The 114,632-nt window shown below is 66.6% G+C and carries 98 protein-coding genes and 1 tRNA gene (2 of these 99 only partly in view); 65 read left to right on the forward strand and 34 right to left on the reverse strand.

The window, feature by feature from the left end; all coding sequences use genetic code 11:
* The 5 genes from VVS03_RS03970 to VVS03_RS03990 all read left to right on the forward strand — a co-directional run.
* Positions 1 to 1,012: the 3' portion of a urocanate hydratase gene (locus VVS03_RS03970; protein WP_368521049.1), read on the forward strand. The gene continues 665 nt to the left of window position 1, outside the view; only the last 1,012 of its 1,677 coding nucleotides appear in the window; its start codon lies beyond the left edge, outside the window; it ends in the stop codon at positions 1,010 to 1,012.
* Positions 1,013 to 1,066: 54 nt separating this feature from the next.
* Entirely contained in the window at positions 1,067 to 2,266 is a 1,200-nt protein-coding gene (hutI, locus tag VVS03_RS03975; protein ID WP_368521050.1) for an imidazolonepropionase, read from the forward strand.
* A 75-nt stretch (positions 2,267 to 2,341) separates the two neighbouring features.
* Complete coding sequence (locus VVS03_RS03980; protein WP_368519633.1) at positions 2,342 to 4,315, forward strand: DEAD/DEAH box helicase; 1,974 nt, start codon at positions 2,342 to 2,344, stop codon at positions 4,313 to 4,315.
* 62 nt (positions 4,316 to 4,377) lie between these two features.
* Positions 4,378 to 5,016: an HNH endonuclease family protein gene (locus VVS03_RS03985; protein ID WP_368534104.1), complete on the forward strand. Its 639-nt coding sequence runs from the start codon at positions 4,378 to 4,380 to the stop codon at positions 5,014 to 5,016.
* Between the two features lie 120 nt (positions 5,017 to 5,136).
* Positions 5,137 to 5,580, forward strand: a complete 444-nt coding sequence (locus VVS03_RS03990) for a DUF2269 domain-containing protein (protein ID WP_368519635.1) — start codon at positions 5,137 to 5,139, stop codon at positions 5,578 to 5,580.
* A 111-nt stretch (positions 5,581 to 5,691) separates the two neighbouring features.
* Here VVS03_RS03990 and putP read toward each other — a convergent pair whose 3' ends face one another.
* The gene (putP, locus tag VVS03_RS03995; RefSeq protein ID WP_368519636.1) at positions 5,692 to 7,257 is read right to left on the reverse strand and encodes a sodium/proline symporter PutP; all 1,566 of its coding nucleotides are present in this window, start codon (positions 7,255 to 7,257) and stop codon (positions 5,692 to 5,694) included.
* Positions 7,258 to 7,710: 453 nt separating this feature from the next.
* Here putP and VVS03_RS04000 point away from each other — a divergent pair, with 453 nt between their 5' ends.
* From VVS03_RS04000 to VVS03_RS04040, 9 genes are all read left to right on the forward strand, one after another.
* Positions 7,711 to 10,800, forward strand: coding sequence for a DEAD/DEAH box helicase (locus VVS03_RS04000; protein WP_368519637.1), 3,090 nt, complete (start codon positions 7,711 to 7,713; stop codon positions 10,798 to 10,800).
* 12 nt (positions 10,801 to 10,812) lie between these two features.
* On the forward strand, positions 10,813 to 11,646 hold the full coding sequence (locus VVS03_RS04005) for a hypothetical protein (RefSeq protein WP_368521051.1): 834 nt from the start codon (positions 10,813 to 10,815) through the stop codon (positions 11,644 to 11,646).
* A gap of 65 nt (positions 11,647 to 11,711) precedes the next feature.
* Complete coding sequence (locus VVS03_RS04010) at positions 11,712 to 12,869, forward strand: exonuclease SbcCD subunit D (protein WP_368519639.1); 1,158 nt, start codon at positions 11,712 to 11,714, stop codon at positions 12,867 to 12,869.
* Complete coding sequence (locus VVS03_RS04015; RefSeq protein WP_368519640.1) at positions 12,869 to 15,544, forward strand: AAA family ATPase; 2,676 nt, start codon at positions 12,869 to 12,871, stop codon at positions 15,542 to 15,544. Before VVS03_RS04010 ends, VVS03_RS04015 begins: the two co-directional genes overlap by 1 nt.
* Positions 15,545 to 15,548: 4 nt before the next feature.
* Complete coding sequence (locus VVS03_RS04020) at positions 15,549 to 16,067, forward strand: MarR family winged helix-turn-helix transcriptional regulator (protein ID WP_368519641.1); 519 nt, start codon at positions 15,549 to 15,551, stop codon at positions 16,065 to 16,067.
* Between the two features lie 30 nt (positions 16,068 to 16,097).
* A complete protein-coding gene (locus VVS03_RS04025) occupies positions 16,098 to 16,607 on the forward strand; it encodes a MarR family winged helix-turn-helix transcriptional regulator (protein WP_368519642.1) in 510 nt (169 codons plus the stop codon).
* A 5-nt stretch (positions 16,608 to 16,612) separates the two neighbouring features.
* The gene (locus tag VVS03_RS04030) at positions 16,613 to 16,912 is read left to right on the forward strand and encodes a molecular chaperone GrpE (protein ID WP_368521052.1); all 300 of its coding nucleotides are present in this window, start codon (positions 16,613 to 16,615) and stop codon (positions 16,910 to 16,912) included.
* 113 nt (positions 16,913 to 17,025) lie between these two features.
* Positions 17,026 to 17,199 carry a hypothetical protein gene (locus tag VVS03_RS04035; protein WP_368519644.1) on the forward strand — a complete coding sequence of 58 codons (174 nt, stop codon included), beginning with the start codon at positions 17,026 to 17,028 and terminating at the stop codon, positions 17,197 to 17,199.
* A 78-nt stretch (positions 17,200 to 17,277) separates the two neighbouring features.
* A complete protein-coding gene (locus tag VVS03_RS04040; protein ID WP_368519645.1) occupies positions 17,278 to 17,919 on the forward strand; it encodes an N-acetyltransferase family protein in 642 nt (213 codons plus the stop codon).
* Positions 17,920 to 17,975: 56 nt separating this feature from the next.
* On the opposite strand, the gene VVS03_RS04045 is transcribed toward VVS03_RS04040, so the two are convergent.
* The 6 genes from VVS03_RS04045 to VVS03_RS04070 all read right to left on the reverse strand — a co-directional run bounded on the left by VVS03_RS04045 (position 17,976) and on the right by VVS03_RS04070 (position 24,818).
* A tRNA-Arg gene (locus VVS03_RS04045) sits at positions 17,976 to 18,052 on the reverse strand.
* A 65-nt stretch (positions 18,053 to 18,117) separates the two neighbouring features.
* Entirely contained in the window at positions 18,118 to 19,701 is a 1,584-nt protein-coding gene (locus tag VVS03_RS04050; protein ID WP_409338322.1) for an alpha/beta hydrolase, read from the reverse strand.
* 188 nt (positions 19,702 to 19,889) lie between these two features.
* Entirely contained in the window at positions 19,890 to 20,540 is a 651-nt protein-coding gene (locus tag VVS03_RS04055) for a lactate utilization protein C (protein WP_368534607.1), read from the reverse strand.
* A 3-nt stretch (positions 20,541 to 20,543) separates the two neighbouring features.
* Complete coding sequence (locus tag VVS03_RS04060; protein ID WP_368534608.1) at positions 20,544 to 22,094, reverse strand: lactate utilization protein B; 1,551 nt, start codon at positions 22,092 to 22,094, stop codon at positions 20,544 to 20,546.
* On the reverse strand, positions 22,094 to 22,879 hold the full coding sequence (locus tag VVS03_RS04065) for a (Fe-S)-binding protein (protein ID WP_368534609.1): 786 nt from the start codon (positions 22,877 to 22,879) through the stop codon (positions 22,094 to 22,096). The genes VVS03_RS04060 and VVS03_RS04065 overlap by 1 nt, the downstream gene beginning before the upstream one ends.
* 292 nt (positions 22,880 to 23,171) lie before the next feature.
* Positions 23,172 to 24,818 (reverse strand): L-lactate permease, encoded by a 1,647-nt coding sequence (locus tag VVS03_RS04070; protein ID WP_368534610.1) that lies wholly within the window; start codon positions 24,816 to 24,818, stop codon positions 23,172 to 23,174.
* A gap of 239 nt (positions 24,819 to 25,057) precedes the next feature.
* Between VVS03_RS04070 and argS the strand changes: the two genes are divergently transcribed.
* The 4 genes from argS (at position 25,058) to thrB (ending at position 30,537) form a co-directional block, all read left to right on the forward strand.
* Complete coding sequence (argS, locus tag VVS03_RS04075; protein WP_368519650.1) at positions 25,058 to 26,710, forward strand: arginine--tRNA ligase; 1,653 nt, start codon at positions 25,058 to 25,060, stop codon at positions 26,708 to 26,710.
* Positions 26,710 to 28,047, forward strand: a complete 1,338-nt coding sequence (lysA, locus tag VVS03_RS04080) for a diaminopimelate decarboxylase (RefSeq protein ID WP_368519651.1) — start codon at positions 26,710 to 26,712, stop codon at positions 28,045 to 28,047. The genes argS and lysA overlap by 1 nt, the downstream gene beginning before the upstream one ends.
* 200 nt (positions 28,048 to 28,247) lie before the next feature.
* Complete coding sequence (locus tag VVS03_RS04085) at positions 28,248 to 29,585, forward strand: homoserine dehydrogenase (RefSeq protein ID WP_368519652.1); 1,338 nt, start codon at positions 28,248 to 28,250, stop codon at positions 29,583 to 29,585.
* 22 nt (positions 29,586 to 29,607) lie between these two features.
* The gene (gene thrB / locus VVS03_RS04090; protein WP_368534611.1) at positions 29,608 to 30,537 is read left to right on the forward strand and encodes a homoserine kinase; all 930 of its coding nucleotides are present in this window, start codon (positions 29,608 to 29,610) and stop codon (positions 30,535 to 30,537) included.
* On the opposite strand, the gene VVS03_RS04095 is transcribed toward thrB, so the two are convergent.
* The 3 genes from VVS03_RS04095 to modA all read right to left on the reverse strand — a co-directional run bounded on the left by VVS03_RS04095 (position 30,534) and on the right by modA (position 33,897).
* On the reverse strand, positions 30,534 to 31,193 hold the full coding sequence (locus tag VVS03_RS04095; protein ID WP_368534612.1) for a helix-turn-helix transcriptional regulator: 660 nt from the start codon (positions 31,191 to 31,193) through the stop codon (positions 30,534 to 30,536). The genes thrB and VVS03_RS04095 overlap by 4 nt on opposite strands.
* 10 nt (positions 31,194 to 31,203) lie before the next feature.
* A complete protein-coding gene (locus VVS03_RS04100; RefSeq protein WP_368534613.1) occupies positions 31,204 to 33,030 on the reverse strand; it encodes an ATP-binding cassette domain-containing protein in 1,827 nt (608 codons plus the stop codon).
* A 78-nt stretch (positions 33,031 to 33,108) separates the two neighbouring features.
* Positions 33,109 to 33,897: a molybdate ABC transporter substrate-binding protein gene (gene modA / locus VVS03_RS04105; RefSeq protein ID WP_368519656.1), complete on the reverse strand. Its 789-nt coding sequence runs from the start codon at positions 33,895 to 33,897 to the stop codon at positions 33,109 to 33,111.
* A 216-nt stretch (positions 33,898 to 34,113) separates the two neighbouring features.
* Here modA and VVS03_RS04110 point away from each other — a divergent pair, with 216 nt between their 5' ends.
* The 3 genes from VVS03_RS04110 to VVS03_RS04120 are packed head-to-tail and all read left to right on the forward strand — an operon-like array spanning position 34,114 to position 37,823.
* A complete protein-coding gene (locus tag VVS03_RS04110; protein WP_368521054.1) occupies positions 34,114 to 35,208 on the forward strand; it encodes a hypothetical protein in 1,095 nt (364 codons plus the stop codon).
* Positions 35,198 to 36,427 carry a beta-carotene 15,15'-monooxygenase gene (locus VVS03_RS04115; RefSeq protein ID WP_368521055.1) on the forward strand — a complete coding sequence of 410 codons (1,230 nt, stop codon included), beginning with the start codon at positions 35,198 to 35,200 and terminating at the stop codon, positions 36,425 to 36,427. Before VVS03_RS04110 ends, VVS03_RS04115 begins: the two co-directional genes overlap by 11 nt.
* Complete coding sequence (locus tag VVS03_RS04120) at positions 36,420 to 37,823, forward strand: multicopper oxidase domain-containing protein (RefSeq protein ID WP_368534102.1); 1,404 nt, start codon at positions 36,420 to 36,422, stop codon at positions 37,821 to 37,823. The genes VVS03_RS04115 and VVS03_RS04120 overlap by 8 nt, the downstream gene beginning before the upstream one ends.
* Before the next feature lie 162 nt (positions 37,824 to 37,985).
* On the opposite strand, the gene VVS03_RS04125 is transcribed toward VVS03_RS04120, so the two are convergent.
* The 6 genes from VVS03_RS04125 to VVS03_RS04150 form a co-directional block, all read right to left on the reverse strand.
* Positions 37,986 to 38,996, reverse strand: coding sequence for an HNH endonuclease signature motif containing protein (locus VVS03_RS04125; RefSeq protein WP_368534101.1), 1,011 nt, complete (start codon positions 38,994 to 38,996; stop codon positions 37,986 to 37,988).
* A 238-nt stretch (positions 38,997 to 39,234) separates the two neighbouring features.
* A complete protein-coding gene (gene narI / locus VVS03_RS04130) occupies positions 39,235 to 40,023 on the reverse strand; it encodes a respiratory nitrate reductase subunit gamma (RefSeq protein WP_368519661.1) in 789 nt (262 codons plus the stop codon).
* Between the two features lie 9 nt (positions 40,024 to 40,032).
* Entirely contained in the window at positions 40,033 to 40,836 is an 804-nt protein-coding gene (narJ, locus tag VVS03_RS04135; RefSeq protein WP_368534100.1) for a nitrate reductase molybdenum cofactor assembly chaperone, read from the reverse strand.
* Between the two features lie 12 nt (positions 40,837 to 40,848).
* Positions 40,849 to 42,441, reverse strand: a complete 1,593-nt coding sequence (gene narH, locus VVS03_RS04140) for a nitrate reductase subunit beta (RefSeq protein ID WP_368534099.1) — start codon at positions 42,439 to 42,441, stop codon at positions 40,849 to 40,851.
* Positions 42,441 to 46,181: a nitrate reductase subunit alpha gene (locus VVS03_RS04145; RefSeq protein WP_368534098.1), complete on the reverse strand. Its 3,741-nt coding sequence runs from the start codon at positions 46,179 to 46,181 to the stop codon at positions 42,441 to 42,443. Before VVS03_RS04145 ends, narH begins: the two co-directional genes overlap by 1 nt.
* A gap of 30 nt (positions 46,182 to 46,211) precedes the next feature.
* Positions 46,212 to 47,546: an MFS transporter gene (locus VVS03_RS04150; protein WP_368521059.1), complete on the reverse strand. Its 1,335-nt coding sequence runs from the start codon at positions 47,544 to 47,546 to the stop codon at positions 46,212 to 46,214.
* A gap of 248 nt (positions 47,547 to 47,794) precedes the next feature.
* Here VVS03_RS04150 and VVS03_RS04155 point away from each other — a divergent pair, with 248 nt between their 5' ends.
* Positions 47,795 to 48,271 carry a molybdopterin-binding protein gene (locus VVS03_RS04155; protein WP_368521060.1) on the forward strand — a complete coding sequence of 159 codons (477 nt, stop codon included), beginning with the start codon at positions 47,795 to 47,797 and terminating at the stop codon, positions 48,269 to 48,271.
* On the opposite strand, the gene VVS03_RS04160 is transcribed toward VVS03_RS04155, so the two are convergent.
* The 5 genes from VVS03_RS04160 to VVS03_RS04180 all read right to left on the reverse strand — a co-directional run bounded on the left by VVS03_RS04160 (position 48,221) and on the right by VVS03_RS04180 (position 53,629).
* Positions 48,221 to 48,832 (reverse strand): molybdenum cofactor guanylyltransferase, encoded by a 612-nt coding sequence (locus VVS03_RS04160; protein ID WP_368519667.1) that lies wholly within the window; start codon positions 48,830 to 48,832, stop codon positions 48,221 to 48,223. The two genes, VVS03_RS04155 and VVS03_RS04160, sit on opposite strands and share 51 nt — an antisense overlap.
* A 3-nt stretch (positions 48,833 to 48,835) precedes the next feature.
* Positions 48,836 to 49,315: a cyclic pyranopterin monophosphate synthase MoaC gene (gene moaC / locus VVS03_RS04165; RefSeq protein WP_368519668.1), complete on the reverse strand. Its 480-nt coding sequence runs from the start codon at positions 49,313 to 49,315 to the stop codon at positions 48,836 to 48,838.
* A gap of 32 nt (positions 49,316 to 49,347) precedes the next feature.
* Positions 49,348 to 50,619 (reverse strand): molybdopterin molybdotransferase MoeA, encoded by a 1,272-nt coding sequence (locus VVS03_RS04170; protein ID WP_368534097.1) that lies wholly within the window; start codon positions 50,617 to 50,619, stop codon positions 49,348 to 49,350.
* 22 nt (positions 50,620 to 50,641) lie between these two features.
* A complete protein-coding gene (gene moaA / locus VVS03_RS04175; protein ID WP_368534096.1) occupies positions 50,642 to 51,757 on the reverse strand; it encodes a GTP 3',8-cyclase MoaA in 1,116 nt (371 codons plus the stop codon).
* 87 nt (positions 51,758 to 51,844) lie between these two features.
* A complete protein-coding gene (locus tag VVS03_RS04180; protein ID WP_368534147.1) occupies positions 51,845 to 53,629 on the reverse strand; it encodes a long-chain fatty-acid--CoA ligase in 1,785 nt (594 codons plus the stop codon).
* 595 nt (positions 53,630 to 54,224) lie between these two features.
* Here VVS03_RS04180 and rho point away from each other — a divergent pair.
* The 19 genes from rho to VVS03_RS04275 all read left to right on the forward strand — a co-directional run bounded on the left by rho (position 54,225) and on the right by VVS03_RS04275 (position 71,387).
* Complete coding sequence (gene rho / locus VVS03_RS04185) at positions 54,225 to 56,096, forward strand: transcription termination factor Rho (RefSeq protein WP_368534095.1); 1,872 nt, start codon at positions 54,225 to 54,227, stop codon at positions 56,094 to 56,096.
* Positions 56,096 to 57,172 carry a peptide chain release factor 1 gene (gene prfA / locus VVS03_RS04190; RefSeq protein ID WP_368519672.1) on the forward strand — a complete coding sequence of 359 codons (1,077 nt, stop codon included), beginning with the start codon at positions 56,096 to 56,098 and terminating at the stop codon, positions 57,170 to 57,172. Before rho ends, prfA begins: the two co-directional genes overlap by 1 nt.
* 2 nt (positions 57,173 to 57,174) lie before the next feature.
* Positions 57,175 to 58,047, forward strand: coding sequence for a peptide chain release factor N(5)-glutamine methyltransferase (prmC, locus tag VVS03_RS04195; RefSeq protein ID WP_368534094.1), 873 nt, complete (start codon positions 57,175 to 57,177; stop codon positions 58,045 to 58,047).
* 52 nt (positions 58,048 to 58,099) lie between these two features.
* Entirely contained in the window at positions 58,100 to 58,768 is a 669-nt protein-coding gene (locus VVS03_RS04200) for an L-threonylcarbamoyladenylate synthase (protein WP_368534093.1), read from the forward strand.
* Complete coding sequence (locus tag VVS03_RS04205) at positions 58,768 to 59,931, forward strand: glycosyltransferase family 4 protein (protein WP_368534092.1); 1,164 nt, start codon at positions 58,768 to 58,770, stop codon at positions 59,929 to 59,931. Before VVS03_RS04200 ends, VVS03_RS04205 begins: the two co-directional genes overlap by 1 nt.
* Before the next feature lie 116 nt (positions 59,932 to 60,047).
* Positions 60,048 to 60,425, forward strand: coding sequence for a hypothetical protein (locus tag VVS03_RS04210; protein ID WP_368534146.1), 378 nt, complete (start codon positions 60,048 to 60,050; stop codon positions 60,423 to 60,425).
* Positions 60,426 to 60,954: 529 nt separating this feature from the next.
* Positions 60,955 to 61,743 carry a F0F1 ATP synthase subunit A gene (atpB, locus tag VVS03_RS04215; RefSeq protein WP_290225883.1) on the forward strand — a complete coding sequence of 263 codons (789 nt, stop codon included), beginning with the start codon at positions 60,955 to 60,957 and terminating at the stop codon, positions 61,741 to 61,743.
* A gap of 105 nt (positions 61,744 to 61,848) precedes the next feature.
* Positions 61,849 to 62,088 carry an ATP synthase F0 subunit C gene (locus VVS03_RS04220; protein ID WP_290225885.1) on the forward strand — a complete coding sequence of 80 codons (240 nt, stop codon included), beginning with the start codon at positions 61,849 to 61,851 and terminating at the stop codon, positions 62,086 to 62,088.
* 44 nt (positions 62,089 to 62,132) lie between these two features.
* On the forward strand, positions 62,133 to 62,702 hold the full coding sequence (locus VVS03_RS04225) for a F0F1 ATP synthase subunit B (RefSeq protein WP_368519677.1): 570 nt from the start codon (positions 62,133 to 62,135) through the stop codon (positions 62,700 to 62,702).
* Positions 62,703 to 62,708: 6 nt separating this feature from the next.
* A complete protein-coding gene (locus VVS03_RS04230) occupies positions 62,709 to 63,527 on the forward strand; it encodes a F0F1 ATP synthase subunit delta (protein ID WP_368534091.1) in 819 nt (272 codons plus the stop codon).
* Positions 63,528 to 63,608: 81 nt separating this feature from the next.
* On the forward strand, positions 63,609 to 65,249 hold the full coding sequence (atpA, locus tag VVS03_RS04235) for a F0F1 ATP synthase subunit alpha (protein WP_368534090.1): 1,641 nt from the start codon (positions 63,609 to 63,611) through the stop codon (positions 65,247 to 65,249).
* A 56-nt stretch (positions 65,250 to 65,305) separates the two neighbouring features.
* Positions 65,306 to 66,295, forward strand: a complete 990-nt coding sequence (locus VVS03_RS04240; RefSeq protein WP_368534089.1) for a F0F1 ATP synthase subunit gamma — start codon at positions 65,306 to 65,308, stop codon at positions 66,293 to 66,295.
* 3 nt (positions 66,296 to 66,298) lie between these two features.
* Entirely contained in the window at positions 66,299 to 67,744 is a 1,446-nt protein-coding gene (gene atpD, locus VVS03_RS04245; protein ID WP_070769004.1) for a F0F1 ATP synthase subunit beta, read from the forward strand.
* Positions 67,745 to 67,754: 10 nt separating this feature from the next.
* Entirely contained in the window at positions 67,755 to 68,126 is a 372-nt protein-coding gene (locus tag VVS03_RS04250) for a F0F1 ATP synthase subunit epsilon (protein ID WP_368534614.1), read from the forward strand.
* Between the two features lie 223 nt (positions 68,127 to 68,349).
* The gene (locus tag VVS03_RS04255; RefSeq protein WP_368519681.1) at positions 68,350 to 68,868 is read left to right on the forward strand and encodes a DUF2550 domain-containing protein; all 519 of its coding nucleotides are present in this window, start codon (positions 68,350 to 68,352) and stop codon (positions 68,866 to 68,868) included.
* Positions 68,869 to 68,982: 114 nt separating this feature from the next.
* Positions 68,983 to 69,675, forward strand: a complete 693-nt coding sequence (gene nucS / locus VVS03_RS04260) for an endonuclease NucS (RefSeq protein ID WP_368519682.1) — start codon at positions 68,983 to 68,985, stop codon at positions 69,673 to 69,675.
* A gap of 45 nt (positions 69,676 to 69,720) precedes the next feature.
* On the forward strand, positions 69,721 to 70,005 hold the full coding sequence (locus VVS03_RS04265) for a hypothetical protein (protein ID WP_368534615.1): 285 nt from the start codon (positions 69,721 to 69,723) through the stop codon (positions 70,003 to 70,005).
* A 39-nt stretch (positions 70,006 to 70,044) separates the two neighbouring features.
* Positions 70,045 to 70,350, forward strand: coding sequence for a thiamine-binding protein (locus tag VVS03_RS04270; RefSeq protein ID WP_070768999.1), 306 nt, complete (start codon positions 70,045 to 70,047; stop codon positions 70,348 to 70,350).
* 44 nt (positions 70,351 to 70,394) lie between these two features.
* Positions 70,395 to 71,387 (forward strand): co-chaperone YbbN, encoded by a 993-nt coding sequence (locus tag VVS03_RS04275; RefSeq protein WP_368534616.1) that lies wholly within the window; start codon positions 70,395 to 70,397, stop codon positions 71,385 to 71,387.
* Positions 71,388 to 71,425: 38 nt separating this feature from the next.
* On the opposite strand, the gene glgB is transcribed toward VVS03_RS04275, so the two are convergent.
* On the reverse strand, positions 71,426 to 73,591 hold the full coding sequence (gene glgB / locus VVS03_RS04280; RefSeq protein WP_368519684.1) for a 1,4-alpha-glucan branching protein GlgB: 2,166 nt from the start codon (positions 73,589 to 73,591) through the stop codon (positions 71,426 to 71,428).
* 76 nt (positions 73,592 to 73,667) lie between these two features.
* Positions 73,668 to 75,686: a maltotransferase domain-containing protein gene (locus VVS03_RS04285; protein ID WP_368534617.1), complete on the reverse strand. Its 2,019-nt coding sequence runs from the start codon at positions 75,684 to 75,686 to the stop codon at positions 73,668 to 73,670.
* Between the two features lie 58 nt (positions 75,687 to 75,744).
* On the opposite strand from VVS03_RS04285, the gene VVS03_RS04290 reads away from it, so the two are divergent.
* The 9 genes from VVS03_RS04290 to VVS03_RS04330 all read left to right on the forward strand — a co-directional run bounded on the left by VVS03_RS04290 (position 75,745) and on the right by VVS03_RS04330 (position 86,662).
* Positions 75,745 to 76,662: an ABC transporter ATP-binding protein gene (locus tag VVS03_RS04290; RefSeq protein WP_368534618.1), complete on the forward strand. Its 918-nt coding sequence runs from the start codon at positions 75,745 to 75,747 to the stop codon at positions 76,660 to 76,662.
* Between the two features lie 62 nt (positions 76,663 to 76,724).
* Positions 76,725 to 77,552, forward strand: a complete 828-nt coding sequence (locus tag VVS03_RS04295; RefSeq protein WP_290225914.1) for an NUDIX domain-containing protein — start codon at positions 76,725 to 76,727, stop codon at positions 77,550 to 77,552.
* 77 nt (positions 77,553 to 77,629) lie between these two features.
* Positions 77,630 to 78,823, forward strand: coding sequence for a THUMP-like domain-containing protein (locus VVS03_RS04300; protein WP_368534619.1), 1,194 nt, complete (start codon positions 77,630 to 77,632; stop codon positions 78,821 to 78,823).
* 80 nt (positions 78,824 to 78,903) lie between these two features.
* A complete protein-coding gene (locus VVS03_RS04305) occupies positions 78,904 to 79,701 on the forward strand; it encodes an electron transfer flavoprotein subunit beta (protein ID WP_368534620.1) in 798 nt (265 codons plus the stop codon).
* A gap of 39 nt (positions 79,702 to 79,740) precedes the next feature.
* Positions 79,741 to 80,688 carry an electron transfer flavoprotein subunit alpha/FixB family protein gene (locus VVS03_RS04310; protein ID WP_368521067.1) on the forward strand — a complete coding sequence of 316 codons (948 nt, stop codon included), beginning with the start codon at positions 79,741 to 79,743 and terminating at the stop codon, positions 80,686 to 80,688.
* Between the two features lies 1 nt (position 80,689).
* Entirely contained in the window at positions 80,690 to 81,826 is a 1,137-nt protein-coding gene (locus VVS03_RS04315; protein ID WP_368521068.1) for a cysteine desulfurase family protein, read from the forward strand.
* A 60-nt stretch (positions 81,827 to 81,886) separates the two neighbouring features.
* A complete protein-coding gene (locus tag VVS03_RS04320; protein WP_368519691.1) occupies positions 81,887 to 83,098 on the forward strand; it encodes an alpha/beta hydrolase in 1,212 nt (403 codons plus the stop codon).
* Positions 83,091 to 85,451 (forward strand): bifunctional lysylphosphatidylglycerol flippase/synthetase MprF, encoded by a 2,361-nt coding sequence (locus VVS03_RS04325; RefSeq protein ID WP_368521069.1) that lies wholly within the window; start codon positions 83,091 to 83,093, stop codon positions 85,449 to 85,451. Before VVS03_RS04320 ends, VVS03_RS04325 begins: the two co-directional genes overlap by 8 nt.
* Before the next feature lie 56 nt (positions 85,452 to 85,507).
* Positions 85,508 to 86,662, forward strand: a complete 1,155-nt coding sequence (locus VVS03_RS04330; protein WP_368519693.1) for a glycoside hydrolase family 25 protein — start codon at positions 85,508 to 85,510, stop codon at positions 86,660 to 86,662.
* Here VVS03_RS04330 and VVS03_RS04335 read toward each other — a convergent pair.
* Positions 86,643 to 87,488: a spermidine synthase gene (locus tag VVS03_RS04335; protein WP_368519694.1), complete on the reverse strand. Its 846-nt coding sequence runs from the start codon at positions 87,486 to 87,488 to the stop codon at positions 86,643 to 86,645. The two genes, VVS03_RS04330 and VVS03_RS04335, sit on opposite strands and share 20 nt — an antisense overlap.
* A gap of 160 nt (positions 87,489 to 87,648) precedes the next feature.
* Between VVS03_RS04335 and mnmA the strand changes: the two genes are divergently transcribed.
* Positions 87,649 to 88,734 carry a tRNA 2-thiouridine(34) synthase MnmA gene (mnmA, locus tag VVS03_RS04340; protein ID WP_368519695.1) on the forward strand — a complete coding sequence of 362 codons (1,086 nt, stop codon included), beginning with the start codon at positions 87,649 to 87,651 and terminating at the stop codon, positions 88,732 to 88,734.
* Positions 88,735 to 88,767: 33 nt separating this feature from the next.
* Positions 88,768 to 89,712, forward strand: coding sequence for a methionine synthase (locus VVS03_RS04345; RefSeq protein WP_368519696.1), 945 nt, complete (start codon positions 88,768 to 88,770; stop codon positions 89,710 to 89,712).
* Here VVS03_RS04345 and VVS03_RS04350 read toward each other — a convergent pair.
* A complete protein-coding gene (locus VVS03_RS04350) occupies positions 89,709 to 90,863 on the reverse strand; it encodes an AAA family ATPase (RefSeq protein ID WP_368534621.1) in 1,155 nt (384 codons plus the stop codon). The two genes, VVS03_RS04345 and VVS03_RS04350, sit on opposite strands and share 4 nt — an antisense overlap.
* Before the next feature lie 120 nt (positions 90,864 to 90,983).
* On the reverse strand, positions 90,984 to 91,655 hold the full coding sequence (locus VVS03_RS04355) for a 3'-5' exonuclease (RefSeq protein ID WP_368519698.1): 672 nt from the start codon (positions 91,653 to 91,655) through the stop codon (positions 90,984 to 90,986).
* A gap of 107 nt (positions 91,656 to 91,762) precedes the next feature.
* Between VVS03_RS04355 and ligA the strand changes: the two genes are divergently transcribed.
* On the forward strand, positions 91,763 to 93,841 hold the full coding sequence (gene ligA / locus VVS03_RS04360; RefSeq protein ID WP_368534622.1) for an NAD-dependent DNA ligase LigA: 2,079 nt from the start codon (positions 91,763 to 91,765) through the stop codon (positions 93,839 to 93,841).
* Between the two features lie 59 nt (positions 93,842 to 93,900).
* Entirely contained in the window at positions 93,901 to 94,671 is a 771-nt protein-coding gene (locus tag VVS03_RS04365; protein WP_368534623.1) for an HAD-IIB family hydrolase, read from the forward strand.
* Here VVS03_RS04365 and VVS03_RS04370 read toward each other — a convergent pair.
* Entirely contained in the window at positions 94,668 to 95,354 is a 687-nt protein-coding gene (locus VVS03_RS04370; protein ID WP_368519701.1) for an amino acid-binding ACT domain protein, read from the reverse strand. The genes VVS03_RS04365 and VVS03_RS04370 overlap by 4 nt on opposite strands.
* A 210-nt stretch (positions 95,355 to 95,564) precedes the next feature.
* On the opposite strand from VVS03_RS04370, the gene VVS03_RS04375 reads away from it, so the two are divergent.
* From VVS03_RS04375 to VVS03_RS04390, 4 genes are all read left to right on the forward strand, one after another.
* Positions 95,565 to 96,374: a sulfite exporter TauE/SafE family protein gene (locus VVS03_RS04375; RefSeq protein ID WP_368519702.1), complete on the forward strand. Its 810-nt coding sequence runs from the start codon at positions 95,565 to 95,567 to the stop codon at positions 96,372 to 96,374.
* A gap of 157 nt (positions 96,375 to 96,531) precedes the next feature.
* The gene (gene gatC, locus VVS03_RS04380) at positions 96,532 to 96,828 is read left to right on the forward strand and encodes an Asp-tRNA(Asn)/Glu-tRNA(Gln) amidotransferase subunit GatC (RefSeq protein ID WP_368519703.1); all 297 of its coding nucleotides are present in this window, start codon (positions 96,532 to 96,534) and stop codon (positions 96,826 to 96,828) included.
* Positions 96,829 to 98,322 (forward strand): Asp-tRNA(Asn)/Glu-tRNA(Gln) amidotransferase subunit GatA, encoded by a 1,494-nt coding sequence (gene gatA / locus VVS03_RS04385; RefSeq protein WP_368519704.1) that lies wholly within the window; start codon positions 96,829 to 96,831, stop codon positions 98,320 to 98,322.
* Positions 98,323 to 98,424: 102 nt separating this feature from the next.
* Complete coding sequence (locus VVS03_RS04390; protein ID WP_368519705.1) at positions 98,425 to 99,369, forward strand: META domain-containing protein; 945 nt, start codon at positions 98,425 to 98,427, stop codon at positions 99,367 to 99,369.
* 125 nt (positions 99,370 to 99,494) lie between these two features.
* On the opposite strand, the gene VVS03_RS04395 is transcribed toward VVS03_RS04390, so the two are convergent.
* Entirely contained in the window at positions 99,495 to 100,511 is a 1,017-nt protein-coding gene (locus tag VVS03_RS04395) for a formamidase (RefSeq protein WP_368519706.1), read from the reverse strand.
* A 165-nt stretch (positions 100,512 to 100,676) separates the two neighbouring features.
* Between VVS03_RS04395 and VVS03_RS04400 the strand changes: the two genes are divergently transcribed.
* Complete coding sequence (locus VVS03_RS04400) at positions 100,677 to 101,738, forward strand: SIP domain-containing protein (protein ID WP_368534624.1); 1,062 nt, start codon at positions 100,677 to 100,679, stop codon at positions 101,736 to 101,738.
* Positions 101,739 to 101,770: 32 nt separating this feature from the next.
* On the opposite strand, the gene VVS03_RS04405 is transcribed toward VVS03_RS04400, so the two are convergent.
* Positions 101,771 to 102,094, reverse strand: coding sequence for a hypothetical protein (locus VVS03_RS04405; protein WP_290225952.1), 324 nt, complete (start codon positions 102,092 to 102,094; stop codon positions 101,771 to 101,773).
* 80 nt (positions 102,095 to 102,174) lie between these two features.
* Here VVS03_RS04405 and VVS03_RS04410 point away from each other — a divergent pair, with 80 nt between their 5' ends.
* Together VVS03_RS04410 and VVS03_RS04415 are read left to right on the forward strand one after the other, a co-directional pair.
* On the forward strand, positions 102,175 to 103,611 hold the full coding sequence (locus tag VVS03_RS04410) for an MFS transporter (protein ID WP_368519708.1): 1,437 nt from the start codon (positions 102,175 to 102,177) through the stop codon (positions 103,609 to 103,611).
* A gap of 10 nt (positions 103,612 to 103,621) precedes the next feature.
* A complete protein-coding gene (locus VVS03_RS04415) occupies positions 103,622 to 104,653 on the forward strand; it encodes an ATP-dependent 6-phosphofructokinase (protein WP_368519709.1) in 1,032 nt (343 codons plus the stop codon).
* Positions 104,654 to 104,678: 25 nt separating this feature from the next.
* Here the strand turns inward: VVS03_RS04415 and VVS03_RS04420 are convergent, their stop codons facing one another.
* Positions 104,679 to 105,470, reverse strand: a complete 792-nt coding sequence (locus tag VVS03_RS04420) for a DUF4261 domain-containing protein (RefSeq protein WP_368519710.1) — start codon at positions 105,468 to 105,470, stop codon at positions 104,679 to 104,681.
* A 66-nt stretch (positions 105,471 to 105,536) separates the two neighbouring features.
* Here VVS03_RS04420 and gatB point away from each other — a divergent pair, with 66 nt between their 5' ends.
* Complete coding sequence (gatB, locus tag VVS03_RS04425; RefSeq protein ID WP_368519711.1) at positions 105,537 to 107,042, forward strand: Asp-tRNA(Asn)/Glu-tRNA(Gln) amidotransferase subunit GatB; 1,506 nt, start codon at positions 105,537 to 105,539, stop codon at positions 107,040 to 107,042.
* Positions 107,043 to 107,402: 360 nt separating this feature from the next.
* Entirely contained in the window at positions 107,403 to 108,827 is a 1,425-nt protein-coding gene (locus tag VVS03_RS04430) for a hypothetical protein (RefSeq protein WP_368519712.1), read from the forward strand.
* A gap of 49 nt (positions 108,828 to 108,876) precedes the next feature.
* Here the strand turns inward: VVS03_RS04430 and VVS03_RS04435 are convergent, their stop codons facing one another.
* Complete coding sequence (locus VVS03_RS04435; protein ID WP_368519713.1) at positions 108,877 to 109,587, reverse strand: LysE/ArgO family amino acid transporter; 711 nt, start codon at positions 109,585 to 109,587, stop codon at positions 108,877 to 108,879.
* A 69-nt stretch (positions 109,588 to 109,656) separates the two neighbouring features.
* Between VVS03_RS04435 and VVS03_RS04440 the strand changes: the two genes are divergently transcribed.
* Positions 109,657 to 110,532, forward strand: a complete 876-nt coding sequence (locus tag VVS03_RS04440; protein ID WP_368519714.1) for a LysR family transcriptional regulator ArgP — start codon at positions 109,657 to 109,659, stop codon at positions 110,530 to 110,532.
* 18 nt (positions 110,533 to 110,550) lie between these two features.
* Here the strand turns inward: VVS03_RS04440 and VVS03_RS04445 are convergent, their stop codons facing one another.
* Positions 110,551 to 111,633, reverse strand: a complete 1,083-nt coding sequence (locus tag VVS03_RS04445; RefSeq protein ID WP_368519715.1) for a glutathione S-transferase family protein — start codon at positions 111,631 to 111,633, stop codon at positions 110,551 to 110,553.
* 149 nt (positions 111,634 to 111,782) lie between these two features.
* Between VVS03_RS04445 and VVS03_RS04450 the strand changes: the two genes are divergently transcribed.
* Positions 111,783 to 112,955, forward strand: a complete 1,173-nt coding sequence (locus VVS03_RS04450) for a DoxX family membrane protein (protein WP_368534083.1) — start codon at positions 111,783 to 111,785, stop codon at positions 112,953 to 112,955.
* 151 nt (positions 112,956 to 113,106) lie between these two features.
* On the opposite strand, the gene VVS03_RS04455 is transcribed toward VVS03_RS04450, so the two are convergent.
* On the reverse strand, positions 113,107 to 114,111 hold the full coding sequence (locus VVS03_RS04455; RefSeq protein ID WP_368521081.1) for an HNH endonuclease signature motif containing protein: 1,005 nt from the start codon (positions 114,109 to 114,111) through the stop codon (positions 113,107 to 113,109).
* A gap of 146 nt (positions 114,112 to 114,257) precedes the next feature.
* On the reverse strand, positions 114,258 to 114,632 hold the 3' portion of the coding sequence (locus VVS03_RS04460; RefSeq protein ID WP_368519718.1) for a glycosyltransferase 87 family protein. The gene runs 900 nt beyond the window's last position; only the last 375 of its 1,275 coding nucleotides appear in the window; its start codon lies off the right edge, out of view; the stop codon is at positions 114,258 to 114,260.

Genomic DNA, 114,632 nt, shown 5'->3' on the forward strand with positions numbered 1-114,632 from the left:
GGCCGCCAAGGAAGAAAAGCGCGCCCTGTCCGTGGGCCTGGTTGGCAACGCCGCGGAGGTCTTCCCCGAGATCCTCCGCCGCCAGCAGGCCGGCGAGCTGACGGTGGACGTGGTCACCGACCAGACCTCCGCCCACGATCCGCTCAGCTACCTGCCCACCGAGAGCACCGTGGCGGACTGGCACACCGAGGCCCAGGCCGACCCGACCACCTTCACCAAGAAGTCCCGCGAGTCCATGGCCCGCCAGGTCCAGGCCATGGTCGAATTCCAGGACGCCGGCGCCGAGGTCTTCGACTACGGCAACTCCATCCGCGACGAGGCCCGCCACGCCGGCTACACCCGCGCCTTCGAGTTCCCGGGCTTCGTCCCGGCCTATATCCGCCCGCTGTTCTGCGAGGGCCTGGGCCCGTTCCGTTGGGCCGCGCTGTCCGGCGACCCGGAAGACATCAAGGTCACCGACCAGGCGCTTAAGGAGCTCTTCCCGGACAACGAGCACCTGCACAACTGGCTGGATGCTGCCGAGGAATACGTCGAGTTCGAGGGCCTGCCGGCGCGCATTTGCTGGCTGGGCTACAACGAGCGCCACAAGGCCGGCCTGCGGTTTAACGAGCTCGTCGCCGAGGGCAAGATCTCCGCGCCGATCGTTATCGGCCGCGACCACCTGGACTCCGGTTCCGTCGCCTCGCCGTACCGCGAGACCGAGGCCATGCTGGACGGCACCGATGCCGTGGCCGACTGGCCGCTGCTCAACGCCATGACCGCCGTGTCCTCCGGCGCGACCTGGGTTTCCATCCACCACGGCGGCGGCGTCGGGATGGGCCGCTCCATCCACGCCGGCCAGGTCAGCGTCGCCGACGGCACCGAGCTGGCCGCCGCCAAGCTGCGCTCGGTGCTCACCAACGACCCGGGCATGGGCGTTATCCGCCACGTGGACGCGGGCTACACTCGGGCCCAGGAAGTCGCCGAGGAGCGCGGGGTGCGCATCCCGATGGAGTTCAAGGCCCGCGACTAGGTATAAAGCCCCGTTCCCTTTGCCGACCACGCCCGTTCCAGAAAGGTATGACGCATGACCAAGGTATTCCGCAATATTTCCGAGCTCCGCACGGTAGCCGAAGCTGGCACCATTACCGACGCCGCGCTGGTGTCTGACGACGCCGGCACCATCGCCTGGGTCGGCCCCGCGGCCGAGTTGCCCGGAGAATACGCAGACGCCGAGACCGTCGACCTGGGCGGGCGGGCCGTGCTGCCCGGCTGGGTGGACTCCCACACCCACATGGTCTTCGACGGCAACCGCGCCGAGGAATTCGAGGCCCGGATGGCCGGCGGCGACTACGCGGCCGGCGGAATCGCGGTGACCATGGAGGCCACCCGCTCGGCCGGCGCGGAGCGGCTGAGCCAGTTGGTCCGCGAGCGCGTGGCCGCCGGGCACGCGGGCGGCACCACGACGTTCGAGACCAAGACCGGCTACGGCCTGGACGTGGATTCTGAGGTCGAGGCCGCCCGGGTGGCTAGCCAGTACGTCGACGAAGTGACCTTCCTCGGCGCGCACCTGGTGCCGCCGGGGCAGGAGGCCGAGGCCTACGTCGAGCAGGTCGTCGGGCCGATGCTAGATAAGGTTGCGCCCTATGCCGGCTGGATCGACGTCTTCTGCGAGCGCGGCGCCTTCAACGAGGAACAGTCCCGCCGGGTCCTGGAGGCCGGCCGCGACGCCGGGCTGGGCCTGCGCGTGCACGGCAACCAGCTGGGGGAGGGCCCGGGCGTGGCGCTGGCCGTCGAGCTCGGCGCCGCCTCCGTCGACCACGTCAACTACCTAAGCGACGACGATATTGCGCGCCTGGCGGATTCGGAGACCGTCGCGACCATGCTGCCGGCCTGCGATCTGTCCACCCGGCAGCCGCTCGCGCCGGGCCGCAAGCTCATCGACGCTGGCGTGACCGTCGCGATTGCCTCCAACCTGAACCCGGGCACCAGCTACACCTCCTCGATGAATTTCTGCGTGACCACGGCGGTGCTCCAGCAGCACCTAAGCCTGGACGAGGCCATCGCCGCGGCCACCCTGGGCGGGGCGAAGGCGCTGCGCCGGCAGGCGGTCTCGGGAGGCAAGGACGCCGCCGGTCGCCCGGCCAAGGGCCAGCTGGTGGTCGGCGCGGCCGCGGACTTGCACGTCCTGACCGCGGAAAACGCCATTAATCTGGCGTACCGCCCGGGCATGCCGGCCACGTGGCGCACCTATGTCGGCGGGGAATTGGCCGCCGAGAATAACTAGCCCCACCGGCGGCAACGCGCCGGGGGCTTGCCCCAATGGTGTTTGCCCGCCCATTAGCGTAATGTTGGGCGGGCAATGAGCATTACCGATAACGCCACCGGCGGCGTCAACGAGCCGGAAGAATTTTCTCAACAGTCGGAATCTCAGGACAACGCGCAAGGTGTGGCAGCAGAGGCTGCGAAGAACACCGGGGCTGCGCAAGCTTCTGAGGGCGCCGGCGCCGAATCCCAGGATTCGGCCAAAGACAACTCCCAGGGGTTTGACGGCCTAGGCCTGCCAAGCGAAGTGCTTGACGCCGTGGCCAGCGTTGGTTTCACCACCCCTTCGCCAATCCAAGCGGAAACCATCCCGATCTTGATGGAAGGCCGCGACGTGGTCGGCCTCGCCCAGACCGGTACCGGCAAGACGGCGGCCTTCGCGCTGCCGATCCTCGCCCGCATCGACGAGCAGGCCCGCCACCCGCAGGCCCTCGTGCTCGCGCCGACGCGCGAGCTGGCCCTGCAGGTTGCCGATTCCTTCCAGTCCTTCGCGGATCACCTGGGCAACATCGAGGTCCTGCCGATCTACGGCGGTCAGGCCTACGGCATCCAGCTGTCCGGCCTGCGCCGCGGCGCCCAGATCATCGTCGGCACCCCGGGCCGTGTCATCGACCACCTGGAGAAGGGCTCGCTGGACCTGTCCCAGCTGCGCTTCCTGGTCCTCGACGAGGCCGACGAGATGCTGAACATGGGCTTCCAGGAAGACGTCGAGCGCATCCTGGAAGACACCCCGGACAACAAACAGGTCGCGCTGTTCTCGGCCACCATGCCCAACAGCATCCGCCGCCTGTCCAAGCAGTACCTGGATAACCCGGCCGAGGTGACCGTCAAGTCCGAGCGCCGCACCAACGACAACATCAAGCAGCGCTTCCTGCTGACCCCGCACCGCGCGAAGATGGACGCGTTCACCCGGATCCTCGAGGTCACGGACTACGACGCCATCATCGTCTTCTGCCGGACCAAGCACGAGACCGAAGAGGTCGCCGAAAAGCTGTCCGATGCCGGCTATTCCGCCGCCGCCATCAACGGCGACATCGCGCAGAACCAGCGCGAGCGCACCGTGGATCAGCTCAAGGACGGCCGCCTGGACATCCTGGTGGCTACCGACGTGGCCGCCCGCGGCCTGGACGTCGAGCGCATCACCCACGTGGTCAACTACGACATCCCGAACGACACCGAGTCTTACGTGCACCGCATCGGCCGCACCGGCCGTGCCGGCCGCACCGGCGAGGCCATCCTGTTCGTCACCCCGCGCGAGCGGCGCATGCTGCGCTCCATCGAGCGGGTGACCAACGCCCGCCTGGAGGAGATGGAGCTGCCGACCGTCGACGAGGTCAACGTCAAGCGCAAGGAGAAGTTCGCGCAGTCCATCACGGAGACCCTGGGCGACAAGCAGATGGAGCTCTTCCGCGGCCTGGTCCGCAAGTACTCCGAGGTCAACAACGTCGGCATGGACGACATCGCCGCTTCCCTGGCCGTGCAGCTGCAGGCCGGCTCCGACTTCCTGATGAAGGAACAGCCGGTGAGCAAGAAGGACAAGCGCGACAAGGAGCGCTTCCGCCGCGACGATCGTGGCGACCGCGGCGACAAGCGCGGCGGCCGCTTTAGGGATCGCGACCGGGACCGCGACCGCGGGCCGAAGCGCCCGGACGGCGACTTCGAGACCTACCGCCTGGACGTCGGCAAGCGCCAGAACGTCCGCCCGGGTGCCATCGTGGGCGCCATCGCCAACGAGGGCGGCCTGTCGTCGAAGGACTTCGGCCGTATCACCATCGCGGTGGGCCACACCTTGGTCGACCTGCCGAAGAACTTGGACCCGGCCGTGCTGGATCGGTTGAAGGACACCCGTATTTCCGGGCAGCTCATCAACATCCAGAAGGACACTGGGCGCCCGCCGCGCCGCGGCTTCCACCGCGACGATAACCGCGACAACCGCGATAACCGCGGGGGCCGCCGCCGCGAGGGTGGCCGCCGGGGCGACAAGGGCGGTCGCGGCCGCTGGCGCGACTAGTGCGCTGACCGGCCCTAAGCCAGCTAAGGAACCACAGGAAACCTGGCGCAGTCTATAAAGGCATGCGCCAACGCTTCCTGTGGTTTCTTTGTCTGTGCACCCTGCTCTATCTCTGCGGGCAGGTGGCCCCTTACCTACAGCCGGAGGAAGACGACGGTCTCCCAGAACTGGGCGCCAGCCTGGAGCGGGTGGAGCCGGTCGAGCAGCGCCAGCGCGTGCTGGGCTACGAGCGCGAGGCCTTCGGCGCCGGGTGGGGCCCGGCCCCAAGCTCGGCGTGCACCACCCGGGAGGTCGCCATTATGGAACAGGCCATGCAGCTGCGCCGCAGCGGGGCGTGCGGGATTAGCCGCGGCAGCCTCTACGACCCCTACGCCGGGGAGGAGGTGCCCCTGCGCCGCGGCGACGTCCCGGTGGAGGTAGACCACGTCTTCCCGCTCTCTGCCGCGTGGGATCTGGGCGCGCACAGCTGGTCGGCGCAGCGGCGGCAGGATTTCGCTAATGATCCGCTCAACCTGGTGGTGACCCGGGACGAGGTCAACCGCGACAAGTCCGACGACCTGCCGGCCCGGTGGCTGCCGCCGGCGGTGGGGCAGCGTTGCTGGTACGTGCGGCGGCTGGCGGCCGTCGCCGCGAAATACGGCCTGCCCCTGCCGCGGCGGGACGTAAAGGTCATGCGGGCGCAGTGCCGGTTGATCATTTGACCCGAATTAACGATAGGGTTAACTGCGGAAGCCGTGTCCCATGCACGGTGATTTTCCTATGAGCGGCGCTTTTACTTAGCCGTCGCAAAAACCCGTGAGAAAGGTTCTGGAGCAACTTTTATGACTTCTTTGTTCATCGCCGCGCACGTGATTGCCGCGATTTTGCTGTTGGGCCCGGTCACCGTGGCGACGTCGCAGTTCGGCCCGCAGATGCTGAAGGCCGCCGAGGGCGACGACAAGGCGCTTGGCGCCACGCGTACCCTGCACAACATCACTAATTCCTACGGCTATATCTCCGCGATCGTGCCGATTTTGGGTATCGCCGTCTTCCTGATGGATATGTCCACCTACGGCACCCAGGGGCAGTTCCACGCGTCCATCCTGCTGGCGATTATCGCCTGGGCGCTGCTGTTCTTCCTCATCATCCCGCGCCAGAAGAAGGCCATGGCCGCCCTAGCCGGTGAGGGCACCACCGATTTCGCCAAGGACAAGAAGCAGCTGGCCATGTTCAGCGGCATCTTCAACCTGCTGTGGGTTGTTATCGCCATCCTGATGTTCCTGTAGACGCCACGGGGCATCGGCAAGCAAAAACCCGCCTCCCGGACCGCGCAAGAACGCGGCGGGGAAGGCGGGATTTTTCTTATCTTAGGAGGGCGCCGTGCGGGCTAGGCGGAACTAGTCCTTGACCTGCTTGGCAGCGTCCTCGAAGGCCATCTCGTCGTCCTTGGAGACGATCTTGACCAGGTCCTCGACCTGGGCGAACTCGTCCTGGACCTCCTTGGGCGGCTGCTTGGTCGCCAGGGAGACCACGACGGTCACGAGGAGCGAGAGGGCGAAGCCCGGGACGATCTCGTAGATGGTCTCGGTCAGCGCCGGGACGTTGCCCCAGATGATGGTGGTCAGTGCACCGACAATCATGCCGGCGATGGCGCCGGTGGAGTTGAGTCGCTTCCAGTACAGGGACAGCAGGACCAGCGGGCCGAAGGCGGCACCGAAGCCGGCCCAGGCGAAGCCGACCAGACCCAGGATGGAATCCGACGGGTTGATGGCCAGCAGGGCGGCCACGACGGCCACGGCCACGACCGCGGTACGCGACAGGTTGATGAGCAGATCCTCGGAGAGGTTCTTCTTGGAGAAGATCTTCCACAGGTCCTCGATGAGCGAGCTGGCCACGACCAGCAGCTGGGAGGACATGGTGGACATGATGGCGGCCAGAACCGCGGTCAGCACCAGGCCGGCCGGCAGCGGGTGGAACATGACCTGCGCCATGTCCAGGAAGACGGTCTCGTAGTTCTCCTGGTCCGTGATGGAGTAGTCGTTCTGGGTGAAAAAGACCGTGGCGGACAGTGCCACGAAGATGGCGCCGAGCACGGACAGGCCCATCCAGGTCACCCCGTAGAAACGGCCCTGGCGGGCATCGGAGGGCTTGCGCAGTGCCATGAAGCGCACGATGACGTGCGGCTGACCGAAGTAGCCCAGGCCCCAGGCGATATTGCCGATAACCACGCCGGCGGTCACGCCGGAGACGAGGGAGAAGTAGTTCGGGTTCTCCAGCACGCCGTTGGTGGCGTAGGGGTTCTCTGCGGCGAAGGAGAAGATGTCCGACGGGTTATCCAGGGAGATGATGGCCATGACCGGCACGATGATGAGCGAGCAGAACATCAGCAGGCCCTGGACGACGTCCGTGTAGGACACGGCGAGGAAGCCGCCGACGAAGGTGTAGGCGACGGTGACCGCGGCGATGATCAGCATGCCGGTCAGGTAGTCGCCGCCGAAGGTGGACTCGAAATAGCGGCCGCCGGAGACCATGCCGGAGGAGACGTAGAAGGTGAAGAAGAAGATGATGACCAGCGCGGCGATAATCCGCAGCAGGCGGGACTTGTCGCGCAGGCGGTTTTCGAAGAAGGACGGGATGGTGATGGAGTTCCCGGCCACCTCCGAGTAGGCGCGCAGACGCGGGGCAACCCACTTCCAGTTAGCCCAGGCGCCGCAGGTCAGGCCGATGGCGATCCAGACCTCGGACATGCCGGTCAGGAAGAGGGCGCCGGGCAGGCCCATGAGCAGCCAGCCGGACATATCAGAGGCGCCCGCAGACAGGGCCGCTACGAAGGGGTGCAGCCCACGGCCGCCCAGAACGTAGTCGTCGTATTGATCGGTTTGCTTGTAGCTCCAGTAACCGATGGCGAGCATCGCGAACAGATAAATAATGATCGCGATGACATACCAGGTTGAGGTATCCACGAAGGCTCCTTGCAGTAATTGATGTGTAAAAACAGTGCGCCGCCCGGGCGCGATAAAGCTCAAGCGGCCCAGGGGCGGGAAATAACGGTTGCCTACAGAGTCTTTTCCCAGGTGGTGCCGTGGGAATATGACCTGCGGAACATAACAAGGGTAACGAGACTCACAGAACTGCCCAAGCTATGAAACACGGCGTCACAGGTGCGTGGCAGGCTTTTGTGAAGCAATGAGGAGGTTCACCACTGTTTATAACGAGACGGTAACAATCCCAGGTGACAGGCGTTCCGGCGTCGTTTGCGCGAAAAAGCGCCGTTTCCTCCCCTCAAAGGAGGGTAGGCATCCACGCTGGCCAGCGGCCTAGGCGGCCGGCCGGCAGGGTCGGACGGGTCGGGGAGAGCAATCTTTGACGCAGGCAGAAAAAGTCGCGTGTCGGCCATCGGTGTTAGACTATTCGGCATGTCTGGATACCTTCTGCACGGCCTCTGGCTGCCTGTGTCTGGGTTTAGCCTGTGGGTCGAACAGGTGGAGGGGCACAAGATTGTCACGCCCGCCTCCGTGCCGGAAGGGACCTTTCCAGAAGCGGTCGAGAGCCTGCTTGCCAAGAAGTCTTTCCGCAACCGGGCCCGTGTCTCCCTGCGCACGCCGAAGGGCAAGGACGTCTCGCTCATGGCGCCGATGGCTATGTTCGGCCCGCAGGACGCCATCGTCGCGCTGTCCCAGCTGTCCTTCCTGGACGAGCGGACCCCGGCGGCCACCGCCGAACAACGCGCCTCCATTGCCCCCGATCTCTATTGGCTCATCCGGACCTACCGCGGGCTGACCAAGTTCGTGCGCGCCGGGCGTGTGACCATCCGCCTGTCCTACCAGGCGGGCGAGTGGTTCCCCATGTGGCAGCTGGCCGCCGGGCTGGGGGAGCGCGGCTGGCTGGCGGAGATGATCGCCGCGGCGCCGGGGATCTTGACCATCAACAACCGATCGCTGTCGGACGATCTCATCGACGAGCTCACCCACTGGATCGCCTTCATGGAGCTCAAAGACCTGCTCCACACGCCGCGGCCGTACCCCTGGCACGATTTCGCGCAGGCCATGCTGACCACCTCGCCCATCAAGCGGGGCCGGGCGCAGCTGCTGCGGGGCCTCAACGAGTGGAAGGATTCGATCGCCTCGGTCGATCTGCAGCTGGTCATCATCGTCGAGGAACCCGGGGAGGAGGAGACCTCTCTGGATCCTTCCCAGGCGGTGTGGCCGGTGCGCCTGCGGGTGCGTTCCGGTACAGACTCGCCGCAGCCCATCCGCGTCGACCAGCTCGACGCCCGTTCGGTGGAGAAGCTGCGCGACTCGCAGCGCCGCGCCATCGGCATCGCCCCGGCGCTCAACCCCAGCTCCTCGCGGCCGGCACCCCGCTGGTACGACAACGCCGGGGACTGGGACGTCTACCTGAGTACGGACGCGCTGGTGCAGTTCATCGGCAGCGACGTCTCCGCGCTCAAGGCCGCCGGCTTCACGGTGATGCTGCCCAAGGCCTGGGCGCAGGCGGAGACCAAGGCCCAGCTGGAGACCCGCGAGGTCACCGACCCGGCCGTGGCGGCCACCAAGTCGCAGGTGGGCCTGGAGAAACTGGTCGAATACGACTGGCATATCTCCGTCGGCGACGTGCAGCTGAGCGAACAGGAAATGGAGGAGCTGGTCAACTCCAAGTCGGGGCTCATCCGCCTGCGCGGCGAGTGGGTCATGGCGGATACGCAGGCGCTTAGCCGTATTACCGACTACATGGATAAGCTCAACCAGACCGCCTACAAGCGCCGGAAGAAGCAGCTGGAGGCGGCCGCCAAAGAAGCCGAGCGCGCCCGGGTGCTGGAGACGCCGGGCTGGGAGCAGCTGGTCGCGGACGTGGAACGCCAGCTGGCCGAGTTCAACCAGGCCGACAAGGACACGGACGAGTTCGGCGAGGTGACCATCGCCGAGCTGCGCCAGCTGGCCCTGGAATCCATGGCCAACGAACCGATCGAGTTCACCGGCTCCAAGTGGTTCAACAGCCTGCTGGGCGGCATGGACACCGTCGCCCCGCAGCGCGTCGCGGTGCCGGATACCGTGCACGCGGAGCTGCGCGAATACCAGCGCCGCGGCGTCGACTGGCTCTACTGGATGTCGCAGAACAACATCGGCGCCGTGCTGGCCGACGACATGGGCCTGGGCAAGACCCTGCAGCTGCTGACCCTGCTGGCCGTGGAAAAGGACAAGGCCGCTGAGGAAGGCAAGGAACTCGGCCCGACGCTGGTGGTCGCGCCGACTTCCGTGGTGGGCAACTGGGCGCGGGAGGCCGCGCGCTTCGTCCCGGATTTCACGGTCTTGGTCCAGCACGGCTCCGGCCGCTTAAAGGACAAGGCGCTGCTGACCGCAGCTGCCGATGCCGACTTGGTCATTACCTCCTACGGCACCGTCGGGCGCGATTTCAAGCAGCTCGGCCTAGCCGAGTGGGACCGCGTCGTGCTGGACGAGGCGCAGGCGATCAAGAACTCCGCGACCCGCAGCTCCCGGGCGGTGCGCTCCCTGCCGTCGCGCCACCGCATTGCGCTGACCGGCACGCCGGTGGAAAACCGCCTGTCGGAGATGCGCTCCATCCTGGACTTCTGCAACCCCGGCATCCTGGGGTCTACCAGCTTCTTCCGCAACCACTTCGCCAAGGCCATCGAGCGGGAGCAGGACCCCACCATGACCGAGCGCCTGCGCCTACTCACCGCGCCGTTTATCATGCGCCGGCTGAAGACGGACCCGAAGATCATCGACGACCTGCCGGAGAAGTCCGAGCAGATCCTCACCGTATCCATGACCGCCGAGCAGGCCTCGCTCTACAAGGCCTTCGTGGACGACGTCCAGGTCCAACTCGAGCAGCGCCAGGGCATGGCCCGCCGCGGGCTGGTGCTCTCCTCGCTGACCCGCATCAAGCAGATCTGCAACCACCCGGCCCACTTCCTGGGCGACGGCTCGCCCGTGACCATTAAGGGCAAGCACCGCTCCGGCAAGGTCGCCGAGCTGATGCGGATCGTCGACGAGTCGATCCAGGCCGGCGAACGCCTGCTGGTGTTTACCCAGTACCGCGCCTTCGGCGATATCTTGCAGCCCTACCTGAGCGAGCAGTTGGGGCGCGATATCCCGTTCCTGCACGGCGGGGTCACCAAGAACAAGCGCGATCAGATGGTCGAGGACTTCCAGGATCCGGACGGACCGCCGGCGATGATCCTGTCGCTGAAGGCCGGCGGCACGGGCCTGAACCTGACCGCCGCCAACGTCGTGGTGCACATGGACCGCTGGTGGAACCCGGCGGTGGAAAACCAGGCCACGGACCGCGCCTTCCGCATCGGCCAGCGCAAAAACGTCCAGGTCTACAAGATGATCACCGCCGGCACCCTGGAGGAGAGCATCCAGGATATCCTGGACGGCAAGACCACCCTGGCCGGCTCCGTCGTCGGCGAGGGCGAAGGCTGGCTCACCGAGCTGGATCCGGAGCAGCTGGCCTCCCTGATGAGCTACCGGGGCAGAGAGTAGGAGGAGTCGGTCATGAGCGTGTCTAAAGACAATGTCATCTACGCGAACTTCGGGACCCGCAAGCGCGTGACCTCCGCGGAGGAGACCAACAAGGTCACCCGCAGCGGGGCTACCGGGCCCGTGTTGTCTCCGGCGGCCCAGCGCGTCTGGTCCGTTATCAGCAAGGCCACCGACGACGGCCGCCTGACCCGCGGGCGCCAGTACGCGCGCGCCGGGCACGTGGTGGGCCTCGACGTGCGCAACGGCGCCATCCACGGCCGGGTCGCCGGCTCCCAAAACGAGCCCTTCACGGTCCTCATTCAGCTGCCGTACCGCTCCAACGACGACCTAGCGCGCATTAATGAGCTGCTGGCGCGCACCCCGAACGCCCTGCGCAACGCCCACGAGGGGCACCTAAGCGAGGAGGTCCTCGACCTGCTTTTTGCCCCCACGGCCGACGACCTGCGGCTGAGCTGCTCCTGTCCGGATTCTACCCCGGTCTGCAAGCACGTGGTGGCGGTGGCCGATCGCCTGGCCAGTCGTATCGACGCCGACGCGTCGGTGGTCTTCGCCTTCCGCGGCCTGAACTTCCTGACCCTGGAACAGGCGGTCCTGGAAGAATCGCAGGCCGCGTCCCAGGACGCCTTGGCTAACGATGCCGGCCTGACCAACGACGAGCGCAACGACCTGTTCTGGAAGGGCCGCCAGCTGCCGGACCTGCCGCGGCCGAAGGTCGCCCCGGCGCTGGAGGATTCCGACCCGGATTTGCTGCGCAAGGCCATGCGGGCGGTCTCGCACACCAACGTGGACTTGCTGCGCTCGATCTCCGATATCGAGGACATGTACCACCACCTGACCACCCGCTAGGGGATTAAACGGGTGTTCGATAATAGCTTCGGGCATGTGTCCGGTGGCTGTGTTAGACATGGGGTATGACTTCAACGACGTTCATCCACACCTCCGACCTGCAGATAGGGATGGAGCGTGGTTTCCTCGGAAGCGACGGCCAGGCCCGCTTTAACGCGGCCCGGCTGGCCAGCATTGACAAATTGGGAAAGCTCGCCGCCGAAGTGGGCGCCGAGTTCATCGTCGTAGCCGGGGACGTCTTCGAACATAACTCCCTGTCGCCGCAGACCACCGGTCGCGCCCGGGAGGCGCTGGCCAACCTGGACGTGCCGGTCTACCTGCTGCCCGGCAACCACGATCCGCTGGTGGCGGACTCGATCTTCTTTCGCACCCAGGCCGAAGGAATCCACGTCATCGCGGACTCGGAGCCCATCCCGGTCGCGGACGGCGTCGAGCTCGTCGGGGCCCCGTACCTGTCGAAGCGTTCCAATTACGATCTGGTCGCGGCCGCCCTCGAGCCCCTAGAGCCTACCGACACCATCCGGGTGGCCGTCGGGCACGGGCAGGTCGAATCTCGCACCTCAGAAGAGGACGCCGAGCTGATCGACCTCGCCCTGGTCGAGGAAAAGATCCGCGCCGGGGCCATCGACTACCTCGCGCTGGGGGATACCCACTCGGCCATGCCCCTGGGCAGCACCGGGGCGGTGTGGTTTTCCGGGGCGCCGGAAACCACCGCCTTCCACGAGGTGGAAAGCGACGCCGGCGAGAACAACTCGGGCAAGGCCCTGGCCGTGACCATCGAGAAGACCGCCGCGGGGCAGGCCTCGGTAACCGTGGAAGAGCACCAGCTGGGCGAGTGGCGCTTCGAGGCCTTGAGCGCCGAGCTGACCACCAGCCAGGACGTGGATCACTTCCTCGAAAGGCTCAAGGCCTACCCGCACAAGGACCGCACCGTCATCAAGTACGGCCTGCAGGGCACCCTGGGCATCCAGGACACTCAGCGCCTGCAGCACGAGTTGGAGGCTCTGGAGCCAGTCTTCGCCGACCTGCGCGAGCGCGCCCGGACCATGGACCTCCACCTCGCCCCCTCGGAGGAGGAGCTCGCGGACCTGGAGTTAAGCGGTTTCGCGGCCGGGGCGCTGGAAGAAATCATCACGGACATGGACGCGGATCCGGTGGCCCGGGACGCGGCGAATTTGTTGTTCCGGCTTTCCTCGCCGGACGCGCGGAAAGGGGCTAATTAATGCGGATTCACTCTCTCGAGCTGCGCAATGTGCGCGCCGTCGAACACCTGAAGCTGGAGGACCTTCCGGATCAGGGCGTGGTGGTCATCCACGGCGACAACGAGGCCGGCAAGTCCACCCTGGTCGAGGCCATCGGCGTGGTCCTCAAGCAGGCGCACAGCTCCCACGCAAAGAACACGGTGGGCGTCCTGCGCCCGGTGGGCAAGGACGCCTCGCCCGAAATCACCCTGGAGGCTACCGTGGGGCCGTACCGCTTCCGGATCTTCAAGCGGTGGTTCAGAAAGCAGGCCGCGGAGCTGACCGTTTTCTCGCCGCGCCCGGAAAACCACACCGGCCGCGCCGCGGATGCTCGCCTCAAGGAAATTCTGGACGAGCACCTCGACGACGACCTCTTAGACGCCCTGTTTCTCAAGCAGGACGACTTGGGCGCGGCGGTCGAAGCCGTCGGCATCTCCTCCCTGCGCAACGCCCTGGAGCAAAGCTCCGGCAGCCAGGCCCTCAGCGAGGGCCACGACTCCGGCCTGATGGACAGGGTGGAAGAAGAATACAAGCGCTATTTCACCGGCAAGAAGGGCGAGCCCACCGGCGAGTACAAGCGCGCGGGCAACGAGTTATCGGCCGCCCAGGACGCGGCGGAGCAGGCGCAGCGGGAGCTCACGGAGCTGGAAGGCTACGTGCGTGACTACGAGCGGGCGGTCGACCGGCGCGAGCAGGCTGCGCAGGAGCAAGGCTCCGCCCGAAGCGAGCTCGAGCAACGCACGGCCGAGCTGACCGCGGCCCAGCAAGCGCGCGCGGCCTTCCAGGCCAAGGACAAGGACTTCGTCCAAGCCCAGGAATCCCATCAGCGCGCGGGCGAAGATCTGCGCGGCCGCCAGGAGCTGGTCGAGGACCTCAAACGCAACCAGGAGCAGCTGCAGGCGGCGCGGGAGGATCTCGCCCCGGTCGTACAGCAGGCCGCCGAGGCAGATCAGCGCCTCGAGCAGGTGCGCCAGCGGGCCGCGGAGGCGGCCAAGGTCGTTTCGGACGCGCGGCAGCGGCGCAAGGACGCCGCGGGTGCCCACAAGCTCGTCGTGGATAGAAACCGCTTGGCCAAGCTGGACAGCCTGCTGGGCCGCATCGACGAAGTCTCCGAAAAGCTGGGGGCGGTGCGCCAGGAAATCGCCGCGCGCGAGCACACGGTCACCGAGAAACAGCTGGCGGACATCGACCAGCTGGCCCAAGACGTGCAGCTGCACCAGCGTCTGCAGGAAGCCGCCCAGTCGAAGCTGTTTTTTAGCTCCGCATCCGGCGAGGAGATTACCGTTGACGGGCAGTCCTATGCCCTAGAGGCGGGAGGCGAAGAGCTCGAAGTCCCCGTCGCAGACGGCACCGAACTGGTCATTGGCACGCTGTCGGCCCGGTTCGCCGCCGGCCAGATGGGGGAGAGCGTCCGCTCTGCGCGGGAGGAATACGCCCACGCGAAGCGCCGCTTGGAGGATCTGTTGGAATCTCTCGGCTGCGACGGGGCGGCGGAAGCCCGCGGTCTGCGGGAGGAGCAGGTCGAGCAGGACCAGCGGGCGGAGCGACTGCGCCACGAGTTGGATACGCTCGCCGCCGGCGACGACATCGAGCAACTGCGAGCCGAGCACCGCGCGCTGCAGGAATTTTTCGAAGGCGAACAGACAGAGGAATTGCCCGACGTCGACACCGCCGCCGCCACCCTGGCTGCGGCTGAGGAAGCGGAGGAGCAGGCCCAAACCGAGCAGGAGGAAGCCGCCGCGGCCGTCGCGCGCGAGGAGGAACTCAACCTCTCGGAGAAGTTGCTGCGCAGCCAAGTCAAGGTGGACAGCTTGCAGGAGGCTGTCGAGCGCGCCGAACAATCCCTGGCGCGCGCCCGTGGGCACCGCGGCGACGAGGAACTCGAGCAGGCGGTGGAGGCCGCCCAAGAAAGACTGGCGGCCGCCCAGGCAGCGCGCGCTAAGGCGCAGGCTGAGATGAATGCTGCGGATCCGGAACGCGCGGAGCAGCTGCATGCCGGCGCCCAAGCTCACCTGAAGTCGCTCGAGGAGACTTGGTCGCAGGCCGACCGGACCATCGCTACGCTTACCGGCTATATCGAGCGGGACCAGGGCAGCGCCGAGCGCGCGGAGAAGGCCCAGGCCCAGTTCGAGAACGCCCAGGACCGCTTCGATTCGTTGGACCGGCGCGCTAAGGCCGTGAAATACCTGCGCGAGGTGCTCCTACGGCACCGCGAGGAGGCCCGCCGCAAGTACTCGGCGCCGTTCGCCGATCGGCTCAGCCGCCTGGCCCGCCGAGTCTACGGCGGCGACGTCGAATTCCAGCTGAACGAAAAACTCGAAGTCACCCAGCGCACCCAGGACGACGTCACCATTGATTTGGGCGAGCTCTCCGGCGGCGCCCGCGAGCAGCTGGCCATCCTGACGCGGTTCGCCATCGCGGAGCTGGTGGAGGAATCCGCGGGCGGCGGGGATGAGGCCGGGGCCCGGCCGGTGCCGGTGGTCATCGACGACGCGCTGGGCTCGACGGACTCCGAGCGCATCCAGCTGATGTCCACGCTGTTTAGCGAGGTAGGCAAACGCGCCCAGGTCATCGTGTTGACCTGCATGCCGCAGCGCTATTCGCGCGTGCCGGGAAAGCTGGAACTAGATATCGAAGACCTCAAGCGGGCGGACTAGGACAATGGAGCAGGCCGGGCAGCAGGCGGAGGAAGCTGCGCGGCAGTCTGTCTACCACGGCTGGCTCGCCCCGGAAGAACAGCGCCTGTGGGAGCTGATGAACCTGGCCGCCCAGCGCGTCGAGGCGAAGCTGGACCAGGCGCTGGAGTCGTGCGGCTCGCTGACGCGGACCGAGTTCCACCTCTTGGCGGCGCTGGCGCGGGCACCCGGGTATACGCTGCGCTTGAAAGAACTGAGCGAGGCGCTGGACTGGGCGCACCCGCGGGTCTCTAAGCAAATCTCGCGCATGTCGCGGCGCGGCCTGGTCAGCAAATCGACTGACGGTAACGACCGGCGGGCGGTGCGCGCCCGGATAACCGAGGACGGCAAGGAGGAGCTGGGGCGCGCCGTTCCGGCCTATACCGCGCAGCTGCAGCGTACGATTTTCGATCGGCTTGCGCCCGGGGAGGCCGACGTCGTGCGGCGTTTACTGGCGAGCGTAGCCGAGGAAGGGCCGGATGTCTCCGCTGCAGCGGGCTGTTAACTCGGAGGTGGGATAGGGTACGTTGAGTCTATGACTAAGCAAACGCGTTGGCTTGACGATGGCGAGCAGGACCTCTGGCGAATGCTCCTAGACTCCATGCGGAAGATCGACCGGGGCATGGAAGACTCCCTGCTCTACGGCAGCGATCTTTCTCTGGCAGATTTTTCCATCCTGGTCCCGCTCTCCGAGGCCGATGGCGAGGCACTGCGGCTGCGCGATCTGTGCAAGAACCTGGGCTGGGATCGCTCCCGGGCCTCCCACCAGGTCAACCGGATGTCCAAACGCGGCCTGGTCACGAAGGGCAAGTGCGCTGGCGATGCCCGCGGCGTGCTCATCGAGCTCACCGACGAGGGGCGCCGCCGCCTGGAGCGCGCCGCGCCGGCCCACGTGGAATCCGTCCGCCGCCTGGTCTTCGACCACCTGTCGGACGCGGACCGCGCCGCCCTGCGGCGCTTCTGTGAGGGCGTACTCGCCGTCGACAACATCCCCGGCCAACCCGGGTTCGTCCCCGATGCCCGCCTGGGCGAGAAGGTAGAGTAAAGGCCATGATGGGCCAAGAGTTGTTCGAGCAACCGCACAAGCAATACGAGCAGTACCACCTCACCGCCTTCCCGGAAGAATCCGCCGCCTTAGGCGATCCGGAACAATTCCCGGACGGGGAGCCGACCGCCGAGCAGGCCGAGATCATGGAAAAGCTGTTGGAGGCGCACCCCGACGAGGCGCTGACCTTCGACGCGGCGACGGGCCTGTGGATTAGCGGCGCGGAGGCCGACGTCGAGGCGCTGTTTAGCGCGCGCGAGGAATTCGTCGCGGCGCTGGAGGAAGGCGTCGATCCCGAGGCCTAGCCTGGAAGGGTGTAGCACCCGCCGGGCAAAGTCGAAACTAGTACGTGGATACTGCTAAGATAGCTGTGGAATCGGGCCGGTCACGGCCAGTGGAGTCGAAAGGAAGCGAAGTAATGACTTCTCGTTTGGAGCAGGAAAAGCGCGAGGCAGAAGCTCGCGACCGCGGTGACGGCGTTGGCAAGGTCATCCTGGAGTGGATCCCGATGGGCATCATCATGATCGTCGTCATGGGCCTGCTGATGATCGGCATGCTCGCCCTGGAGCCGGGCCCGATGGAGCTTTTCTAATCCCGCATTGGCTTTCTTAAGCTCCCTGACCTAGGTGGTCAGGGAGCTTTTTGCATCTGCGGTGTTAGATTGGGGGATATGAATAATAAGTCAGCAGATGTAGAGATTCGACCCGCGCGCGAAGACGAGCTTCCCGCCGCCATCGAGGTCCTGGCCCACACCTTCGCCCAGGACCGCGCGGTGCGCTCCATCATGGCGCACACGGGCGGCCAGTACAACAACGTGGACTTTGCCCGCGCCATTTATGAAATCCAGGTCTACGGCCACTATTTCCCCAACGGGGAGGTGGACCTGGCCATCGACAACGGCGAAATCGTCGGCGTGGGCCTGTGGGCGCGTCCCAATAAGCAGATGTCGACGCCCAAGTTCATGGCGCTGCTGCCGAAGTACATCAACCTCTTCCGCCGCGCGGTGCCTTTCGTAGCCCGGCGGGAGGCGCGCACCGCCAGCGCCCACCCGGGGTTTGCCCACTGGTACCTCTTCGCCATCGCGGTGAGCTCCAGCGTCCAGGGCAAGGGGATTGGCTCCACGATGCTCAAGCACGGCCTGCGCCGCGCCGGCGATGCCCCGGTCTACCTGGAGGCCTCCACGCCGAAGTCCGCGGCGCTGTACCGCTCCCTGGGCTTCGTGGAGCTCGGCCCGATCGAGGTCGCCGGCGACAAGCTGGCCGACCCGCCGGAGGTCGCCATGTGGCGGCCGACCCCGCGGGAGGATGATTAGTCGCAGTACAAAGGGCCCGCACCCAGAACTTTGTCTGGGTGCGGGCCCTTGTTTTGTGGTGTCCCCGACAGGGATCGAACCTGCGACCTTCGGTACCGGAAACCGATGCTCTAATCCGCTGAGCTACGGAGACATTTTCACCATTGCCGCTCGTTGGAACGACAATGATGAAATTCTAACCCATCGGGCTAGTCAGTGTTAAATCAGCCCCGGCGCTTCGTTAACGTCGCTGGTCCCGGTGCGCAGATAGTCCACCACGATCTCGTCGACAGCCGCGTTGCCGGAGGCGACGTGGCCGTGGCCCGGGCCGTGGACGGTCACGACGTGGGAGCCCATCTGGCCGGCCATATCGCCGTGGAACTGGTACGGGGTCTGCGGGTCGCCGGTGGCGTTGATCTGCAGCGGGCGGTGCTCCAGCCCCGCGCCGTTTAGCGCCGGGACGGTGGTCACCGGCCCGCGGCCGCTGCAGGCGATGCCGGAGCCGTACAGGGAGCTAGCCATCGTGAAAGGGTCCTGGGTGACGAATGCCGACCACGCGTAGGACGGGACCAGGCCCGGGTTGGCCCGGAAGGAGTTCTCGTTGCACAGGACGAGGTTCTGCATGGACTGGGCCTGGGTTTGCGCCTCGAGCGCCTTGCGGGCCTGCTCCGGATCCTGGGGCCCGCCCAGGTCCTCGATGCCGGCGATGTGCTTAGCCAGCGCCTCCCAGCTGACGGCCGAAGGCACGAGTAGGCGGGTGAGCATCAGGGTATTCGAGTTGATCTGGGAGGCCTGCGGGTTGCGGATCTTGTCACCCAGGAACTCGGCCTGGACGCGCAGCTCACCGGTCGCGGTCATGATGTTGGCCGCCGGTTGGCTGGAAAACTCCAGCCCCGGGGGCAGGTCGCCGATCTTGGCGTTCGGCGGCAGCACCGTCGGGCGCACGCCGGCCTCGCGGGCTACCTTGCGCGACCACGCTTCGTAGGCCTTCAGGGGAGTGGTGCCCAGGTGGTAGGTGGCATCGTTAGCCGCGACGTAGTCGAAGAAATCGTGCAGCGCGTTCTCGTAGCCGGCCTGCTGGTCGGCCAGGGTGCCGTTCCACGCGCGGGCGGGGCTCATGGCCGAGTCCAGCACTACCTTGTCGGTGTGCTCGGGATAGAAGGTGGCGTAGGTAGAGCCCAGCAGGGTGCCGTAGCTTAGCCCCATGATGGAAATCCGGTCCTCACCCAGGGCCTGGCGCACCATCTCCCAGTCGCGGGCGGTGTTCTCGGTGGTCAGGGAGTTGGTGTAGCCGGGCGTGGACTTCTCGCAAGAATTGCGGATATAGGCGCCGGCGCGGGTGGCGGCGTCGAGGTCGCTGCCGCCCGGCTGGGTGCACTCCACCGGGGTGGAACCCGGCAGGCCGCGCGGCTGGACCGCCACGCGGTCCCACTCGTTGGTAATTCCCTCGGGCCAGGCGAACTGCTCGCTGCCGAAGTAGGAGTAGCCGTCCCCACCCGGGCCGCCCGGGTTGCCGAAGAGCACGCCGCGCTTGGCCTGCGGGTTGGCGGCCGGCACGCGCAGGAAGCCGACGCTGATGGTGCCGGCGGACGGGTTGTCGTAGTACGTGGGGACATCGATACGGCCGCACTCGGCGTTGTCCTCGGTGACCTGCTCGGGGCAGTCCTCCCACTGGATCTGCGGGGCGGCGTTCTGGGCTTCTTGGGCTACCGCCGGGCCGACGGCGAGGCTGCAAGCCACCCCGAGCGCTGCCAGGATGGAAGCAGCGGCCCGGGCCGGGCGTTTCTGAGAAGGTCGTAGCACCTGATTCTCCTAGGAACTGAGTCAGTAAAGAAATTGAAAATAACGGAAACCGTAGGGTTTGAGTGTTTTTACATTATCGCCGTTGCCCCCGGCCTGCATCCTTCCCCAATAAAAAGGGGGCCGGCGGGTGCCCTAGGTCGCCACAACTGACAACTCTGGCACCGCCGGCCCCACGGGGCGGGACAGCGCTACTTCACGATGACGACGATCAGGTCGCGCGGCCCGTGCACGCCCTCCACGCGGGAGAGCTCGATATCGGAGGTCGCCGACGGGCCCGAAATCCAGGTCGCCGGGTGCTCCGGGTTCATGCGGGAGACCATCTCCGGCACGCCGTAGACAATGTTTTCCTGGCGGACGATGCACACGTGGCGGTCCGGGACCAAGGTCAGCGCGCGGCGGCCGTTGGTCTCACCGGCCTCCAGCGAGATCGTGCCGGTCTGGGCGGCGGTGACGTGGGATTCCGTCACGACGGCGTCGACCTCGTTGAGGGTGCGCGGGTCCACGTCGTTGGAATCCGGCTTGGCCTCCCCGTCGAACTCGGCGAAAAGCGCGGTATCCATGCCCGGGGCGTAGCGGATATCGTGGCAGTCCTTATCCGCCAGAATCTTGGCCAGGGTGGCCGGCAGCTCGGCGGCGTCGGTGACGTGTACGTCGGCCTTGTAGTCCACCAGGCGGTCGACCAGTAGGTCGCGCAGCTCGTCCGGGGCGACCTGGCGGTCGCGCTGGTAATCGCGCGGGACGTCCACGTGGTCAGCCAGGCCCGCAGACTTCTGGGCGGAGCGGATGCGCGACAGGATTTCCTTCTTGGCCGCGCGGGATTGTTCAGCGGTACGGGTCATGACTTAGTTCTCCTTCTCAGTGCCCTGGTCCGGGGACTGGACAGCGGCGGCGGGCAGGCCTTCCTCGCGGGCCTGGGCCAGCAGGTCACGGGCCTCATCGGATTCGAACCACTGGCGGAAGGACTTCTTCGGCGGCACGGCGGTGTCGCGGCCTTCCGACCAGCCCGACATGAACAGCGGCAGGCTGTCGATGGTGCCGTTGAAGCCGCCCAGCACGCGGCCGAAGGCGACCAGGCGGGTGAGCGTGTTCCACACCTTCGGCTTGGCCCAGACGAACTCCACCAGGTCGAAGAGCTTGGACTCGACCGGCGGGGTGGCGTGGGTGACCTTCTGGTAGCGGTTTTCCAGGATGACCTGGGACAGCGGGATCTTGACCGGGCAGACCTCGTCGCAGCGCCCGCACAGGGAGCAGGCGTACGGCAGGGAAGCCGACGGGTCGTGGTGGTCCTTCACGCCGGTCAGCTGCGGGGTCAGCGAGATGCCGATCGGGCCCGGGTAGACCGAGCCGTAGGCGTGGCCGCCGGCGCGCTCGTAGACCGGGCAGACGTTCAGGCAGGCCGAGCAGCGGATGCACTTGAGCGCCTGGGAACCGACCGGGTTCGACAGGGCGGCGGTGCGGCCGTTGTCCAGCAGGACCAGGTGGAAGTTCTGCGGGCCGTCGCCCTCGGTCACGCCCGTCCACATCGAGGTGTACGGGTTCATGCGCTCGGCGGTGGAGGAGCGCGGCAGCAGCTGCAGGAAGACCTCGAGGTCCTGGAAGCTCGGCACGAGCTTCTCGATACCCATGACCGTAATCAGGGTCTCCGGCAGGGTCACGCACATGCGGCCGTTGCCCTCGGACTCGACGATGTTGATAACGCCGTTTTCGGCCACGCCGAAGTTGGCGCCGGAGATAGCCACCTTGGCCTTCATGAACTGCTCGCGCAGGAACTTACGGGAGGCCTCGGCCAGCTCCGGCGGGTTGGCCGGCAGGGACTCGTCCGTGTTCGGCATCTGCCGGACGAAGATGTCGCGGATCTCGGCGCGGTTGCGGTGAATGGCCGGGACCAGGATGTGGGAGGGCTTGTCCTCGCCCAGCTGGACGATGAGCTCGGCCAGGTCGGTCTCGCGGGCGCTGATGCCGGCCTCTTCGAGGTGCTCGTTCAGGCCGATCTCCTGGGTGGCCATGGACTTGACCTTGACCACGTCGGTCTCACCCGTGTCCTGGATGAGCTGCGTGATGATCTCGTTGGCTTCCTTGGCGTCGCGGGCCCAGTGGACGATGCCGCCGCGGGCAGTCACTGCCTCTTCGAACTGCTCCAGCAGCTCCGGCATGCGGGCGGCCACGTCCTCCTTCAGCGCGGAACCGGCCGAACGCAGCTCCTCCCAGTCCGGGGTTTCTTCCACGGCGTGGGCGCGCTTGTTGCGGATGGTGGTGGTGGCGTGCTCCAGGTTGCGGCGCTGGGTGGCGTTGTTCAGGCCGTCGTGGGCGGCGGCGACGAAGCCGCGGTCGCCGCGCAGGTTGCCGTAGTTTTCGGGGGCACGGGGCGGGGTAGTGTCGGTGAAAACAGCCATTAGAGCATCTTCTTCTTCGAGTAAGCTGCGGACTTCGGCGTCCACGGGTGTTCCTTGGTCGAGGCGAGGATTTCTGCCATGTGGACGGCGCGGATGCCGGCCTGCTGGCGCGAGAGGGCGCCGGCGATGTTCATCAGGCAGGAGGAGTCGCCGCCGGTGACGTACTCGGCGCGGGTGTCCTTAATGTGGCGGGTCTTGTCCGTGACCATGGCCTGGGAGACCTCGGGGTTCTTCAGCGAGAAGGTACCGCCGAAGCCGCAGCACTCCTCGGCGTTTTCGAGCGGGACCAGCTCCATGCCCTCGACGTTCTTCAGCAGCTGGTACGGGCGATCCGCCAGCTTCAGAAAGCGCAGGCCGTGGCAGGAGGAGTGGTAGGTCACGCGGTGCGGGAAGAAGGCACCCAGCTGGGTGGTCTGCGCGATGTCGACGAGGAACTCCGGCAGGTCGTAAGTCTTGTCGGCGGCCTTCTTGGCGCCGTCGACATCCGCCTTGTTACCGAAGCGGTCGGCAATCTTGACGTGCTGCTCGCGCACGGCGCCGACGCAGGAGCCGGAGGCGGAGACCACGTAGTCGATGGAAGGATCCGCGAAGGCATCCGCGTAGGTGCGGATCATGCCCAGCGTTTCTTCCTGGTAACCGGTGTTGACGTGCATCTGCCCGCAGCAGGTCTGTTCCTCGGGGAAGACCACCTCGTGGCCCAAGCGGGAAAGGATGAGGGCAGTGGCTTTGTGAGCGTCCGGGAAAAGGGCGTCGCCAATGCAGGTGGAAAACAATGCTATTCGCATCGATCAGGCTCCTTGGTTTAGCGGGATCTTAAGAAGACTCTCGGGAAATGAGGCTTCTAGAAAATTCACGGGGTTATGAAGTAAATATTAGCGCGAATCCCGTATTTAATCACCCCTAAAAATGACGATGACCTGCGGATGTTTCGAAACATTAATGTTGCGAAAATGGTCCGCAGGTCATGCGCCTGTCCCGCGCATTTTGCGCGGGATTCCGGCCCCGGACGGATTGGGGGTAGCCGGGGTTATCAGGGTCGTGTAAGGAAAGCCTTAGGGAACTAGGCGTGGGGGCTGGTTAGGGCACCAGGAACCCGAGCACGTTGGTCATCAGGAAGACGATGACACACACGACGGCCAGGAAGGCCAGCGAGTAGCCGACGACGTTCTTGAGGATGACGGACTCCTTGCCCTCCATCTGCACGGCGGTGGCGGCAATCGCCAGCGACTGCGGGGAGATCATCTTGCCGACCACGCCACCGGAGGTGTTGGCGGCCAGCATCAGATCCGGGTTGACGTGGATGCGCTCGGCGGCGGCGACCTGCAGGTTGGCGAACAGCGCGTTGGCCGAGGTGTCGGAGCCGGTCACGGCGGTACCGATCCAGCCGAGCACCGGGGCGAACAGCGCGAAGATGCCGCCGGCCGAGGAGACGAACTCACCAATGGCGATGGTCTGGCCCGAGTAGTTCATGGTGTAGGCCAGCGCCAGGACCAGGATGATGGTCAGGGCGGAGAACTTCATGCGGGAAACGACGTCGCCGAAGGCGGTCACCGGCTGGCCGAAGCTCAGCTTGTAGCGGCCGTTCTCGTTGAAGAAGTGGTAGATGATCGTGACGATGATGCCGGAAATCAGCAGCAGCGTACCGGGGTTGCCGAAGACGTTGAAGCTGAAGCTCGTGTCCATGATGTTCCCGGTCGCGTCCACGATGGTGCCGTCCAGGAAGGGCCAGCCGGTCTTGATGACCCAGAAACCGAACAGGGCCGGGATGGTGGTTGCCACGGCGAAGACCGCGGTGACCACGGCGTAGGGCAGCAGGGCCATCCAGATGCGACGGCCGGTCAGATCGCTAGTGCCGTCCTGGGCCGGCAGCTCCATGCGCTCGCGCAGGGCGGCCACGCCCTTGGGCTTCCAGACGCGCAGGAAGGCGAAAGCGCAACCCAGGGAGACGATGCAGGCGATGACGTTGGTCAGCTGGTAGGCGAAGAAGGTCGCGGCGAGCCACTGGGCCGCGGCGAAGGAAATGCCGATGACGGCGGCCGCCGGGGCGGTCTCCTTCACGCCGCGCATCCCGTCCAGGATGAAGGCGATGAGGAAGGGCACGATGGCGGCGATGACCAGCACCTGCAGCGAGATCAGTGCGGCGATGTCGTGGGTCTGCTCCAGGGTACGGCCGCCGACCTCGCCGGCGGTGGTCACCGGGATGCCCACGGCGCCGAAGGCCACGGGGGCGGTGTTGGCGATGAGGACCACGGTCGCAGCCCGCAGCGGCTTGACGCCCAGGGCCATGATCATGGTGGCGGTAATGGCCACCGGGGCGCCGAAGCCGGCCAGGGCCTCCAGCAGGCCGCCGAAGCAGAAGGCGATCAGGATGGCCTGGATGCGGATATCGCCGTCGCCGAGCAGGTCGAAGGTCTTGCGCAGATCCTCAAACCGGCCGGAAGCCACGGTGATTTCGTAGAACCAAATAGCGGTAATGATGACCCAGACGATGGGCAGCAGGCCGAAGAGCCCACCGCGGACCGCAGAAGACAGGGCCATGTCGATGGGCATCGCGAAGCCCACGATGGCAATCACTAGGGAAGTGAGCAGGGCGACCGCGCCGGAGGTGTGGGCACGGGCCTTGAAGCCCAACAACATAATGAAAAAGGCGATGAGCGGCAGGGTGGCCACGAGCGCGGTGAGCCCGAGGCTGTCCCCGATCGCTGAGGTATTGATCTCAAACAAGATGCGTCCTCGAATTCTCCAAATAGGGAGGCCCCGACTATTCGGGGCGCAGCAGGTAGTACACGGTGCTCATTGTGGTTAGTCGGGGGAAGAACCGGCTTAGAAACTCACACTGAGTTAAGAAAAGCATAGCGCGGACCTGTGCGTTATCAGACCATTTCGGTCCCCGTATGGGGTATCTCATGCACTACCGGGGTTAGTGCGGTAGTCAAAGGGGATATTCGATAGAGTTGAGGGTTATGACTCCGGCAGAACTGGCACAACTGATTAAGGACACCGCCACCAACGTGTTGGCGGAACACGACCTGGACACCTCCGTTATCCCCGAAACCGTGACCGTGGAGCGCCCGCGCAACCCGGAACACGGCGATTACGCGACCAACTTGGCCCTGCAGGTCGCCAAGAAGGCGGGCACCCAGCCGCGCGAGCTGGCCACCTGGCTGGCCGCCGCGTTGGACGAGCAGGACGCGATCGCAGAGACCGACGTCGCCGGCCCGGGCTTTTTGAATATCCGCCTGGCCGCCGCCGCCCAGGGCGACGTGGTCGGCAAGATCCGCGAAGCCGGCTCCGACTTCGGCAAGAACACCACCTTTGCCGGGGAGAAGATCAACCTGGAGTTCGTCTCCGCGAACCCGACCGGGCCCATTCACCTCGGGGGCACCCGGTGGGCCGCCGTCGGCGACTCCTTGGGCCGCGTGCTGGAAGCCAGCGGCGCGGAGGTTACCCGCGAGTACTACTTCAACGACCACGGCGGCCAGATCGACCGCTTCGCCCGCTCCCTGGTGGCCGCCGCCCAGGGCGAGCCCACCCCGGAGGACGGCTACGGCGGGGCCTATATCCAGGACATCGCCAGCGCCGTGCTGGAGAAGAACCCGTCGGCCCTGGACGGCACCCCGGAACAGGTCCAGGAGGCCTTCCGCGCTGACGGCGTGGACATGATGTTCGCCCAGATTAAGCAGTCGCTGCACGAGTTCGGCGTGGACTTCGACGTCTACTTCCACGAGAACTCGCTGTTCGAGTCCGGGGCGGTCGAGCGCGCGCTGGACCAGCTCAAGGCCCAGGGCGAGCTCTACGAGGCGGACAACGCCTGGTGGCTCAAATCCACCGACTACGGCGACTCCAAGGACCGCGTGGTCGTCAAGTCCGACGGCAACGCCGCCTACATCGCCGGCGATATCGCCTACGTCGCGGACAAGTTCGACCGCGGCCACACCCTGAACATCTACATGCTCGGCGCCGACCACCACGGCTACGTGCCGCGCCTGAAGGCCGCCGCGGCGGCCCTGGGCTACGACGCCGGCGCGGTCGAGGTGCTCATCGGTCAGATGGTGAACCTGCTGCGCGACGGCAAGCCGGTGCGCATGTCCAAGCGCGCGGGCACCGTCATCACGATGGAGGACTTGGTGGCCGCCATCGGCGTGGACGCGGCCCGCTATTCGCTGGTGCGCTCGTCCGTGGACCAGTCCATCGACATCGACCTGGGCCTGTGGCAGTCCCAGTCCTCCGATAACCCTGTCTACTACGTCCAGTACGGGCACGCCCGTCTGTGCTCCCTGGCGCGCAAGGCGCAGGAGGCAGGCGTGACCGCCGACGGCGCCGACCTGTCCCTTCTGACCCACGACCGCGAGGGCGACCTCATCCGCACCCTGGGCGAGTTCCCGGCCGTGGTGGCTGAGGCCGCGGAGCTGCGCGAGCCGCACCGCATCGCCCGCTACGCGGAGGAGCTGGCCGCCAGCTTCCACCGCTTCTACGACCAGTGCCAGGTCCTGCCCAAGGCCGGTGAGGAGGCCCAGCCGGTGCACTCGGCCCGCTTCGCGCTTGCCGATGCCGCCCGCACCACCCTGGCCAACGCGCTGACCATGGTGGGCGTGACCGCCCCGGAGCGGATGTAATGGCCGATTTCAACGATCTGCCGGCGCATGTCTGGCCCCGCAACGCCCAGCGCGAGGAAGACGGCGTGGTCACCGTCGCCGGGGTCCCCGTGCCCGACCTAGTGGAAGAGTACGGCTCGCCGCTCTATGTCTTCGACGAGGACGACTTCCGCTCCCGCTGCCGCGACATGGCCGCCGCCTTCGGCGGGCCCGCCCACGTGCACTACGCCTCCAAGGCCTTCATCTGCAAAAGGATCGTGCAGTGGGTCAACGAGGAGGGGCTGTGCCTGGACGTGGCCTCCCACAACGAGCTGCTCATTGCGCTAGCCGGCGACTTTCCCGCCGCCCGCATGACTGCCCACGGCAACAACAAGGGCGCGGACTACCTGCGGGACTGCGTCGAGCACGGCGTGGGTCACGTGGTACTCGACAACACCGACGAGCTGGAGATGCTCAACCGGATCGCCGGGGAGTTGGGGCGCGTCCAGAAGGTGATGGTGCGCGTGAAGCCGGGCGTGGACGCCCACACTCACGAGTTCATCGCCACCTCCCACGAGGACCAGAAATTCGGCATCTCGCTGGCCACTGGCGCAGCTTTTGATGCCGCCCGCGCCTGCCTGACCGCCGACAACCTTGAGCTAGTCGGACTGCACTGCCACGTCGGCTCCCAGGTCTTCAACGCTGAGGGCTTTAAGCTGGCCGCCGAGCGCGTCATGGCGCTGTATTCGCGCATCCACACTGAGCTCGGCGTCACGCTGTCGGAGCTGGACCTAGGCGGCGGCTTCGGCATCCCGTATATGCCTTACGAGGAGGCCCTCGACGTGAACGCCGTGGCCCACGACCTGCTCACCGCGGTCGGCACGACGGCGGACGCGCTGGGCATCACCCCTCCCTTCGTCCTGGTCGAGCCGGGCCGCGCGCTGGTGGCCGGGTCCGCCATCGCGGTCTATTCCGTGGGCACGGTCAAGGACGTGGAGACGGGCAAGCAGGAGCTGCCGCTGCGGCGCTACCTCTCCGTCGACGGTGGCATGAGCGACAACATCCGCCCGGCCATGTACGGCTCCGAGTACGACCTGCGGGTCATGGGCCGCTACACCGTCGGCGCCGAGGTGCCCTCCCGCGTGGTGGGTTTCCACTGCGAATCCGGCGACATCCTGGTCGACGAGCGGGATCTGCCGGAAGAAATCACCAGCGGCGACATCGTGGCCACCGCCGCCAGCGGCGCCTACCAGTACATGATGTCCTCGCGCTATAACGGCGCGGTGCGGCCCGCGGTGGTCGCCGTGCGCGCCGGCCAGGTCAAGCCCATGCTGCGGCGCGAGACCTTAGCCGATTTGCTCTCGCTAGAGGTCGACTAGTTACCCCCGCTCGGGCGCCGGACTGGCGCCCGGGCGGGATTATTATTCTCCCCGGTGCGGGACATTCGGCCAGCACACGCGCGGTTGTCGGGGGACGGGGGACGGGGGAGGCTTCTCGTAGGGACTCAAAATAGACAGCTCGTTCTGTATGATGGGCCACGTACCTTAAACGACCGCACAGATTGAGGAGAGCTTCGAAGATGGCAGCCACCACGCAGGGAACTATCCGCACGGCTAAGGGTGAGGGAGAGACCGTCGGAATTGCGCTGCTGGGATTCGGCACCGTGGGCGCGGAGGTCTTCCGACTGCTCGGGGAGAACGCCGACGCTTTTGCGCACCGCATCGGCGGCCCGGCCGAGATCCGCGGCGTGGCCGTGTCCAACGTCGGCAAGAAGCCGCGCCCGGGCGTTCCCCAAGAGCTTCTGACTGACGATGCCCGCGCGCTCGTCGCCCGCGACGACATCGACCTGGTCGTGGAGGTCATTGGCGGTATCGATTACCCGCGCGAGCTGGTCCTGGCCGCCCTGCGCGCCGGCAAGTCCGTGGTCACCGCCAACAAGGCGCTGGTGGCCGCCCACGCCGACGAGCTGGCCGAGGCCGCCGATGCCTCCAACGTCGACCTCTATTTCGAGGCCGCCGTAGCCGCCGCTATCCCCGTGGTCGGCATGCTGCGCCGCTCCCTGGCCGGCGACCAGATCGAGCGCATCTCCGGCATCGTCAACGGCACGACCAACTTCATCCTGGACGCGATGGAATCCACCGGCGCTTCCTACGAGGAGGCGCTGGCGGAGGCGACCCGCCTGGGCTACGCCGAGGCCGACCCGACCGCCGACGTCGAGGGCCACGACGCCGCCTCCAAGGCCGCCATCATGGCCTCGCTGGGCTTCCACACCCGCCTCAAGTTCGAGGATGTCCACTGCGAGGGCATCACCAACATCACCGCCGAGGATATCGAGGCCGCCGGCCAGGCCGGCTATTCCATCAAGCTGCTGGCTATCTGCGAGCGGATCACCGATAAGGAAGGTAAGGAAGCCGTGAACGCGCGAGTGCACCCCACCCTCGTGGCGAAGTCGCACCCGCTGGCCTCGGTCAGCGAGTCCTACAACGCCATCTTCGTCGAGGCCGAGGCGGCCGGCTCGCTGATGTTCTACGGCAACGGCGCCGGCGGTAACCCGACCGCCTCCGCGGTGCTGGGCGACGTGGTCGGCGCGGCCCGCAACATCGTCCACGGCGGCCGCGCCCCGGGCGAGAACACCTACGCCAACCTGCCGATCGCCTCCTTCGGCGAGGTGCGCACCCGCTACCACATCGACATGACGGTCAACGACCGGATCGGCGTGCTGGCCGAAATCGCCAACGTCTTCTCCTCCAACGACGTCTCCCTGCGCACCGTGCGACAGGAGGACGGCGACGACGAGGCCCGCCTGGTCATCGTCACGCACTCCGCCCAGGAGCAGCTGCTGGCCGATATCGTGGAAAAGCTCAAGACCCTGCCGGACGTGCTGGCTGTCAACTCGGTCATCCGCCTGGGCAGCTAGGAAAGGGGAGGAAAGCGCGCTCATGAGCACCGAATTGCAAGTCGGGACCAAGGCGATTGTCAAGGTGCCGTCCTCCTCGGCCAACCTAGGCCCGGGCTATGACACCCTGGGTCTGGCCGTCACGCTGTACGACACCGTCGAGATCGAGGTCACCGAGTTCGGCCTCGAGGTAGTCATCTTCGGCGAGGGCGAGGACGACCTGCCGCGCGATGGCTCGCACCTGGTGGTCAAGGCGCTGCGCTCCGGGCTGAACGCCGCCGACGTCGAAGCGCCGGGCCTGCGCGTGGTCTGCACCAACGCCATCCCGCAGTCGCGCGGTCTGGGTTCGTCCGCGGCCGCCGCGGTCGCCGGCGTGGCCGCCGCCAACGGGCTGGCCGGCTTCCCGCTCGATGAGGACCAGGTGGTCCAGTTGTCCTCGGCCTTCGAGGGCCACCCGGACAACGCCGCCGCGTCCGTGCTGGGCCAGATGGTGGTTTCCTGGACGACGGTCCCGGTCGACGGGCGTTCCCTGCCCGAGTACCGCGCGCGCTGCCTGCCAGTGCACCCGGATATCCGCGCCACCGCGCTGGTGCCGGACTTCCACGCCTCCACCCAGGCCGTGCGGCGCGTGCTGCCCTCGCACGTCACGCACAGCGATGCCGCCTTCAACGTCTCCCGCACCGCCGTCCAGGTGGCAGCGTTGACTAAGCACCCGGATCTGCTCCTGGAGGGCACGCGCGACCGCCTGCACCAGCCCTACCGAGCTGACGTGCTCCCGGTGACCGCGGAATGGGTCAACCGCCTGCGCAACCGCGGTTTCTCGGCGTATTTGTCCGGTGCGGGCCCGACCATCATGGTCCTGCACACCGAGCCCATCCCGGAGGCCGTGCTCGACGATGCCCGCGCCCAGGGCCTGCGGGTCCTCCCGCTGGAGATCGCCGGGCCCGTGGAGGTCGAGGTGACCCAGGCCTAGTCCTGGGTGATAAAGCAGGTGCCGTCGTCCGTCAACGGGTGCAGCCGCACGGTGGGCTCTCCGTCGGGGGTGGCGGTCATTTCCTGCAGGTAGCCCTCGTGGACCGCGCACAAAAACGGCGTGGGGGCCGCCCCGGCAGACACGAAGGGGCAAGCGTGCAAGCACAGGCCCTGTTTGGTCTGCTCCGGGTCGAAGCCCATCTGGCGGAGCCGGGCCTGGACCTGGCTCAGGGACGCCGGGCCAGTTTGTTCCAGCTTCTTGGCCCACTGGCGCCCGATCTCGCGGGCGCGGGGTGAGTCGTAGTTGGTGAGCTCGGCATCGTCAGCCAGCAGGTCGAGCAGCACCGTGACCAGGCTGACGTATTCGCCGGCGATGGCCTGGTTGTCAGGCACCCGCACCCGGAAGATGAGGGAGGGGCGCCCGCGCCCGTGCGAGTGGGCGCGAGCGGCCGCGACCGCACCCGCGGCCTGCAGCTCGTCGAGGTGCCCGCGGGCGGTGTTGACGTGCATGCCGAGCCTGTCGGCGACTTGGGCCGCGGTGGCGCCGTCGCGGAAGGAATCCACCACGTCGAGTACCTCGCGCTGCTTCGGGGACAGCGCGAGCGCTTCCGGGAAGAGATCCGTCGCGGGGCGGGGCAGGCGGGTAGGGTCGGTCATTCTCATAATTTTAGTACGCGTTCGGGCTGACGTGAACCGCTTGCGGGTCCACCTGGCAGTAGACGTCCTCACCCACGGCCGGCGGTTCCGCGTGGGAGACGCGCACCTGGCCGAAGGGGCAGTCGAGCGTGACCAGGAAACTGGTCAGCGAGCGCGCCTCCACGGCCGTGACCGTGCCCGGCCAGCAGTTCTCCGTCTCGGCCACCGGGTGTGCGCTTAAGCGGGCGTCCTCGGGTTGAAAGGTGACGACGACTTCTTGCTGGGGGCGCAGGTGCGCGGCGGTTTTCCCGACGAGCGTGGCCCCGCCGGAGGCCACCCGCGCGGTGCCCGCGTGGACGACGTCGCAAGTGCCGGTGGCCCGGTTGAGGCCGCTAATGCGCGCCACGAACTCCGTCGGTGGGGCGGCGAGCAGCTGGCTGGTCGGCCCGCTGGCGACGGTCTGGCCGGACTCCATGACCACCAGGTGCTCGGCCAGGCGCTGGATGTCCAGGAGGTTGTGCGTGACCATTAGCACGGTGCGGTCGTGGCGGCTGGCGTGGAAGAAGCGGCGCCACCGGGCGGCGGCGGCCACATCGAGGGCGGCCAGAGGTTCGTCCAAAATCAGCACGGACGGGCGGGTGGCCAGCGCACGCACCAGCGCGACCTGGGCGGCTTGCCCGCCCGACAGGGAGGGCACGTCGACGTCCGCCAAGTCGCTCAGGCCCGCCGCCTCCAGCAGCTGGGTGGCGAGTGTGCGGTCGCGGCTGGCCATGGTGACGGCCTCGACCACGCTCGCCCGCGGCGGCAGGCCCGGCGACTGGGTGACCATAACGACCCGGCGCTGGTGCGGCGGCACGAACTGGCCGGCCGCGTCGTCCACGGTTCGGTCCCCGATGGTGACCCGGCCCCGCAGGCGGCCGGCCACCCGGCGCATAAGCGTGGTCTTGCCCGAGCCGTTTTGGCCCACGACGGCAGAAACGAGGCCGGCCGGCAGGGTAGTGCCCTCCACCGTGACCGGGGTGGGCTCTGCCGGCGGGCGGGTGAGCTCGCGCAGGCGCTCGGAATCCATCTCGGTGATGGTGCGGGCGTGCTGGCGGTTCCGGCGACCGAAGACCGCGGGCAGCCCGGCCAGCGCCAAGCAGACCAAGGCCAGCCCGATGAGGATGGCGGACAGCCCGTAGGCGGCCTCCGTGTCGACTTCGCGCTCCAAGTAGATGCCCAGGGGCATCGTGCGCGTAACGCCGGGCATCGAGCCCGCGAAGGTCAGCGTCGTGCCGAATTCACCCAGCGAGCGCGCGAACGCCAGCCCGGCGCCCGTGGCGATAGATGGCGCGACCAGCGGCAGGGTGACCTTCCACAGCACGCGGCCGGGGCTCATCCCGATGCCGCGGGCCGAGGCCAGGACCTCCCCGTCGATTTGGCGCAGGGCGGAATCCACGGCGACGACCACGAACGGCAGGGAGACAAACATCTGCGCCACCACGACGCCGGGGAAGGCGAAGGCGAAATGCAGGTCCATCGCCTCCAGCCAGGGCCCCAGCAGGCCGCGCCGGCCGATGGCGGCGGTCAGGGCGAGGCCGCCGACGACAGGGGGCATCGCGAGCGGGAGGAAAACCAACAGGCGGGCGGCGAGCCCGCCGCGGCCGAGCTGTTGCATCCAGACCGCCAGGCCGGTGCCCAGGATCATGGTCAAAACGGTCGACTGGGCCGCCGCGGCGAGGGAGACCTTGAGAAGGTCGTGGACCTCGGGGCGGGCCAGGATCTCCCCCATGCGCGCCCAGGGCACGCGCACGGCCAGGGCGATGATGGGGAACAGGATAAACCCCACCGCGATGATCCCGATGAGCCCAAACACCACAGGGGCGGGCGTCCGGGCGGGGCGCGGTGGGGTAGTAGCCGTAGCAGCTGAGGTAGCGGTAGTAGCCACGAAACTCACTTAGTCGGCCGGGGTGAAGCCGTACTCTTCCCAGGTGGCGTCGAAGTCGTCAGCCAGCAGGTCCAGGACTGCCTGGGCGGAGTCCTGCTCGGAGGAGGCGGTGACTACCGCGCCGAGGATCTGGTTGGTGAACTGGTCGGCGCCTTCGATCTTGATGACCTCCACGTCGTCGCCAGCCGCGGCGGCGTCGGTGGAGTAGACCCAGCCGGCGTCGGCCTCGCCGGAGACGACCTTGCCGAGCACGTCAGCAACCTGGTGCTCCTGGGAATCCGGCTGGATGTCGAGGCCCTTGTCCTCGATGATCTGCTGGGAGATGTCACCGCACGGGACCTGCGGGTCGCACAGCACGAAGCGGGTCTCGTCCGTGATGTCCTCGACGGACTTGATGCCGGCCGGGTTGCCCTTCGGCACGACCATGACCATCTCGTTTTCGGCCAGGACCTTGGGATCCTGGACGGTGCCCGCCTCGACGGCGTCGTCCATGGTCTTCTTGGAGGCGGTCAGCAGCAGGTCGCCCGGGGCGCCTTCCTTGAGCTGGGAGACCAGGTCGGAAGAGCCGGCGTTCTGGAACTTCAGCTCGGCCGGCGGGTCGAGCTCGTCGGCGGCGGCCTGCAGGTCGTCGTTGAGCACGCGGGTGGAGGAGGCGGCCAGGACGTTGAGCTCCACGGAGCTCTCGGAGCCGCTGGTGCGATCGGCGTTGCTATCCGATGCCGACTCCGTCGACGGGGCGCAAGCGGCGGCGAACAACGTGGCGGCGGCTGCGCAGCCGGCGAGAACGCGCTTCATCATGGAGACAATTTCCTTTCACGAGACAATCGAGAACGCGCCCATCCCGTCTACCCTAGTAGACGGGCATTTCTTGGACGCTTGTTCAACTTATTCTACATGCCCGTAGGTGCGCGGTCGGCCAGACGTCGGCACGGGGGTAAAAGCGGGGACGTCCACCGGGGTGGCCGGCGCGCGTGGGGTTTCCGCCGGGGCGGGGGAATTAGTACGATAAAACCTGTGCAAAAAGACCGTGTAGCCTACCGCGTGGTGTTCCTCGCCTTCGCCGGGGTGGCGCTGCTGGCTGGCCTGGCGGCGGGGGCCTCCCTGCTGGGGGTGTTCAACGCCGCGGCGCCGGTGGCGGATCTGCACGGCCCGCTGATGGTCTTCGGCTTCGTCGGCGGGGCCATTGGGCTCGAGCGCGCGGTCGCGGTGCGGCGCGCGTGGGCCTGGGCCGGGCCGGCCGCCCACGTCGCGGGCGTGGTGACCCTGTTGGCGCCGGCGGTGGCGGGCACCGAGCTGCCAGCGCTGGTGCCCGGGGCGCTGTTCGCGGCGAGCTTCGGCGTGCTCGGGGCAATCTACGTGGCCATCTACCGCCGCCAGCCGACCGTGTCGGTGGTCGTGCAGGCAGCCGGCGTCGTGGCGGCGGTGATGGCGGCGCTGCTGTGGGGGATGACCGGCCGCTTCGCGGAGGTGTTGCCGCTGGCGGTGGCCTACGTGGTGGCCACGATCATCGGCGAGCGCATGGAGCTGGCCCGCTTATCGGTGTCCGGCACCCGCGCCGAGATCCAGCTGACCCGGCAGGTGCTGGCGATGGTGCTCGCCGCCGTCGTCTTTGCCGTCGCCCCGCGGCTGGGGCACGTGCTGGTCGCGCTCGCGCTTATCGTGGCGGCCACGACCGCGCTGCGCGTCGACGTGGCCCGACACCTGGTGCGCTCGCGGGCCCTGCCGCGGTACTCGGCCGCGTGCATGCTGGGCGGCTATTTCTGGCTGGTTGTCGCCGGCTTTACCTGGCTGGCCTACGGCGTCGGCGCGGAAGGCTATGCCTACGATGCCTCCGTCCACGCCGTCTTCTTAGGCTTCGTCATGTCCATGATCTTCGCGCATGCACCCATCATCTTGACCGCCGTGGTCCACCGCCGGCTGCCGTACCACCGGGCGCTCTACGTCCCCGTGGTGCTCCTGCACGGCGGGCTGGCCACGCGCCTGGCCGGGGACTTTCTGGCCCAGGACGCGATTTATACCGTCGGCGGGGTGATAACCCTCGTGGCCGTGCTGGTCTTCGTGGGCACCGGGCTGGTGTTGACCCTGCGGGGTGGTCGCCGTGCAGCTTAGTCTCGGGGTAGTTAGCGACGTCTCCCTGCGGGCGAGGTCGCGGTGGCACACGGCCGCCGGCGCACTCATCGGGGCCTGGATACTGGTCGGCTTGGCCGTCGCGGTGGCCTACCACTTAGGCGGGCCCGTGGTCTGGTGGGATTTCATCCACACCTTCACCCTCGGGGCGGTCACCACCGCCATTCTGGTCTATTCCACGCACTTTACCGAGGCATTAACCCGCACGCCGACGGCCCAGTACCGCGGCGTGGCCACCCGCGTAGCACTCGTCCAGGTGGGGCTGCTGGGCCTGCTGGCGGACCGGGCCGGCTATTCCTGGTCCTGGCTTTCCGATGCCTCCTGCGCCCTCATCCTCCTCGCCGCCGCGTGGCAGGTGGCCGTCATCGTCTCCCGCCTGCGCCGATCCCTTGCCGGTGCCTTCGCGGTGACGGTGCCGTACTACGTGGCGGCGTTTGGCTGCTCCATCGCCGCGGTGGTGCTGGCGGTGCTGGCGGGCAGGGGCATCGGCGGCTATACGGGGCTGATTGCGGCGCACTCGCGGCTGATGGTCTGGGGCTTTGCCTGGCTGACCATCCTGGGCACGGTGGTGACCCTGCTGCCCACGCTCACGGGCACGGCGATTAGCCAGGCCGCGCGGGCCCGGTGCACGCGGGCCTTAATCGTCCACGTTGTGGGGCTGGCGGTGGCCGCGGCGGGGCTGGTCGCCGGGGCAGGGCTGGTCGCAGGCTTCGGGATGGCGCTGGTGGCGCTAGCCAGCGGCATGCTCGTCGTGGCCGTGGTGGGCTCCGTCCTCGCCCAGGGGCCGGGGCTTAATACCGCCAGCCTGTCCGTACTGTGCGGCCTGGGCTGGATGTGGGCGGTCAACGCCGCCGATGCCGCCAGCCTGGCAGCCGGCGCCTTCCCCCGCGCCATCACGCTGCAGCTGCTGCCCGTCTTTCTGCTGGGCGGTCTGCTGCAGCTGGTGACCGGGGTGCTGCACCACCTGCTGCCCACGCTGCGTGGCGGCGGGCCCGCGGTCGTGGACCGGGCGCGGAGAGCGGCAGACACCGGAGGGGCCGCCCGCCTGGTCTGCCTCAACGTGGGCGCCGGGCTGGTCCTGGTAGGCAACCTCGGCGGGCCCGCCGGCCCGGCCGGTCTCATTCTGGTCGGGCTCGCGCTACTGGCTAATGTGGTGGTTATCGCCACCGTTGTCGTAATTGTTGGGAGAAAACATGACTAAGCAATCCACGCCTCGTGGTGGCACGAGCACCCAGGAATCGGCCGGCTGGGCCGCCTGGGCCCTCATCGGAATCGCGGTCGTCGCCGTGGTCATCCTGGCGGTGGTCACCACGACCTCCGCCGGCAAAGAGACCGCGACGGGCGGCGATCAGCCGGTGGCCGCGACCGGCGACGTCGTCGAGGTTGACGTGAGTGTGGAGGGTATGGCCTTCGTGCCCAACAGCGTCGACGTGCCGGCCGGGTCGCAGCTCAAGGTCAACTTCACCAATACCGGCGACCAGGTCCACGACCTGAAAATCGGCGAGGCGGAAACCGGCCGCGTCAACCCAGGCGACTCGGTGGTGCTGGATGCCGGCGTGATTTCCGCCTCCGTGGAGGGCTATTGCACCATCGCCGGGCATCGTACGCAGGGCATGACCTTCGACGTCGTCGCTGGTGATGCGCCAGCGGGCGGCAGTGGGGCATCGGCAAGCGCGGCAGGCGGGGCGAACCCGCACGTGGACGTGCCCACGGCCGCCGAGCGCCAGAGCGACCTAGGGCCGGGCTTTGCGGCCTTCGACCCGCACCTGGAGGCCGCCCCGTCCGGGCGCGTGCACGAATACACCTGGGTGATGACCGAGGAGATCCGCGAGGTCGCGCCGGGCGTGGAGCAAAAGCAGTGGCTGTTTAACGGGCAGGCGCCCGGGCCGACGCTGCGCGGCCAGGTCGGGGACACGTTCCGGATTACGCTGCGCAACGAGGGGCATATGGGTCACTCGGTGGATTTCCACGCCGGCGAGGTCAACCCCGACGAGGCGATGGCGACCATCGACCCCGGCGAGGAGCTGGTCTACGAATTCACCGCGAAGCGCTCCGGGATTTGGATGTACCACTGCGCGACGGCGCCTATGACGCTGCACATCGCCAACAGGATGACGGGCGCGGTCATCATCGACCCGCCGGAGGAGTCCCAAGATGCCTTGTCGGACGTCGATGCCGAGTACGCCCTCGTTGCCAGCCAGCTTTTCCTGGGCGAGCGCGAGGTCGGCGCGGACGAGGAGCGCGTGGCCGCCGGCAATTACGACCTTGCGGCGTTCAATTCCTACCCCAACCAGTACGAGCAGCGGCCCCTGCGGGCCAAGGTGGGCGAGACCATCCGCATCTGGGTGCTGAACGTGGGACCGGACGAGTCGCTGAGTTTCCACGTCGTCGGCGAGGTCTTCGACACCGTCTTCAAGGAAGGGCAGTACCTCATCCGCGACGCCGAGGACACCGGCTCGCAGGCCGTCGACTTGGCAGCCGCCCAGGGCGGGTTCGTGGAGATGACATTCGATGAGCCGGGGACGTACACGTTCGTCAATCATGCCCTGACCAACGCGGAGAAGGGCCAACGCGGACAGATTGTGGTGACCGAGTAGGCGGGCACGCCGAGTAGGCGCTACGGACGTGGTCCGTGGCGCCTTTTCGCGTATTTTGGCTGGGTGTGTTCCTTGGGATGTCCCCTCGCAGCCTGGTCTCGCGGCTGCGTTCTCGTTCCTTGTCCCTCGGCTGACTTCATGTCAGCCGTCAGCCGTTAGCCGTCAGCTGTTAGGGCCGCCGCCCCAGGGCGGATCCCACGTGACTTTGCCGTGTCTTCGATTGACCCTTCCGTGTCTGGGGTAGGCCGGGTCGTCATCATTCCAAGAGTTGTGGAACTCGCACAACAAGGTGAGGTTCTCTTGGTTGGTTTCACCACCATCGACCCACGGGTGGATGTGGTGGACCTGGCACTCATCGGCCGGCTTGCGGCAGTTCGGCCACGCGCAGGTGGTGGTCTCCGCCTTCGCCATGTCTTTCTGTTTAGAGGAGGCGTGGCGCTGGTAGCGGTACTGGTTGACCGGACCCCGCCTCGGGTCCACCAGGGTGGCCAGGCCCGCATCCAACAAGCATTGGCGGACGTATTCGGCCCCGGTCATGGTGGTGCCGTTGGTTAGCTGCAGGGTGATTTCGTCCCCGTCACCGGCAAGGATGCGTACCCAGTCGGGCAGGGGGGTGACCACGTGCGTGGCCTTCTGTTGCTTGTTCAGCCCGCCGCTAAACAGGGCCTCGACGTCGGGGATGGTCTTAATTGATGCCCAGAGGTTTTCCACCAACTCCGGATCACCGGTAACAGAAAAAGTGCTGGGCCCATCCTTGCGGCGGGTGACCCGCACGCCTTCGGCCGGCGGTGCCGGGCGGTTGAGCTCCAGGACTTTTTGGTTGGCCAGTCGGCGCAGCTGCTTGGTGGTGCCAGGAGTGTTGCACAGTTCGATGAGCATCGCCCAGGCCTCGCCCTGGTTGCGCACCCGCCGGAAGGCGTTGTCTAACACCAGCAAAGTATCTAAGTGGTGTCCGGATTCCGCGGCGCCTTTCCTCGCGGCGGCTTGCTTCCTCGTGTAGGTGGTGTGTCCGAAGAAGGTCTGGCAGGCGCGGTAGTGGGCGGCCGCGGCAACGTCGGACATGACAGCCTTCAGGGCAGGCAGGCTCAGCTCGCGGCACAGGCCCAAGTAGGAGATCCCGTCCGCGAAGATGGAGTGCGCTGCTTTCAAAGTGTCCATGGCTGTCGTCGTCATGCCCCACACGCTAGAAGCCCGGCTCAACCCCTACAAGGCCCGGAAACCCAATCTGTGGATAACTCGGGACAAAGTAGCCATCCTGCACGGACCCCGAAACAGCCGAAAACGCCCGTTTTTGCGGTGCCACCTGCCTAAGGGCCGAAAAATGGTGCAATGTGACCAGGTAGCCGCAGGGAGGCATCGTTAGGCACAAAAATGGCCCCCGCACGCGGCGGGGGCTGTGGACAATTCCGGTCTAGGCGCCGTGGGACGGCGTTTCGTTCTTATCCAACTGCGCGCGGTGGGAACGCACCGGCTCCCAAGCGACGTGGCGGCGCATGTCCGTGGTGCGCTGGTCGCGGGAACGGTAGACCACGTACGGGCGCGTCACGTACCCGACGGGCGCGGAGAAGGCGTGCACCAGGCGGGTAAACGGCCAGACGGCGATGATGGTAAAGCCCGCCAGGACGTGGACCTTGAACTGCCACGGCACATCGGCCATCAGCTCGGGCTGGATGTTAAAGATGAGAAGGTTACGCAGCCAGGGCGCGATGGTCTCGCGGTAGTCATAGCCATGGGTGCCGGCCAGGTCGAAAAGCTGCAGAGTAAAGGTCGCGATGGACCCGGACAGCAGAGCCAGCCCCAGCAGGACGTACATGACCTTGTCGGACGTGGAGGTCGACAGGAAGACGGAACGGTTGACCACGCGGCGGTAGACCAGCCCAGCAAAACCGAGCAGCACGGCGACCGCCGCGAGCGAGCCGGGGATGGTGGCGATCCAGTGGTAGACGTGGTCGCTGATGCCGACGGCGCGGGTCCAGGACTTGGGCATCGCTAGCCCCATGAGGTGGCCGATGATGACGAAGACCATGCCCCAATGGAACAGCGGGGAAGACAGGCGCAGCAGCTTGGACTCGTAGATCTGGGTCGAATGGGTAGTCCACCCGAACTGGTCGGAACGCCAACGCCAGAAAATACCGACGACGAACGCGGCTATCGCGAGCCAGGGGAACGCTCCCCAGAGAAAGTTGTTGAAAGTATCCATGGAAAGTCCTTAGACCGAATTCGGCTGAGCGGTTGGGAAGGGCAGATCCGCGATCCCGACCATCTCAGCGGGTGGGCCGGTGCGAATGAGAGCGACGTATTTCTGGGCGGTGTCCGGGTCGACCTTGGGCAAAGACTTGCACAGGGCCGTCACCAGGCTCAGGTAGGGCGAGTTGACGTGGCCGAGGGCGGCGCGCAGCACCTCGATGCCCTCCCGGTAGCTAGCCACCATCTCCACGGCGCTGTCGTGGTCCTCGCTGAGCGCGAGGGCCTCCAAGACGACGCAGAGGTGGTCGGGCAGTTCCTCGTCGCTAACGACGAAGCCGAGGGCTTCGAGCTGCTGGCGGAAGGACAAGATAGCCATGCCGCGCTGCCGGGTGTCGCCGACCGCGTAGTAGGACAGGAAAAGCGAGCAGCGACGTCGCTGGTCGAAGGTCTCGACGTAGTGCTCCTCCATCCCGCGCACCCCGGCGGAGCGGGCCCAGGTGGCGAAGTCCACGAAATCGCTGGCGATGGCCAGCGGCAGCTGATCCAGCTGCTCCTCGACGGTCTCGAGCCGCTGCAGGAAATCCGGCTGCGGGTAATTGAGCAGCACCGAGACTGCCATGGCGATAATGCGGCGCTGGTCGACCGAGACTTTCACCGGGGCGATGAACTCGTCGGGGAGCTTGCCGGTGTGGGTCCGGATGGCGCGCTCGACGTCCTTGGCGCCGCCGCCGCTACCGATGCCGGCTGGGGTGCCGAATCCGGCCACGGCATCGTCGGCCGGGGGCCGGCTGGGGGTGCGGCGGGCGAGTTTTTCAAAGATATTCATGGCTGGCCTCGCTTAATTCCTCGGCGGGAACATGGAATCGGGACGGTCCCCGGTCCAGGACAGGAGGGAGACCTTGCCGCTGGGCGCGCTGCCGTGGGTGCAGGCTTCCGGCGCCCCCATGCCCAGGTCTTGGAACGTGTCTTTCAGGTTGCGGGCCGGGTCGACGCCGCCGAAGGGATCCAGCGAGCTGATGCCGCGCGGGGTCTCGGGGGAGGCGGTGGGGATGACGTAGCGGTCGTCGTACTTGGCGATGGAGAGCAGGCGGTACATCTCCTGCATCGTGCGCCCGTCCATGCCGACCGCCTGCGCGATTTCCTCCTGCGGTTCGTTGCCCAGGTTGATGTCGCGCATATACGAGCGCATGGCCACCAGCCGGCGCAGCGCCTTTTCCACCGGGACCGGGTCGCCGGCGGTGAACAGGCCCGCCAGGTAGTCCAGCGGGATGCGCATGCGCGACAGGGCGGTAAACAGGATCTTGTGGTCCTCGCCGTCGTTGCCGGAGGCGGTCACCTGATCGACGATGGGTGAGAGCGGCGGGATGTACCAGACCATGGGCAGCGTGCGGTACTCCGGGTGCAGCGGCAGCGCGACCCCGTACTTGAAGATGAGGTCGTAGATGGGGGAGTTCTGTGCTGCGTCGATCCAGGAGTGCGGGATGCCCTCGCGCTGGGCGGCCTTGACTACCTCGGGGTCGTGGGGGTCGAGCATGACCGACTTCTGGGCCTCCAGGAGGTCCTGTGGGTCCTCGGTGGCGGCGGCTTCGGCGACGCGGTCGGCGTCGTAGAGGATGACGCCCAGGTAGCGCAGGCGGCCCACGCAGGTCTCCGAGCACACCGTGGGCTGGCCGACCTCGATGCGCGGGTAGCACAGCGTGCACTTTTCGGCCTTACCCGTCTTGTGGTTGAAGTAGACCTTCTTGTACGGGCAGCCGGAGACACACATGCGCCAGCCGCGGCAGGCGTCCTGGTCGACCAGCACGATGCCGTCCTCGGTGCGCTTGTACATCGCGCCGGACGGGCAGGAGGACACGCACGTCGGGTTCATGCAGTGCTCGCAGATGCGCGGCAGGTAGAACATGAACGTGTCTTCGATCTCCTTCTTCACGTCCAGGTTCATCTCGTGCAGGACCGGGTCGTTGTCCATGGTGGCAGTCGACCCGCCCAGGTTGTCGTCCCAGTTGGAGGACCACTCGACCTTCTCGATGGGGCGGCCGTCGATCTGGGAGACCGGCTTGGCTGTCGGCTGGGTCTTCTGCCCGGCCTTGGCGCCCATCAGGTCCTCGTACTGGTAGCTCCACGGCTCGTAGTAGTCCTGGATGGTCGGCAGGTTAGGGTTGTGGAACAGGGTCGCCAGTTTCTTGAGCCGGCCGCCGGCCTTGGGCTTGAGCTTGCCGGAACTGGTGCGCTCCCAGCCGCCCTTCCACTTCTCCTGGTCCTCCCAGCCACGCGGGTAGCCGACGCCGGGCTTGGTTTCGACGTTGTTGAACCAGATGTACTCGGTGCCTTCACGGTTGGTCCATGCCTGCTTACAGGTCACGGAACAGGTGTGGCAGCCGATGCACTTGTCGAGGTTCATGATCATTGAGATCTGAGCCATGACCTTCATTAGTAAGACACCTCCTGGGAACGGCGGCGGACGCGGGTGACCTCGTCGCGGTTATTGCCGGTGGGCCCGATGTAGTTGAAGTGGTAGGTAAGTTGGCCGTAGCCGCCCGCGATGTGGACCGGCTTGATGGAAATGCGCGTCAGCGAGTTGTGGGTGCCGCCGCGACGGCCGGTGTGCTCGTTGAGCGGGGTGCCGACGGTGCGCTCCTGCGCGTGGTTGCACAGCATGGTGCCTTCCGGGATGCGGTGGGAGACGATGGCGCGGGCGCTGACGACGCCATTGCGGTTGTAGACCTCGACCCACTCGTTGTCCTTAACGCCGATCTTTTCGGCGTCCTTGTCGGACATCCAGACCACTTGGCCACCGCGGGAGATGGACAAAACGTGCAGGTTGTCGAAGTACTGCGAGTGGATGGACCACTTGTTGTGGGTGGTCAGGTAGCGCAGGGTGACCTCTGCCTCGCCGCGCTCGTTGCTCAGCGTCTGGCCGGGGGCGTGCTCGCCGTGCAGGTGGACGTGGTCCAGCGGCGGGCGGAACACGGGCAGGGATTCGCCGTAGTCCATGAACCAGTCGTGGTCGAGGTAGTAGTGCATCCGGCCCGTGAGCGTGTGCCAGGGCTTGTCGAACTCGACGTTGATGGAAAAGGCCGTGTACCGGCGCTTGTTGCGCTTGTCGGCGGTCCACTCCGGCGAGGTGATGACCTCGGTGGGGCGCTCCTTGATGGAGTCCCAGGTGATGTGGACGTCCGCATCGGAAGCGCCCAGCGGGGTGAGATCCTTGCCGGTGCGCGAGGACAGGAACTCGAAGCCCTGCTGCGCCAACTCGCCGTTGGAGACGCCGGACAGGTGCAGGATGGCGTCGATGACCTTGGTGTCCTTGGTCAGATCGATGAGCTCGCCCTGGGAGGTCTGCGAGGTGCCGCAGATGAGCTCGAGCTCCTTGACCTGCTTATCCACGTTGAACTTGGTGCCGTGGACGCCGGTGCCGGCCTTCGCGGGCAGCGGGCCGAGGTGCGCCCACTTTTCGTAGATGCGCGTGTAGTCGCGCTCGACGACGTGTAGCTTCGGCATCGTTACGCCGGGGACCAGCCCGACCTCGTCGATGTCCGGGACAATGCCGTTGGGCATGCCCAGCTCGTCCGGGGTGTCGTGGTGGCTCGGCTGGGTGATGACGTCGCGCTGGGTGCCCAGCCACTTGACGGCCTTGTCGGAGAGCGCGGCGGCCAGGTCCTGGAAGACCTCGAAGTCGGTGCGCGCCTCCCACGGCGGGTTGATGGCCGCGTTGAAGGAGTGCAGGTAGGGGTGCATGTCGGTCGAGGACATGTCGTGCTTTTCGTACCAGGTGGCAGCCGGCAGCACGATGTCGGAGACCAGCGTGGTCGAGGTGTTGCGGAAGTCCGTGGTCAGCATCAGGTCGAGCTTGCCCTCGGGGGCCTTATCGACCCACTTGATGGTGCGCGGGCGCTGCTCCGGGGAAAGCTCTTCGGCGGTAGCGTCCGAGTCGATGCCCAACAGGTGACGGAGGAAGAACTCCGTGCCCTTGGCCGAGGAGCCCAGCAGGTTGGTGCGCCAGTTGAGCAGGATGCGCGGCCAGTTTTCTTCCGCCGAGGGGTTGTCGTGGGCGAACTCCAGGTCGCCCTTTTCCAACTGCTGGACCACGTAGTCGTTGATGTCCAGGCCGGCGGCGTCCGCCTCGTCGGCCAGCAGCAGGCAGTTGCGGTTGAACTGCGGGTATGCGGGCATCCAGCCGCGGCGCATGGCCTCGGACATAGTGTCGGAGACCATCTTGTCGCCGATCGCCCCGCGGCTGGCCAGCGGGGAGCCCAGCTGGGAAGCGCGCGAGTTGTCGTAGCGGTACTGTTCGGTGGCGAAGTAGTAGAAGCCGGTGGAAATCATGTGGCGCGGGGGACGCTGCCAGTCGGTGGCCATGGCCCACTGGGTCCAGCCGTTGACTGGGCGCAGCTTCTCTTGGCCGACGTAGTGCGCCCAGCCGCCGCCGTTGACGCCCTGGGTGCCGCACATCGAGGTCAGCGCTAGGAAGGTGCGGTAGATGTTGTCGGCGTGGAAGTAGTGGTTCACGCCCGCGCCCATGATGATCTGGGAACGCCCCTGCGAATCCGCGGCGTTCTGCGCGAATTCCCGGCCGATGCGGATGGCCGCGGCGGCGGGGACGCCGGTGAGCTCTTCCTGCCAGGCCGGGGTGCCGACCTCGCTGGCGTCGTCGAAGCCGGTCGGCCAGCTACCCGGCAGGTTCAGGTCCTCGCGCGGGACGCCGTAGTGGGCGAGCATGATGTCGTAGACGGTGGTGACCAGCTTGCCGTTGACCTCGCGCACGGGCACGCCGCGGTGGACCACCCCGGCGCCAACCGGCTTGCCGGTGCCGATATCGGCCGGGTCGGTATCCAGGTCGAAGCGCGGGAAGAGGACCTCGGCGGTGGAGAAAGAATCCGTCTCCGCCACGGACATGACGGGGTCGACGCCGTCGAGGGAGAGGTTCCACTTGGCAGAATCCATGTCCCAGCGATCGGCGACGGTGCCGCCCGGATCGACCACGCGGCCGTCTTCTTCCATGACCAGGCCACGGTGCGTGGCGTTGGGGCTGTCGGCCAGGGCGGCATCGTTAGTCTGGGAGGCCGTGAAGAACTTGCCGGGGGTATAGGTCCCGTCTTCGCGCTGGTCGAGGGAGACCAGGAACGGTGCGTCGGTGTACTTGCGCATGTAGTTCAGGAAGTACGGCTCTTGGCGGTCGACGTGGAAGGTCTTGAGGATGACGTGGCCCATGGCAAAGGCCAAGGCGGCGTCGGTACCCGGCTCGATACGGGCCCATTCGTCGGCGAATTTGGTGTTGTCGGCGAAGTCGGGGGAGACCACCACGACCTTGGTGCCCTTGTAGCGGGCCTCGACCATGAAGTGGGCGTCCGGGGTGCGCGTGACCGGGATGTTGGAGCCCCACATCATCAGGTAGGAGGAGTTGTACCAGTCGCCGGATTCGGGGACGTCGGTCTGGTCGCCGAAAGTCTGCGGGGAGGCCGGCGGCAGGTCCGCGTACCAGTCGTAGAAGGACAGGGCGACGCCGCCGATCATCTGCAGGAAGCGGCTGCCGGCGCCGTAAGAGACCTGGCTCATCGCCGGGATAACCGTGAAGCCGTTAATGCGGTCGGGGCCGTACTTGCGGATGGTGTAGACGTGCGCGGCCGAGGCCATGTCGATGGCCTCCTCGTAGGAGATGCGGATAAGTCCGCCTTTGCCGCGCTGGGAGATATACGCCCGGCGCTTGTCGGGGTCTTCCTGGATGGCCTTCCAAGCGAGCACCGAGTCGCCGTGCTTCTGCTTTTCCTCGCGGAACATGTCCACCAGAACGCCGCGGGCGTACGGGTAGCGCACGCGGGTCGGGGAGTAGGTGTACCAGGAAAAGGAGGCGCCGCGGGGGCAGCCGCGGGGCTCGTATTCCGGGGTGTCCGGGCCCGTGGTGGGGTAGTCGACGGCCTGGGACTCCCAGGTGATGACGCCGTCCTTGACGTAGACCTTCCAGGAACAGGAGCCGGTGCAGTTCACGCCGTGGGTGGAGCGGACCATCTTGTCGAAGGCCCAGCGGTTGCGGTAGAAGACGTCGGCCTGCCGGCCGCCCTGCAAAAAGACCTGTTGGCCGGAAGCCGAGGCCTCGCCGCGGCGCAGGTAAGCGCCCAGTTTAAATAGCGGGTTGAGCTTGCCGTTTTCGGGAGCGGGGACGTGAGTAGTCATGGGGGTAAAACTCTCTGTTGGGTGCGGGGTTTAGCCAGGGTACGGGGCGTTCGGGCGGGCGTAGAAGACCCAGACCAGGACCGTGGTGATGGCGAAGTAGACCACGCAGCCCCAGAAGAAGGCGGCCATGGGCATAACCGACAGGAGCATGCCGACGACGAACGGGCCGAAGGCGCCGATGGCGCCGGTCCAGCCGACCACGCCGCCTGCCTGGCGGGGCGGGAGGATCATCGGCATCTGCTTGAAGGTGCCGGCGTTAGCCAGGCCGGTGAAGAAGAACATGATGAGCATGCCCGCCAGGAACCACCAGAACTGGTCCGGGGAATCCGGGTTCAAAAACAGCGCGGAGAACGCGGTGAAGATGGTCATGCCTAGGCAGCCGATGAAGGTCCAGATGGCGCCGCCGAACTTGTCGCAGAGCGGGCCCCAGAGTGCGCGCACGAGGGCGCCGAGCAGCGGGCCAATGAAGGCGAAGGCGGCGCCGCGGGGCAGGTCGTCGGGGTTCATGACCTCGGCGAACTTGGAGGTCTGGCCGTAGAGGTCGTTGATCATCAGGGCGAACTGGGCGGCGAAGCCGGAGAAGGCGCCGAAGCTCATCAGGTAGACGACGGTGAGTACCCAGGTGTTGATGTTGCCGAAAATGTCGATCTGCTGGCGGAAGTTCGCCTTGACCGGCACGTCCTTGAGCAGCGTCCAGGCCAGCACGGCCATAACGATGGTCCAGGGCACGAAGAAGATGGCCGGGGAGTGGACGAAGATCGCGGTCTGGTCGGGCAGGCGCTGTGGGGCGACGAAGCCGATGCCGATGAGGCTGAAGCCCATCAGCCACGGGGCGACCAGTTGGATGAAGGAGATGCCGAAGTTGCCCAGGCCGGCCTGCAGGCCGAGCGCGGTGCCGGACATCCGCTTCGGGAAGAAGTAGCCGGTCGACGGCATGAGGCCGGAGAAGACGCCGCCGCCAATGCCGGAGGCAAAAGAGATGGCGAGCAGCTCAGCGAAGGAGGCATCGGGGCGCTGCACGACCGAGAACCAGCCGAACATCGGCAGCAGGAACAGCAGCGCGGAGAAGGTCACCAGCTTGCGGGTGCCGAGCACCGGCGGCAGGAACATGAAGACCAGGCGGAAAAGCCCGCAGGCGAGTCCCGAGACCGCGGTGAGCGCGTAGAGCTGGCCGGAGCTGAGATCGAAGCCGATCTCGTTGAGGATGGGCGCGATGGCGGAGACCAGATACCATGCGGCAAAGCCGATGAACAGGGTGGTCGTCGAAATAATGAGCGTGCGCCAGGCAATCTTGGAGTCCCAGTGCTCGGAATCCTCTGGATCCCAGCCCTGGATGACTTTGCCTGAGGTGTCTAGCTGAGTCATGGGGTGTCCTCAAAACATCTCGAAGGAATAGCTGAATATCAATCTATCGAGTATTAGACTCAGAAGAGGAATTTGTACGGAAGAATCTGGGTTTATTTAGGAAACGTTAATGTTGCACATTTCCTTGCCTTCCGGTTCGTGCTGCGTAAGCCGCTGAGGGTTCCCTTAGCTGGGAAAATAATTCCCACAGTGATTTTTCTCACGGGTGTAGTAGAGGAGGTGGCAGAATGGGACGCCAGGAGGCACCAATGCCTGAGTTGCAGGCCGCAGTCATCGTCGCGTCGAACCGCATCAAGGAGGGCACAAAGCCCAACAAGGCAGGTCAACGCGCGGTGGAGCTATTGACCAACCACGGCGTGGAGGTCACGCTGAAGCAATGCCTCAACGAGGGAGCCGCGAACTTAAGGCCAGCGCTGAGTCAGGCAATTGAGGCAGGCACCGACGTGGTGCTCGTTATCGGCGCGACGGGGATTTCTCGCGATAACGACACCCCGGAGGTCACGGAAGAATTCATCGCGGCGCGTATGTGGGGGCTGGAGACTCAGGTCCTGCTGGAGGGCCTGAAAAACTCGCCCCGGGCGGGCTTGTGCCGGGGCATCATCGGCGTTACCGCGTGCCCGCCGGGGACCTTGCTGGTCAATTCCGCGTCTTCGGTCGGGGCGGTCGAGGACACGCTAGCGGTTGTCCTGCCCCTGCTGAAGGACATCTTCCGCGAATGCCGCTAGCTCCTGGGGAGTGTCGTAGTCGCGCTCGGCGCCGGTGCCGGGGACTTCGATAACCCGGGAGCTGTGGCGCGCCTGGCGCAGCAGCCGGCGGGCGGAGGTGTTGTGCACGCCCGGCAGCCCGGCGAGCGCGCGGCGCAGGTGGTCGGCCTTCCACAGCGAGCACAGCGGCTGCAGGAAGCCGTCGGCGCTGCGGACGATGGCGGCGTCGGCATCATCGGCCATAAGCCCTTGCCAGAGGGCGGGGAGGAGCTGGGCGGAATCCGGGGCATCGACGCTCAGGACGGCGATGTAGTCGCTGTGCAGGGCCTGTGCACCGCGCGCGATGCCGGCGACGGGGCCGCCGAAGAGCGGGTTCTCGCAGACCTGCGGCAGGCCCAGGGGATAGGGCGAGACCACGATGCGCTTGCAGTGGTAGGGCAGCTGGCCCAGCACGCGGTCGACGAGTCGCTGTCCGGAAACGCGCAGGCTGGCCTTGTCGACCCCGCCCATGCGGCGGCCCCGGCCGCCGGCCAAGACGAGGACGCCGAGCTGGCCGGTAAGGGGACAAGCAGGCAGAGCCATGGCTTAGGCCTCCGGCAGGGTACGGGACCAGTCGCCGGAGCGCCCGCCGGACTTGGCGACGATTCCCGTCCGCCGGATGAAGGCGGAACGGTCCACGCCCTTGACCATGTCGATTACCGCCAGCGCGGCGACGTTCACCGCGGTCAGGGCCTCCATCTCCACGCCGGTGCGGTCCGCGGTGCGCACGGTGGCCGAAATCGCCACGCAATCATCCTTAAGCTCCAGGTCGACGCGGCAGCCGTGCACGCCGATGGTGTGGGCGAGCGGCAGCAGCTCCGGGACCTTCTTGGCCGCCGCGATGCCGGCCACTCGTGCCACAGCCAGCACGTCGCCCTTGGGCACGGTGCCGTCGCGCAGCGCGTCCATGACCTCCCGGGAGCAGGCCACCTCGCCCTCGGCGGTGGCGGTGCGCACGGTCGGCTTCTTCTCGGTCACGTCGACCATGTAGGCCTCGCCGGCCTGGTTGAGATGCGTAAACTCCATTGCTCGTCCTTTCTCCTTTAACTAAGACTCGTCTAGAACCAGGTGATCTCGACAGTATCGCCCGCCCGCGGCCCGGCGGCGTGGGCGTCAAGGCCCACCATCCCCGCGGTGCCCGCCAGGTTAGCCACCATGTGGGAGCCCAGCCGCCGCCCGTTGAAGGGGAAGGCGGCAGGCGGGTTGTCCGCGTAGTCCACCCGGACCGGCAGCCAGGCGGGGCGGTCGCGGGTGTCCGGGAAATTCTCGCCCGCCCGGACTATCCCGCGGCGGCGCAGGGCCGGGTGCGGGTCGCCGCGGAGGGCGCGCAACGCGGGGGCGACGTAGAGGTGGAAGGAGACGAAGGTGGCCACCGGGTTGCCCGGCAGCGAGATCATTGGGGTCGAGCCCCAGATGCTTACTCCCTGCGGGGCGCCGGGCTTCTGGTCGACGTCGCCGAACCAGGCATTGCTGGCATGTGCCTGGGCGCTGGTGTGCACGATGTCGAAGGCCCCGGCCGAGACCCCGCCGCTGGTGATGATGAGATCGTGGGTCTGGGCCGCCTCCTTGGTCAGGGCGACGAAGGAATCGCTCCGGCCTGCGGCGCCGTCGCTATCCCCGGCGTGTAGGTGTGTGAGCTCGACGGGCCCGGAGTCCCGCACGAGCTGGGCCAGCATAGGCCGGTTGGAATCCGGGATCTGGCCAGGCCCCAGCGACCAGGGGCCGTCGCCCAGGCTCACGAGCTCGTCGCCGGTGGAAATCACCGCCACCCGCGGCGTACGGTGCACGGGCAGTGTGGTCAGCCCCGCGGAGTGGCAGGCGGCGATGACCCCGGGATCCACGCGGGACCCGGCACGGACGGCCGTGTCCCCGACGGCGAGGTTATCGCCGGCCCGGCGGATGTGGGCGCGGGCGGGATCGGCACCGCGGATGGTCACGGTTTCGGGCAGCGGGGTCGGCCCGGCGGGGATAGTGGTCAGCTCCACGGGCACGACCACGAGCTCCGGATCGAGGGGATCGGCGACGGGCGCGCCGGTCATGATCCGCACCGCCGTACCGGCGGGGACCTCCTGGGGCGCGCTGCCGGCCGGTACGTCGCCTGCTACCGGCAGCGTGGCCGAGCCGGAGCCCAGGTCGGCGCGGTGGACCAGGAAGCCGTCCATGGCCGAGTTGTGGAAGGCGGGCACGGGGATGCGGCAGGTGGCATCGGCGGCGCAATACTGGCCGCTGGTCAGCTCGCTCAGCGGCGTGTCCACGGCCGGGAGGGGTCGGACGAGGCTGAGGACGCGCCCGAGGTGGTCGGCGACGGAGCACGATGAAGAATGGTGCATAACGGGTTCTAGCTTAAGCTGGCTACCCGCCGATGGCGGACATCGGCCGGTCCGGCTGCAGGAAGCCCTCGTCGTTGACGCCGTGGCCGGGCAGCTTGGCCCACATCTCGCCGGCCCAGGCGGCCATGAGTTCCTCGTCGGAAGCGCCCTGGCGCATCAGATCGCGCAGGGAGGTCTCCGAGTTGCCGAAGAGGCAGTTGCGCACCGCGCCGTCGGTGGTCAGGCGGGTGCGGTCGCAGTCGCCGCAGAAGGGGTGGCTGACCGAGGCGATGATCCCCAGCTTGCCGCGCGTGCCGTCCGGGCAGGTCGCCTCCCACAGCGCGGCGGGGGCCGAGCCGCGCGGGGCGCGGGCCGGGCGCAGGTCGAACGCGGCTTTCAGGCGGTCGAGGATGTCGTCCGCGGTGACCATGGTGGAGCGGTCCCACTGCTCGCGTGGGCCCAGCGGCATCTGCTCGATAAAGCGCAGCTGCGCGCCCTTGTGCAGGGCGAAGTCGGCCAGCTCGACGATGTCGCCGTCGTTGATGCCGGGCATGACCACGGCGTTGATCTTGACGGGGTGGAGGCCGGCGGCCAGGGTGGCATCGATAGCCGCGAAGACGGAATCGAGCCGGTCGCGGCGGGTCAGCTCGGCGTAAGCCGCGTGGTTGATGGTGTCCAGCGAGATGTTGACCCGGTCGAGGCCGGCGGCCTTGAGCTTTCCGATGCGCTTGTCCAGGCCCAGCCCATTCGTCGTCAGCGCCGTGCCGGGGGCGTGGCCTTCGTCGGTGCGCAGCTTTTTGGTGGCCGCGATGATTTCTGCCAGCGACTTGCGCAGCAGCGGCTCGCCGCCGGTGAAACGGACCTGTCGGATGCCCAGGCGCTCGACGGCCAGGCGGATAAGGCGGATGGTTTCTGCGTCGTCGAGCTTGTGCTGGTTGGGCATCCAGTCCAGGCCCTCGGCGGGCATGCAGTAGGTGCACCGCAGGTTGCAGCGGTCGGTCAGGGATACCCGCAGGTCTCGGGCGACGCGACCGTATTTGTCCACCAAGGCCCGGTTGCCGTGGGCGTCGGCGGCAGGCAGGTCCGCGGCGGCCTGCGGGCGGCCGGCTACGCGCGGGGTGGGTAGCAGCACCTTCGGGGCGGAAGAACGGTCAGTCATATTCTCCCAACTCTATGCGTTGTGCGGACAGGACTACTAACCACAACGGCGCGGCTTGGTCAGCTATTCCTTTCCGAGGGCGCGGGCCTAGGTCAGCGGCTGGTCCGGATCCAGGGTGGCGTTGTCATCTATCTGGTTGGCCTCGCCCGGGCCGGCCAGGCGGATGATGTTGTATTCGCCCTCGGCCAGGTGGGAGCGCAGGTCCTTTTTGTCGAACTTGCCCACCGACGTCTTGTCGATGCTCTTGATGAAGGTCCAGTACTCCGGCAGCATCCAGCCGGGTAGCTCGGAGCGCAGGTTCTCCCGGAGGCTCTCTGCGGTCTCGATGGTCGGGTCGATGTCGTGCTGGAGGACGGTCACCGCCAGCGGGCGCTCGCCCCACTGTTTGTCGGGGTAGCCGATGACGGCGGCCTCGATGACCCGGTCGTCGGCCATGATGAGGTTTTCCAGCTGGACGGAGTAGATCCACTCGCCGCCGGAGCGGATGACGTCGCGGGCGCGGTCCTCGATGGTCAGGAAGCCGTCCTTGGTCACCGAGCCCACGTCGCCGGTGCGCAGCCAGCCGTCGGCGGTGAACTTGCTGGCCGCGTCCTCGGTGCGCTTGCCGCGGAACTGGGAGGCCGCCCCGCCTTCCTCCGCGGCGGGCGAGTGGTAGTAGGACTCCGTGACCAGGTTGCCGCGGACCTGGATTTCGCCGGCGTTGCGGTCGGTCTTGGAGACCACCTGCCCGTCGTTGACCACGCGGTATTCCAGGCTGGTGGGGAAGCGGCCCTGGGAGATGCGGTAGCCCCAGCGGGAATTGCCGCTAGCGCCCTGCGGCGGGCGCGCCACGGTGCCCACAGTGGTGGTTTCCACCATGCCCCACACGTGCACCACGTCGACGCCGAAGCGCTCCTCCCAGACCTTGATCACCTGCGGTGGGACCGGGGAGCCGCCGGCGTAAATCTCGGTCAGCGACATGCGCTCCGGCGGGTGGTGGAGGTAGTGGACGAAGAGCTGGATCCAGATGGTCGGCACGCCGTGCGCCACGCGCGGGTGGGTGGAGGCGATGAGCTTGGCCAGGGTGGGCGCGGAGACGTCCGAGTCCGGCAGGATAAGCGGCGTGCCCGTCATGAAGGCGGCGAAAGGCACGCCCCAGGACAACACGTGGTAGATGGGAATGCAGCACAGGAAGGACTCGCCGTGCGTAATGGCCAGGCTGTCCGTGGTGCGCAGCAGCATGGAGGCTAAGTAGATGGAGCGGTGCGAGTAGACCACGCCCTTGGGCGCGCCGGTCGTGCCGGTGGAATAACACAGCGCCGCGGCCGCGGACTCGTCTAGGACCGGCCAGTCATAGCGGGTCGATTGCCCGTCCAACAGGGCCTCGTAGGAATAGACCTCCACGCCGCGGGGGAAGTAGGGGCTCAAGTGGCTCACCCGGCCCGGGCCCGTGAAGACGACCGCGCGGACGGTGGTGGTCCCGGCCAGGACCGCGCCCAGCTGCTGTGCCAAGCGCGGATCGGCGACGATGACCTCGATCTCCGCGTGGTTGACAATGTGCCGGATCTGGTCGTTCATCAGCTGCTTGTTCAGCGGGGTAAAGACCGCGCCCTTGCAGGCCACGGCGAACATGACCTCGAGGTGCTCCGCGCAGTTCCACAGGAAAGAGCCGACGCGCTCGTCGCCGGTAATCCCCAGCTCGTCGTGTAGCACGTGGGCGAAGGCCGCCGCGCGCGCCCCGATGTCCGCAAAGGTACATTCCTCGGCCGCCCCGGCGCCGTCGGGGGCGTGCTCGCCGTGCCACGTGGTGACCTTGGTTTGGCTGTGGACGGTGGCGCCCTGCTCCAAGATACGGGAGATATTGAGAGGGACTTCCTGCATGGTGGAGTGCATGGTCACTATGATAGCCACCTCCTTGCGCCCCGGGGTGGGGCCGGTACCGAACTGCCCGAAATCTTGCGCTATACTGTCTGGGACTGGCTGAGCTGCTTGAGCGTTTGAGCTACGTGAGCTGCCCTAAGTTGAACAGTAAAGCACATGTGCTCGGGCCTGCTCGTGCAGTCGAGATGCGTTGTCCCTGGGCCTGACCCCGCAGAATGGGTCAAACCACAGCCCGCGCGCTTTCTGGGTGAGTACCTCAAACGCCGTGCACACCGCGCAAGGTTTAAGGCCGGCCCGCAGGGGGACGACGTGGTACCTGCCGAGGAAGGGCAACTCGGTCCCACGCGGACCACCCGGGCTCCCTTCCGGTCCCAACCGGCGCTGCGCGCCCTCGAGGTTGCTCGAGGTCCACGACAGTCAGCCGCCGGGCGCCCACGGTAGGCTAGCCAGAGTTTTATCTTTTAACTACACAGTCATTTCCAGAGTGCCTAGCCGGCAGACCCAGATATTTAGGGGAAACCGGCCCGGTAACACGCGGCACGACCGCCCAACCGGGCACGCTGGGCACCCAGAATCATCCGCTGGGAAAAGCGACGAAAGGACTTCCGTGAGCGATACGGAGAATATCTCGCCTCAAGAACTGGCATCCCTGAAGCTGCCGCAGCTGCGCGAAATTGCGGCCCAAAAGGGGCTGCGCGGCATCAGCGCTCTCCGCAAGGGCGCTCTCATCGAGGCAATCACGACCGGTAAAAAGCCGGCCGCCGCCAAGGCCGCGCCGAAGTCGGCAGACAAGGCGGACAAGCCCGCTAAGCAGGCACCGGAACAAGCCCCGGCCGCGCAGGCTGACGATGCCCCGCAGCTCGACGGTCGCCGCCCGCAGGGCCGCGACGACAAGCAGAGCCGCGACGACAAGCAGGGCGACGGCGAGAAGAACGCCGACAAGAACAACGGCAACAGCGGCAATAACGGCAATAACGGCAATGACGAGCCGCGCTACGAGTCCCGCGCGCAGGCCCGCCGGGCCCGCCGCAACCGCGCGCGCCGGGGTGGGCGCGACGACCACGACGGCAACAACCAGGACCAAGGCCGCGACAACCGCGACAACCAGGATGATTCCCGCAACGGAAACAACCACGGCAACAACGGCGGCAACAACAACGGCGGCAACAACAACCGCCGGAACAACGGCGACGATGACGAGCGCGGCGGGCGCCGCGGGCGTCGCAACCGCCGCAACCGCCGGAACCGTGGTGGCGGCAACGACAACCGCGGGGGCGGCAACGACCTGCAGATTCGCGAGGGCGATGAGCTGCAGGCCGTCGGCGGCATCCTCGAGGTAGTCGACAACAACGTCGCCTTCCTGCGCACCACCGGCTACCGCGCGGCGAACTCGGACGTCTTCGTCAACCAGAACCTGGTCCGCCGCCTGGGGCTGCGCTCCGGCGACGCCGTGACCGGCCAGGTCAAGGTCGCCGGCGCCACGCACACCCACGGCAACGGCCGCAACCGCCGCAAGTACAACCAGCTGGTGCGGGTCGATACCGTCAACGGGATGGACCCGGAAGAGGCCAAGCAGCGCCCGGACTTTGCCAAGCTGACCCCGCTGTATCCGAACCAGCGGCTGCGCCTGGAGACCGACCCGAAGGTCCTGACCACCCGTGTTATCGACCTGATTATGCCGATCGGTAAGGGCCAGCGCGCCCTTATCGTCTCCCCGCCGAAGGCCGGCAAGACGACCATCCTGCAGAACATCGCCAATGCGATCTCCATCAACAACCCGGAGTGCTACCTCATGGTGGTGCTCGTCGACGAGCGCCCCGAAGAGGTCACCGACATGCAGCGCTCGGTCAACGGCGAGGTGATTGCCTCCACGTTCGACCGCCCGCCGTCAGAGCACACCTCGGTCGCCGAGCTGGCCATCGAGCGCGCCAAGCGCCTGGTGGAGCAGGGCAAGGACGTCGTCGTGCTGCTGGACTCCATCACCCGCCTGGGCCGCGCGTACAACAACTCGTCCCCGGCCTCCGGGCGCATCCTGTCCGGCGGTGTCGACTCCAACGCTCTCTACCCGCCGAAGCGTTTCCTGGGCGCGGCCCGCAACATCGAAAACGGCGGCTCGCTGACCATTATCGCCACGGCCATGGTGGAAACCGGCTCGACCGGCGACAACGTCATCTTCGAGGAATTCAAGGGCACGGGCAACGCCGAGCTGAAGCTGGACCGCTCCATCTCCGAGCGCCGCGTCTTCCCGGCCGTCGACGTTAACCCGTCGGGTACCCGCAAGGACGAGCTACTGCTCGTGCCGGAGGAGCTGCGCATCATGACCAAGCTGCGGCGCATCCTCGCGGCCCTGGACTCCCACCAGGCCATCGACTTGCTCATCAAGCAGCTGAAGAAGACCAAGTCCAACGGCGAATTCCTCATGGGCGTGGCGCAGTCCGCGCCGATGGTCGCCGACAAGGACGAGGAGGATTACAAGTAATGGCTAGCCAGGTTTCGCTGGTCGACGACATCGTCTCCGAGTACCAGGGTCTGGAAATGCAGATGGCCGACCCGGAGGTGGCCGGCGACCAGAACCAGTTCCGGAAGCTGTCCAAGCGCTACGCCGAGCTGCGGCCCATCATCCAGGTCAACGACGAGCTCAACCAGGCTCGCGCTGACCTCGAGGACGCGAAGGAGATGGCCTACGAGGACCACGACTTCCAGGCCGAGGCCGATCGCTTGGAGGGTGAGGTCGTCGAGCTGGAGGAAAAGCTTGCTGACCTGTTGGCCCCGCGCGACGAGCACGACGCCGAGGACATCATCATGGAGATCAAGGCCGGCGCCGGCGGGGAAGAGGCCGCGCTTTTTGCCGGCGACTTGGCCCGCATGTACGAGCGCTACGCCGACAAGACGGGCTTTAGCTGGGAGGTGCTCGGCCTCAACGAGTCCGACCTGGGTGGCGTGAAGGACATGACCATCTCCTTCAAGTCGAAGAACCCGTCCCGCGACGGCGCGTGGTCCGTCTTCAAGTTCGAGGGCGGCGTCCATCGCGTCCAGCGCGTGCCGGTGACCGAGTCCCAGGGCCGCATCCAGACCTCGGCGGCCGGCGTGCTGGTCTACCCGGAGCCGGACGAGGTCGAGTCGGTCAACATCGACGAGAAGGACATCCGCGTCGACGTCTACCGTTCCTCCGGTAAGGGCGGTCAGGGCGTGAACACTACGGACTCCGCCGTGCGCATCACGCACCTGCCCACCGGGCTCATCGTCACCTGCCAGAAGGAACGCTCCCAGATCCAGAACAAGGCGCGCGCCCTGCAGGTGCTGCAGGCCCGCCTGGATCAGATGGAGCGCGAGGCCCGGGAGGCCGAGGACGCCGAGCAGCGCGCCTCCCAGGTCCGCACCATGGACCGTTCCGAGCGAATCCGCACCTACAACTGGCCGGAAAACCGCATCACGGACCACCGGATCGGCTATAAGGCCAACAACTTGGACTCCGTGCTGGACGGAGACATGGGCGATCTCATCACCGCCCTGCAGAACCAGGAGCGCGCCGAGCGCCTCGAGGCCGAAGGCTAGAAGTGGCCCCCGGCACGTACGCGCGCCTGCTCCGGGAAACCACCCGGCGGCTGTCGGCGGCCGGCGTGGCCTCCCCGGAGTTCGACGCCCGCCTGCTGTTGAGCCACCTCATCGGCTGCGGGCACATGAATATCCCGTTGAATGAGCCGACGATGCCCGGCTTCGAGCTCGCCCTCGAGCCGCTCGTTCGCCGCCGGGAGCAGCGCGAGCCCTTGCAACACATCGTGGGCACCGCGCCTTTCGGCCCGCTCGACCTCGCGGTGGGGCCGGGGGTTTTCATCCCGCGCCCCGAAACGGAAGTCCTGGCCGACTGGGCTAAAGGCAAGGCTGAGGGCTTGATTAAGCGGGGTAATAAATCCCGCCTAACGATCCTCGACCTGTGCACCGGCTCGGGCGCCCTGGCGGCCTACCTGGCCTTTTACCTCGCGCCGGCCGCCCGCGTCGTGGCGGTGGAGAAGTCGCCTCAGGCCGCGGAGTATGCCGCGCGCAACTTCGCCGGCTTGGGGCTGCAGGTGGAACTCGTCGAGGGCGATGCCTGCGACCCGGGCCTCCTGCCGGAGCTGGACGGGCGCGTCGACGTGCTGGTGACCAACCCGCCCTACGTGCCGGAGTCGCCGGACTTGGCCCCGGAGGTCTACCACGACCCGGCCGAGGCGGTCTTCGCCGGATCGGATGGCATGGACGTCATCCGGGACATGGCAGGCAACCTCACGCGCTGGCTGGCACCCGGCGGGTGGCTCGGCATCGAGCACGACGATGCCACCTCCGCGGCCGTGCAGAGCGTCCTTCGGGACACCGGCGCCTTTAGTACAGTAGAACCAATGCTCGATCTCACCGGCACCGCCCGCTTCGTGCGCGCGCAGCGTAAAGAGTAGGGTTAAAGCTCCAATAATCAGAGAACTTAAGCGTTTTTCGTGGGAGAAGTTGATGCAAGGCAAAATCTATAGTTGCGCTGACGAGGCGGGGCGTGCGGAAGGTATCGCCGCGGCGACTAGGGCTGCGAAGTCCGGCCGCCTGGTGGTGCTGCCGACGGACACCCTCTACGGCATCGGCTGCGACGCCTTCGACAACGACGCGGTAGCCAACCTGCTTGCCGCCAAGCACCGCGGGCCGGACATGCCGGTGCCGGTGCTCATCGGCTCCTGGGATACCATCCAGGGCCTCGTTGCCACGTATTCCGACCAGGCGAAGCTCTTGGTCGAGGCTTTCTGGCCGGGCGGGCTGTCCATCGTCGTGCCGCAGGCGCCGAGCCTGCCGTGGAACCTGGGGGACACCCGGGGCACGGTGATGCTGCGCATGCCGCTGCACCCGATTGCCATCGAGCTGCTCCGCGCGGTCGGCCCGATGGCCGTATCCAGCGCCAATATCTCCGGCCACCAGCCGCCGACCACGGCGATTGCCGCCAAGCAGCAGCTGGGCAAGTCGGTCTCGGTCTACCTGGACGGCGGCGAAACCGCCATCGGCAAGCCGTCGACCATCATTGACCTGGCCGCGCCGCAGCCCTACCTGCTGCGGGAGGGCGCCATCTCGGCCGAGCAGATCTCCGAGGTCATCGGGGTCTCCGCCGAGGCGCTGCGGACCCGCCCGGGAGCCTGATGCTAGGCGGAGCCGGGGTGCCGCTGCGCGAAATCGGACTCGTTATCCTCGTCGCGGCTATTATCACCTACCTGACCACCGGGATCGTGCGTTCGGTGCTGGTGCGCAGCGGCCAGGTTGCGGAGGTGCGCCAGCGCGACAGCCACTCCCAGCCCACGCCCCAGCTGGGCGGGCTGGCCATGTACACCGGGTTTATCTCGGCGGTCTTCTTCGCCGCCCAGCTGCCCGCGCTGACCCGCGGCTTCATGCCGGTGACCCCGGAGATGACCGCGGTCATCTGGGCTTCCACCGCCATCGTCCTGGTCGGGATCGTCGACGATTTGGTCGAGCTGTCCGCGCTGGTAAAGCTGGCCGGGCAGCTGGTGGCCGCCACGTTGCTCTCGGCCCTGGGGCTGACCTGGTCGCTTTTGTTCGTCCCGTTTGGCGGCGGCACCACGCTGTTGCTGGACCAGTTCCAGTCCTCGTTGGTGACCATCTTCATCGCGGTCCTGCTGGTCAACGCCATTAACTTCGTCGACGGGCTGGACGGCCTGGCCGCCGGGCTGGGCCTCATCGCCGGCGGGGCCATCTTGATCTTTTCGCTGACCGTCCTGCACGACCAAGGCGGGGCGGTCTCGGCGTACCCGCCGGCCATCATCGCGGCCGGCCTGGTCGGCATGTGCGCGGGTTTCCTGCCGCACAACTTCGAGCCCTCCCGCATCTTCATGGGCGATAGCGGTTCGATGCTCATCGGCCTGCTGCTGGCGGCGGCCTCGACGTCCGTTTCGGGCAAGATCAACATGTCGCTCTACGGCGGCGCCGACATGGTGGCGGTCCTCTCGCCGCTCATCGTCGTCGTCGCCGCGGTCTTTATCCCGGTGTTGGACCTGGTCTGGGCGGTTATCCGCCGCCTGTCGCAGGGGCGCTCGCCGTTCTCGGCCGACAAGGCCCACATTCACCACCGCTTGCTGTCGCTGGGGCACACGCACCGCCGCACCGTGCTGGTGCTCTACCTGTGGGTCTCGGCCGTCGCCTTCGGGGCGGTGAGTTTCTCGGTCGTGCCGGTGCCCGTGGCGGCCGGGGCCACCGCCGTGGCCATCGTGATGGCCGCCGTTGCGACCCTCATCCCGCTGCGCGCCGGCAAGATCGGCCGCCTGCCAGCCTCGGCAGATAAGCCGGGCTAGTAGGTCCACCCGTACAACCTGTAGGATCCGTATTCGTGTCTGAAAGCTTTGATTCCACGCAAACTAACCCGAACGGCGGGGCGCCGCGCTCCGAGTTCGACGACCACCGCCGGCCGATGGTGCGCGCGGTGCGCTTCGGCTCCATGGCGCTGGTGGTCGTGACCGTGCTGTCGCTGGTCGGCTGGGGCTGGGCCAAGGACCTGCCCGGCATCTGGGGCGTGCTCCTCGGCGCGGCCATCGGCGGAGGCTTCGTCCTGCTGACCGCGCTTTCGGTGCTCGTGACCGCCAACTCCAGCCCGTCGACCACCATGGCGGTCGTTCTCGGCGGCTGGTTGGTCAAGGTTGTTCTCTTGATTATTGTCCTGCTGGCCGTCCGCGGCATGGACTTCTACGACAACGTCGCGCTCTTCGTGACCGTCATCTTTGCACTCATCATCGTGCTCGGCACCGAGGTGTGGGGGATTATCACCTCTCGGGTGACCTACGTGTCTTAAAACGCGTGGGCCGATGCGTCGGCCTTTGCGGGTCTGTGAATCTAGTGCCCGGGAAGTAATGCTTCCCGGGCGCTTTGTCGTCCCGGGCCAAACGAGAGGGCTCCGTGTGGGGGCTTCGGGGGTGTGTTTAGCAGGTATTTGTCACCCCCGCGGGGCATCACAGCATAAGGCTGTGATTAACCTTACCCGCCTGGGTTTTCAGTGGGAACGGGCAGTTTTGGGGCGAGAGTGGAGCAATTGTTCGGGTTTCCTGCCAGCTACTTGCACAAACTGGCCCCCCGCGTGCGAAATTTCAATAACAAGCTGCTAGAATTTCCTGCGGGTTACCGCGGATCTAGGGTCCGCAGTCTGTGAGTGACGGACTGCAACGCCTTATAGTCCGTTGCGGTGAATCCCTGCTGCAGCATCGCTGATGTGCGACGGAGTCCGTTGTTGCGGCAGAGAGTTTGAGACGTCCATCGCACCGTATGAATTCGACACTCATACGGCCCGAACACGGGAGAGAACGCTGAGCGTTACGACATTGGCCATGAAGGGAAGCTTTCACGCACCCGAACTGGATCCAGAATTTTTCCCGGGGCAATATTACGGCCATATCCTTTTTGCGGATACACCGTTCGCGCTGGATCGCTTGATGCTGGTCCGCCTGCTCATGGCGGCCATCTTGGTGATCCTGTTTGTAGTCGCCTTCCGGAACCCGAAGCTGGTTCCGAAGGGTTTGCAGAACGTTGCGGAATACGGGCTGGATTTCGTCCGCGTTCACATCGCAGAAGACATCTTGGGGAAGAAGGAAGGCCGTCGGTTCCTGCCGATCTTGGCGTCCATCTTCTTCGGCATTCTGTTTTGGAACGTCTCGACAATCATCCCAGGCCTGAATATTTCGGCGAATGCCCGTATCGGCATGCCCATCGTGCTGGCCATCGTGGCGTATATCGCGATGATTTACGCCGGTGCAAAGCGCTATGGCTTCGGCAAGTTCCTGAAGTCGTCGGTGGTTATTCCTAACCTGCCGCCGGCTCTGCACTTGCTGGTTGTGCCGATCGAGTTCTTCTCGACGTTCATCTTGCGTCCTGTCACGCTGGCCTTGCGTCTTATGGCGAACTTCCTGGCCGGCCACATCATCTTGGTCCTGCTGTACTCGGCTACCAACTTCTTCTTCTGGCAGCTGAATGGCTGGACCGCGATGTCTGGTGTGACTCTGATTGCAGCGGTTTTGTTCACCGTATACGAGATCATCATCATCTTCCTGCAGGCGTACATCTTCGCCCTGCTGACCGCTGTATACATCGAACTGTCACTGCACGCAGATTCGCATTAAACACGCGCGAACGACGCGGCCAACTGAATAACCCCACATCAAACCACCACCGCCTTCGCCGGCAAAGCGCTGGCGGGGAAACATTCGAAAGGGAACGACTTTCACATGAACGACATCATCTTGGCTCAGGCAGCAGAGTCCTCGATCCACGGTCTTGGCGCCATCGGCTACGGCATCGCCACCATCGGCCCGGGCCTGGGCATCGGCATCCTCGTCGGCAAGACCGTCGAGGGCATGGCACGTCAGCCGGAGATGGCTGGCCAGCTGCGTACCACCATGTTCCTGGGTATCGCCTTCGTTGAGGCCCTGGCCCTGATCGGCCTCGTCGCTGGATTCCTGTTCTAAAAGCGCGCGTTTTACACACAAACCCCTTTTAAGACTGGAGACTTATGAACAACGTCTTTTACTACCTTGCGGCGGAGGGCGAGGAGCTGCCTATGGAGGGCGGCAACTCCATCCTCCTGCCCAAGCTCTATGACATCGTCTGGTCTCTGATCCCGTTCATCATCATCCTCTTGGTCTTTTGGAAGTTCGTTCTTCCGAAGTTCCAGGAGCTGTTGCAAGAGCGTGAGGACCGGATTGAGGGTGGCCTGAAGCGCGCCGAGGCCCAGCAGGCCGAGGCCAAGGCAGCCCTCGAGAAGTACAACGCGCAGTTGGCAGATGCCCGTGCAGAGGCAGCCGAGATCCGCGAGCAGGCGCGCGAGCGTGGCAAGCAGATCGAGGCCGAAGCCAAGGAGAAGGCCGAGGAGGAGTCCCGCCGCATTATCGCCAATGGCGAAAAGCAGCTGCAGGCTTCCCGCACCCAGGTCATCTCCGATCTGCGTTCCGACATCGGACAAAACTCCATCAACCTGGCTGAGAAGCTGTTGGGCGGCGAGCTTTCTGACTCCGCCAAGCAGTCTTCCACCATTGATAACTTCTTGTCCGAGCTCGACACTGTGGCACCGGCCGGAAAGTAGGAGGCTATGAAGGCAGCTAGCCGCGAAGCACTCGCCGGTGTGGAGTCGACCCTGGATAAGATCCTGGGCGAGTCCACCGCCGTAGCGGTTGCCGCTCAAACCGGCCTCGAACTCTTCGAAGTTGTTGACGTGCTGGACGGGGAGCGCGAACTGCGCGCCAACCTGTCCGACGCCGCGGCTTCGGAAGACACCCGCAAGAAGCTGGTCGCTGACCTCTTCGGCGGCAAGGTGGCCCCCAGCACCCAGCAGGTGCTGGAAGCGGCTGCCTCCGCCAAGTGGTCTTCGGGCCGGGACCTGGTTCGGGGCCTGGTGGCCCTGGGCCGGCGTTCCCTTCTGCGCGGCGCAGAGTCCGAGGGGAAGCTCGGCCAGGTGGAAGACGAGCTCTTCCGCCTGTCGCGCATCCTGGACCGCGAGGGCGAGCTGACCCAGCTGCTTTCCGACCGCACTGCCAAGTCCGCCAAGAAGCGCGGGCTGCTGGCTAACGTGCTCTACGGCAAGGTCACGATGTTCACTGAGGCGCTCGCGCTGCAGGCCATCGGACGCCCGGAGCAGAACCCGATCGACGACGTTGCCAATCTGGCGTCGCTCGCAGCCGAGCTGCAGGGACGCGAGGTCGCACACGTGGTCAGCGCGGGTGAGTTGAACGAAGGCCAGCAGGCAGTACTCGCTGAGAAGCTGGGCAAGATTTATGGTCGTGCGATGTCCATCCACTCTGAGGTTGACACCAGCCTCCTCGGTGGCATGACTATTCGTGTCGGCGACGAGGTCATCGACGGTTCCACGGCGGGCAAGATTGCCCGCCTGCGCACCGCGATGACCAAGTAAAGTCGTTGACGGTCACTACGTGAAGACTACGACACAAACTTTAAGTAATTGCTGGACGATACTACCGAGAGTAGGAAGAACATGGCGGAGCTGACGATCTCCTCCGATGAGATCCGTAGCGCGATTGCGAACTACACCTCGAGCTACTCCGCGGAGGCCTCCCGTGAGGAGGTCGGCGTGGTCATTTCGGCAGCTGACGGTATTGCACAGGTTTCTGGCCTGCCGTCTGTTATGGCGAATGAGCTGCTCGAGTTCCCTGGCGGCGTAATCGGCGTTGCACAGAACCTGGACACCAATTCCATCGGCGTTGTGGTGCTGGGTAATTTTGAGGCCCTCAAGGAGGGCGACGAGGTTACGCGAACTGGAGAGGTCCTCTCCATTCCCGTGGGCGAGGGCTTCCTCGGCCGCGTTATCAACCCGCTGGGCCAGCCGATTGACGGCATGGGCCCGATCGAGAGCGAAGAAGACCGCGCCCTCGAGCTGCAGGCACCGTCCGTGCTGCAGCGCCAGCCGGTCGAAGAGCCGATGCAGACGGGTATCAAGGCTATTGACGCCATGACCCCGATCGGTCGCGGTCAGCGCCAGCTGATCATTGGTGACCGTAAGACCGGTAAGACGGCGGTCTGCATCGACACCATCCTGAACCAGAAGGCCAACTGGGAATCTGGCGACAAGAACAAGCAGGTCCGTTGTATCTACGTGGCCATCGGTCAGAAGGGTTCCACCATCGCTGGTGTGCGCCAGACCCTGGCCGATCACGGTGCGCTGGACTACACCACCATCGTGGCTGCCCCTGCTTCTGATTCCGCCGGCTTCAAGTGGCTGGCACCGTTCTCCGGTGCCGCTCTGGGCCAGCACTGGATGTACCAGGGCAACCACGTCCTGGTTATCTACGACGACCTGACCAAGCAGGCCGAGGCCTACCGTGCCATCTCCCTGCTGCTGCGCCGTCCGCCGGGACGCGAGGCATACCCGGGCGATGTGTTCTACCTGCACTCCCGCCTGCTGGAGCGTGCCGCTAAGCTCTCCGACGACATGGGCTCTGGCTCGATGACCGCATTGCCGATCATCGAGACTAAGGCAAACGACGTGGGCGCGTTCATTCCGACCAACGTCATTTCCATTACCGACGGCCAGGTCTTCCTGGAGTCCGACCTGTTCAACCAAGGTGTGCGCCCGGCTATTAACGTCGGTGTCTCCGTCTCCCGTGTCGGTGGCGCCGCGCAGACCAAGGGTATGAAGAAGGTTGCCGGTAACCTGCGTCTGGACCTGGCTGCGTACCGTGACCTGGAGGCGTTCGCTGCGTTCGCTTCCGATCTGGACTCGGCTTCCAAGGCTCAGCTGGAGCGCGGTCAGCGCCTGGTCGAGCTGCTGAAGCAGAGCGAGTCTTCCCCGCAGCCGGTGGAATACCAGATGGTGTCCATCTTCCTGGCAGACCAGGGCATCTTCGACGTCGTTCCCGTCGAAGATGTGCGTCGCTTCGAGACTGAGGTGCACGAGTACCTGCAGGCGAACACCCCGCAGGTCTACGAGCAGATCGCCGGCGGCGTTCCGTTCACCGACGAGTCCAAGGAGGCTCTGGTCTCCGCGGCCAAGGACTTCACTCCGACCTTCCGCACCACCGAGGGCCACAACCTGGGCTCCGAGGCTGAGGTCGAGCCGCTCGATGCTGACGAGGTTAAGAAGACCGAGCTCAACGTCTCCCGAAAGGCTTCCAAGTAGGCTCGCGCTTACGAGGACACACAAGTCGATTGATTAAGAAGGGAGGAAAGTAAACCATGGCAACTCTTCGTGAATTGCGCGACCGTATCCGGTCCGTCAACTCCACTAAGAAGATCACCAAGGCTCAGGAGCTCATCGCTACCTCGCGCATTACCAAGGCGCAGGCCCGAGTGGAGGCATCCGTGCCCTACGCTCAGGAGCTCAACGCAGTGATGAACCGCCTGGCGGCCGCCAGCTCGCTGGATCACCCGATGCTGCGACAGCGCGACAACGCCAAGGTCGCGGCCGTGCTGGTTGTTTCTTCCGACCGCGGTATGTGCGGTGGCTACAACAACAACGTGTTTAAGAAGGCCGCCGAACTGGAAGCTCTCCTCAAGAAGGAGGGCTACGAGGTAGCCCGCTACGTCACTGGCAACAAGGGCGTGGGCTACTACCAGTTCCGTGAGGAAGAAGTGGTCGGCAGCTGGTCCGGCTTTTCCCAGGACCCGACGTGGGACGAGACGCACGACGTCCGCCACCACATCGTGGAAGGGTTCATCGCTGGTTCCGAAGGCACCACCAAGGCCCGCGCGGGCCTGCACGCCGAGGGCGAGGGCCAGCCGGTCCGCGGCTTCGACCAGGTGCACGTCGTCTACACCGAGTTCGAGTCCATGCTGACGCAGACCGCTCGCGCGCAGCAGCTGCTGCCCATCGAGCCGGTCATTGATACGGTGGAACTCAACCAGGGTGAGTCGGCGCTCTCCGATAGCGGGAACACTGAGGAACTGAGCTCGGACTTCGATTTCGAACCGGACGCGGACAGCCTGTTGGAAGCCCTGCTTCCGCAGTATGTCTCCCGCACCCTGTTCGCAATGTTCTTGGAGGCTTCTGCTTCCGAGTCCGCGGCTCGTCGTACCGCCATGAAGTCTGCAACTGACAACGCGACGGACCTGGTCAAGGACCTGTCCCGCGTGGCCAACCAGGCCCGTCAGGCGCAGATTACCCAGGAAATTACAGAGATCGTCGGTGGCGCTGGCGCGCTCGCCGAAAGCGCAGAAAGTGACTAGATTATGACTACAGCTCTGCAAGAGCAGAACACACAGTCGTCGGCTGCCGCCGGCCGTGTGGTGCGTGTCATCGGTCCGGTCGTCGACGTGGAATTCCCGCGCGGCGCAATGCCGGCACTGTATAACGCACTGACCGTCGAGATTGAGCTCGAGGCTGTTGCTAAGACCGTCACCCTGGAGGTCGCTCAGCACCTCGGTGACAACCTTGTCCGTACCGTGTCCATGGCTCCGACGGACGGCCTCGTCCGCGGCGCTACCGTGACCGACTCCGGCAACCCGATTTCGGTGCCGGTTGGTGACGTCGTCAAGGGCCACGTCTTCAACGCTCTGGGCGACTGCCTGGACGAGCCGGGCCTGGGCCGCGACGGTGAACAGTGGGGCATCCACCGCGAGCCGCCGGCATTCGACCAGCTCGAGGGCAAGACTGAGATCCTCGAGACCGGCATTAAGGTCATCGACCTGCTGACCCCGTACGTTAAGGGCGGCAAGATCGGCCTGTTCGGCGGCGCCGGCGTGGGCAAGACCGTTCTGATCCAGGAAATGATTACTCGTATTGCTCGCGAGTTCTCCGGTACCTCCGTGTTCGCCGGCGTCGGCGAGCGTACCCGTGAGGGCACCGACCTGTTCCTGGAAATGGAAGAGATGGGCGTGCTGCAAGACACCGCCCTGGTCTTCGGCCAGATGGATGAGCCGCCGGGAGTCCGTATGCGCGTGGCTCTGTCCGGCCTGACCATGGCGGAGTACTTCCGCGATGTGCAGAACCAGGACGTGCTGCTGTTCATCGACAACATCTTCCGTTTCACCCAGGCTGGTTCCGAGGTTTCGACCCTGCTGGGTCGTATGCCTTCGGCCGTGGGCTACCAGCCCACCCTGGCGGACGAGATGGGCGTGCTGCAGGAGCGCATTACCTCCACCAAGGGTAAGTCGATTACCTCGCTGCAGGCCGTCTACGTGCCGGCGGATGACTACACCGACCCGGCACCGGCGACCACCTTCGCCCACCTGGATGCGACCACCGAGCTGGACCGCTCCATCGCCTCGAAGGGTATCTACCCGGCAGTGAACCCGCTGACCTCTACCTCTCGTATCCTTGAGCCGGGTATCGTCGGCGAGCGCCACTACGCCATCGCCCAGCGCGTTATCGGTATTCTGCAGAAGAACAAGGAGCTGCAGGACATCATCGCCATCCTGGGTATGGACGAGCTGTCCGAGGAGGACAAGCTGACGGTGCAGCGTGCCCGTCGTCTGGAGCGCTTCCTGGGCCAGAACTTCTTCGTCGCAGAGAAGTTCACCGGCCTGCCGGGCTCCTACGTCCCGCTGTCGGAGACCATCGACGCCTTCGAGCGCATCTGCAACGGCGAATTCGACCACTACCCGGAGCAGGCCTTCAACGGCCTGGGTGGCTTGGACGACGTCGAGGCTGCGTACAAGAAGATGACCGAGAAGTAGGGAGAGGCACATGGCTGACATCACCGTAGAACTCGTTACCCCGGAGCGGTTGCTGTGGACCGGTAAGGCAAGCATCCTGACCGCGGAAACGACCGAGGGTGAGATCGGCGTGCTTCCGGGCCACGAGGCTATGATCGGCCAGCTGGTCGAGAACGGCGTCGTGACCTTCCGCCCGGTGGACGGCGAGCGTCGCTTCGCCGCCGTCCAGGGTGGCTTCCTGTCGGTGACTGATGAAAAGGTGACCGTCTTGGCCGACTGGGCCGTCTGGGCTGACGAGGTCGATAGCTCGCAGGCTCAGGAAGATGCCAAGTCCGACGACCAGATCGTACAGTCCCGCGGCGAGGCCGGGCTTCGCGCCCTGCGCCGCTCGCAGGAAAAGTAGCGTGCGCAAACGCACGTAAAGGGGCAGCAACTGCCGCCTTTCTACTCTCGTCATTTAAGGCTAAGCGCCTGTAAGTGTTCCTCTACAAAAGGAACTGCTTACAGGCGCTTTGTCGTTTTTATGCGGCCTTTTGTATTAGCACTTTCTGCGGGATACCGACTAGACTCGGATCATCACTTGTGGCACCCACGCCAAACACGTTTTGCAGGGAAGGTGAGAGGTTATGAGCTCGACCGTGGTTACTGTTGTCCTCTGGGTCGTGGTCGCCCTCGTGGTCTGCGTCGTTCTCCTGGCCGCGGTCCGCTTTTTCACGTTGCGCTCCAAGGGAACGCCGATGTTGATGCGTTCTGTCCCTGCTAAAGACACCCGAGGTTGGCGCCATGGTGTCATTTCCTACGCCGGGGAGTTTGTGGAGTACTACGAGCTGCGCTCTGTCTCTCCCAGCTGTGACCGCCGTTTTAACCGCCGCGACATCGAAATCTTGGGCACCCGCGCCTTGGACGATGAAGAGGCGGTTTTTATTTCTTCCGGCATGAAGGCCGTCCACATCATCGTGCGCAACCAGCAGTACGAATTGGCTCTTGCCCCGCACGCGCACATGGCGTTTTCCGCCTGGGTCGAGGCCGCGCCCTCCCAGCGGCAGGAAAGCCGCGATTTCCACCAGATGCGCAAGAAGATGGAACGCCCGCTGCGCACGAACCTGCCGCACGACATCGCTAGCTGGCAGTCCTACTACGAATAGGCGCCGGGATTTTCTCGGCCCCGCCCGCTGTTCCGGGCGGTTTTTGCGTATCTCGGCGGCTTCCGCCCTGCCTGGTGTGGGGTGGTGCGGCGCCGAGGCGATAGGGTGGTAGCCATGCGTTTAGTAATCGCCTCCTGCAGCGTCGACTACGTCGGCCGCGTTGATGCCCACCTCCCGCTGGCAGACCGCCTGTTGTTGCTCAAGGCGGACGGCTCGGTCTCAATCCACGCCGACGACCGCGCCTACAAGCCCCTGAACTGGATGACCCCGCCGTGCACGGTGACGGAATCGGCCATCGAGGACATCGACGGCGAGCCGACCGGCGACACCCTCTGGCTGGTGGAAAACCCGAAGGGAGAGCAGCTGCGCATCACCATCGCGAAGGTGCACCAGGACATCGAGGTCGAGCTGGGCGAGGATCCGGGCCTGGTCAAAGACGGCGTGGAGGCCCACCTGCAGGAGCTGCTCGCCGAGCACATCACGACGTTGGGGGAGGGCTACAGCCTCATCCGCCGCGAGTATCCGACCGCCATCGGACCGGTCGACATCATGGCGCTCGATAACAACCGGGAGCACGTGGCAGTCGAGGTCAAGCGCCGCGGCGGCATCGATGGCGTGGAGCAGCTGACCCGCTACCTGGACCTGCTCAACCGCGACGACCTGCTGGCCCCGGTCCACGGCGTTTTCGCGGCCCAGGAGATCAAGCCCCAGGCCCGCACCCTGGCCGAGGACCGCGGCATCCGCTGCGTCATCCTGGACTACCAGGACCTACGTGGCATCGAGTCGAACGAGCTGCGGCTGTTTTAACGCGCGTTAACCAGGCGAAGCGATAAGTCTCGAAGGAGGTAAGACGTGCCGCGACGCAACCGCCGCCAGCGCTCGGCCCCGCGCAAGCTGCCCGCCGACGGCGCTGGCTTCTACGGCGCCCAGGTCCAGGAGGGCCCGCGCTGGAGCTTCGGCCAGCCCTACGTCGTGCGCCAGATCGGCGCGGCGCGGGCAGTAAAGACCTATGTGTGCCCGGGCTGCAACCAGAGCATCTTCCCCGGGGTCGCCCACGTGGTGGCGTGGCCGAAGGACGCCGGCGGCCAGGCCGATGACAGACGGCACTGGCACCGCGGGTGCTGGGACCGCCTTTAACGGCCCACTGTAAAGCTTCCGACGAGTAGGATGGCGGGCATGATTGTTGCCTTTTCCGTAGCCCCCGCAGTTGTTGATACCCCGGACGCCGAGATGGCCGACGCCGTCACGGAGGCCGTGCGCGTGGTCCGCGAATCCGGCCTGCCGAACGAGACCAACGCCATGTTCACGCTCATCGAGGGCGAGTGGGACGAGGTCTTCGACGTCATCAAGCGCGCTACCGATGCCGTTCGCGCCGTCTCCCCGCGCACTTCGCTGGTTATTAAGGCGGATATCCGCGAAGGGCACACCGGGCAGCTGACCCAGAAGGTCGAGTCCGTCAACCGCCGCCTGAACCAGAACTAGCAGCCGGTTGCGAAGCAGCCGAAAACAGCCAAGAAAGGACTAGTATGACGAACCCCCGTGGCCCGCAGGTGGCCGGCGCCCTGGACCTGGGCGAGGTCAAGGCCCGCGCCGAGGCGCGCGCCCAGGCCGAAAAGCAAGCTGCGCAGACGCCCGGCCAGGGCGCAATGCCAGCTGGTGCGGGCGCCGGCCTGCGCGCTTTCTTCGAGGTGACCGAGGCCAACTTCGAGGCCGAGCTGGTACGCCGCTCCCTGGAGGTGCCGGTCGTGGCGCTTATCGGCACCGCGCGCTCCACGCAGTCGGAAGAACTCAAGTCCAACCTGCGCCAGCTGGCGGAGCGCGGCGGATTCAAGTTCCTGGTGGGCTATATCGACGCCGACCAACACCCGCAGATCGCGCAGGTCTTTGGCGTGCGCAACCTGCCGACGACCATCGCACTCGGCGCGGGCCAGCCACTGACTGACTTCGAGGGCTCCCAGCCGATGGCGGCCCTCGAGCAGTGGGTGGACGCCCTGGTCCAGCAGGTCTCCCCGCAGCTGCAGGGCCCGGGCCCCGAGCTGCAGGCCGCCCAGGTCGGCCAGGCCGGCCAGGCGCCGGCGGGGGAAGAGGAGGCCGCCCCGGCCGAGGATTCCCGCCTGACCGCAGCGGAAGAGCAGCTCAACAACGGCGACTTCGACGGCGCGATTGCCACCTACGAGTCCATCCTGGCCGAGGAGCCGGGCAACCAGGAGATCAAGCAGGCGCGGGATACCACGCTGCTGCTCAAGCGCCTGTCGGCGGCCGGCCAGGGTGTCGACCACATCAGCCAGGCCGACGCGCACCCGGATGATATCGACGCCCAGCTCAACGCCGCCGACGCGGACGTCGTCGCGGGCCGCCCGGAGGCCGCCTTCGAGCGGCTTATCGAGGGGATGCGGCGAACCGCCGGCGAGGACAAGGATCGCCTCAAGGAGCGCCTCCTGGAGCTTTTCGGGCTCTTCGACGCCGCCGATCCGCGCGTGCTGTCCGCCCGCACCCAGCTGGCCAGCGCCCTGTACTAGCGCGGCCTGCACCCGGGCCCCGGGGTGAGGGCCCGGGTTTAAGACTCAGTGCCGCGGTAGAGGTACCACTGCACCGAATTGGCCGGCAGCAGGACCCGCAGGAAGTCGTTGCCGTCGCGGCGAAGCGTCTCCACGTGGCGTGGCAGGTCGTTGGCGGCCCCGGAGTAGACGCCGTCGTCGGTGTTGAGCACCATCTCCCAGGCGCCGGCGTGCGGCACCCACAGCTCGTAGTCCGGGTGGGAGCTGCCCGCGAGGTTGACCACCGCGAGCAGGGTCTGGCCCTCGCGCGAGTACCGCAGGTAGCCGAGCACATTGTGGGCGGCGTCGTCGCCGGCGACCCACTGGAAGCCGGCCGGATCGAAGTCCTGGTCCCACAGCGCCGGGGTGTCACGGTAGATCGCGCCGATATCGCGGGCTAGGCGCTTAATGCCCTGGTGGTATTCGTGACCCCAGCCTTCCAGGTTGGCCCAGTCCACGGAGGAGCCCTCCGACCACTCGGTGACCTGGCCGAATTCGTCGCCCATGAACAAAAGGTTCTTGCCCGGGTGCGAGTACATGTAGCCAAAGAGCGTGCGCACCCCGGCGGCCTTGTTCCAGTCGTCGCCGGGCATCCGCGTCCACAGCGTGCCCTTGCCGTGGACGACCTCGTCGTGGCTAAACGGCAGGACGTAGCGCTCGGAGTAGGCGTAGACCATCGAGAAGGTGATCTCGTGATGGTGATGGCTGCGGTAGATGGGATCGCGGCCGAAGTATTCCAGGGTGTCGTTCATCCAGCCCATGTTCCACTTCAGGTCGAAGCCCAGGCCGCCGTGTTCGGTGGGGGCGGTCACGCCCGGCCAGGAGGTGGATTCCTCCGCGATGGTCAGGATGCCGGGGCTGACCCGGTGGACGGTGGCGTTGGTTTCCTGCAGGAGGCGAACGGCCTCGAGGTTCTCCCGGCCGCCGTGCACGTTCGGCAGCCAGTCGTCGCGGGAGTAGTCCAGGTAGAGCATGGAGGCCACCGCGTCGACGCGCAGGCCATCGACGTGGAATTCCTCGGCCCAGTAGAGGGCGTTGGCCACCAGGAAGTTGCGGACCTCGTTGCGGCCGAAGTCGAAGACGTAGGTGCCCCAGTCCGCCTGCTCCCCGCGGCGCGGGTCGGGGTGCTCGTAGCAGGGGCGGCCGTCGAAGCGCCCGAGGGAGAATTCGTCCTTGGGGAAGTGGGCGGGCACCCAGTCGATGATGACGCCGATGCCGGCGCGGTGGCAGGCATCGATAAGCGCGCGCAGCTCGTCGGGGCTGCCCCAGCGCGCCGACGGGGCGTAGTAGCCGGAGACCTGGTAGCCCCAGGAGCCGCCGAAGGGGTGCTCGGCCACGGGCAGGAACTCGACGTGGGTGTAGTTGTGCTCCAGCAGGTAGTCGATGAGCTCGGCCCGCAGGGTCGCGTAGTTGGAACCGATCTTCCAGGAGCCGACGTGGACCTCGTAGATATTCATCGGCTGGTCGAGGTTGCCGTCGCGCGCGGCGAGCCATTCGGCATCGGTCCAGTTGAAGCTGGTGCTGGCGACGACGCTGGCGGTCTCCGGCGGGGCGAGCGTGGCCTTGGCCAGCGGATCGGCCTTGTCGATGCGCCCGTGCTCCCGGGACTGGATGGCGAACTTGTAGCGCTCGCCCGCGCCCACGCCGGGGATGAAGACCTCCCACACGCCGGTCGCGCCCAGGCTGCGCATGGGGTACTGGGTGGGGTTCCAGCCGCAGAAATCGCCCACCACGGCCACGCCCAGCGCATTCGGCGCCCACACGGCGAAGGCCGTGCCGGTGACGGTGCCGAGCGGCGTGTCGTATTCCTTCAGGTTGGCGCCCAGGACCTCCCAGAGGCGCTCGTGGCGGCCTTCGGCCACCAGGTGCTGATCCAGCGTGCCCAGCGTGGGCAGGAAGGTATAGCCATCGGCCACGGTGCGGTTAGCGCCGCCGGGGTAGTTCACCCGCAGGCGGTAGTCCTGTTGCTCGGGCAGTTCGGCCTCGAAGATATCGTGGCCGACCGCGCGCATGGGCGTGGCCCCGGCCGCGGTGAGCAGCTCGACCGTCTCGGCGCCGGGCTGGCGGGTGCGCACCGTCCCGTCGTGCCAGCCGTAGAAGCCGTGCGGGTCGTGGTGCTGGCAGTGGTCCAGCCGGCTAAGGTCTTCGGCGGCGATGGTGGGCTCGAAATCTGGGCTGGTATCCATGGCTATGACTGTACGTCAGTTCCTTCGGTTTTGGAGGGTGAATGCGCCCCGGTGGCAGGGGAGCAGAACCTGGGGCTTAGGCGCGGTAGTCGGTGACTTCTCGCCAGGCCAGCTGCTCGCGCAGGTCCGGCTCGGCGGGCGGGAGTAGGAAGATATGTGCGACGTCCCGCATGGGCTCGAGCCGCACGAAGTTGCGCTCGGACCAGTTGTAGGCCGCGCCGGTGACCATGTCCTGGACGGCGAAGACATCGCCCGGGTTGCGCCCCAGGCGGCCCAGGTCCAGATCGACGGTGGCCTCCTGCGGGTTGCGCGGATCCAGGTTGATGATAACCAGCACCACGTTGCCGGTGACCGCGTCCGCCTTGGAGTAGGCCAGGATGCTGGGGTTATCGGCGGCGTGGAAGTGCAGCGCGCGCAGCTGCTGCAGCGCCGGGTTCTCCCGCCGGATCTGGTTGAGCAGCCGCAGGTAGCCCTCCAGGGAGTCCCCGGAGTTGACGGCGGCCTGGAAGTCGCGCGGGCGCAGCTCGTATTTCTCCGAGTCCAGGTATTCCTCGCTGCCCGGGGCGACCGGCAGGTGCTCGTAGAGCTCGTAGCCAGAGTAGACACCCCACAGAGGCGACAGGGTGGCCGCCAGGCTCGCGCGGATGGCGAACATGGCCCGCCCGCCGGTCTGCAGGGAGGCGTGCAGGATGTCCGGGGTGTTGACGAAGAAATTGGGGCGGCAGACGTCGGCCTGCTCCACGTGCATCTGGGCGAACTCGGTGAGCTCTTCCTTGGTGGTCTTCCACGTGAAATAGGAATAGGACTGGCTAAAGCCCAGCTTGGCCAGGCCGAACAGGCGCGCCGGGCGGGTAAACGCCTCCGCCAGGAAGATGACCTCTGGGTGATCGCGGTGGACCTCGCGGATGATCCAGGCCCAGAAATTCGCCGGCTTGGTGTGCGGGTTATCCACGCGGAAGGTCTTCACGCCCGCCGCGACCCAGAACAAGACCACGTCCAGGATCTCTGCGTAGAGCGCCGCAGGGGCGTTGTCGAAGTTGAGCGGATAGATGTCCTGGTACTTCTTGGGCGGGTTTTCCGCGTAAGCGATGGTGCCGTCGGCCAGCACGGTGAAGTATTCCGGGTGCTTTTTGGCCCAGACGTGGTCGGGGGAGCACTGCAGGGCCAAGTCCAGGGCGACCTCGAGGCCTAGCTGCTCGGCGCGGCGTACCAGGGCGCGGAAGTCGTCCAGGGTGCCCAGCTCCGGGTGGGTGGCCCGGTGGTCGGCAATCGCCCAGGGCGAGCCGACGTCGTCGGACTCGGCATGCAGGGTGTTGTTCTTGCCCTTGCGGTGGACCTGGCCGATGGGGTGGATGGGAGGGAAGTAGACGGTGTCAAAGCCCATAGCCGCCACGCGCTCCAGGGCCTGGGCGGTCGTGGCGAAGGTGCCGTGGACGGGCTCGCCGTGTGCGTCGCGGCCGCCGGTCGAGCGCGGGAAGAGCTCGTACCAGGAGTTGTAGAGCGCGGCCTGGCGCTCCACGTAGACCTCGCGCACGGTGTCTTCGACCACCAGGTCGCGCAGGGGCTGCTCGGCCAGGGCCTGGGAGACCGCCTCGGACAGGGCGGGTGCCACCCGCTCGGTCAGGTCCTGGGTGCTATCCCGCAGGGCCTCGGCGGCTTCCTTGTACAGGGAGGCGGAATCCTTACGGGTCATGGCGGCGCGGTCGAAGAGATCGGCGCCGTGGCGCAGGTCGTTGTCCAGCTCCGCCGCGGACTGGCCCGCGGCTAGTTTCTTGGTGACGGCATTCGTCCAGGTGGCTACCGGATCGGACCAGGCCTGGATCTGGAAGCGCCAGGTGCCCGGCCTATCGGGCACGAAGACGCCGTGGACGCGGTCCTGGTCTTCCGGGTCGGCGGTCAGACGGGTGTTGGACACGGGGGTGGACAAGGCGGCATCGTCAGGCGAGTACACCACGAGGTTGGCGGCCACCGCGTCGTGGCCTTCGCGCCAGACTAAAGCGGTGACGGGAATGACCTCACCGACTGCTCCTTTGGCGGGTAGGTTTCCGTGGTCGATTACGGGCCGAACGTCGTCAATACCAAGGCGGGTCGTCATGGAAATTAGCGTAGCCGAGGTGTTTCAGTGTCGCCCGCCAACTGGAAAATCAGACACAATGGGACACGTGAGTTCCTCGATGTTTAGCCAAGAACAAATCGCCGCCGCCCGCGCCGCCGCCCAGTCCGCCCGCGGCCCCGCTTCCTCCGCCGCGACGGGGGCGGCAGACCCGGCCGCCGCCGAAACCGATCAGGATTGGCTGATCGACTTCCGCGGGGTCGAGCTACGCCGCGGGGGCAAGACCCTCGTCGGCCCTGTCGACTGGCAGGTCGAGCTCGACGAGCGCTGGGTCATCATCGGGCCCAACGGCGCCGGCAAGACCTCGCTGGTGCGCATGGCCGCGGCCGAAGAATTCCCGTCCAAGGGCACGGCCTTCGTGATGGGCGAGCAGCTCGGCAAGACCGACATGCGTGATCTGCGCGCGATGATCGGTATCTCCTCGGCCGCCGTGCAGCACCGCATCCCGGACACCGAGCGCGTCGACGACCTGGTGGTCTCCGCCGGCTACGCGGTCCTGGGGCGCTGGCGCGAGGACTACGGCGACATGGATTTTAGCCGCGCGAACCGGATCATGGAACAGACCGGCTGCACCCACCTGGCCGAACGCACCTGGGGCACCCTGTCGGAAGGCGAGAAGAAGCGCGTCATCCTGGCGCGTGCGCTCATGCCCAACCCCGAACTGCTCATCCTGGACGAGCCCACCGCCGGCATGGACCTGGGCGGCCGCGAGGACCTCGTGGGCTACCTGGGGGACCTCGCCCTGGACGCCGACGCCCCGGCCATCGTCATGATCACCCACCACGTCGAGGAAATCCCGTACGGCTTCACCCACGCCATGATCCTGGACGAGGGCGAGGTCGTCGCCAAGGGGCTCATCAACAGCGTGCTCACCTCCGATAACCTCACCCGCGCCTTCGGCCAGCCCATCCAGGTCGACCGGATCGGCGAGCGCTACTTCGCGCGCCGGGTACGCTAGGAGGTTACAACCTCCCTACCTGGTGCCCAAGAGTTCGCCGCGCCTAAGTCCCGGTGGAGAAGATGAGCAAGATAAACCCCTTAGATGTCATTGACGCGACCGACACGACCGGCTTCAACGGTGGCCGGCTGTCGGCGTCTGTCCTGCTCATTCGCGACGAACCCGACGGGCTGAAGGTCTGGGTCCAAGAGCGCGTGGCCACCATGCGCAACTATCCGGGTCACGCCGTCTTCCCAGGCGGTGGGGTAGATCCGCGCGATTTCCCGCCGCGCAGCTGGGACTCCGGCAAGCTGTGGGCCGGCGCCTCCCTGGTCTCCAAGGCCCGCCGGCTGGGGGTGACCAAGTACAAGGCCCACGCCCTCGTCTTCGCGGCCGCCCGAGAACTGTTCGAGGAAGCCGGCACGCTTTTGGTCGTTGACGAGAAGGGCCGCGTCGAGTCCAACGCCGCCCGCTTCCACGCCGAGCGCCTCCAGTTGGAAGGCCACGAACTATCCTTCTCCGATTTCCTGAGCCAGGAGTCGCTGCGCATGGACTCCGACCGCCTGCTGCCCTGGGGGCGGTGGGTCGGCCATTCTCCGGCCGGCAACTGGTTCGACACCTTCTTCTTCGTCGCCACCCTGCCGCCCGGCCAGGAACCCGACGGCAACACCGGCGAGGCCGCCGATGCCGGCTGGTTCCCACCGCAGCTGCTCATCGACGGCTGGCGCGCCGGGCTGGTGCGCCTGGTGGCGCCGACCTGGGCGAACCTGCAGCGTCTGTGCCGGTTGAGCAGCGTGCAGGAGGTCCTCGACGACGTCGACTATTCCGACATGCGCCCCGTGATAGGCGACCCCGTCGACGATCCCCGCTACCGCGAGTTTTTCACCACCCGGCCCGTCGACCGGATCTAGGCCGGTAAAACCGCGCCGCCCCTTTGATTGCCCTCCTACCTCCCGTCCCGACCCGTTGAGAAAGGCCGAACTGCACCGTGGCATTCGAACTAGCCGACATCCGGTTCTTCCAGGATCATGCCGCCGAAATCCGGCAGGTCAGTGAGCAACTGGAGGGAACCCGGGCTAAGGCGCTGGCCGAGGCCCAGTTGTTGCGCGAGCGCTTCGGCGAGCACGGGCGCGCGGTGGGGGAGCTGGCCGATGCCCGCCGCCGCGCCGTGCGCACCGGAAAATTCCCGGCCACCTGGCTCAGCGACGTCGACGCCGCCCAGCAGGCCACCCCGGCCCCGGTGGCCCGCGCCCGGGCCCGGCACCTGTCGCGGCTGGGAGCGGACTTCGTTCACGACGTCACCTGCTCGGTGGGCACGGAGGCCCCGGCGCTGCGGGCGGCCGGCATCGGCTACCTGGGCAGCGACCTGGACAAAACGCGCGTGGCCATGGCCCGGCACAACGTGCCCGATCTGCCCTTCGTGGTCGCCGACGCCTTGGCGCCGGTGAGCGCGCGGGGCGTGGTCGTGGCGGACCCGGCCCGGCGGGGCGGCGGACAGCGCATCACCAAGCCGGAACAGTTGCTGCCGGCCCTGCCGGACTTGCTGGCCGCCTACCCGGGCCGCGAGATGGCCGTCAAGTGCGCGCCCGGCCTGGACTACAGCGAGTGGGCCGGGCCGGTGGTCGTCGCCAGCGTCGACGGCGCGGTCAAGGAGGCCTGCCTGTATACCCCGGGCCTGGCAGAGCACCCGGCCGCAGACGGCCAGCCGGTGCGCGCGGCCTGGCTGCTGCGCAGCGGCGCCGCGGGCGAGTCGGGTGCCGGGGAGGAGACCATCAGCAGCGCCGATTTCTCCCCGGACGAGCTGCCGGCGGCCGGGGAGGTGGGCCGCTACATCGTGGACCCGGACGGCGCGGTGGTGCGCGCCGGACTCGTCAAGCACTACGCGGCGCGGCACGGGCTGTGGCAGCTGGACGAGAAGATCGCCTACCTGACGGGGGAGTCAATCCCGCCGGGCCGGTCGGGATTTCCATTCATTGAGCAGGTGAGTCTCAAGCGCCTGAGCTCTAGTCTGAAAGCCCTGGACGTCGGCAGCCTGGAGATCCTCGTCCGCGGCGTCAACATCGACCCAGACCAGCTGCGCAAGAAGCTGAAGCTGCGGGGCTCGCGTCCCCTGGCGGTGGTCGTCACGCGGCTCGGCCGCGGCGCCGTGGCGCTGGTCTGTGAGCCACGCCAATGGAATTAGTCCCGCCTTCGCTACTACTATGGCGCGGAGAATAAGTTTCTAGAACGCTTAAACCAAATTGACGGAAAGGTCGAATGCCCATGCCCACTATCGTGGCTCTGGTCAAGTACGTACCCGATACGTGGTCCACTAAGACGTTGGAAGACGACAACACGCTAAACCGCGACGCGGTGGACAACATCATTGATGAGGTCAACGAGTATTCGGTCGAACAGGCGCTGCGGCTGCGCGACGCGAACCCGGACGCCGGTTACCGCGTGGTGGCCCTGACGATGGGGCCGGCCGGCGCGGAAGAGGCCCTGCGCAAGGCCCTGGCCATGGGCGCCGACGACGCGGTCCTGGTCAGCGACGAGGCGCTGGCCGGCTCGGATGCCATCGGTACCGCCTGGGCGCTGAGCAACGCCATCAACACCCTGGACGACGTTGTCCTTATCACCATGGGTACGGACGCCTCCGACTCGCAGACGGGCCTGCTGGCTGGCCTGCTGGCTGAGTACCGCCAGATTCCGGCGCTCACGGAGCTGCACGCGGTGAGCCTGGCCGACGGCACCGTGCGTGGCACCCGCGAGGATCACCGCGGCACCTGGGAGCTGTCCGCCCCGCTGCCGGCGCTTATCGCCGTGGGCGACAAGGCCGACAAGCCGCGCTTCCCGAACTTCAAGGGCCTCATGGCGGCCAAGAAGCACCCGATTACCACCCTGGACCTGGCCGCCATCGGCGTCGACCCGGCGCAGGTGGGCCTGAACTCGGCGACCACCCAGGTCACCGAGGCCGCCCCGCGCCCGCCGCGGACCGCCGGCGAGCTGGTAGAGACCGGCTCCGCCGAGGAGAAGGCCGCCAAGATTGTTGAGTTCCTCGAGTCCAAGAACCTGCTGTAACACCGCTCTCCGCGCACGCTTATAAGGAGTTTTCTTTTCATGTCTCACGTTTATGTTTTGGTCGAGCACACCGAAGGCCAGCTGAGCCCGGTTACCGGGGAGCTCATCACCGCTGCCCGCCAGCTCGGCACCGTCTCCGCCGTGGTGGTCGGCCCCGCCGGCACCGGCGACAAGCTGGCCCCGGAGCTGGCCCGCTGGGGTGCGGCCCAGGTGGTCGACGCCCAGGCCGCTGATTACGATTCCCGCCTGCTGACCCCCGAGGTCGACGCCCTGCACGGGCTGGGCGCGGCCAACCCGGCTCCCATCCTGATCGCCGCGTCCGCGACCGGCAACGAGATCGCCGGCCGCGTGGCCGCGCGCCTGGCCTCCGGCGTGCTGTCGAACGTCTCCGGCATCCGCCCGGACGGCGCGGCCCAGCACGCCATCTTCGGTGGCTCCTACGACGCTTACGCCACCGCGGCTGGTGCCTGCCCGATCTACACCCTGCTGCCGGGCAGCGTGACCGCCGAGGCCGAGGCCAGCGTCGGCGAGGTCGCCGCCATGCAGCTGCCGGCCGCCACCGACCGTGACGTCAAGGTCGAGTCCTTTACCCCGGCCGAGAAGTCCGCCCGCCCGGACCTGCCGTCGGCCGCCACCGTGGTCGCCGGCGGCCGCGGCGTGGGCGACGAGTTCGCCGCCGTCGTCGAGCCGCTTGCCGATGCCCTGGGCGCGGCCGTGGGCGCTACCCGCGACGCCGTCGACGAGGGCTTCTACGACGCGGCCTACCAGATCGGGCAGACCGGCGTGACCGTGACCCCGGACCTCTACATCGGCCTGGGTATCTCCGGCGCCATCCAGCACACCTCGGGCATGCAGACGGCCAAGAACATCGTCGTGGTCAACCAGGACCAGGACGAGCCCTTCTTCCAGATCGCCGATCTGGGCGTGGTCGGGGACCTGCACGAGATCGCCCCGGCGCTGACCGAACAGCTGAAGAATCGCGCCTAAAATGTCCCACTATTTCGATTACGCGGCGACCCAGCCCATGCGCCAGGCAGCCATCGATGCCTGGGTGGCAGCCGCCGGCAGCGTCAACTCGGGCGCCCAGTACGCCTCCGGGCGCAAGTCCCGTTCGGTGCTCGACGACGCCCGCGAGAAGGTCGCCGAGCTGCTGGGCTGCGAGCCCATCGAGGTAGTCTTCACCGCCTCCGGCACCGAAGCCGACAACATCGCCATCCAGGGCCTCTACCGGGCCGCCGAGCGCGGCCCGCAGGACAAGCGCACCCGGCGAATCGTGTCCACCCCGATCGAGCACCCGGCGGTGCGCGATACGGTGGCCACCCTGGAACAGCAGGGCGCGAGCGTGGATCTGCTGCCGGTCGACCGGCACTCGCGGGTCAGCGACCTTAGGCCCCTGGATACGCCGGCGGACCTGGCGACCTGCATGTGGGCCAACAACGAGATCGGCGCCCTCCAGCCGGTCGAGGAAATCGTGGCGCGCGCCAGCGCCCAGGGCACGCCGGTCCACATCGACGCGGTGCAGGTGGTCGGCAAGCTGCCCATCAACTTCGCGGAACTGGGCGCGACGACCCTGGCGGCCAGCGCGCACAAGTTCGGCGGCCCCCGCGGCATCGGCCTGCTGCTGGCCCGCCGCAGCCCGGCGCCGCAGCCCATCGCCTACGGCGGCGGCCAGGAGCGCGGTATCCGCCCCGGCACCGTCGACGTGGCGAGCGCGGCCGGCCTGGCCGCGGCGCTGGCAGAGTCCGTGGCCGAAATCCCCACCGAGTCCGCGCGCGTGGGTGCCCTGCGGGACCGCCTGCGCGAGGGCATCCTGCGCGAGATCGACGACGTCGTGGTCAACTCCAGCGAGCCCGCGCTGCCGTCGCACCTGCACGTGTCCTTCCCCGGCACGGACGGCGACAGCCTCATCATGCTGCTCGACCAGCTGGGTATTGAGGCCTCGACGGGCTCGGCCTGCTCGGCCGGGGTCAACCGCATGTCCCACGTCCTCGAGGCCATGGGTGTGACCGAAAGCGAGGGGATTGGTTCCCTGCGCTTCACGCTGGGCCGCAATACCAGCGACGAGGACGTGGACTACGTCCTGGCGCACCTGCCGGAGGTCATCCGCCGCGCGCGGAGCGTTTAGCTAGTATATTCCCAGCTAAGCCCCAGTGATTCCGGGGCGGGGTAGTTCTATGTTTAGAGGGTGAACTTTCTTTCTGATCTGCCCCTGGCCGAACCGGTCGATGCCGCCATCTTCATCGGCATCCTGGTTATCGCGGCCGGCGTCGTGGCGTGGCAGCGCCGCTGGTGGCCGGTGGCCGTAGCCGCGGTCATCTGCATAGCCGCCGGCTTCTTCCTGCAGCGCTGGGACGTGCCTTTCTATCTCATGGCGGCCGCCGCCGTCCCGCTGGCCGCCCTGCTCCGCAAGCCGACGGTGCCCACCGTGCTCGCCGGCGTTTTCTCCCTGCTGGCCACCGTCGGCCTGGTCAACATCGAATACCAGACCTACCCGGACGTCGGCTCGCTTGACCCGACGCCGGTGGCCCGGGAAATGAGCCTGGCCGAATTCCAGTCCGCCCGCGACTTCCAGGACGCTGCGCTCGTCCACCTGGACCTGCCGGGCACGCGCTCGCAGTTCGCGGCGCGCGAAGCCATCGCCTATGTCCCGCCGGCCTACTGGCGCGGCGAGAACCTCCCGGTCGTGGTGCTGCTCCACGGCAACCCGGGCGGGCCCGACCAGTGGTTCGGCTCCGGCGAGGCGGCCCAGACCGCCGACCAGTTCCAAGCCGCCAACGATGGGCGCAGCCCGATCATCGTGGCCGTCGATGCCACCGGCTCGGAGACCGCCAACCCCATCTGCGCGGATTCCCGCCAGGCCCACGTCATGACCTACCTGTCCCAAGACGTGCCCGCCGGGATCAAGCAGGCCTTCCGCGTGGACGCGGATCAATCCCACTGGACCGTTGCCGGCTTAAGCTACGGAGGCACCTGCGCGCTGCAGATCGCCACCAACCAGCCCACCGCGTACGGCTCCATCGTGGATATCTCCGGAGAGGCCGAGCCGACTATCGGCAGTCATCAGGCCACCGTCGACAAGTTCTTCGGCGGCGACGAGAAGGCCTTCCAGGCCCAGGACCCCGCCTACCTGCTCAAGCAGAACCGCTACCCGGGGCTGGCCGCCGTCTTCATCGCCGGGGAGGACGACCACGCTGCGGTCGAGGCACTCAGCACCTTGTCCCAGCAGGCCCGCGCGGCGGGGATGCGCACCTATAACGGCACCCGCCCCGGCGGGCACAGCTTCCAGGTCTGGCGCCCGGCCTTGCGGGAAGTGCTCGCCTGGGCCGCGCAACGCGGCGGGATGAGGATCGACAAGGACCCCTTCGACGGAATTGAGGATAAGGATGTCCGTGCTTAAAAACGCACTGGTGGGGGTTTTCAAAACCCTGCCCCGCTTCCCGGTGACGCTGGCGGTGCTGGCGGTGATGTGGGGCCTGCAGATTTGGCCGGTCGAGGGAATCCAGACCATCGGCTTGACTGCCGGCCACGCTGGCGGGGCCGTGGTGCTGACAATCTTGGCCCTGGCCTGGGGTGTGCCGGCGGAAGGGCAGCTGGGCTCGCTGCGCTACGCCGCCGTCGGGGTGGTCGCGCAAGTAGTTTCCACCCCGCTGGCCGTCTACGCCGCCCGTGGGGTGGAGCTGGCCGGGCTGAACCAGTGGGGCGACGACCTGCTGCACGCCAGCTTCCTGACCCCGGTGGGCTTCATCGCGGGGGCGGCGGCGTTTTCCTCCGCCCAGATGCCGCGTCTGTGGCGCCGCCGGTTGCGCCTGAGCATCATCGCCCTGACGCTGACGTTCGTGTTGTACTCCGGGACCCTGGCGGACGTGCAGGCGGTCGTGGCCATGGCGCTGGGACTGGCGGCCGGGCAGGCGTTGTACCGGCCCCACCGGGTGGAGGCCTCGGTGGCCGAGCGGCGCGTGCTGGTGGCGGTCGTGGTGCTCTCAGTGGCAGTCGGCCCCTTCTTCGTGGCCCTGGATCCGCTGGCCGAAGGGCCCTTTAGTATGGTCACCCAGCTGTTGTGGTCGGCGGATCTGTCCCGGATTGAGGTGGCCGAGCTGTGCGCGGCCAGCCCCTTGAGCGACGAGTGCTTGAACGCCCTCGATATCGCCCGGGCCCACGGGCTAGGCCCGGTGGTGGCCAACCTGATGCCGTTTGTCGTGCAGCTGGTGCTGGCCTTCGGGCTCGTCCGCGGGCGCCGCCTGGCCTGGTGGCTGTCGCTGGCCTTCCAGGTCTGCGTGATGGGCGTGCTGGTGGCCCAGCTATGGGCCCCAGGCGAGGTCGACCTGTTGGTCATCAACCTCGCGCTGGTGCTGCTGCCGTGGATTATGGCCACGGCCGTGCTGGTCGCCACCCGCCGGCTTTTCCACGTTGCGACCAACCCGGCGCTGCTGCGGCGGGCCGGGATGTCAGTGGCCGGCGTCGTGCTCGCCGGGGCGGGAACCTGGGTGGCCGTGGCACTGCTGTACCCAGAGGGCTTTATCACCATCAATACGGCGGGCGACGTACTGGCAGAGCTGCCCCTGCGCTTCCTGCCGACGGTTGTGGCGCTTATCGGGCCGCACTTCGTGGTCCCGGCCACCTGGCTGGGATGGCTGGTCTATGAATGGGTCGGCATCATCGCCTGGGCGGTTCTAGCCTGGCAGCTGTATACCTGCTTCGCGCGCCCGGCGGATCCGGAAAATGCAGCCGACCGCGCCCGCGCCCGGGAGATCCTCTCTGCTACCTGCGGCGACCACTTGTCGTTTATGACGCTTTGGGAAGGCAACCGCTACTTTTTCGACGGCGATTCTTACGTGGCCTACCGTCCGGCGCGCGGGATTGCCCTGACCGTCGGCGCCCCCGTAGGCCCGGCGGGGACGGATATCGCCGGCAAGTTCGAGGACTTCGCCCACCACCAAGGACTCAGCGTTGCCTGGTATTCCGTCGACGCAGATTTCGCCGACGCCCACCCCGAGCTCAAGCGCGTCAAGGTCGCGGAGGAGGCCGTGCTCAGCTGCGCCAATACCGAGTTTAAGGGCAAGAAATTCCAGAACATCCGCACCGCGCGCAACAAAGCGGCAAAGCAAGGGGTGCATACCGTCTGGACCACCTGGCACGACCTCGACCTCGCGGTGGCGGCGAAAATCACGGCGCTGAGCGAAGAGTGGGTTTCGGACAAGGCCCTGCCGGAGATGGGATTTACCTTGGGCGGCCTTAAGGAGATGCAGGTTCCGGGTACCCAGCTGCTCTACGCCCTCGATGAGGAAGGCAGGCTGCACGGGGTCACCAGCTGGCTGCCGGTCCGTCGCGACGGCCAGGTAATCGGCTACACCCTGGACGTGATGCGCCGGGCCGCGGACGGCTTTAAAGGCGTGATGGAGCTTTTGATTTCCGAGGCGCTCATCATCGCCGCAGATCGCGGCTGCGAATGGATTTCCCTGTCGGGCGCCCCGCTGGCCGGCGCGGCGGAGGATCCCAGCTGGCTGGATCAGGCGTTGTCCCGGGTGGGCCAGGAGCTGGAGCCGCTCTACGGCTTCCGGACCCTGGCGGCCAGCAAGCGCAAATTTCTGCCGGCTGAGCGCCCCTGGTTCCTCTGCTACGACGACGAGCTGAAACTGCCGGCCATCGGCCTGGCGGCGACGAGTGCCTACCTGCCCGAGCTCAACGTCGGGCAGGCCTGGGCCGCGGTGCAGACGTGGAAGCGAGCCCGGCGGTCGGCGAAAGAAAAATAGAATGAAACGCGTGTTACTTGTGTGACTATTGTGGTTTAGTCGGTACACTCGCCGGCATGACCGTCACTAAGTCGCTCAAGTCCGCCCTGACCGCCGTTGTCGCCAGCGCTCTCGTCGCTACCGCCGCCGCTCCCGCGAACGCCGCGCCGATGAGCACGTCTGCGCCCGCCGGCGTGGATGTCGCCGCCCACCAGCACCCGGGTGGAGCCCCCATCGACTGGGGACAGGTGAAATCCGACGGGCAGTCCTTCGCTTTCGTCAAGGCCTCCGAGGGCGAGGGCTTTAGCAACCCGCACTTCGCCGTCGACGCCAACGCCGCGGCCGCCAGCGGGCTAAAGGTCGGCGCCTACCACTACGGGCGCCCAAACACGGACGCGAAGACGCAGGCCGCGCACTTCGCCTCCCAGCTGGCCCTGGTGGCGGACCAGTCGCTGCCGCCGGTGCTCGACATCGAGGTCACCGACGGCAAGAACCCGCAGCAGATGCAGGCCTGGGTCCGCGAATTCACCGATGAGCTCAAGCGGCTGACCGGCCGGACCCCGATGATCTACACCTACAAGTACTTCTGGGAAGTGGAGATGGGTAATACCACCCAGTTCGCGGAGTACCCGCTGTGGCTGGCCGCCTACCAGGACGCGGCCCCGCAGCCGGTCGGCGGCTGGGACAAGCTGTCCTTCTGGCAGCGCTCCGGCTCCGGCAAGGTTGCTGGCATCCCCACCCAGGTGGACATGAACCTGTTCAACGGCACCCACGCCCAGCTGGATTCCTTCAGCGCCGGCAACTACGTCGACTTCGGCGGGGTCCTCGAGGACCTCGTGGTAACCGGCGCCCCGGACCTGGGCAAGGACTCGACCGCCCTGGTCGCCGCCATCCTGGCCATCGCCGCCGGCGTGGCCGCCGCGCCGCAGCTGGCCGAGGCCGCGGGTGAGGCAGGCATCGACCGTGATGCCGCCGAGGGCCTTATCGGCTACGTGGAAAAGCTCAACGCCGAGGGCGCCCTGCCGGTCGAGCAGCTCGAAGCCATGGCCGCGGGCGACTACTCCGTCGGTGACCTGGCGCTGCTGCTGGAAAACGCCGGGCACACCGCCGGCATCGAAGTCGACGACCAGACGGTCGCGGATGCTACCCAGGCTGCTGCGGCCGCGGGGGCCAACGGCGGGCAGCTGGACGTGCAGCAGCTGGCCGGCATCGTTAGTCGCGTCGTGGGCTAGCCCCGCCGATAAACTTGCGGGTGAAAGACTCGTCTTTGTAGTGGGCGGGGACCGCCCCGCCTAGAAGCCGCTTGGCTAGCGCCGCGGCTTCTTGTGATCCGGCCGCGGGCAGGGGTGTCGCGGAACCAATCAGGATGATGTTGCCGTAGCGGCGGCCCTTGAGCATCGGTGGATCGGCGATGACGGCTAGGTGGTCGAAGACCTCGGCCATGCCGGCCAGCTCCGCCTTGGCGCCCTGCAAATCTGAGTGATCGCCGCAGTTGGATACGTATAGGCCCGCGGCCGACAGGGCGTTTCGGCACGCGGCGAAGAACTCCACCGTGGTCAGCGGGCGCGGGGTGGTGGCCCCGGCGAAGACGTCGCGGATGATGATATCCCGGCTGGCCGGCTGGAAGGCCATCGTCTCCGCGCGGGCCTCACCGGCTCGAATCTTGACCGTGGGCGCGCGGGGCACATCGAAAAGCGTGCGGGTCAGCTCCGCGAGCTTGGCATCTAACTCCACGACCGTATGCCGCGAGCGCGGCCACAGGTCCGCGAAATAGCGGGGGAGCGAGCAGCCCGCCCCGCCCAGGTGGGTAACGCGCAGCGCGGCCGGGTCGACGGGGTTGAGCACCTCGACCGCGGCGGCGATCCAGCGCATGTACTCAAACTCCAGCTCGCCCGGGGAGCCGAGCACGATGTGGCTGCTGGGCACGCCGTTGACGTTGAGGATATAGCCGTCCCGGCGGAACTCATCCGCCACGACCTCGGCCTGGCCCGTGTCGATGTCGTAGACGCCAACGATGCCCTCGCCGGGCTGGCTGCTCCGGTTCCGTTTCCTACCCATGACCCCTTACTGTAGACACCGGGGCCAGCGGGCCGAGGTTCCGGCCCGACGCTGGCCGGGAATGGCGAGGATTATCCCTGCGTTGGGCCGAGGGAGTAGACTTTTGAGCCGCTTTGGATAATCCGGCAGGCGGCAGTGATAGGAAGAAAGGTGGCGCGGCGTGCGAGTACTGGTGGCGATGAGTGGCGGAGTGGATTCCTCCGTGGCGGCTGCCCGCGCGGTCGAGGCGGGCCACGACGTCGTCGGTGTGCACCTGGCGCTGCACAAGGACGCGCAGCAGACGCGTGAGAAGGCCCGCGGGTGCTGCTCGCTGGAGGACTCCGCCGACGCCCGCCGCATCTGCGACAAGCTGGGAATCCCGTTCTATGTCTGGGATTTCTCCGAGCAGTTCAAGGAAGAGGTCATCGGGGACTTCGTGGACTCTTATGCACGCGGCGAGACCCCCAACCCCTGCCTGCGCTGCAACGAAAAGATCAAGTTCCGGGCCCTGCTACAAAAGGGCATGGCTTTGGGCTTCGACGCGGTGGCCACCGGCCACTACGCGACGCTGGACCGGGACGGTTATATGCGCCGCTCCAAGGACGAGAACAAGGATCAGTCCTACGTGCTGGGCGTGATTTCCGCCGATGAGCTGGAGCACTGCTATTTCCCCATCGGGGACACCCCGAAGCCGCAGATCCGCGAGGAGGCGGCCGCGCACGGCTTTTCCACCGCTAAGAAGCCGGATTCCTACGACATCTGCTTTATCCCCGACGGCAACACCCAGGCCTTCCTGGGCGCGCGCATCGGCCTGCGCCCGGGCATGATTGTGGACCAGGAGGGCCAGGAGCTTAAAACGCACGACGGCGCCTGGAACTACACCATCGGCCAGCGCAAGGGCCTGGACATCAAGCAGCCCGCCGCTGACGGCCGGCCGCGTTACGTCACGGATATCGACGCCGCCACCGGCACCGTCACCGTCGGCGCGCGAGAGGACTTGGCCGTGACCGCCATTGGCGCGGACCGGCTCAAGTACCTGCACCCGGCCATGGACGGCACGCTGGAGTGCGAGGTCCAGGTGCGCGCCCACGGCTCGGTCGTCCCGTGCACCGCGCACATCGATCGCGCGGCCGACTACATGCGGCTGGAGCTGCACGGCGAGCTCTCCGGCGTGGCCCGGGGGCAGGCCGCCGTGCTTTACCTGCCGACAGAGGACGAGCTCGGCGACATCGTCTTGGGCTCCGGCACCATTTGCGAGACGGCCTAGGCGGCTGCGCCCCACGAAGGAGAAGGTGACAGCGTGACTGGATTTGGGCTCGGCCCTATGCCCGGCACCTCCATGCCGGAGGCCGCCGACATCGTGCTGGGGGAGACCGGCGACCTGCCGCACCTGCCGCAGCTGCCCGACCGCGGGCTGGGCTCGGACGCTATCGGCCGCACCGCCGGGCTGGTGGAATTCGTGGCGGTCGACCGCGGCCCGCGCGCCTGGCAGATGACCGACCGGCCGCAGCTGCTGACCCGCCGGGCTTGGGACCGGATGGAACGCGACCTGGACGAAATCCAGGACGTCTGGGGCGAAAGCGTGCCCGAAGTCAAGATCCAGGCCGTCGGGCCGTGGAGCCTGTCCGCCGCCATTGAGCTGGCCAACGGGCACCGTGTCATCACTGATAGTGGGGCGCGCCGCGACCTCTTCCTCGGTCTGCAAGAAGGCCTTGCCCGCCATTCCGCCGACGTGGCCCGCCGCTTCGGCGCGCAGGTCGTGCTGCAACTCGACGAGCCCTACCTGGGCCAGATCCTGGCCGGCACGCTGCCGGGGGTGACGGACTTCGACGACATCGCGGCCGTGCCCGCGGAAGTCGCCGCGGATACCCTGGCGCGCTTCGATTCCCAGTACCTGCACCTTGACAGGCCCCAGTGGGAGCTGGCACGCACCGCGCAAACGGTGCTGTTGGACCTGCCGCAGCTGGTTAACCCCCGGGACTTGGACGGGCTGGGCCAGCACCTGGATGCTGGCTCGCGCGTCGGCCTCGGCATTACGGCCGCTGACGCAGTGCCCGGCCAGCCGGATACCGCCCGGGGCGTAGCGATCGCTATCGCGCGCCTGCTGGACCGGCTGGGCCTGCCGCGCACGCTGTTGACCCACGCGGTGGACGTCTACCCGGCCCGGCCGGAGTCACCCGCCAGGGACTACCGGCTGGCTTATCGAGTGGCGGCGATGCTCGAGCGGGACGCGGGGGATCTTTAGCTGACCCGCCCGCCGGAATCCCGCGCCAACAGGAAGTCGCGCAGGTAGGGCAGAGTGAAGTTGAGCTCGCCGTAGCGGGGTGCCTCGATGATATCGGCGTCGATGAGCCGCTGGCGCGTGCCCGACAGGGAACGCAGGGTCCGGCCCAACGACGCGGCGATATCGTGCACCGCCACCGGGTCGGTGGGTGCGGCCTGGGCCATGGCCTCCAGGAATTCCCGCAGCGCCGGCGAGAGCTCCTTGACCGCCGGCTGGTGGACCTGCGTGCCCATCAGGGAAATGGCCTGGGGCGCTATCTCGGCGACATCCTCCTCCGTAATGACGGCACCGTCCTCGCCGCCCGCGCGCAGGTCCGCCTGCTGCCAGGCCAGGGAGCCGACCAGTTGCACGAGGTAGGGGTAGCCGTGGGAGAGCGCCACCGCGGCCTGGATGCCGGCCGGGCTGAAACTGATTCCGCTGTCGCGGGCGGTCAACTCGAAGGCCTCCGCCGTCAGAGACTGGTTCAAGGGGCCCAGCAGGTATTTTTCCGCCCGCCGCAGGAAGGTAGCTCCCGGCAGGCTCAGCAGCTTGTCGATGCCCTGGGGCAGTCCCGCCACCACGAGCGCGACGTTAAGATCGTCGCGGATTAGGTCCTGGTAGGCGACGGCGATGGTCGTGAGATCCTCCAGGGAGGCGTCCTGGGCCTCGTCGATGCTGATAAGGATCCCGGTGCCGGTGAGGTGGCCGGACAACTCGCGCAGCCGGGTGTTGAGGTTGTGCTTGTAAGGCGCCTGGTCATCGGTGTCGAAGCCGATGCTGGCCACCTTGCCGAGGCCGACCTGCTTCACCCGCGTGGTCGGCCGCGGGCTGATGCCCTCAATGGCCGCGGGGATGGTGGTCTCCACGAAATCTTCCACGATGGGGCTGCGGCCGGAGGCGCGCAGCACGATCCAGCCCTGCGTGCGGGCGCGGTCTTCGAGTTCGTTGAGCAGGACCGTCTTGCCAATGCCGCGGGATCCGCTAATGACCAGCGAGCGCCCGGGCGTGCCGGCGGTGCCGACGAGCGCGCGCTCGAAGGAACGGAGGATGACCTCGCGGCCGACCCAATACAGGGGAGCGGCGCCGAAGGTGGGGCGGAACGGGTTGTCCCGCGGGAGGGAAGGAGCAGACATGACCCGGATCCTATCAGCTGGAGATTATCGAGACTTCGGAGACTTTTGGAGCTCTTGGAGATTTTGAAGACTCTGGAGACTTCGGTGAGTCACTAGGTTTTCGGCGCGGTGCTTCGAGCTCTAGCTGATCATCGGCCACGCGGTGGAGACGCTGTCGGCATCCCGGCCCTTGCCCTCCAGGTACTTCTTGAAGTCCATCCGATCGTGGTACCAGCGCACGGCTTGGAACTCCATCAGCTCGTCCACGTCCTTCTGGGCGAGCTCCGGGAAAACCTGGCGCACCTGCTTCCAGGCCACCCGTGCGGCGGCCAGGGCGTCCGCGGTGGCCTCGTGCGCGTTGTCCAGGCTGACCCCGTAGTGTTCGCAGACCGCGCCCAGGGTGCGCTTGCCCTTGCGCCACTTGTCCATGACCCGGTCGATGACGAAGGGGTCGTAGACCGGGCCGGTGACGGTGAAGTCGCCGGTCAGGGCCCGCAGGACCGAGAGATCATAAGCCGCGTTATAGACCACCAGGGTCAGGCCGTTGTCCCAGGCCTGCTTGATGGCGCTTACGGTTTCTTCTAGGACCTCGTCGTGCGGCCGGCCCTCGGCGCGGGCCTTTTCGGTGGTAATCCCGTGGACCTGGGCGGCGGCCTCGGGGATCTCGACGCCGGGATCGGCCAGCATCTCCTTCTTTTCCACGTGGCGGCCGTCAATGGTGACCAGCGCGGAGGTAACGATGCGGGCGGAGCGGGGATCGGTCGAGGTGGTTTCCAGGTCAAAGGAGAGCATGCGGGTCGCGTCGAAGTTCATGGGCTTAACCTTAGTCGCCACCCCGGACACACGCGGCTGGCTGGCCAAACGCTGCGAATTTACCCGCCGGGCGGGAAGCGTCGGCGCGGCGACTAGACTGGGGCACCGTGACTAATCCAGCAGATGTGCAACGCGAATGGAACGAGCTCGCCCAGGAAGTACGGCGGCATCGTCAGCTCTATTACAACGAGCAGCCGGTCATCCCGGACGCCGACTTCGACCAGCTTTTCCGCCGCCTGCAGGAACTGGAGGAAAAGCACCCGGAGCTGGCGGTCCCGGACTCGCCGACGCGGGAGGTGGGCGCGGCCTCGCCGTTCGCTGACGTCGAACACCTCGAGCGCATGATGAGCCTGGACAACGTCTTCAGCGAGGCGGAGATGCGCGACTGGCTGACCCGCACCCCGGCGAAGACCTACCTGACCGAGCTGAAGATCGATGGGCTCTCCATCGACTTGGTCTACCGTTCCGGGCGCCTCGTCTCCGCGGCCACCCGCGGCGACGGCCAGGTCGGCGAGGACATTACGGCCAACGCCCGGGTCATCGAGGATATCCCGCAGCAGCTGCAGGACACCGCGGACTTCCCCGTGCCGGAGCTGGTCGAGGTCCGCGGCGAGGTCTACATGCGGCCGGAAGACTTCGCCGAGATCAACGCCGAGCGCGTCGAGGACGGCAAGCCGGCCTTCGCCAACCCGCGCAACTCCGCGGCCGGCGGGCTGCGGATGAAGGACCCGGCGGAGGTGAAAAAGCGGCGTCTGAAGATGGTCTGCCACGGCATCGGCGCCCGGGAGGGCTTCAGCCCGGATTCGCAGTACCACGCCTACCAAGCCCTGGCGGCCTGGGGGCTGCCGGTCTCGCCGTACACCGAGCAGGTGCACTCGGCGGAAGAAGTAATCGAGCGCGTGAACTACTGGGCCGATCACCGCCACGACGCCATCTTCGAGATGGACGGGCTGGTGGTCAAGGTCGACGACTTGGCCTCCCAGCGCCAGCTGGGCGCGACCTCCCGGGCACCGCGCTGGGCGATTGCCTACAAGTACCCGCCCGAGGAGGTCACCACCGTCCTGCGGGATATCCAGGTCGGCGTGGGCCGCACCGGGCGCGTGACCCCGTTCGCGGTGATGGATCCCGTCTTCGTCTCCGGCTCGACGGTCTCCATGGCCACCTTGCACAACCAGTCCGAGGTCAAGCGCAAGGGCGTGCTGGTGGGCGACACCGTGGTCATCCGCAAGGCGGGCGAAATTATCCCCGAGGTCTTGGGGCCGGTCGTCGAGGCCCGCGACGGCAGCGAGGTCGAGTGGACCTTCCCGGACAACTGCCCCTCCTGCGGGACGCCGCTCGCGCCGCAAAAAGAGGGCGACGCCGACTGGCGCTGCCCGAACACCCGCTCGTGCCCGGCGCAGCTGTCGGCGCGGCTAGAATACTTGGCCTCCCGCAAGGCGCTCGATATCGAGGCGCTGGGGGAGAAGGGCGCCTGGGATCTCATCGAACAGGGCATCCTGGAAGACGAGGCCGAGCTGTTCGAGCTGACCGAGGAAAAGCTGTTGGCCTCCGACGTCTACACCTCCAAGGCGGACAAGAAGGCCAAGGGGCCGAAGTCCGCGGACAACATCGCGGTCAACACGGTCGGCCGTGCGCTACTGGACAACCTCGGCGAGGCCAAGGAGCGCGACTTCTGGCGCGTGCTCGTGGCCCTGTCCATCCGTCACGTCGGGCCCATCGCGGCGCGGGCGCTGGCCACCCGCTACGGCTCGATGGAAGCACTGCGCGCCGCCGACGTCGAGGAACTGGCGGAGACCGAGGGCGTGGGCACTATCATCGCCGAGTCCTTCAAGTCCTGGTTCGAGGTCGACTGGCACGTCAACATCGTCGAGCGCTGGGCCGCCGCGGGCGTGCGCATGGAGATCGCCGCCGAATCCCGCCGCCCCCAGACCCTGGAGGGGCTGACCATCGTGGTCACCGGCACCCTGGAAGGCTACAGCCGCGACGAGGCCAAGGAGGCCATCGTCAGCCGCGGCGGGAAGGCCACCGGCTCCGTGTCGAAGAAGACGGACTTTTTGGTCGCCGGGGAGAACGCCGGTTCTAAGGAACAAAAGGCCCAGGACCTGGGCGTGCCCATCCTGGATGAGGCCGGCTTCGAGGACCTGCTAGCTCATGGCGCGCCGGCCGGCGAAGACGCCGACGGATAGGCTGGAGGCTTAAGACGCCGCAAGCGTTACCGCCGAAGCCTGGAGGAAGGACCAACTGCATGAAGATTGCCGCTTTCGATTTCGACGGGACCATCTACTTCCCGGACGGGCTCGCCCCGGATATTGCCGAGGCCATCGCCGAGTGGCAGGCGGCCGGCAATATCGCGGTCGCGGCGACCGGTAAGTCTTACAACGAGGCCTACCGGGCGCTGGCCGGCTCCGGGGTGGAATTCGACTACTCCATCCTGGTTACCGGGGCGATCATCGCGGACAAGAACCGGCAGGTCCTCCACCGCGCCGGCCTGGACAAGGAGACGGTGACCCAGCTGGTCCGCAGCCTGGCCGAGCGCCCCGGCACTAACGTCTACGGGATTTCCCATACCGGGCTGGACTATTGCTTCCGCGAGTGCGTGAGCACGGAAGGCACCGGGGTTATCACCCAGGTCGCCTACGCGACGCCGGAGACCATCCCGGACCAGGACTTCGTGGCCGTGGCGACCTGGACGCCGGATAACCCGCAGGTCCAGGACGAGATTCACCGCTGGGTGCTGGACAATTACGAGGTCGAGTCCACTAAGAACCAGGGTTTCGTGGACATCCTGCCGGCCGGGACCACCAAGGGGGCCGGCGTGGAATGGTTGGCCCGGCACGCCGGCTGGGACCGGGAGGAGATGGAAATCTACAGCTTCGGGGATTCCTGGAACGATCTGTCCATGTTCCAGCTCTCCCGCCAGGCCTTCTCCTTCCCCTGGGCCCCGCGGGACGTACAGGCCGCCGCCGGGACCGTAGTGGATAGCGCGGCGGAAGGACTGCGCCGGCTGCTGGACTAGTCCGCGGTGCCCGCGTGGCCGTCGCTCAAGAAAGCGCCCAGGATGGTGCCCAGGTTGCCGAGGTGCTCGACCTCGGAGGCCAGATAATCGGGCCCGCCGGTGCGGCCGATGGCCATGACCAGGCCGGTATCGCCGATGGGGGCGGCGGCCAGCGCCGAGTCCAACAGGGACCAGGAGGCCGGGATCCAGGAATCGGCCTCTGGGTTAAGAGCGCGGGCCTGGGTGACGTCGATGTCGTGCGGGGTCGTCCCGTCGTCCTCCGGGGCGGCGTCCGAGCTGGCGATGCGGTGGATCGGCTCGTTGTTATCGATGACGATGGCCCATGTCGAGGTCAGCGCCTTCGGGATGGCGGCGACCACCTCGGTCATCGCCGCGCGCACGTCGTGCAGGTGGGAGGCCACGCGGGCCAGCAGCGCAATCTGGCCGCGGCGATCCACCCGGCCCGAGAACGGGCGGATGGAATCCACCTCGACGCCGTCGACGGTGCTGGCGGCCGTAATGAGCGAATCGGCCATGCCGCCGGCGGCGAGCTCCACCACGATGTCGTCCATGACGGTGCCATCGGGGAAGTTTTCAACAATATCGACCGACTGAATATTGCCGTCTACCATGCCGATCGCGTCGGCCAGTTGGCCTAAACTGCCCGGGGTGTCGGGAAGAAGAACGCGGATGAGGAAGGACATGATAGTAGACAATTCTTTCTGTGGCTAGCGCGGTTAATACGGTTTGTTTTCCCGTAAATACTACCCGCCGGGTGTCGCAAGTCTCAATAGACGCCCCGCCTATAAATTTCTTTCCGGGGAAACTAATAGCGAAAACGCAGCGTGCGCGCACTACTATGTGAGACACGTTAAACCGCCCGCGTAAGTATCCCCCAAGGAGAGGAGCCCAACATGTCCATTGTTAGCGGTGCTTTGCTTTTCGCTATGGCCGTGCTGGCCGGGATTATCAACTCCGCGGTGGGCTCGGGCTCCTTGCTCACCCTGCCGGTCTTGCTGGCCCTGGGCGTGCCGCCGGGGGTGGCGGTGCGCACCAACACCACCGGCATGATGTTCGCGTCGGTGGGCTCAGCGTGGGGTTTCCGTAAAGAAATCCGGCGCGAGTTGCCCTACCTGGGCCCGCTGGTGGTGGTGACCATTGTGGCCTCGGCCGCCGGCTCCCTGCTGTTGCTAGCCTCGCCGTCGGATGCCCTCGACTTCGTCATCCCCATCCTCATCGTCGTGGCACTGGTAATGGTGACCTTCCAGCCGCGGTTGACCCGGTGGCTTTCCGGGCGCTCCCAGTCCGGGCAAGGCACGGCTAACGATGCCGCCTCCGGCGCTGAGGTGGGCGGGGCCTACCGCCGGCCCCGGGTGGTAGCCCCCATGGGGTTGGCCGCGGTTTACGGCGGCTATTTCACCGCGGCCCAGGGCATTTTGTATATGGCCATCCTGTCGGTGATGACCGGGCGCAGCCTCAAGGCCATCAACCCGGTGAAGAATTTCTTGTCCCTGTTCGTCAACGTCACCGCCGCGCTGGTCTACCTCATCGCCTGGGCCTTCTTCGGCGCCGAGATCCTCTGGATCGGGGTGGCGGTCGTCGCGGCCGGGGGACTCGTCGGCGGCCTGGTCGGCGCGCAGGTGGCCAAGCGCCTGCCGAACCAGGTCTTGCGGGCCGTCATCGTCGTCGTGGCGCTCGTGGCGCTGGTGCGGCAGTTCCTCTAGTCGGAGACCACCTACGCGCCTGCGGCGGGCGGTGCAGTAGCATGGTGAGGAGCAAAAGCTAAACACTACCGTGCGCCGGCCCGGGAGCCTGGTCGCCTGCCTGCTGGGTAGGCCAGGCCAGTGTGGGCGGCGCGCAAGAAGAAGGGATGGAGTTCGCGTGTCTGAGATTTCGCGTGACGAGGTCGCGCACCTGGCTAAGCTTTCCCGCTTGGCCTTGAGCGAGGAAGAGCTCGAACAGTTTGCTAGCCAGATTGATGAAATCGTGGACTCGGTCTCCGCGGTGGGCAAGGTGGACACCGACGGCGTCGAGCCGATGAGCCACCCGCACTCGCTGAACGCCACCATGCGCGAGGACAAGGTGGTGCGGACCCTGAACGCCGAGCAGGCGCTGGATCAGGCCCCGGCCGCAGAGGACGATCGTTTCGCGGTTCCGCAGATTCTGGGAGGAGAGTAAATGAGCACCTTTATTGCCCCGAACGAGGGGATTACCTCTCTGAGCGCCGCCGAGCTGGCGGACAAGATCCACTCCCGGGAGCTTTCCTCCCGCGAGGTCACGCAGGCCTTCCTTGATCGCATCGCCGAGACCAACGACGAGCTCAACGCCTTCCTCCACGTCGGCGCGGAGGAAGCGCTGGCGGCCGCCGATGCCGTCGATAAGGCCCTCGACGCCGGTGAGCAGCCGGCCTCGGCCCTGGCCGGCGTCCCGCTGGCGCTGAAGGACCTGCTGACTACTACCGATGCCCCGACCACCGCGGCCTCCAAGATGCTCGAGGGCTGGATCTCGCCCTACGATGCCACCGTGGTCACCAAGCTGCGCGAGGCCGGCATCCCGATCCTGGGCAAGACCAACCTGGATGAATTCGCCATGGGCTCGTCCAGCGAGAACTCCGCCTACGGCCCGGTGCATAACCCCTACGACACCGAGCGCACCCCGGGCGGTTCCGGCGGCGGCACCAGCGCGGCGCTGGCCGCCGGCCAGGCCCCGCTGGGCATCGGCACCGATACCGGCGGTTCCATCCGCCAGCCGGCCGCCCTGACCAACACCGTCGGCGTGAAGCCGACCTACGGCACCGTCTCCCGCTACGGTCTCATCGCCGCGGCCTCCTCCCTGGACCAGGCGGGCCCGTGCGCACGCACCGTCCTGGACACTGCGCTGCTGCACGAGGTCATTGCCGGCCACGACGCCTTCGATGCCACCAGCGTGGACAAGCCGGTCGCTGACGTAGTCGCCGCCGCCCGCGAGGGCGCGCAGGGCGATCTCAGCGGCGTCAAGGTCGGTCTCATCAAGCAGTTCGAGCGCGACGGCTGGCAGCCCGGCGTAATGGAGGCCTACCACCAGGCCGTGGACCAGCTGGTCGCCCAGGGCGCCGAGACCGTCGAGATCGACTGCCCGCACTTCGACGACGCCCTGGCCGCTTACTACCTGATCATGCCCTGCGAGGTCTCGTCTAACCTGGCCCGTTTCGACGGCATGCGTTACGGCCTGCGCGTCGGCGACGACGGCACCCACTCCGCCGAGCAGGTCATGAGCATGTCCCGCGCCGAGGGCTTCGGGCCCGAGGTCAAGCGCCGCATCATGCTGGGTACCTACGCGCTGTCCGTGGGCTACTACGACGCCTACTACCTGCAGGCCCAGCGCGTGCGCACCCTGATCGCCCAGGACTTCGCCAAGGCCTTCGAGCAGGTCGACGTGCTGGTCTCACCGACCACCCCGACCACGGCGTTCAAGCTGGGGGAGAAGGTCGAAGACCCGATGGCCATGTACAACTTCGACCTGTGCACCCTGCCGCTGAACCTGGCGGGCCTGTGCGGCATGTCCGTGCCGTCCGGCATGGCCAGCGACTCCGGACTGCCGACCGGCCTGCAGATCATGGCCCCGGCCTTTGCCGACGACCGCCTGTACAAGGTCGGCGCCGCCTACGAGGCCGGCCGCGACTCGGCGAACTAGCCGCCGCCGTTTCCTGAAGGTTCCCTGTTTTTTCTATACGGGGAACCTTCTTTTTGTATCGGATGGGTTGCGTGTGACGATTGTGACGGTAGGTTATGGACCATGGTTTCCAAGAAAATCAAGACCCTGACCGCTTCGACCGCCGTGGCCGCCGGCCTTGCCCTGTCGGCCCCGGCAGCACTGGCCGCGCCCACCGATTCTCCAGAACCTGACCAAGAAACTTCCGGCGTGGACCAGCTGTCCAGCGTCGTGACCCCGGAGCTGCTCGAGCAGCTGCTGGGCTTGAGCTCCAACAGTGAGGCCGCCTCGACTGCCGCCGGCAGCGAGACGACCGAGTCCACTGAGTCCGCAGCGGCCGCTACTTCCGGCGATGCCGCCACCGCCACCCCGTCCGAGGGCGGCGAGGAAGCAAAGTCCGAGCTGGTGACCACCCTGCCGGAGGGGGCCACCAAGCTGCAGCCGAAGGGCGGCAACGAGACCATCTCCGGCAAGCTGGTCTCCACCGTCAAGCCGGATGCCGTCAGCATCACGCTGCAGGACGACGGCACCTTGAGCTTCGAGGACGGCTGCAACGGCGGCAACGCCGAGTACAGCTTCGACTCCGAGGGTGCCCTCGAGGTCGGCACCATCACCTCGACCCAGATGGCCTGCGAGCCGGCCGCGATGGCCGATGCCGCCGCCATCACCAAGATTCTCGAGTCCAAGCCGGCCATCTACCAGCTCGATAACTCCACTCTGGCCCTGGCCGCCGGAGACGACGCCATCGAGTTCAAGCCCGCCCAGACCGAGGAGGGTGGCAACGCCGCCCCGGCTACCCAGCCGGTGGGCCCGGACGCTTCCACCCAGCCGGAGGCAAGCGCCCCGGCGACCGCTCCGGAAGCTGAGGGCGCGGCAAGTGACCAGACCCCTGTCCCGGGGGCAGAAGTGAACCAGGATGCATCCCAGGCTGGGAACACCGGTGCCGAGACTGCTAACGTAGACGACGAAGGCGTCGTCCAGCCGGACACCACCGCCGACCAGACTGGTCCGGCAGGTGCCACGGCCTAAGGCGTTCTTCAGACGCGGATATTGACAGTCCCGCCGCGTAATTCCTCAATTTGACCCCTCCCGCGCTTGCGGGAGGGGTCAAGTGTTTGTCCGGGGAAGGCTAGCCCTTACTAGGGTTCGTCACCTTATTTGTACTCGTCCGGCAGCGGGCCTAGCTGAGGGCCATCCGGGTAGTACTTCCAGCCGTCCTTGATGCGGACCTTGTCGTCCCACGGCAGCTTGTATTCGCCGTTGGCTAGGTCGCGGACCCAGGTCAGGTAGTTTTCAGTCTTGCCGCCGGGGTAGCCGACGTAGCCGCGGTTGCCTAGGTTGTAGATGTTGTTCTCCAGCGCCCAGTTCTGGCGGGCCTGGTCGGCGAGCGCGGGGTAGATCTCCGCGGTAACGATTTCGCCCGGGTTGCGGTGGCCCTCGGAAATCATGCCGCCGTCGTAGTTGCAGACGTTGCCCTCGCCGAAGTAGTAGAAGGTGCCGTCGTAGCCGGCCAGGTTCACCGACGCGGTGAACATGAGGTTCTGGTAGGCGTTGGAACGGTTGGTCATGATCCAGGAGTCCTGGGTCTGGGTGGAGTAGCCGGAGATGCGGATGTAGACGTTCGCGCCCTTGTAGGCGGCCTCGCGGGCCAGCTCCGGGAACATGCCGTCGTGGCAGATGTTCAGGGCAATCTTGGAGCCCTTCGGGCCGTCGGCCACTGGCATGCCGAGGTCGCCCGGGTACCAGGGCTCGATCGGGGTCCAGGGCTGCAGCTTGCGGTAGTGCAGGGCAATCTCGCCGGTGTTGTCGATCATGATGGCGGTGTTAAACGGCGGCTTGCCCTCCTCGTGATTGGGCTCCATGATAGAGAACACGCCCCAGACGTCGTTGTCGCGGCAGGCGGCCTTGTACTGCTCGACCTTGGGGTCGTCGAGGCCGATGAGGAACTCGTCGTAGGACCAGATCTTGGTGTTGAGTCCGGACGAGGAGTACTCGGGGAAGACAATGAGGTCGAGCTCCGGGTAGCCGGCCTTGGTGCTGGCTACCATGCGGCAAATCTCGTCGACGTTGCGCTGCACGTCGTCGGGGTGGTTGACCACGGGGACGGGGTACTGGATGAGGGCCATCAACAGGCCGTTGGGGGAGGCGCTGACGCTACCGGTGCTGGACATGGAAATCACTCCTTGGGGTTGAATGGGTGGTGCGCGCCCCAGCCTATAGTGTGACTCGCGGCACAGTCGTGTCTCGCGGCCGGTGGTGATCTCGCTGACCAGACTGCGCAGCTAGTGACTATTGGGCCCTAGCGAGAAAAATTTCTGTAGGGTAGCCTTACCCAAATGAGCGAGAATTCTGCATACATCCCTGACGACCCGTACCGTGCCGGTTTTCAGGCCGGCTTTACCCAAGGCTTCGGGGCCGGCTTTGACAGCGGCTTCGAGCGCGGTTTCCAGGCCGGGCAGGACCACGCCCACTACGATTCCCGCCGTGCCCGCAAGGAAGAAAAGCGGGCGGCCAAGCTGCGCCGACGCGAGGAAAAGGCCGCCGCGGCCGCGGGCCAGGCGCCGGCGCCGCGCAAGCCGAAGCGCAAGGCGCACGGCGCCACCGTCACCGCTAAGCGCCAGGTTTCCCCCGACATGGTGCGCCTGACTATCTCCGCGCCGGACCTGGTGGGCCAGGACCTCGACAAGACGGATCACTACATCAAGATCCTCTTCGTGCCCGAGGGCGCGGACTACGCCTGGCCCTTCGACCTAGCCGAGGCCCGCGCCAACCAGCCGCGGCACCTGCGCCCGGTCACGCGCACCTATACCCTGCGCAGCGTCGACACGCAGACGGGGGAGTGCGAGGTCGACTTCGTCCTGCACGGCGATGCCGGCCTCGCCGGCCCCTGGGCCCGCGACGTCGAGGTGGGCCACGAGTTCGGGTTCGCCGGCCCCGGTGGCAAGTGGAAGCCCGAGCCCGGCTACGACACCTTCGTCCTGGCCGGCGACGAGTCGGCCGCCCCGGCCGTCGCCGCCGCCCTAGAGAAGCTGCCGGCGGGCGCGCAGGCGACCGCCTTCGTCGAGGTCGAGGCCCCCGGCCACGAGATCGAGATGCCCGAGCGCCCGGGGGCGACCGTCCAGTGGGTCTACCGCAACGGCGCGACCCCGGGCGCGCCGCTGGCCGCCGCGGTCCGCAACCACGGCATCCCGGCTGGCCGCACCAGCTGGTTCATCCACGGCGTGGCCGAGATGATTAAGGACCTGCGCCGCTTCCTGTTCAAGGAAAACGGCGTCGATAAGGCCGACGTGTCCATCTCCGGCTACTGGCGCCTCGGCATGACCGAGGACCTGTGGCAGTCCACCAAGGGCGAATTCGTCGCGGCGATGGAAGCCGAAGAAAAAGGCGCGGCGGATTAGCTAATCCGACCGCGCAGAAGCGTTCCTCTCGGCTACTTGGCGTCCGAGAGAGCGTAGGCGGCGCCGGCGGTCGCGGCGGTCACGGCCAGGACGGACGGCCAGGCGCCGATCTTCTTGGCCAGCGGGTGCGAGGCGCCGAATGCGCCCAGGTAGAGCGCCGACAGGCCGGCGGTGGTGGCGGCATTCGTCTTGGCCGCCCAGGAGCGGCCCGCCCACAGGCCAGCGGCGCCCAGGATGACGCCGCCCAGCGGGCGCACGCCCGTCTCCTTGGCCGTGACCCAACCGCCGATAAGGCCCAGGGTGACCGTCGTGGCGGTGCTGACGTTTTCTGGCTTCTTGATATCAATCATTCCCATGCCACCACCCTAGTCCGCCCGGCGACCCGCGGTAAACAGTTTCGGAAGCCGGCCTGCCCGGAGGGCTAGACTCGTTGTCCATGACGCGTGATAGAACCCCGCAGCAGCCCGCGGCATCGACGGTGTTGCCCGAACCGCAGGCGTGGCGCGCGATGATCGCGCTGAGCCTCGGGTTTTTCATCTCCCTGCTGGACCAGACCATGGTGGCCGTGGCGCTGCCGGCCATCGCCGCAGACATGGGAGCAACCATCAACCAGACGATGTGGGTCTCGTCCATCTACCTGCTGGCCGTCGTGGTCCCCCTGCTGTTTACCGGCCGCCTGGGCGATATCTACGGCCAGCGGCTGATGTTCCGCCTCGGCGTGGGGCTCTTCGCCGTCGGCGCGCTGCTGTGCGCGCTCTCGCCCAGCATCGAATGGCTCATCGCCGCCCGCGCCGTCCAAGGCTTGGGCGCCGCGATCCAGATGCCGCAGACGATGTCCGTTATCAACCGCGTTTTCGCCCGCGAGCGCCGCGGCCGCGCACTCGGCGTGTGGGGCATCGTCGGCTCGCTGGCCTCGCTGACCGGCCCCGTGGCCGGCGGGCTGGTGGTCAGCCTGGTCGGCTGGCACGGCGTTTTCTGGCTCCACCTGCCCTTTGCGGCGGCCGCCATCATCCTGGCCACCCGCTGGGTGCCGAAGCTGCCGACGGTCGCCCGGGCTATCGATGCCACCTCCGCCGCCGTCTCCCTCGTCGCCATGGCCGCCATCGTCTTCGCCGTCCAGCAGGGCCCCGAGCTCGGCTGGCGCTGGTGGGTCTGGGCCCTACTGGCGGCCGGCATCGCCGGGCTTATCGTCTTCGCCCGCCTGCAGGCCACGGCCGGCCAGCGCGGCACCGAGCCGCTCATCCCGCCCGCGCTCTTTGCCGACCGCAACTACAGCCTGGGCGTGGCCTCCATCTCCACCATGGGCTTTATGGCCGCGGCCATGATGCTGCCGATGATGATGTGGATGCAGGACGTGCAGGACCTGCCGGCCAACCAGGCCGGGCTCATCGTGGTGCCCATGGCGGTGGTCTCCATGCTGGTGACCCCGTTCGCCGGCATCCTGGTGGACAAGCTGCACCCGCGGGCGCTGTCGCAGTTCGGATTCGCGGTCTCGCTCGGATCCTTCGTCCTTGCGTGGTGGGTGATGCTTGGCGGGCACGCGGCCGCGTGGCTGGCCCTGCCGCTGGGGCTACTGGGCCTGGGTCAGTCGTTTATCTGGGGGACCAACTCCGCGACCGCCATGCGCGACCTGCCGCCCACGCTCATGGGGGCCGCCTCCGGCGCCTACAACACCGCCCGGCAGGTCGGTTCGGTGATCGGCGTGGCGGTGGTCTCGGCGGCCATGCAGGCCGGGCAGGCCGCCTTCGGCCTGGGCGCCGGTCTGGCGCACTCCCTCTGGGCGATCATCGCGGCGCTGGCCGCGGGCCTGGTGACGGTCAGCTTCTTCCGGGATACGTTGCACGGCGGGGCAGCGGAGGCCAAGAGGCGTTAAGCTGGTTAGCATGCGACTTGCCACCTTGACCTCCGGCGGCGACTGCCCCGGGCTGAATGCAGTAATCCGCGCCGTGGTGCGCACCGCCTCTAGCGAATTCGGCGACACGGTGGTCGGATACGAAGACGGCTGGGTAGGGCTTATGGAAGACCGCCGGCGCGACCTCTACGACGACGCCGAGATTGACCGCATCCTCCTGCGCGGCGGCACCATCCTGGGCACCGGCCGCCTGCACCCGGACAAGTTCAAGGCCGGCCTGGGCCAAATTAAGGAAAACCTCGCCGACGCCGGCGTCGACGCGCTCATCGCCATCGGCGGCGAGGGCACCCTAAAAGGCGCGCAGTGGCTGGCGGACAACGGTATCCCTGTCATCGGCGTGCCGAAGACTATCGACAACGACGTCAACGCCACCGACTTTACTTTCGGCTTCGACACGGCCGTTTCCGTGGCCACCGACGCCATCGACCGCCTGCACACCACCGCCGAGTCCCACAACCGCATCCTCATCGTGGAGGTCATGGGACGCCACGTTGGTTGGATCGCGCTGCACGCGGGCATGGCTGGCGGCGCGCACTACACCGTCATCCCGGAAGAACCCTTCGACATCGCCGAAATCACCAAGGCCATGGAGCGCCGCTTCCAGATGGGGGAGAAGTACGGGATCATCTGCGTGGCCGAAGGCGCCCTCCCGAAGGAGGGGACCATGGAATTTACCGAGGGTGATACCGACCAGTTCGGGCACCAGACCTTCAACGGCATCGGCCAGGTTATCGGCGACGAAATCAAGCGCCGCACCGGCTACGACGTGCGCACCACGGTGCTCGGTCACATCCAGCGCGGCGGCACCCCGACCGCCTACGACCGCGTGCTGGCCACGCGCTACGGCGTCCACGCGGCCCGCGCCGCCCACGCCGGCAAGTCCGGCCAGTGCGTGGCCCTGCACGGGGAAAAGATTGAGCTGGTCCCGCTTGCCGATGCCGTCGGCGAGCTCAAGGTCGTCCCGCCCGCCCGCTACGCCACCGCCAAGGCGCTCTTCGGCTAGCGCGGGCCCGCGGTAGGGTAAGCGCCTACGCGACGTCGAGGCGCAGCGCCGGCAGCTGCGGGTCCACGACCCAGCTGTCCTCGGCCACGGTGATGGCCGGCCGGTCCTCGGCGATGGTCAGGGAGTCGCCCGCGCGGACGGTGTTGCCGTCCAGCACATAAGAAACGAGCCCGCGCAGTACCGCGTAGAAATCGTTGGGATCCCCGGGCGCGTTGCGAATCTGCACCTCCGGGTGGCCGGCCTGGATGAGCCCGACGGAGTAGGCGTACCAGCGATCGGCGTCCTCGGAGGGGCGTACCCACACGCCCGCGGCCGTCATCGCCAGCTCGCCGCTATCGGCCAGCTGGATAAAGCGCGGCGCGCTAATGGTCACCCCGGCCCGCGGCACCAAGGCCGCGAGCGCGCCCGGGGTTTTAAGCGCGGCGAGGGTGGCCACCGACAGCATGTTGAGCTGGCGCAGGCGGTCCTCCCGGTATTTCTTGCCGCGCTCGAGGTGCGCGTTGTCGGGGAAGACCGTGACGAGTACGTAGCTGGTGGCGCTGGACACGTCGACCGAGCCGTCGTTGAGCTCCGGGTGGGGCTCGACCTCGGAAAGGTCGGGGGCGGCATCGATAAGCTTGAAGGTGATGGTGCAGTCGCGGGCCTGGGCCACCTGCAGCTGCGGGTTCGGGCCGGGCTCCAGCGGGCTGAGCTGGTCGCCGAAGGTGTCGCGGACGGCGGCGGCTAAGTCTTTCGCGGTGGGTAAGTTGCGGCAATAGACGACGTTGACCAAGGGGGCATTGACGAGGTCCGAGCCGACGCTATTCGGGGTATCCATGCGCCCCAGCATAGGCAAAAAAGACCAGTTGCCGGCGAAGAAAAATAACGTACTAAGATGGCACGCATGACTGCTGCGATGTATGACCTGATGGACTTCGATGAGGTCTTGGAAAAGTTTGAACCCGTCATGGGCATGGAAGTGCATGTCGAGTTGGATACCGAAACCAAGATGTTTTCCACCTCGGCCACCAATTTCAGCGCCGCTCCGAACAGCAACGTGGACCCGGTGTCCCTGGGGCTGCCGGGCGCGCTGCCGGTCGTTAACGCCAAGGGCGTGGAATGGGCCATCAAGATTGGGCTGGCGCTGAACTGCTCCATCGCGGAGTCCTCCCGGTTCGCCCGGAAGAACTACTTCTACCCGGACCAGCCGAAGAACTACCAGATCTCCCAGTACGACGAGCCCATCGCGTACGACGGCTACCTGGACGTCCAGCTCGAGGACGGCACTGAGTGGCGCGTCGAGATCGAGCGCGCCCACATGGAGGAAGACACCGGCAAGCTGACCCACCTGGGCGGCGCCGACGGCCGCATCCACGGCGCGACGAAGTCCCTGGTGGACTGCAACCGTGCCGGCATCCCGCTGATCGAGATCGTTACCAAGCCGATCATCGGCGCCGGCGAGCGCGCCCCCGAGGTCGCCAAGGCCTACGTCTCCGCCCTGCGCGACCTGGTCGCCGCCCTGGGCGTGTCCGATGCCCGCATGGACCAGGGCTCCATGCGCGTGGACTCCAACCTGTCCCTGCGCCCCATCGGCCAGGAGGAGTTTGGTACACGCACAGAGACCAAGAACATCAACTCGCTGAAGTCCGTCGAGCAGGCCGTGCGCTTTGAGATGCAGCGCCAGGCCCAGGTCATCGAGGACGGCGGCGAGATCGTCCAGGAGACCCGCCACTACCAGGAGGCCGACGGCACCACCTCCAAGGGGCGCCCCAAGGAGACCGCCGAGGACTACCGTTACTTCAACGACCCGGACCTGCCGCCGGTCATCGCCCCGCGCGAGTGGGTCGAGGAAATCCGCGCCACGCTGCCGGAGCTGCCGTGGGTCCGCCGCGCCCGCATCCAGAAGGAGTGGGGCCTGACGGATGAGGAGATGCGCGACCTGGTCAACGCCGGCGCCCTCGACCTCATCGTCGACACCGTCGAGGCTGGCGCCCCGGCCTCCGATGCCCGCTCCTGGTGGGTGGCCTACCTCTCCGGCAAGGCCAACGAACAGGGAGTGGCCCTGGCCGATCTGTCGATTAGCCCGCAGCAGGTCGCCCGCGTGTGCGCCCTGGTGGCCGAGGGCAAGCTGACCACCAAGCTGGCTCGCCAGGCCGTCGACGGCGTGCTGGCTGGCGAGGGCGACGTCGACGAGGTCGTCGCCGCGCGCGGCCTGGAGGTCGTCCGCGACGACGGCGCCATCGAGAAGGCCGTCGACGACGCCTTGGCCGCCAACCCGGACATCGTGGAGAAGTACCGGGCCGGCAACAAGAAGGTCACCGGCGCCATCGTGGGCGCAGTCATGAAGGCCACCCAGGGCAAGGCTGACCCGGGCCAGGTCAACAAGTTGATCGCGGAGAAGCTCAACTAGACCGCACAGTTATCAGCCAGGACCCGCGGATGTTATCAAAATGATATCCGCGGTTCTTTGGCGTATTCCGGGGCCTTTCCTGCCGAAAGTCCCAGCCAAGCGTTAGGTGTCTCACAGGTAGGGGTGGACTAGCTACAGTGCACACCAGGCGGCGCGGACAGGTGCGTTATGCTTTGGGACGACAGCGCGCGCCAATCCGCTGCGCCGGAGGTTGAGTTGTATGCTTGCTCCCTCGGGCCGCGGCGGGCTGAGGCTGGCTGGGCCCGCCGCTTTCTGGCAGGGCCCCTGGCCGTCGGGTGCGCGCTTGAGACTTGATCATTGTCTAGCAGAACTAGGAAAGTTGTGTCTATTACCAAATCAATGAGCATCGCCTTGGCCTTCGTCGGCCTGCTGGTTGGCGCCGGCTTCGCGACGGGCCAGGAGATCGTGCAATACTTCACCTCCTTCGGCGCCAACGGCGTGTGGGGCATCATCGTCGCCGGCATCATCATGACGCTGGCTGGCACCGTCTTCCTGCAGCTGGGTAGCTACTTCCACGCCTCGGAGCACAACACCGTCTTCCGCCGCGTGACCCACCCGATTGTTTCCAAGCTGCTGGATATCGCGGTGGTCATCACCCTGTTCGCAATCGGCTTCGTGATGCTCGCCGGCGCCGGCTCCAACATGGAGCAGCAGTTCGGCTGGCCGGCCTGGGTCGGCTCCCTGCTGATGCTCATCCTCGTGCTGGTGTGCGGCATGCTGGACGTCGACAAGGTTTCCAAGGTCATCGGCGCGCTGACCCCGACCATCATCATCGCGGTCATCCTGGTCTTCATCTACACGCTGTTCAGCATGCCCGAGGACGTCACCCTGGCCATGGAGCACTCCGGCCAGATTGATTCGCCTATCGGCAACTGGCTGGTTTCTGCCCTGAACTACAACGGCCTGGCCCTGATGCTGGCCGTGTCCATGTCCCTGGTCATCGGCGGCGACAACATCAGCCCGCGCGAGGCCGGCCTGGGCGGCATCATTGGCGGCGTCATCTACTTCATCATGATGGGCATGGCGGGCTTCTCCCTGCTGATGAACGCCGACAAGATCGGCGACTCCGACATCCCGATGCTGATGCTCGTCGACGAGATGGGCTCCGTGCTGGGCGGCATCATGGCCGTCATCATCTACCTGATGATTTTCAACACCGCCATCGGCATGTTCTACGCGCTGGGTAAGCGCCTGTCCGCCGGCCACGAGGGCCGTTACCGCGTCATCTTCGTCGCGGGCTGCCTGGCTGGCTTCGGGGTCTCCTTCGCCGGCTTCAAGACCCTGATGAACTACGTCTACCCGGTCATCGGCTACATGGGCATTGTCATGGTGGCCATCCTGGTCTTCGCCTGGTTCCGCAGCCAGTCCCAGATTAAGGACGAGGGCGTGCGCCGCGAGCGCATCCGCGCCCTGCTGCACCTGAAGCTGCACCCGGACAAGGAGTACGACGCCGCGCGCTACGACGACGAGATCGGCCAGCAGCTGGTCGACTCCAACCTGGAACGCGAGGAGCTCTACAACGACATCGTCGACGAGGTCACCGACGACCTCGACAACGACGAGGAAGTCGATTTCGACCTCGAGGAGTACGACGAGAAGCGCAACGACGTCAGCTACTACACCGAGCGCGACAACGTTGAGGAAGGCCGCTCCGAGGAAGAAATCAAGCAGTGGATCGAGGAAACCGGCGCCTCCGGTGACCCCGAGGCCGACGATGCCGAGACCACCGGCACCGACGCTTCCACTAGCGAGCAGAAGAACTAACTAAAAGCCGGACCGGCGCCCCGCGGAGACGAGCTCTCCGGCGGGGCGTTTAGTGCATCAGCAGCTTGATGGTCAGGCCAATCATGATGCAGCCGATGGCGAAGTTGATGACCCGCCAGACCTTCGGCTGCGCCAGAACGTCGGAGAACTTGGCCGCGCCGTAGCCGATGGTAGGGAACCAGACGAGGCTGGCGCAGATGGCGCCGCCGGCAAAGAGCCAGCGGTCGTCGGGGCCGTACTGGTTGGCCACGCCGCCCAACATGACGAGCACGTCGACGTAAGCGGCCGGGTTGAGCCAGCAGATGGCCACGGCGGCCAGGGCTGGCTTGAGCCAGGTCTTTTCCTGCATCTGGCGGCGGATGACCCGGCGGGTCTTCGTGGCCACGGCGGCCACGCCGCCGCGGGCGTCGGGGGAGGTGCCGAAGGATTCGATCTCCTCGGTCTTGTTGGGCGGCGTGTCCGCGTCGAGGGCCTTGCCGTCGGGGGTGAGGGCGTCGCGGAAGCACAGGAAGGTGAAATAGGCCAGGTAGGCCGCGCCCGCGTATTTGAGGATGGTCAGCGCCCAAGGGAAGCGGTCGACCAAGAAGCCGACGCCGGCGGTGCCGCCGAGAATCATGATGATGTCGCTGGCCGCGCAGATAGCAATCACCACGCCAATCGCATGGCGGCGAATGCCCTGTTTGAGCAGGAGGGCATTCTGGGGCCCGATAGCGACGATAAGGGAGATACCCAGGGCGAAGCCAGCTACGATGATCGACATATCTCTAGTGTGCCGCCGCGCGAAAGTGAAGTCTAGTTAATCAGACTAAATATAGTTAAGCTATGCTTCATGAACCCGCTTCATCTGGAAACTATGCTGGCAATTGTGGACGAAGGCAGCTTCGACGGCGCCGCCCGAGTGTTAGGGGTATCACCCTCCGCGGTTAGCCAGCGCGTCAAAGCCCTGGAAACCAGCACGGGCCGCGTCCTGCTGCGGCGCTCCACGCCGGTGATGGCTACCGATGCCGGCGAAGTCCTCGTCCAAGCCGCCCGCCGCATGGCCTTGGTCCAGGCCGAGACCAATGCCCGCCTGCAGAAACGCCTGGCGCGCGTCCCCTTGTCGGTGGCCGTGAACGCCGACTCGCTGGCGACCTGGTTTCGCCCGGTGCTGGAGGACGTGGCCGACGGGGGCAAGGCATCGTTGCGCTTGCTGATTGAGGACGAGGCTCGCACGCTGGCGATGCTCCGCCGCGGCGACGTCCTCGGCGCGGTAACCCGCGAGGAGCTGCCGGTGAGCGGCTGCGAGTCGACGTACCTGGGCAAGCAGCGGCTGGTCGCCGTGGCGGCACCGGGGCTGGCGCGGCGGCATCGGACGGTGGAGGGTATTTCGTGGACGCAGATGCCGGTGGTGATGTACGGCCCGCACGACCAAGTGCTCGACGATGCCATGCAGGAACGCTTCATCGACTCGCACGTCATCCGGGCTAATATCTCGGAGATTCCCTCGGCCGAGGGCTACGTCGAGGCCGTCCGCGCGGGCCTGGGCTGGGGGTTGGTGGCCGAGGCCCAGGCGCGGCCGCTGCTCGACAGCGGGCAGGTGGTGCTGCTCGACGGTGATCCGCTGGACGTCGATCTGTACTGGCAGCGCTGGCGGCTAGAATCCGAGGTGCTCGAGGAGCTCACGGACTCCGTCGTGCGCGCCGCCGGGGAGGGGCTAGTTGCTTAGCCCGTTGCCTAGCGCGGCTTAGCCGAAGAGCTCTTCCTGGAAGGGCTCCGGGTTCTTGAGCTCCTCGCCCTTCGGCAGGGCGCCGGGCAGCGTGGTGCCCTCGGCGAAGGGGGCGCCGCCGAAGCGGTCGCGGTCGTGCGGCTGGGCCAGCCAGGACATCTCCGGGCCGACCGGGACAACCTGGGTGGGGTTTACTTCCTTGTGCACGATGAAATAGTGCTGCTTGATCTCGGTGAAGTCGGTGGTGTCACCGAAGCCCGGGATCTGGAAAAGCTCCTGCAGGTAGCCGCGGATGTTCGGCAGCTCGGAAGTCTTGTGGCGGGAGCACTTGAAGTGCGAGTAGTAGACCGGATCGAAGCGCACCAGCGTGACGAAGAGGCGGATATCGGTCTCGGTGAGGTGCTCGCCGACCATGTAGCGCTGCTGGCCCAGGCGCTCTTCGACCCAGTCGAGGGCCTCCCAGAGGTCCGCGTAGGCCTTTTCGTAGGCCTCCTGGCTGCCGGCGAAGCCGCAGCGGTAGACGCCGTTGTTGATGTTGCGGAAGATGTACTCGTTGAGCTCGTCGATTTCGGCCGCGTGCTCGGCGGGGTAGAGGTTCGGGGCGCCGGCGCGGTGGAAGTCGGTCCACCCGGTGATGAAATCGCGCACGATGCTGTCGTAGTCGTTCGTCACGACCTTCCCGCTGGCGACCTCCACGATGGCAGGTACCGTGATCCCGCGCGGGTAGTCGGGGAAGCGGGCGAAGTAGGCGTCCTGCAGGCGGGGGATGCGAAGCACTGGGTCGACGCCATCGGGATCCAGGTCGAAGGTCCAGGAGCGCACGTCGTGGGTCGGGCCGGCCAGGCCTAGCGAGAGGGTGTCCTCGAGGCCCATCAGGCGGCGCGTGATGACGGAGCGGTGCGCCCACGGGCAGGCGCGGGCGGCGATAAGCCGGTAGCGGTCGGCGGCCATTGGCCAGCTGACGGTGCCGTCGTCGTTGTTCTGGCGCTCGGTGATACCGGCGACAAAACGGTCGGTGATGTAGTTGGTGTCGCGGACGAATTCGCCGTCCGGGGAAGCGTTGTGCGGGTCGCCGGCCCAGTCCTGGTTCTTGTCGGTCATGGTTCCTCCTTGGTGTTGGCTAATAACTCTAGTGTACCCAAAAGCGTGACGTGTCAACAAAGGTGAAAGGGGCTCGATTTGCAGACGATGTCGCGGCGCGCCGATAACGGTGGTCCAGACTGACGCTTAGCTGGCCTAAGTTGGCAGTTATGACCCAGAACAACAAGCCAGATAACGCCCGAGCCTTAGGCGATGACTTTGACGACGTTCCCACCTACACTGGGCCCTCCCAGTCTTCCGGCCGCGGCACCGCGCGTCCCCTAAAGCGCGACGATGCCCCGGAGACCACCGAGTTCGGCCAGGCCGCCAAGCCTGGCGAGACCAGCGAGTCCGCCCAGGCAGGTGCCCCGAGCAAGCCCGCGCCGAAGCGCAGCTCCCTCTTCGAGCGCGCCGGCCGCGCCCAGCCGCAGAACATCGAGCCCCGCGCTACCACGCCCGAGCCGGGTGTGGAGGAGGCTCCCGAGGTGAGGTCGGCAGGCCAGGGGGCTGAGACCACCGCCTTCAGTGCCACGGGTGCGCCGGCCGCCGCCGCGGATCCGACCGTCCAGCTGGACCGCGAGCCGCGCGAGTCCGAGGCCTTTGCCGATCGCGACTTCGCCGAGCGCCGCGCCGACGAGCCTGCCACTCGCTACCAGCCGGCCGCCGCGCCGCAGGAGACCATGGCGCTGGATCCGAACGAGCCGGACTACGCCGCGACCTCCCAGGTCCCGGCCGGCGAGCAGTACGACGCCGACGGGCAGCCCCTCTACGCCGGCGCTGCCGATGCCACCGACCCGACCGAGGCCCCCGAAACCACGGCCTCCGCTAAGCGTGGCACCATCGATTTCGGCCTTTTGCTGGTCCGCCTCGGCTTGGGCGTGTACCTCATCCTGGCGGGGCTGCGCCCGCTACTGCAGCTCGGCGATTCTGCCGGCCTTAGCGAGGTCACCGAGCAGTTCGCGGGTTATCCGTGGGCCAACATTCTGGGCATCGGTGTGCCGGTCGTCCAGTTGGTCGCTGGCGCCTTCCTCGTCTTGGGTCTGTTGACGCCGGTCGCGGCGATGCTCGCGACGCTCGTCACCGGGTTCACCGCCCTGCACGCCCTCGCTGTCTCTGGGGCCGGGCTCAACGTCTTTAACTGGCCGGAGTCGGTATGGCTGTCGGTCGTGTTGTTCGTTATCGCTCTGGGCGTTCAGTTCACCGGCCCGGGTGTTATGTCGCTGGACTTTGGTCGCTCGTGGGTGCGTCGCCCGCTGGCGTCCTTGTGGGTCTTCATCATCCTGGGCTTGGTCGCCCTGGGGGCTATCTGGTGGTTCGGCGCAGGGGTCAATCCGCTGCACTAGGCCTTAAGGCACGCCGAGTAGGCGCTACGGACGTGGTCCGTGGCGCCTTTTCGCGTATTTCGCTGGGTTTGCCCCTTGGGGTGTCTCCTCGCAGCCTGGTCTTGCGGTTCTGCTCTCGTTCCTTGTACCTCGGCTGACCCCGTGTCAGCCGTTAGGTCCCGCCGCTCCAGGGCGGATCCCACGTCACCCTGCCATCGCGGCGGTTTATCCTGCCGTGTCTGGGGTAGGCGGGGTCGTCGTCGTTCCACGAATTATGGAACTCACACAACAAGGTGAGATTCTCCTGGTTGGTCTCGCCGCCATCGGCCCAGGGGTGGATGTGGTGGACCTGGCACTCATCGGCCGGCTTGCGGCAGTTCGGCCACGCACAGGTGGTGGTCTCGGCCTTGGCCATGTCCTTCTGCTTCGGTGAAGCGTGGCGCTGGAAGCGGTAGTGGTTGACCGGGCCGCGCCTAGGGTCCACCAGGGTGGCCAGGCCCGCGTCCAGCAAGCATTGGCGGACGTACTCGGCACCGGTCATGGTGGTGCCGTTGGTTAGCTGCAGGGTGATCTCATCCCCATCACCGGACAGGATTTGCACCCAATCAGGAAGCGAGATCACCACGTGGGTGGCTTTCGGTTGCTTGTTCAGCCCGCCGCTGAACAAGGCTTCCACGTCGGGGATGGTCTTAATCGACGCCCAGAGGTTTTCCACCAGCTCAGGGTCGCCGGTGATAGAAAAAGTACTCGGTCCGTCTTTGCAGCGGGTCACGCGCACGCCTTCGGCCGGTGGGGCCGGGCGGTTAAGCTCTAGGACCTTTTGGTTGGCAAGGCGGCGGAGTTGTTTGGTGGTGCCGGGGGTGTTGCAGAGTTCTATGAGCATGGCCCAGGCGTGGCCTTTGTGTCGCACCCGGCGGAAGGCGTTGTCTAACACCAGCAAAGTATCTAAGTGGTGTCCGGATTCCGCGGCGCCTTTCCTCGCATCGGCTTGCTTGCGCGTATACGTGGTGTGTCCGAAGAAGGTCTGGCAGGCGCGGTAGTGGGCGGCCGCGGCAACGTCCGACATGACAGCCTTCAGGGCGGGCAGTCTCAGCTCGCGGCACAGGCCCAAGTAGGAAATCCCGTCCGCGAAGATAGAGTGCGCTGCTTTCAAAGTGTCTATGGCTGTCGTCGTCATGCCTCACACGCTAAGCCCGCCCGTCAACCCCGACAAGCAAAAACCTGAACCTGTGGATAATTCGCCCAAAAACGCCATTTTTGATGACGCGTCAACGCGCCTGCCTGTGGATAACCCCGACTTTGGCGCGAAGGGAGTTGAGTCCGTCACACTTCGGTGCGCGTGCCTGTGGATAACTCCTGCCGCGGCTGTTTCAGTGCGCAGTAGGCGTAGAGGGCGCCGGCGATGATGATCATCCACACGAAGTCGCTCACCAGGAACTTCTGCATGGTGTTAAGCCCGTAGACGTTGATGTCGTCGCCGAACCACCACTTGGGTGGCATCGTGAGCAAGCAGAAGGCCCAGGCGGCCACGACGGCGATAAGACTGCCGGCGACCCAGGTCTGGTGCCGCCACGACCACGCGCGGTAGGCGAGAACCGGCAGGATGAGTGCCAGCCAGACCCAGTGGTGCGACCAAGACACCGGAGAGATGAGCAGCATGACGACGGAGGCGGTGAGGGCGGCATCGATAGCCAGGCC

This window comes from Corynebacterium sp. LK2537, assembly GCF_040946485.1.
GTDB lineage: Bacteria > Actinomycetota > Actinomycetes > Mycobacteriales > Mycobacteriaceae > Corynebacterium.

What these genes read in the sequence shown, in the direction of transcription:
- hutI (WP_368521050.1), top strand. Translation starts at nt 1,067, where the DNA reads ATGACCAAGGTATTCCGCAATATTTCCGAGCTCCGCACGGTAGCCGAA.
- VVS03_RS03980 (WP_368519633.1), top strand. Translation starts at nt 2,342, where the DNA reads ATGAGCATTACCGATAACGCCACCGGCGGCGTCAACGAGCCGGAAGAA.
- VVS03_RS03985 (WP_368534104.1), top strand. Translation starts at nt 4,378, where the DNA reads ATGCGCCAACGCTTCCTGTGGTTTCTTTGTCTGTGCACCCTGCTCTAT.
- VVS03_RS03990 (WP_368519635.1), top strand. Translation starts at nt 5,137, where the DNA reads ATGACTTCTTTGTTCATCGCCGCGCACGTGATTGCCGCGATTTTGCTG.
- VVS03_RS04000 (WP_368519637.1), top strand. Translation starts at nt 7,711, where the DNA reads ATGTCTGGATACCTTCTGCACGGCCTCTGGCTGCCTGTGTCTGGGTTT.
- VVS03_RS04005 (WP_368521051.1), top strand. Translation starts at nt 10,813, where the DNA reads ATGAGCGTGTCTAAAGACAATGTCATCTACGCGAACTTCGGGACCCGC.
- VVS03_RS04010 (WP_368519639.1), top strand. Translation starts at nt 11,712, where the DNA reads ATGACTTCAACGACGTTCATCCACACCTCCGACCTGCAGATAGGGATG.
- VVS03_RS04015 (WP_368519640.1), top strand. Translation starts at nt 12,869, where the DNA reads ATGCGGATTCACTCTCTCGAGCTGCGCAATGTGCGCGCCGTCGAACAC.
- VVS03_RS04020 (WP_368519641.1), top strand. Translation starts at nt 15,549, where the DNA reads ATGGAGCAGGCCGGGCAGCAGGCGGAGGAAGCTGCGCGGCAGTCTGTC.
- VVS03_RS04025 (WP_368519642.1), top strand. Translation starts at nt 16,098, where the DNA reads ATGACTAAGCAAACGCGTTGGCTTGACGATGGCGAGCAGGACCTCTGG.
- VVS03_RS04030 (WP_368521052.1), top strand. Translation starts at nt 16,613, where the DNA reads ATGATGGGCCAAGAGTTGTTCGAGCAACCGCACAAGCAATACGAGCAG.
- VVS03_RS04035 (WP_368519644.1), top strand. Translation starts at nt 17,026, where the DNA reads ATGACTTCTCGTTTGGAGCAGGAAAAGCGCGAGGCAGAAGCTCGCGAC.
- VVS03_RS04040 (WP_368519645.1), top strand. Translation starts at nt 17,278, where the DNA reads ATGAATAATAAGTCAGCAGATGTAGAGATTCGACCCGCGCGCGAAGAC.
- VVS03_RS04055 (WP_368534607.1), bottom strand. Translation starts at nt 20,540, where the DNA reads ATGACCCGTACCGCTGAACAATCCCGCGCGGCCAAGAAGGAAATCCTG.
- VVS03_RS04060 (WP_368534608.1), bottom strand. Translation starts at nt 22,094, where the DNA reads ATGGCTGTTTTCACCGACACTACCCCGCCCCGTGCCCCCGAAAACTAC.
- VVS03_RS04065 (WP_368534609.1), bottom strand. Translation starts at nt 22,879, where the DNA reads ATGCGAATAGCATTGTTTTCCACCTGCATTGGCGACGCCCTTTTCCCG.
- argS (WP_368519650.1), top strand. Translation starts at nt 25,058, where the DNA reads ATGACTCCGGCAGAACTGGCACAACTGATTAAGGACACCGCCACCAAC.
- lysA (WP_368519651.1), top strand. Translation starts at nt 26,710, where the DNA reads ATGGCCGATTTCAACGATCTGCCGGCGCATGTCTGGCCCCGCAACGCC.
- VVS03_RS04085 (WP_368519652.1), top strand. Translation starts at nt 28,248, where the DNA reads ATGGCAGCCACCACGCAGGGAACTATCCGCACGGCTAAGGGTGAGGGA.
- thrB (WP_368534611.1), top strand. Translation starts at nt 29,608, where the DNA reads ATGAGCACCGAATTGCAAGTCGGGACCAAGGCGATTGTCAAGGTGCCG.
- VVS03_RS04095 (WP_368534612.1), bottom strand. Translation starts at nt 31,193, where the DNA reads ATGACCGACCCTACCCGCCTGCCCCGCCCCGCGACGGATCTCTTCCCG.
- modA (WP_368519656.1), bottom strand. Translation starts at nt 33,897, where the DNA reads ATGATGAAGCGCGTTCTCGCCGGCTGCGCAGCCGCCGCCACGTTGTTC.
- VVS03_RS04120 (WP_368534102.1), top strand. Translation starts at nt 36,420, where the DNA reads ATGACTAAGCAATCCACGCCTCGTGGTGGCACGAGCACCCAGGAATCG.
- VVS03_RS04125 (WP_368534101.1), bottom strand. Translation starts at nt 38,996, where the DNA reads ATGACGACGACAGCCATGGACACTTTGAAAGCAGCGCACTCCATCTTC.
- narI (WP_368519661.1), bottom strand. Translation starts at nt 40,023, where the DNA reads ATGGATACTTTCAACAACTTTCTCTGGGGAGCGTTCCCCTGGCTCGCG.
- narJ (WP_368534100.1), bottom strand. Translation starts at nt 40,836, where the DNA reads ATGAATATCTTTGAAAAACTCGCCCGCCGCACCCCCAGCCGGCCCCCG.
- narH (WP_368534099.1), bottom strand. Translation starts at nt 42,441, where the DNA reads ATGAAGGTCATGGCTCAGATCTCAATGATCATGAACCTCGACAAGTGC.
- VVS03_RS04145 (WP_368534098.1), bottom strand. Translation starts at nt 46,181, where the DNA reads ATGACTACTCACGTCCCCGCTCCCGAAAACGGCAAGCTCAACCCGCTA.
- VVS03_RS04150 (WP_368521059.1), bottom strand. Translation starts at nt 47,546, where the DNA reads ATGACTCAGCTAGACACCTCAGGCAAAGTCATCCAGGGCTGGGATCCA.
- VVS03_RS04155 (WP_368521060.1), top strand. Translation starts at nt 47,795, where the DNA reads ATGCCTGAGTTGCAGGCCGCAGTCATCGTCGCGTCGAACCGCATCAAG.
- VVS03_RS04160 (WP_368519667.1), bottom strand. Translation starts at nt 48,832, where the DNA reads ATGGCTCTGCCTGCTTGTCCCCTTACCGGCCAGCTCGGCGTCCTCGTC.
- moaC (WP_368519668.1), bottom strand. Translation starts at nt 49,315, where the DNA reads ATGGAGTTTACGCATCTCAACCAGGCCGGCGAGGCCTACATGGTCGAC.
- VVS03_RS04170 (WP_368534097.1), bottom strand. Translation starts at nt 50,619, where the DNA reads ATGCACCATTCTTCATCGTGCTCCGTCGCCGACCACCTCGGGCGCGTC.
- moaA (WP_368534096.1), bottom strand. Translation starts at nt 51,757, where the DNA reads ATGACTGACCGTTCTTCCGCCCCGAAGGTGCTGCTACCCACCCCGCGC.
- VVS03_RS04180 (WP_368534147.1), bottom strand. Translation starts at nt 53,629, where the DNA reads ATGCACTCCACCATGCAGGAAGTCCCTCTCAATATCTCCCGTATCTTG.
- prfA (WP_368519672.1), top strand. Translation starts at nt 56,096, where the DNA reads ATGGCTAGCCAGGTTTCGCTGGTCGACGACATCGTCTCCGAGTACCAG.
- VVS03_RS04200 (WP_368534093.1), top strand. Translation starts at nt 58,100, where the DNA reads ATGCAAGGCAAAATCTATAGTTGCGCTGACGAGGCGGGGCGTGCGGAA.
- VVS03_RS04205 (WP_368534092.1), top strand. Translation starts at nt 58,768, where the DNA reads ATGCTAGGCGGAGCCGGGGTGCCGCTGCGCGAAATCGGACTCGTTATC.
- VVS03_RS04210 (WP_368534146.1), top strand. Translation starts at nt 60,048, where the DNA reads ATGGTGCGCGCGGTGCGCTTCGGCTCCATGGCGCTGGTGGTCGTGACC.
- atpB (WP_290225883.1), top strand. Translation starts at nt 60,955, where the DNA reads ATGAAGGGAAGCTTTCACGCACCCGAACTGGATCCAGAATTTTTCCCG.
- VVS03_RS04220 (WP_290225885.1), top strand. Translation starts at nt 61,849, where the DNA reads ATGAACGACATCATCTTGGCTCAGGCAGCAGAGTCCTCGATCCACGGT.
- VVS03_RS04225 (WP_368519677.1), top strand. Translation starts at nt 62,133, where the DNA reads ATGAACAACGTCTTTTACTACCTTGCGGCGGAGGGCGAGGAGCTGCCT.
- VVS03_RS04230 (WP_368534091.1), top strand. Translation starts at nt 62,709, where the DNA reads ATGAAGGCAGCTAGCCGCGAAGCACTCGCCGGTGTGGAGTCGACCCTG.
- atpA (WP_368534090.1), top strand. Translation starts at nt 63,609, where the DNA reads ATGGCGGAGCTGACGATCTCCTCCGATGAGATCCGTAGCGCGATTGCG.
- VVS03_RS04240 (WP_368534089.1), top strand. Translation starts at nt 65,306, where the DNA reads ATGGCAACTCTTCGTGAATTGCGCGACCGTATCCGGTCCGTCAACTCC.
- atpD (WP_070769004.1), top strand. Translation starts at nt 66,299, where the DNA reads ATGACTACAGCTCTGCAAGAGCAGAACACACAGTCGTCGGCTGCCGCC.
- VVS03_RS04250 (WP_368534614.1), top strand. Translation starts at nt 67,755, where the DNA reads ATGGCTGACATCACCGTAGAACTCGTTACCCCGGAGCGGTTGCTGTGG.
- VVS03_RS04255 (WP_368519681.1), top strand. Translation starts at nt 68,350, where the DNA reads ATGAGCTCGACCGTGGTTACTGTTGTCCTCTGGGTCGTGGTCGCCCTC.
- nucS (WP_368519682.1), top strand. Translation starts at nt 68,983, where the DNA reads ATGCGTTTAGTAATCGCCTCCTGCAGCGTCGACTACGTCGGCCGCGTT.
- VVS03_RS04270 (WP_070768999.1), top strand. Translation starts at nt 70,045, where the DNA reads ATGATTGTTGCCTTTTCCGTAGCCCCCGCAGTTGTTGATACCCCGGAC.
- VVS03_RS04275 (WP_368534616.1), top strand. Translation starts at nt 70,395, where the DNA reads ATGACGAACCCCCGTGGCCCGCAGGTGGCCGGCGCCCTGGACCTGGGC.
- glgB (WP_368519684.1), bottom strand. Translation starts at nt 73,591, where the DNA reads ATGGATACCAGCCCAGATTTCGAGCCCACCATCGCCGCCGAAGACCTT.
- VVS03_RS04285 (WP_368534617.1), bottom strand. Translation starts at nt 75,686, where the DNA reads ATGACGACCCGCCTTGGTATTGACGACGTTCGGCCCGTAATCGACCAC.
- VVS03_RS04290 (WP_368534618.1), top strand. Translation starts at nt 75,745, where the DNA reads ATGGGACACGTGAGTTCCTCGATGTTTAGCCAAGAACAAATCGCCGCC.
- VVS03_RS04295 (WP_290225914.1), top strand. Translation starts at nt 76,725, where the DNA reads ATGAGCAAGATAAACCCCTTAGATGTCATTGACGCGACCGACACGACC.
- VVS03_RS04305 (WP_368534620.1), top strand. Translation starts at nt 78,904, where the DNA reads ATGCCCACTATCGTGGCTCTGGTCAAGTACGTACCCGATACGTGGTCC.
- VVS03_RS04310 (WP_368521067.1), top strand. Translation starts at nt 79,741, where the DNA reads ATGTCTCACGTTTATGTTTTGGTCGAGCACACCGAAGGCCAGCTGAGC.
- VVS03_RS04315 (WP_368521068.1), top strand. Translation starts at nt 80,690, where the DNA reads ATGTCCCACTATTTCGATTACGCGGCGACCCAGCCCATGCGCCAGGCA.
- VVS03_RS04330 (WP_368519693.1), top strand. Translation starts at nt 85,508, where the DNA reads ATGACCGTCACTAAGTCGCTCAAGTCCGCCCTGACCGCCGTTGTCGCC.
- VVS03_RS04335 (WP_368519694.1), bottom strand. Translation starts at nt 87,488, where the DNA reads ATGGGTAGGAAACGGAACCGGAGCAGCCAGCCCGGCGAGGGCATCGTT.
- VVS03_RS04350 (WP_368534621.1), bottom strand. Translation starts at nt 90,863, where the DNA reads ATGTCTGCTCCTTCCCTCCCGCGGGACAACCCGTTCCGCCCCACCTTC.
- VVS03_RS04355 (WP_368519698.1), bottom strand. Translation starts at nt 91,655, where the DNA reads ATGAACTTCGACGCGACCCGCATGCTCTCCTTTGACCTGGAAACCACC.
- VVS03_RS04365 (WP_368534623.1), top strand. Translation starts at nt 93,901, where the DNA reads ATGAAGATTGCCGCTTTCGATTTCGACGGGACCATCTACTTCCCGGAC.
- VVS03_RS04370 (WP_368519701.1), bottom strand. Translation starts at nt 95,354, where the DNA reads ATGTCCTTCCTCATCCGCGTTCTTCTTCCCGACACCCCGGGCAGTTTA.
- VVS03_RS04375 (WP_368519702.1), top strand. Translation starts at nt 95,565, where the DNA reads ATGTCCATTGTTAGCGGTGCTTTGCTTTTCGCTATGGCCGTGCTGGCC.
- gatA (WP_368519704.1), top strand. Translation starts at nt 96,829, where the DNA reads ATGAGCACCTTTATTGCCCCGAACGAGGGGATTACCTCTCTGAGCGCC.
- VVS03_RS04390 (WP_368519705.1), top strand. Translation starts at nt 98,425, where the DNA reads ATGGTTTCCAAGAAAATCAAGACCCTGACCGCTTCGACCGCCGTGGCC.
- VVS03_RS04395 (WP_368519706.1), bottom strand. Translation starts at nt 100,511, where the DNA reads ATGTCCAGCACCGGTAGCGTCAGCGCCTCCCCCAACGGCCTGTTGATG.
- VVS03_RS04400 (WP_368534624.1), top strand. Translation starts at nt 100,677, where the DNA reads ATGAGCGAGAATTCTGCATACATCCCTGACGACCCGTACCGTGCCGGT.
- VVS03_RS04405 (WP_290225952.1), bottom strand. Translation starts at nt 102,094, where the DNA reads ATGGGAATGATTGATATCAAGAAGCCAGAAAACGTCAGCACCGCCACG.
- VVS03_RS04410 (WP_368519708.1), top strand. Translation starts at nt 102,175, where the DNA reads ATGACGCGTGATAGAACCCCGCAGCAGCCCGCGGCATCGACGGTGTTG.
- VVS03_RS04415 (WP_368519709.1), top strand. Translation starts at nt 103,622, where the DNA reads ATGCGACTTGCCACCTTGACCTCCGGCGGCGACTGCCCCGGGCTGAAT.
- VVS03_RS04420 (WP_368519710.1), bottom strand. Translation starts at nt 105,470, where the DNA reads ATGGATACCCCGAATAGCGTCGGCTCGGACCTCGTCAATGCCCCCTTG.
- gatB (WP_368519711.1), top strand. Translation starts at nt 105,537, where the DNA reads ATGACTGCTGCGATGTATGACCTGATGGACTTCGATGAGGTCTTGGAA.
- VVS03_RS04430 (WP_368519712.1), top strand. Translation starts at nt 107,403, where the DNA reads ATGAGCATCGCCTTGGCCTTCGTCGGCCTGCTGGTTGGCGCCGGCTTC.
- VVS03_RS04435 (WP_368519713.1), bottom strand. Translation starts at nt 109,587, where the DNA reads ATGTCGATCATCGTAGCTGGCTTCGCCCTGGGTATCTCCCTTATCGTC.
- VVS03_RS04440 (WP_368519714.1), top strand. Translation starts at nt 109,657, where the DNA reads ATGAACCCGCTTCATCTGGAAACTATGCTGGCAATTGTGGACGAAGGC.
- VVS03_RS04445 (WP_368519715.1), bottom strand. Translation starts at nt 111,633, where the DNA reads ATGACCGACAAGAACCAGGACTGGGCCGGCGACCCGCACAACGCTTCC.
- VVS03_RS04450 (WP_368534083.1), top strand. Translation starts at nt 111,783, where the DNA reads ATGACCCAGAACAACAAGCCAGATAACGCCCGAGCCTTAGGCGATGAC.
- VVS03_RS04455 (WP_368521081.1), bottom strand. Translation starts at nt 114,111, where the DNA reads ATGACGACGACAGCCATAGACACTTTGAAAGCAGCGCACTCTATCTTC.